General features: G+C 64.2%; 109 protein-coding genes and 2 riboswitches. Of the genes, 55 read left to right on the top strand and 54 right to left on the bottom strand.

Annotation, left to right across the window (positions count from 1 at the left end; all coding sequences use genetic code 11):
• Positions 1-27: 27 nt before the first annotated feature.
• On the bottom strand, positions 28-219 hold the full coding sequence (locus FJ988_RS29050) for a hypothetical protein (protein WP_140822529.1): 192 nt from the start codon (positions 217-219) through the stop codon (positions 28-30).
• Positions 220-429: 210 nt separating this feature from the next.
• Here FJ988_RS29050 and FJ988_RS29045 point away from each other — a divergent pair, with 210 nt between their 5' ends.
• A complete protein-coding gene (locus FJ988_RS29045; RefSeq protein WP_140822527.1) occupies positions 430-690 on the top strand; it encodes a hypothetical protein in 261 nt (86 codons plus the stop codon).
• 109 nt (positions 691-799) lie between these two features.
• On the opposite strand, the gene FJ988_RS29040 is transcribed toward FJ988_RS29045, so the two are convergent.
• The 4 genes from FJ988_RS29040 to FJ988_RS29025 all read right to left on the bottom strand — a co-directional run bounded on the left by FJ988_RS29040 (position 800) and on the right by FJ988_RS29025 (position 3,513).
• Positions 800-1,504, bottom strand: a complete 705-nt coding sequence (locus FJ988_RS29040) for an SOS response-associated peptidase (RefSeq protein WP_140822525.1) — start codon at positions 1,502-1,504, stop codon at positions 800-802.
• A 102-nt stretch (positions 1,505-1,606) separates the two neighbouring features.
• On the bottom strand, positions 1,607-1,822 hold the full coding sequence (locus FJ988_RS29035) for a hypothetical protein (RefSeq protein ID WP_140822523.1): 216 nt from the start codon (positions 1,820-1,822) through the stop codon (positions 1,607-1,609).
• A gap of 190 nt (positions 1,823-2,012) precedes the next feature.
• Complete coding sequence (locus FJ988_RS29030) at positions 2,013-3,263, bottom strand: sensor domain-containing diguanylate cyclase (RefSeq protein WP_246688691.1); 1,251 nt, start codon at positions 3,261-3,263, stop codon at positions 2,013-2,015.
• A 103-nt stretch (positions 3,264-3,366) separates the two neighbouring features.
• The gene (locus FJ988_RS29025; protein ID WP_140822521.1) at positions 3,367-3,513 is read right to left on the bottom strand and encodes a hypothetical protein; all 147 of its coding nucleotides are present in this window, start codon (positions 3,511-3,513) and stop codon (positions 3,367-3,369) included.
• 878 nt (positions 3,514-4,391) lie between these two features.
• Here FJ988_RS29025 and FJ988_RS29015 point away from each other — a divergent pair.
• Together FJ988_RS29015 and FJ988_RS29010 are read left to right on the top strand one after the other, a co-directional pair.
• A complete protein-coding gene (locus FJ988_RS29015; protein WP_140822520.1) occupies positions 4,392-5,984 on the top strand; it encodes a DUF2778 domain-containing protein in 1,593 nt (530 codons plus the stop codon).
• A 225-nt stretch (positions 5,985-6,209) separates the two neighbouring features.
• Complete coding sequence (locus FJ988_RS29010) at positions 6,210-7,457, top strand: glycosyltransferase (protein ID WP_140822517.1); 1,248 nt, start codon at positions 6,210-6,212, stop codon at positions 7,455-7,457.
• Positions 7,458-7,477: 20 nt separating this feature from the next.
• Here FJ988_RS29010 and FJ988_RS29005 read toward each other — a convergent pair whose 3' ends face one another.
• Complete coding sequence (locus tag FJ988_RS29005; RefSeq protein ID WP_140822515.1) at positions 7,478-8,233, bottom strand: DUF4239 domain-containing protein; 756 nt, start codon at positions 8,231-8,233, stop codon at positions 7,478-7,480.
• A 195-nt stretch (positions 8,234-8,428) separates the two neighbouring features.
• Between FJ988_RS29005 and FJ988_RS29000 the strand changes: the two genes are divergently transcribed.
• Positions 8,429-9,214 carry a ThuA domain-containing protein gene (locus FJ988_RS29000; protein ID WP_140822513.1) on the top strand — a complete coding sequence of 262 codons (786 nt, stop codon included), beginning with the start codon at positions 8,429-8,431 and terminating at the stop codon, positions 9,212-9,214.
• An 83-nt stretch (positions 9,215-9,297) separates the two neighbouring features.
• A complete protein-coding gene (locus tag FJ988_RS28995) occupies positions 9,298-10,356 on the top strand; it encodes a Gfo/Idh/MocA family protein (RefSeq protein ID WP_140822511.1) in 1,059 nt (352 codons plus the stop codon).
• Positions 10,357-10,376: 20 nt separating this feature from the next.
• Here FJ988_RS28995 and FJ988_RS28990 read toward each other — a convergent pair whose 3' ends face one another.
• The 5 genes from FJ988_RS28990 to FJ988_RS28970 all read right to left on the bottom strand — a co-directional run bounded on the left by FJ988_RS28990 (position 10,377) and on the right by FJ988_RS28970 (position 14,643).
• Positions 10,377-11,099, bottom strand: coding sequence for a 3-keto-5-aminohexanoate cleavage protein (locus FJ988_RS28990; RefSeq protein ID WP_140822509.1), 723 nt, complete (start codon positions 11,097-11,099; stop codon positions 10,377-10,379).
• Positions 11,100-11,340: 241 nt separating this feature from the next.
• On the bottom strand, positions 11,341-11,592 hold the full coding sequence (locus tag FJ988_RS28985; protein WP_140822507.1) for a hypothetical protein: 252 nt from the start codon (positions 11,590-11,592) through the stop codon (positions 11,341-11,343).
• A gap of 117 nt (positions 11,593-11,709) precedes the next feature.
• Positions 11,710-12,372 carry a phytochelatin synthase family protein gene (locus FJ988_RS28980; RefSeq protein WP_140822506.1) on the bottom strand — a complete coding sequence of 221 codons (663 nt, stop codon included), beginning with the start codon at positions 12,370-12,372 and terminating at the stop codon, positions 11,710-11,712.
• A 79-nt stretch (positions 12,373-12,451) separates the two neighbouring features.
• Positions 12,452-13,711 carry a cytochrome-c peroxidase gene (locus FJ988_RS28975; protein WP_140822504.1) on the bottom strand — a complete coding sequence of 420 codons (1,260 nt, stop codon included), beginning with the start codon at positions 13,709-13,711 and terminating at the stop codon, positions 12,452-12,454.
• A 473-nt stretch (positions 13,712-14,184) separates the two neighbouring features.
• Positions 14,185-14,643, bottom strand: a complete 459-nt coding sequence (locus FJ988_RS28970) for a MarR family winged helix-turn-helix transcriptional regulator (protein WP_140822502.1) — start codon at positions 14,641-14,643, stop codon at positions 14,185-14,187.
• A gap of 103 nt (positions 14,644-14,746) precedes the next feature.
• Here FJ988_RS28970 and FJ988_RS28965 point away from each other — a divergent pair, with 103 nt between their 5' ends.
• The 5 genes from FJ988_RS28965 (at position 14,747) to FJ988_RS28945 (ending at position 19,310) form a co-directional block, all read left to right on the top strand.
• Positions 14,747-15,580 carry a p-hydroxycinnamoyl CoA hydratase/lyase gene (locus FJ988_RS28965; protein ID WP_140822500.1) on the top strand — a complete coding sequence of 278 codons (834 nt, stop codon included), beginning with the start codon at positions 14,747-14,749 and terminating at the stop codon, positions 15,578-15,580.
• A gap of 109 nt (positions 15,581-15,689) precedes the next feature.
• Entirely contained in the window at positions 15,690-17,180 is a 1,491-nt protein-coding gene (locus FJ988_RS28960; protein ID WP_140822498.1) for an AMP-binding protein, read from the top strand.
• A gap of 154 nt (positions 17,181-17,334) precedes the next feature.
• Positions 17,335-17,757 carry an OsmC family protein gene (locus tag FJ988_RS28955; RefSeq protein WP_140822496.1) on the top strand — a complete coding sequence of 141 codons (423 nt, stop codon included), beginning with the start codon at positions 17,335-17,337 and terminating at the stop codon, positions 17,755-17,757.
• Between the two features lie 4 nt (positions 17,758-17,761).
• Complete coding sequence (locus tag FJ988_RS28950) at positions 17,762-18,289, top strand: hypothetical protein (RefSeq protein WP_140822494.1); 528 nt, start codon at positions 17,762-17,764, stop codon at positions 18,287-18,289.
• Between the two features lie 277 nt (positions 18,290-18,566).
• Positions 18,567-19,310, top strand: a complete 744-nt coding sequence (locus FJ988_RS28945) for a 2OG-Fe(II) oxygenase (RefSeq protein ID WP_140822492.1) — start codon at positions 18,567-18,569, stop codon at positions 19,308-19,310.
• A 57-nt stretch (positions 19,311-19,367) separates the two neighbouring features.
• Here FJ988_RS28945 and FJ988_RS28940 read toward each other — a convergent pair whose 3' ends face one another.
• The gene (locus tag FJ988_RS28940; protein WP_140822491.1) at positions 19,368-19,685 is read right to left on the bottom strand and encodes an EthD family reductase; all 318 of its coding nucleotides are present in this window, start codon (positions 19,683-19,685) and stop codon (positions 19,368-19,370) included.
• A gap of 227 nt (positions 19,686-19,912) precedes the next feature.
• Between FJ988_RS28940 and FJ988_RS28935 the strand changes: the two genes are divergently transcribed.
• Together FJ988_RS28935 and FJ988_RS28930 are read left to right on the top strand one after the other, a co-directional pair.
• Positions 19,913-21,535 carry an ABC-F family ATP-binding cassette domain-containing protein gene (locus FJ988_RS28935; protein WP_140822489.1) on the top strand — a complete coding sequence of 541 codons (1,623 nt, stop codon included), beginning with the start codon at positions 19,913-19,915 and terminating at the stop codon, positions 21,533-21,535.
• Between the two features lie 320 nt (positions 21,536-21,855).
• Complete coding sequence (locus FJ988_RS28930; protein WP_140822487.1) at positions 21,856-23,277, top strand: hypothetical protein; 1,422 nt, start codon at positions 21,856-21,858, stop codon at positions 23,275-23,277.
• Between the two features lie 65 nt (positions 23,278-23,342).
• On the opposite strand, the gene FJ988_RS28925 is transcribed toward FJ988_RS28930, so the two are convergent.
• The 4 genes from FJ988_RS28925 to FJ988_RS28910 form a co-directional block, all read right to left on the bottom strand.
• On the bottom strand, positions 23,343-24,023 hold the full coding sequence (locus FJ988_RS28925) for a type 1 glutamine amidotransferase (RefSeq protein ID WP_140822485.1): 681 nt from the start codon (positions 24,021-24,023) through the stop codon (positions 23,343-23,345).
• Positions 24,024-24,036: 13 nt separating this feature from the next.
• The gene (locus tag FJ988_RS28920; RefSeq protein WP_140822483.1) at positions 24,037-24,930 is read right to left on the bottom strand and encodes a hypothetical protein; all 894 of its coding nucleotides are present in this window, start codon (positions 24,928-24,930) and stop codon (positions 24,037-24,039) included.
• A gap of 82 nt (positions 24,931-25,012) precedes the next feature.
• A complete protein-coding gene (locus FJ988_RS28915; protein WP_140822481.1) occupies positions 25,013-26,668 on the bottom strand; it encodes an acyl-CoA synthetase in 1,656 nt (551 codons plus the stop codon).
• 60 nt (positions 26,669-26,728) lie between these two features.
• Complete coding sequence (locus FJ988_RS28910) at positions 26,729-27,427, bottom strand: YafY family protein (RefSeq protein WP_140822479.1); 699 nt, start codon at positions 27,425-27,427, stop codon at positions 26,729-26,731.
• A 96-nt stretch (positions 27,428-27,523) separates the two neighbouring features.
• Between FJ988_RS28910 and FJ988_RS28905 the strand changes: the two genes are divergently transcribed.
• Both FJ988_RS28905 and FJ988_RS28900 read left to right on the top strand, forming a co-directional pair.
• A complete protein-coding gene (locus FJ988_RS28905) occupies positions 27,524-27,928 on the top strand; it encodes a glyoxalase/bleomycin resistance/extradiol dioxygenase family protein (RefSeq protein WP_140822477.1) in 405 nt (134 codons plus the stop codon).
• An 81-nt stretch (positions 27,929-28,009) separates the two neighbouring features.
• Positions 28,010-29,566 (top strand): serine hydrolase, encoded by a 1,557-nt coding sequence (locus FJ988_RS28900; RefSeq protein WP_140822475.1) that lies wholly within the window; start codon positions 28,010-28,012, stop codon positions 29,564-29,566.
• Here the strand turns inward: FJ988_RS28900 and FJ988_RS28895 are convergent.
• The gene (locus tag FJ988_RS28895) at positions 29,563-30,507 is read right to left on the bottom strand and encodes a hypothetical protein (RefSeq protein ID WP_140822473.1); all 945 of its coding nucleotides are present in this window, start codon (positions 30,505-30,507) and stop codon (positions 29,563-29,565) included. The genes FJ988_RS28900 and FJ988_RS28895 overlap by 4 nt on opposite strands.
• A 168-nt stretch (positions 30,508-30,675) precedes the next feature.
• On the opposite strand from FJ988_RS28895, the gene FJ988_RS28890 reads away from it, so the two are divergent.
• Positions 30,676-31,776, top strand: a complete 1,101-nt coding sequence (locus tag FJ988_RS28890) for a KamA family radical SAM protein (protein WP_140822471.1) — start codon at positions 30,676-30,678, stop codon at positions 31,774-31,776.
• Between the two features lie 75 nt (positions 31,777-31,851).
• Here the strand turns inward: FJ988_RS28890 and FJ988_RS28885 are convergent, their stop codons facing one another.
• A complete protein-coding gene (locus tag FJ988_RS28885) occupies positions 31,852-32,985 on the bottom strand; it encodes an alpha-hydroxy acid oxidase (RefSeq protein WP_140822535.1) in 1,134 nt (377 codons plus the stop codon).
• A 196-nt stretch (positions 32,986-33,181) separates the two neighbouring features.
• Here FJ988_RS28885 and FJ988_RS31465 point away from each other — a divergent pair, with 196 nt between their 5' ends.
• Entirely contained in the window at positions 33,182-33,763 is a 582-nt protein-coding gene (locus FJ988_RS31465) for a TetR/AcrR family transcriptional regulator (RefSeq protein ID WP_140822469.1), read from the top strand.
• A 183-nt stretch (positions 33,764-33,946) separates the two neighbouring features.
• A complete protein-coding gene (locus tag FJ988_RS28875) occupies positions 33,947-34,372 on the top strand; it encodes a globin family protein (protein WP_140822467.1) in 426 nt (141 codons plus the stop codon).
• 35 nt (positions 34,373-34,407) lie between these two features.
• Here the strand turns inward: FJ988_RS28875 and FJ988_RS28870 are convergent, their stop codons facing one another.
• Positions 34,408-35,790, bottom strand: a complete 1,383-nt coding sequence (locus FJ988_RS28870; RefSeq protein WP_140822465.1) for an FAD-binding oxidoreductase — start codon at positions 35,788-35,790, stop codon at positions 34,408-34,410.
• Between the two features lie 123 nt (positions 35,791-35,913).
• Positions 35,914-36,381 (bottom strand): hypothetical protein, encoded by a 468-nt coding sequence (locus tag FJ988_RS28865; RefSeq protein ID WP_140822463.1) that lies wholly within the window; start codon positions 36,379-36,381, stop codon positions 35,914-35,916.
• A gap of 258 nt (positions 36,382-36,639) precedes the next feature.
• On the opposite strand from FJ988_RS28865, the gene minC reads away from it, so the two are divergent.
• From minC to FJ988_RS28830, 6 genes are all read left to right on the top strand, one after another.
• Complete coding sequence (gene minC, locus FJ988_RS28860) at positions 36,640-37,566, top strand: septum site-determining protein MinC (protein WP_140822461.1); 927 nt, start codon at positions 36,640-36,642, stop codon at positions 37,564-37,566.
• A gap of 107 nt (positions 37,567-37,673) precedes the next feature.
• The gene (minD, locus tag FJ988_RS28855) at positions 37,674-38,489 is read left to right on the top strand and encodes a septum site-determining protein MinD (RefSeq protein ID WP_140644956.1); all 816 of its coding nucleotides are present in this window, start codon (positions 37,674-37,676) and stop codon (positions 38,487-38,489) included.
• Positions 38,486-38,758: a cell division topological specificity factor MinE gene (minE, locus tag FJ988_RS28850; RefSeq protein WP_042638296.1), complete on the top strand. Its 273-nt coding sequence runs from the start codon at positions 38,486-38,488 to the stop codon at positions 38,756-38,758. The genes minD and minE overlap by 4 nt, the downstream gene beginning before the upstream one ends.
• Before the next feature lie 337 nt (positions 38,759-39,095).
• Positions 39,096-39,983, top strand: a complete 888-nt coding sequence (locus FJ988_RS28845) for a DMT family transporter (RefSeq protein WP_140822459.1) — start codon at positions 39,096-39,098, stop codon at positions 39,981-39,983.
• Between the two features lie 308 nt (positions 39,984-40,291).
• On the top strand, positions 40,292-40,831 hold the full coding sequence (locus FJ988_RS30985) for a hypothetical protein (protein WP_246688690.1): 540 nt from the start codon (positions 40,292-40,294) through the stop codon (positions 40,829-40,831).
• Between the two features lie 378 nt (positions 40,832-41,209).
• Positions 41,210-41,710 (top strand): hypothetical protein, encoded by a 501-nt coding sequence (locus FJ988_RS28830; RefSeq protein ID WP_140822453.1) that lies wholly within the window; start codon positions 41,210-41,212, stop codon positions 41,708-41,710.
• Positions 41,711-41,933: 223 nt separating this feature from the next.
• On the opposite strand, the gene FJ988_RS28820 is transcribed toward FJ988_RS28830, so the two are convergent.
• Positions 41,934-42,578: a response regulator transcription factor gene (locus FJ988_RS28820; protein WP_140822449.1), complete on the bottom strand. Its 645-nt coding sequence runs from the start codon at positions 42,576-42,578 to the stop codon at positions 41,934-41,936.
• Positions 42,575-43,975 carry a sensor histidine kinase gene (locus FJ988_RS28815; RefSeq protein ID WP_140822447.1) on the bottom strand — a complete coding sequence of 467 codons (1,401 nt, stop codon included), beginning with the start codon at positions 43,973-43,975 and terminating at the stop codon, positions 42,575-42,577. Before FJ988_RS28815 ends, FJ988_RS28820 begins: the two co-directional genes overlap by 4 nt.
• A 537-nt stretch (positions 43,976-44,512) precedes the next feature.
• Between FJ988_RS28815 and FJ988_RS28810 the strand changes: the two genes are divergently transcribed.
• Together FJ988_RS28810 and FJ988_RS28805 are read left to right on the top strand one after the other, a co-directional pair.
• On the top strand, positions 44,513-44,698 hold the full coding sequence (locus FJ988_RS28810) for a hypothetical protein (protein WP_140822444.1): 186 nt from the start codon (positions 44,513-44,515) through the stop codon (positions 44,696-44,698).
• A gap of 584 nt (positions 44,699-45,282) precedes the next feature.
• Positions 45,283-45,432, top strand: coding sequence for a hypothetical protein (locus tag FJ988_RS28805; protein WP_181183710.1), 150 nt, complete (start codon positions 45,283-45,285; stop codon positions 45,430-45,432).
• Between the two features lie 91 nt (positions 45,433-45,523).
• On the opposite strand, the gene FJ988_RS28800 is transcribed toward FJ988_RS28805, so the two are convergent.
• The gene (locus FJ988_RS28800; protein WP_140822440.1) at positions 45,524-45,706 is read right to left on the bottom strand and encodes a hypothetical protein; all 183 of its coding nucleotides are present in this window, start codon (positions 45,704-45,706) and stop codon (positions 45,524-45,526) included.
• A gap of 219 nt (positions 45,707-45,925) precedes the next feature.
• On the opposite strand from FJ988_RS28800, the gene FJ988_RS28795 reads away from it, so the two are divergent.
• Complete coding sequence (locus FJ988_RS28795) at positions 45,926-46,075, top strand: hypothetical protein (RefSeq protein WP_140822439.1); 150 nt, start codon at positions 45,926-45,928, stop codon at positions 46,073-46,075.
• A 53-nt stretch (positions 46,076-46,128) separates the two neighbouring features.
• Here FJ988_RS28795 and FJ988_RS28790 read toward each other — a convergent pair whose 3' ends face one another.
• Both FJ988_RS28790 and FJ988_RS28785 read right to left on the bottom strand, forming a co-directional pair.
• Positions 46,129-46,476, bottom strand: coding sequence for a hypothetical protein (locus FJ988_RS28790; protein WP_140822437.1), 348 nt, complete (start codon positions 46,474-46,476; stop codon positions 46,129-46,131).
• Positions 46,477-46,591: 115 nt separating this feature from the next.
• Complete coding sequence (locus FJ988_RS28785) at positions 46,592-47,344, bottom strand: SDR family oxidoreductase (protein ID WP_140822435.1); 753 nt, start codon at positions 47,342-47,344, stop codon at positions 46,592-46,594.
• Positions 47,345-47,446: 102 nt separating this feature from the next.
• Between FJ988_RS28785 and FJ988_RS28780 the strand changes: the two genes are divergently transcribed.
• The 3 genes from FJ988_RS28780 (at position 47,447) to chrA (ending at position 50,733) form a co-directional block, all read left to right on the top strand.
• On the top strand, positions 47,447-48,349 hold the full coding sequence (locus FJ988_RS28780; RefSeq protein ID WP_140822433.1) for an AraC family transcriptional regulator: 903 nt from the start codon (positions 47,447-47,449) through the stop codon (positions 48,347-48,349).
• Positions 48,350-48,511: 162 nt separating this feature from the next.
• Positions 48,512-49,339, top strand: a complete 828-nt coding sequence (locus FJ988_RS28775) for a chromate resistance protein ChrB domain-containing protein (protein ID WP_140822431.1) — start codon at positions 48,512-48,514, stop codon at positions 49,337-49,339.
• On the top strand, positions 49,336-50,733 hold the full coding sequence (gene chrA / locus FJ988_RS28770) for a chromate efflux transporter (protein WP_140822429.1): 1,398 nt from the start codon (positions 49,336-49,338) through the stop codon (positions 50,731-50,733). The genes FJ988_RS28775 and chrA overlap by 4 nt, the downstream gene beginning before the upstream one ends.
• A gap of 7 nt (positions 50,734-50,740) precedes the next feature.
• Here chrA and FJ988_RS28765 read toward each other — a convergent pair whose 3' ends face one another.
• Positions 50,741-51,688, bottom strand: coding sequence for a DMT family transporter (locus FJ988_RS28765; RefSeq protein ID WP_140822427.1), 948 nt, complete (start codon positions 51,686-51,688; stop codon positions 50,741-50,743).
• Positions 51,689-51,849: 161 nt separating this feature from the next.
• Positions 51,850-52,058, top strand: a riboswitch (cobalamin riboswitch).
• Positions 52,059-52,162: 104 nt separating this feature from the next.
• On the opposite strand from FJ988_RS28765, the gene FJ988_RS28760 reads away from it, so the two are divergent.
• Complete coding sequence (locus FJ988_RS28760; protein WP_140822425.1) at positions 52,163-52,456, top strand: hypothetical protein; 294 nt, start codon at positions 52,163-52,165, stop codon at positions 52,454-52,456.
• On the opposite strand, the gene FJ988_RS28755 is transcribed toward FJ988_RS28760, so the two are convergent.
• Genes FJ988_RS28755 through FJ988_RS28745 form a run of 3 tightly spaced genes read right to left on the bottom strand, consistent with a single transcriptional unit; the run spans position 52,457 to position 54,087 of the window.
• Complete coding sequence (locus tag FJ988_RS28755) at positions 52,457-53,044, bottom strand: hypothetical protein (RefSeq protein WP_140822423.1); 588 nt, start codon at positions 53,042-53,044, stop codon at positions 52,457-52,459. It abuts the gene before it with no gap.
• Between the two features lie 46 nt (positions 53,045-53,090).
• Positions 53,091-53,831: a CbtA family protein gene (locus tag FJ988_RS28750; protein ID WP_140822421.1), complete on the bottom strand. Its 741-nt coding sequence runs from the start codon at positions 53,829-53,831 to the stop codon at positions 53,091-53,093.
• A gap of 46 nt (positions 53,832-53,877) precedes the next feature.
• Positions 53,878-54,087, bottom strand: a complete 210-nt coding sequence (locus FJ988_RS28745) for a CbtB domain-containing protein (protein WP_140822419.1) — start codon at positions 54,085-54,087, stop codon at positions 53,878-53,880.
• 46 nt (positions 54,088-54,133) lie between these two features.
• Positions 54,134-54,211: riboswitch (adenosylcobalamin (AdoCbl) riboswitch) on the bottom strand.
• Between the two features lie 102 nt (positions 54,212-54,313).
• On the opposite strand from FJ988_RS28745, the gene FJ988_RS28740 reads away from it, so the two are divergent.
• Positions 54,314-54,883, top strand: a complete 570-nt coding sequence (locus tag FJ988_RS28740; RefSeq protein WP_140822418.1) for a histidine phosphatase family protein — start codon at positions 54,314-54,316, stop codon at positions 54,881-54,883.
• Between the two features lie 169 nt (positions 54,884-55,052).
• Entirely contained in the window at positions 55,053-55,337 is a 285-nt protein-coding gene (locus FJ988_RS28735; protein ID WP_140822416.1) for a PilZ domain-containing protein, read from the top strand.
• A gap of 55 nt (positions 55,338-55,392) precedes the next feature.
• On the opposite strand, the gene FJ988_RS28730 is transcribed toward FJ988_RS28735, so the two are convergent.
• Positions 55,393-55,920, bottom strand: coding sequence for a DUF6428 family protein (locus FJ988_RS28730; RefSeq protein WP_140822414.1), 528 nt, complete (start codon positions 55,918-55,920; stop codon positions 55,393-55,395).
• 42 nt (positions 55,921-55,962) lie between these two features.
• Here FJ988_RS28730 and FJ988_RS28725 point away from each other — a divergent pair, with 42 nt between their 5' ends.
• Genes FJ988_RS28725 through arsC form a run of 3 tightly spaced genes read left to right on the top strand, consistent with a single transcriptional unit; the run spans position 55,963 to position 57,412 of the window.
• Positions 55,963-56,313: a helix-turn-helix transcriptional regulator gene (locus FJ988_RS28725; protein WP_140822412.1), complete on the top strand. Its 351-nt coding sequence runs from the start codon at positions 55,963-55,965 to the stop codon at positions 56,311-56,313.
• Positions 56,310-57,008, top strand: a complete 699-nt coding sequence (locus tag FJ988_RS28720; protein WP_140822410.1) for an MIP/aquaporin family protein — start codon at positions 56,310-56,312, stop codon at positions 57,006-57,008. The genes FJ988_RS28725 and FJ988_RS28720 overlap by 4 nt, the downstream gene beginning before the upstream one ends.
• Positions 57,005-57,412, top strand: coding sequence for an arsenate reductase (glutaredoxin) (gene arsC, locus FJ988_RS28715; protein WP_140822408.1), 408 nt, complete (start codon positions 57,005-57,007; stop codon positions 57,410-57,412). The genes FJ988_RS28720 and arsC overlap by 4 nt, the downstream gene beginning before the upstream one ends.
• 74 nt (positions 57,413-57,486) lie before the next feature.
• Here the strand turns inward: arsC and FJ988_RS28710 are convergent, their stop codons facing one another.
• Positions 57,487-58,377: a S1/P1 nuclease gene (locus tag FJ988_RS28710; protein ID WP_281407762.1), complete on the bottom strand. Its 891-nt coding sequence runs from the start codon at positions 58,375-58,377 to the stop codon at positions 57,487-57,489.
• Positions 58,378-58,667: 290 nt separating this feature from the next.
• Between FJ988_RS28710 and FJ988_RS28705 the strand changes: the two genes are divergently transcribed.
• Positions 58,668-58,883: a hypothetical protein gene (locus FJ988_RS28705; protein ID WP_140822405.1), complete on the top strand. Its 216-nt coding sequence runs from the start codon at positions 58,668-58,670 to the stop codon at positions 58,881-58,883.
• 86 nt (positions 58,884-58,969) lie between these two features.
• Here the strand turns inward: FJ988_RS28705 and FJ988_RS28700 are convergent, their stop codons facing one another.
• Entirely contained in the window at positions 58,970-59,863 is an 894-nt protein-coding gene (locus FJ988_RS28700) for a LysR family transcriptional regulator (RefSeq protein ID WP_140822533.1), read from the bottom strand.
• Positions 59,864-60,102: 239 nt separating this feature from the next.
• On the opposite strand from FJ988_RS28700, the gene FJ988_RS28695 reads away from it, so the two are divergent.
• Both FJ988_RS28695 and FJ988_RS28690 read left to right on the top strand, forming a co-directional pair.
• Positions 60,103-60,498, top strand: a complete 396-nt coding sequence (locus FJ988_RS28695) for a cupin domain-containing protein (RefSeq protein WP_140822403.1) — start codon at positions 60,103-60,105, stop codon at positions 60,496-60,498.
• A 27-nt stretch (positions 60,499-60,525) separates the two neighbouring features.
• The gene (locus tag FJ988_RS28690) at positions 60,526-61,542 is read left to right on the top strand and encodes a zinc-dependent alcohol dehydrogenase family protein (RefSeq protein ID WP_140822401.1); all 1,017 of its coding nucleotides are present in this window, start codon (positions 60,526-60,528) and stop codon (positions 61,540-61,542) included.
• A gap of 69 nt (positions 61,543-61,611) precedes the next feature.
• Here FJ988_RS28690 and FJ988_RS28685 read toward each other — a convergent pair whose 3' ends face one another.
• Positions 61,612-62,610, bottom strand: coding sequence for a DUF4034 domain-containing protein (locus FJ988_RS28685; protein WP_140822399.1), 999 nt, complete (start codon positions 62,608-62,610; stop codon positions 61,612-61,614).
• A 179-nt stretch (positions 62,611-62,789) separates the two neighbouring features.
• On the opposite strand from FJ988_RS28685, the gene FJ988_RS28680 reads away from it, so the two are divergent.
• Complete coding sequence (locus FJ988_RS28680) at positions 62,790-63,143, top strand: hypothetical protein (RefSeq protein ID WP_140822397.1); 354 nt, start codon at positions 62,790-62,792, stop codon at positions 63,141-63,143.
• 6 nt (positions 63,144-63,149) lie between these two features.
• Here FJ988_RS28680 and FJ988_RS28675 read toward each other — a convergent pair whose 3' ends face one another.
• The 3 genes from FJ988_RS28675 to FJ988_RS28665 all read right to left on the bottom strand — a co-directional run bounded on the left by FJ988_RS28675 (position 63,150) and on the right by FJ988_RS28665 (position 67,106).
• Positions 63,150-63,473 (bottom strand): DUF2934 domain-containing protein, encoded by a 324-nt coding sequence (locus FJ988_RS28675; RefSeq protein WP_140822395.1) that lies wholly within the window; start codon positions 63,471-63,473, stop codon positions 63,150-63,152.
• Between the two features lie 79 nt (positions 63,474-63,552).
• Positions 63,553-64,662: a mandelate racemase/muconate lactonizing enzyme family protein gene (locus FJ988_RS28670; RefSeq protein ID WP_140822393.1), complete on the bottom strand. Its 1,110-nt coding sequence runs from the start codon at positions 64,660-64,662 to the stop codon at positions 63,553-63,555.
• Positions 64,663-64,667: 5 nt separating this feature from the next.
• Positions 64,668-67,106, bottom strand: a complete 2,439-nt coding sequence (locus FJ988_RS28665) for an FAD-dependent oxidoreductase (protein ID WP_140822391.1) — start codon at positions 67,104-67,106, stop codon at positions 64,668-64,670.
• A 254-nt stretch (positions 67,107-67,360) separates the two neighbouring features.
• Between FJ988_RS28665 and FJ988_RS28660 the strand changes: the two genes are divergently transcribed.
• Complete coding sequence (locus FJ988_RS28660; RefSeq protein ID WP_140822389.1) at positions 67,361-67,537, top strand: Flp family type IVb pilin; 177 nt, start codon at positions 67,361-67,363, stop codon at positions 67,535-67,537.
• Positions 67,538-67,642: 105 nt separating this feature from the next.
• Here FJ988_RS28660 and FJ988_RS28655 read toward each other — a convergent pair whose 3' ends face one another.
• On the bottom strand, positions 67,643-68,077 hold the full coding sequence (locus FJ988_RS28655) for a helix-turn-helix domain-containing protein (protein ID WP_140822387.1): 435 nt from the start codon (positions 68,075-68,077) through the stop codon (positions 67,643-67,645).
• Between the two features lie 70 nt (positions 68,078-68,147).
• On the opposite strand from FJ988_RS28655, the gene FJ988_RS28650 reads away from it, so the two are divergent.
• Positions 68,148-70,382, top strand: coding sequence for a heavy metal translocating P-type ATPase (locus tag FJ988_RS28650; protein ID WP_140822385.1), 2,235 nt, complete (start codon positions 68,148-68,150; stop codon positions 70,380-70,382).
• 102 nt (positions 70,383-70,484) lie between these two features.
• Positions 70,485-70,811, top strand: a complete 327-nt coding sequence (locus FJ988_RS28645; RefSeq protein ID WP_140822383.1) for a hypothetical protein — start codon at positions 70,485-70,487, stop codon at positions 70,809-70,811.
• Between the two features lie 24 nt (positions 70,812-70,835).
• Here FJ988_RS28645 and FJ988_RS28640 read toward each other — a convergent pair whose 3' ends face one another.
• Complete coding sequence (locus FJ988_RS28640; RefSeq protein WP_140822381.1) at positions 70,836-71,357, bottom strand: hypothetical protein; 522 nt, start codon at positions 71,355-71,357, stop codon at positions 70,836-70,838.
• A 126-nt stretch (positions 71,358-71,483) separates the two neighbouring features.
• Between FJ988_RS28640 and FJ988_RS28635 the strand changes: the two genes are divergently transcribed.
• A complete protein-coding gene (locus FJ988_RS28635) occupies positions 71,484-72,017 on the top strand; it encodes a cupin (RefSeq protein ID WP_140822379.1) in 534 nt (177 codons plus the stop codon).
• A gap of 11 nt (positions 72,018-72,028) precedes the next feature.
• On the opposite strand, the gene FJ988_RS28630 is transcribed toward FJ988_RS28635, so the two are convergent.
• Both FJ988_RS28630 and FJ988_RS28625 read right to left on the bottom strand, forming a co-directional pair.
• Positions 72,029-72,388 (bottom strand): hypothetical protein, encoded by a 360-nt coding sequence (locus tag FJ988_RS28630; RefSeq protein WP_140822377.1) that lies wholly within the window; start codon positions 72,386-72,388, stop codon positions 72,029-72,031.
• 167 nt (positions 72,389-72,555) lie between these two features.
• Positions 72,556-73,113 (bottom strand): DNA-3-methyladenine glycosylase, encoded by a 558-nt coding sequence (locus tag FJ988_RS28625; RefSeq protein WP_140822375.1) that lies wholly within the window; start codon positions 73,111-73,113, stop codon positions 72,556-72,558.
• Between the two features lie 134 nt (positions 73,114-73,247).
• Between FJ988_RS28625 and FJ988_RS28620 the strand changes: the two genes are divergently transcribed.
• The 5 genes from FJ988_RS28620 (at position 73,248) to FJ988_RS30975 (ending at position 77,387) form a co-directional block, all read left to right on the top strand.
• Complete coding sequence (locus FJ988_RS28620) at positions 73,248-73,655, top strand: DOPA 4,5-dioxygenase family protein (RefSeq protein WP_140822373.1); 408 nt, start codon at positions 73,248-73,250, stop codon at positions 73,653-73,655.
• 519 nt (positions 73,656-74,174) lie between these two features.
• Complete coding sequence (locus tag FJ988_RS28615; RefSeq protein ID WP_140822371.1) at positions 74,175-74,360, top strand: hypothetical protein; 186 nt, start codon at positions 74,175-74,177, stop codon at positions 74,358-74,360.
• Positions 74,361-75,168: 808 nt separating this feature from the next.
• A complete protein-coding gene (locus FJ988_RS28610; protein ID WP_140822369.1) occupies positions 75,169-76,341 on the top strand; it encodes a hypothetical protein in 1,173 nt (390 codons plus the stop codon).
• Positions 76,342-76,380: 39 nt separating this feature from the next.
• Complete coding sequence (locus FJ988_RS30980; RefSeq protein WP_246688689.1) at positions 76,381-77,088, top strand: hypothetical protein; 708 nt, start codon at positions 76,381-76,383, stop codon at positions 77,086-77,088.
• Between the two features lie 128 nt (positions 77,089-77,216).
• Positions 77,217-77,387 carry a hypothetical protein gene (locus FJ988_RS30975; RefSeq protein ID WP_181183708.1) on the top strand — a complete coding sequence of 57 codons (171 nt, stop codon included), beginning with the start codon at positions 77,217-77,219 and terminating at the stop codon, positions 77,385-77,387.
• A gap of 25 nt (positions 77,388-77,412) precedes the next feature.
• Here the strand turns inward: FJ988_RS30975 and FJ988_RS28595 are convergent, their stop codons facing one another.
• Together FJ988_RS28595 and FJ988_RS28590 are read right to left on the bottom strand one after the other, a co-directional pair.
• Entirely contained in the window at positions 77,413-78,918 is a 1,506-nt protein-coding gene (locus FJ988_RS28595; RefSeq protein ID WP_246688688.1) for a sensor histidine kinase, read from the bottom strand.
• Positions 78,919-79,031: 113 nt separating this feature from the next.
• Positions 79,032-79,382, bottom strand: a complete 351-nt coding sequence (locus tag FJ988_RS28590; protein ID WP_140822363.1) for a hypothetical protein — start codon at positions 79,380-79,382, stop codon at positions 79,032-79,034.
• Between the two features lie 197 nt (positions 79,383-79,579).
• Between FJ988_RS28590 and FJ988_RS28585 the strand changes: the two genes are divergently transcribed.
• Entirely contained in the window at positions 79,580-80,713 is a 1,134-nt protein-coding gene (locus tag FJ988_RS28585) for a helix-turn-helix domain-containing protein (RefSeq protein ID WP_181183707.1), read from the top strand.
• Positions 80,714-80,817: 104 nt separating this feature from the next.
• Complete coding sequence (locus tag FJ988_RS28580; RefSeq protein ID WP_140822359.1) at positions 80,818-82,800, top strand: ATP-binding protein; 1,983 nt, start codon at positions 80,818-80,820, stop codon at positions 82,798-82,800.
• Between the two features lie 201 nt (positions 82,801-83,001).
• On the opposite strand, the gene FJ988_RS28575 is transcribed toward FJ988_RS28580, so the two are convergent.
• The 5 genes from FJ988_RS28575 to FJ988_RS28555 all read right to left on the bottom strand — a co-directional run bounded on the left by FJ988_RS28575 (position 83,002) and on the right by FJ988_RS28555 (position 87,720).
• On the bottom strand, positions 83,002-83,247 hold the full coding sequence (locus FJ988_RS28575) for a MoaD/ThiS family protein (protein WP_140822357.1): 246 nt from the start codon (positions 83,245-83,247) through the stop codon (positions 83,002-83,004).
• Between the two features lie 78 nt (positions 83,248-83,325).
• Positions 83,326-85,590 (bottom strand): xanthine dehydrogenase family protein molybdopterin-binding subunit, encoded by a 2,265-nt coding sequence (locus tag FJ988_RS28570; protein WP_140822355.1) that lies wholly within the window; start codon positions 85,588-85,590, stop codon positions 83,326-83,328.
• Between the two features lies 1 nt (position 85,591).
• Positions 85,592-86,068, bottom strand: a complete 477-nt coding sequence (locus FJ988_RS28565; protein WP_140822353.1) for a (2Fe-2S)-binding protein — start codon at positions 86,066-86,068, stop codon at positions 85,592-85,594.
• On the bottom strand, positions 86,068-86,928 hold the full coding sequence (locus FJ988_RS28560) for a xanthine dehydrogenase family protein subunit M (protein ID WP_140822351.1): 861 nt from the start codon (positions 86,926-86,928) through the stop codon (positions 86,068-86,070). Before FJ988_RS28560 ends, FJ988_RS28565 begins: the two co-directional genes overlap by 1 nt.
• Positions 86,929-87,282: 354 nt before the next feature.
• Entirely contained in the window at positions 87,283-87,720 is a 438-nt protein-coding gene (locus tag FJ988_RS28555; RefSeq protein ID WP_246688687.1) for a hypothetical protein, read from the bottom strand.
• 180 nt (positions 87,721-87,900) lie between these two features.
• Between FJ988_RS28555 and FJ988_RS28550 the strand changes: the two genes are divergently transcribed.
• Positions 87,901-88,170 carry a DUF982 domain-containing protein gene (locus FJ988_RS28550; RefSeq protein ID WP_140822349.1) on the top strand — a complete coding sequence of 90 codons (270 nt, stop codon included), beginning with the start codon at positions 87,901-87,903 and terminating at the stop codon, positions 88,168-88,170.
• 58 nt (positions 88,171-88,228) lie between these two features.
• Here FJ988_RS28550 and FJ988_RS28545 read toward each other — a convergent pair whose 3' ends face one another.
• Positions 88,229-89,128 carry a LysR family transcriptional regulator gene (locus tag FJ988_RS28545; RefSeq protein ID WP_140822347.1) on the bottom strand — a complete coding sequence of 300 codons (900 nt, stop codon included), beginning with the start codon at positions 89,126-89,128 and terminating at the stop codon, positions 88,229-88,231.
• Between the two features lie 165 nt (positions 89,129-89,293).
• Here FJ988_RS28545 and FJ988_RS28540 point away from each other — a divergent pair, with 165 nt between their 5' ends.
• Positions 89,294-90,370, top strand: coding sequence for a class I SAM-dependent methyltransferase (locus FJ988_RS28540; RefSeq protein ID WP_140822345.1), 1,077 nt, complete (start codon positions 89,294-89,296; stop codon positions 90,368-90,370).
• Positions 90,371-90,455: 85 nt separating this feature from the next.
• On the top strand, positions 90,456-90,755 hold the full coding sequence (locus FJ988_RS28535; RefSeq protein ID WP_140822343.1) for a putative quinol monooxygenase: 300 nt from the start codon (positions 90,456-90,458) through the stop codon (positions 90,753-90,755).
• Positions 90,756-90,762: 7 nt separating this feature from the next.
• Here the strand turns inward: FJ988_RS28535 and FJ988_RS28530 are convergent, their stop codons facing one another.
• Positions 90,763-91,911, bottom strand: coding sequence for an amidohydrolase (locus FJ988_RS28530; protein WP_140822341.1), 1,149 nt, complete (start codon positions 91,909-91,911; stop codon positions 90,763-90,765).
• A 26-nt stretch (positions 91,912-91,937) separates the two neighbouring features.
• Positions 91,938-92,357 (bottom strand): hypothetical protein, encoded by a 420-nt coding sequence (locus tag FJ988_RS28525; protein ID WP_140822339.1) that lies wholly within the window; start codon positions 92,355-92,357, stop codon positions 91,938-91,940.
• 384 nt (positions 92,358-92,741) lie between these two features.
• Between FJ988_RS28525 and FJ988_RS28520 the strand changes: the two genes are divergently transcribed.
• The gene (locus FJ988_RS28520; protein WP_140822337.1) at positions 92,742-93,641 is read left to right on the top strand and encodes an alpha/beta hydrolase; all 900 of its coding nucleotides are present in this window, start codon (positions 92,742-92,744) and stop codon (positions 93,639-93,641) included.
• A 307-nt stretch (positions 93,642-93,948) separates the two neighbouring features.
• A complete protein-coding gene (locus FJ988_RS28510) occupies positions 93,949-94,599 on the top strand; it encodes a glutathione S-transferase family protein (RefSeq protein ID WP_140822335.1) in 651 nt (216 codons plus the stop codon).
• 43 nt (positions 94,600-94,642) lie between these two features.
• On the opposite strand, the gene FJ988_RS28505 is transcribed toward FJ988_RS28510, so the two are convergent.
• From FJ988_RS28505 to FJ988_RS30970, 4 genes are all read right to left on the bottom strand, one after another.
• The gene (locus FJ988_RS28505; protein WP_140822333.1) at positions 94,643-95,086 is read right to left on the bottom strand and encodes a hypothetical protein; all 444 of its coding nucleotides are present in this window, start codon (positions 95,084-95,086) and stop codon (positions 94,643-94,645) included.
• Between the two features lie 155 nt (positions 95,087-95,241).
• A complete protein-coding gene (locus tag FJ988_RS28500; RefSeq protein WP_140822331.1) occupies positions 95,242-95,778 on the bottom strand; it encodes a hypothetical protein in 537 nt (178 codons plus the stop codon).
• Positions 95,775-96,608, bottom strand: coding sequence for an SPFH domain-containing protein (locus FJ988_RS28495; RefSeq protein WP_140822329.1), 834 nt, complete (start codon positions 96,606-96,608; stop codon positions 95,775-95,777). Before FJ988_RS28495 ends, FJ988_RS28500 begins: the two co-directional genes overlap by 4 nt.
• Before the next feature lie 104 nt (positions 96,609-96,712).
• The coding region (locus FJ988_RS30970) for a hypothetical protein (protein ID WP_210242789.1) at positions 96,713-96,989 on the bottom strand (277 nt) is incomplete at its 5' end.

The raw sequence follows: 96,989 nt of genomic DNA, 5'->3' as shown, positions 1-96,989 counted from the left end.
CCGCCAGTCGCGCGGGCGGATGGCAGTCTATCCAGCGTTCGACACTTTGCCGCCCTTCGGCGCGGCAAGCGCATCCAACTGCTCCTGGAGATACCCGTTGAGCACGATCATCTCCTTCAATGCCTTCACGGCGTCGCCCTTGTGCCGGGCAATGAATCTGTCGGCGATCGCCTGAAGCGACGTTTCCTGCCGGCTGTCGAGCCTGACGATATTGTCCATCTTCGTTGCTCCTCTCGCTTGCATTGGAAAGTGAACAAAAAGAGAACAAAAATGTCAAGGTGCGAATTGACTCGACGAGGAATGCGTTCCTATTTTGTCAGGAGATGGGGCGGTTGCTCGGGATCGGGGAGAGCCGCGTTGAGCAGACAGAAAAGCCGTTATGAGAGATTTTTCCGGCCGTGCGAAGGCAATGTCGGCCGGATATGACAAATGGCCGGACCCATGGACAACGTCGGCCGGGCGGCGAAGGCCAACATGCTGCTCATCGTCGAATGCCGCCATTGCTACCACGCCGGCCGCTTCAAGGCGAACGATGTGGCCAAGGTGGTCGGCTGGAACAAACCGCTGGAAGCCATTCGCTTCCGCTGCAAGCGCTGCGACCGCAAGGACACGGTGGTGAAGACCCAGTTCATCGACCAGGACCATCCGCCCAAGGGCTATATCTGGGTTCTGCAGAAGGCGAGGGGGTAGCGCTCTTCCTAGAGCAATTCCAGGGAAAGTGTGATCGGTTTTCCGTCCGGAATTGCGTAAAAACAAAGAGATAGGGCGTTTCACCGGTTCCGTGAAACGGTGAAACGCTCTAGAACAGCGACCCCTGCGCTGGCGGCTCGGCCGGAAATTTGATCTGTGTCGCCGGCTTTTCGACGATTACCAAGGCGTCGTCCGCAGCCGGCCGCTGCAAGGCCTTTGCCTCGGACCACGGCGCGCTCAGCCAAAGCTCGGTTTGCTCCTGTGTCGTCAGGATCACCGGCATCGCCTTCTCATGGATCGGCGTGATCAAGGCGTTCGGCCTCGTCGTCAAGAAGCCATATAGCTCGTGGTCGCCAGGACCTTCCTTCACCTTGCGCACGCCATGCCATGATGTCCAAAACCCCGCAAAGAAGAACAGCGGTCGTTCGTCCTTCAACGCAAACCAGAAGTTCTTCTGCACCCCGGTTTCAGGGTCCTTGTCGCCGGGCGTGGGCGAGGGTTCGGCGAAACTTGTCACAGGCACGAGGCATCGGTTCTCCACGCCGAGATAAGGCAGCCAGTGGCCATATTGCGGGTTACGGATGTTGGTGGTGCCGGGATCGGCATTGCCGCGCACGCGCTCGGCCGGCGTTGGCATGCCCCAGCGCAGGTTCGCGAGTTCGCGGCTGCCGTCGGCGGCGTTGCGTACAACCGGCGCCGGCTGGTTCGGGTAAATGTCGACCGAAGGTTCGAGATTGCCCGAAATGTCGCGTAACGCGCGCGTCCATTGCCGGATCGCCTCCTGGCTCGTGGTGATGTTGTAAAGATTGCACATCGGCAGCGCTCCCGTCCGCCGATTGTTATCCCCATAACCGCGCTAGGAGCAAATTGCTCAGGCAGGGCCTGCCTTAGGATGATCCGGCCCGTGCTGAAGACTTCACCGCGCGCTACCCCTGCGCCGCATCTCGGCCGGCTCCGCCGCCGGCGGCTCGCCGGGCAATCCCAGCCGCAGCCGCTCCTCCTCGGCGAAGCTTTCGGCTTCGGCGTGGATGTCGAACACCTGCTGCGTCAGCCTCCCGCCTTCGACGATGCGCACGATCCACTGGCCGTTGATGGCCTTTACTCGGACACTGTCTGGTTCTCCCGACACCATGCACAGCTCCTGCTCTTTGAAGGAAGAATTGTATCCCCTTGTCCGAAATACGATCTAGAGCGGGGCGAGTTGCCGGAAAGCGCATTAGCTTGGCCTTTAGTACGAGGCGGTGGCCGACCTCCTATATATTTGCACTATCTAATGAAGAAAAACGATATACAGCTCGACTGGCGCATTTTTGCGCCATACTTCAGCAGAACTCGACTTCAATGCGCCGCTCGGTCTGAGAGACGATGCGGCAGCGCGCTTCGAAAGCGTCCGAGCGGATCGCCAGGCTGAATGTATCGGGCACCCCGATCGAGCTCGAAACGTCGAGGCCGGCGCCATCGTCGGCAAGCGTGCGCACCGTGCAGTCGATCGATGACGTGCGGTTGTTGAACAGGATGCGTCCTGCCTTGAGCACACGCCGGCGCGGACCGGCAGGCTTGTCGTTGGCCGGCCGCCAGGTAACGCAGCGGTTGCGGCCGGCGGCCTTGGCTTCGTAAAGCGCGGCATCGGCATTGGCGAGCAGTGCGTCGATATCGGGCGTGCGTGCGTCGAGCGCCGCCAAGCCGAAGCTGGACGTCACCGGCACGTGGGTTCTGCCATTGCTGACGGCAAGGCGCGAGATCGCTTCGCGCAGCTTCTCGGCGACGCCGCCCATATGCGCGCTGTCGGTATGCGGCAGGATCAGCGCGAACTCCTCGCCGCCCAGCCGGCCGAACAGGTCGCTGCCGCGCAATTCGGCACGGCAGGCCTCGGCGACCGCGGCCAGAACCTTGTCACCGGTGGCATGGCCATGGCGGTCGTTGATCGATTTGAAATGGTCGAGGTCGAATGCGATGCAGGCAAGGCCGTGCTTGTGGCGCTGCGCCAGCGCAAGGGCCTGCGCCGCCTGATCCTTGAAGGCGCGCCGCGACAGCGCTCCGGTCAGGCTGTCGATGGAGGCCTGCTGGCGCAATTCCAATGCATCCATGGCGAGTGCCGCGAGATCGGTGAGGATGGCGCTTTCGCGCGGGGAGAAGGCGCGCGGCTCGAAACCGATGGCGCAGACCGTGCCGATATTCTGGCCCTCATTGGTGCGCAGCGGCGCGCCGGCATAGAAGCGGATCTGCGGGCCGGCCGTGACCATCGGGTTCTGCGCGAAACGCGAGTCGTCGCGCGCATCCGGCACTATCAGCGGCGTCATGTCCTGCAGCGTGTATTTGCAGAATGTTTCGTCGCGGGCGACCTCGCGGTTCTCAAGCCCTTCATAGGCCTTGTACCACTGCCGGTGGCCGTCGATCATCGAGACGATGGCGATTGGCAGGTCGAAGATGTTCTTGATCAGCCGCGTTATGCGGTCGAAAGTCTCTTCGCGCGGCGTGTCCAAGACGTCGAAGCGGCTAAGCGCCTCGAGCCGCTCGGCTTCCGCGAGATCGTCCATCGCCAGCGGCGGGGTGTCCATAAGCATCCGATGCATCGACCTCAGTCCTGTCCGCCCCCGGCGGCGCAGGATGGGAGGCATCGTTGAAGATTAGGTAAAGGGATAGCCGCCGTTTGCGCTGGCGCCTTGGCAGTCAGTATCAGAAGCCGAAGAACTGCCGGCCGACGACATAGCCCAGCGCCACGACCACCAGCGGAAACAAGGCCGGCGCCGCTTTGCTGAGCAAAGAGGGGTTCGTATCCTTCGCCGGGGCGCTGGGTTCGGCGTTGCCAAGGTTCTTGGTCATGAGGCTCACGGGCGGTTAGAGCCATCACATTAGAAATCCCTTATTAATTTTCCGAGAACGCCGATGGCGCAATTTTTACGGTTTCAAAGGGTGTTCCGACAACTGCGTGCGCTCGGCAGGCGCGAAGGCCTGCAGGTCGCGCGACTTGCAGGGATCCGCGTCGGCATTAGCGATGAGACCGTGGAAGCAGGCACGGGCGATGTCCTTCTTCCTCGCTTAGGGGAGCTCCTTGCGAACCGTCTTGACCAGTTCCTTCGGCATCATGTCAGGGGTCACCAGGCGCATCAGCGCATCCCTCGGGGCCTTCAATTCCCTGGTGTCCATGCGATGAACGCTATTTTGCCTATCAAATCCTGGCGTATACTTCGCCGGCCATCGCTTTTGTGATTTCGCCGTTCGAAATTGCTGGCGCGGCGGCGGTCCAGAGGCGATCTTGCGTTGCCCGGCACTCGTCTGGCCGTAGGTTGGTCCACAAGATTTCCAACCTCGCCGCTCGGGATTCGTCGCAGGGTCGCAATTTGACCCAAATCGCTTACTACGCGGCAAAAGTGCATGCGGTTCCAGCCTTCACGTTTTCTTGACAGAGGCCGGAAAAACGGGCAGCAAGTCGGGTGAGGGAGAGCATTTCTACCGTGGCGAAGACCATGGAGGGCTCTTTTTTCGTGTGGACCGTCGCCAAAATGGCGATTGGTGGAGGGATTGGTTAACCAACTTTGTCCATCTTTTGAATCAATCGGCAACAGACGCGTGAAGGTGCAGGGGGCACCGGCGAACTGTGATCGTGACGGATGCACGGCCCGCAAGCCTGCATGCCGATTGAGAGTGGTCGTATGGCGTTTTTGCGTTTGAAAAATCGGGGTGACGCTCCTCATGGGGAGATGAAGTCCAGGAAATCCGGCCATCGCTGGGTGGTGGTGCCCGCTGTCGGCGCCGCTGTCGCCCTATGGTCGGTGGCCACCTTGGCCGGCCTCTACTCAGTCAGCACCTCGCTCAACGCCGCCTCCGACGGATTGCCGAGCCTGCTTTCGCCGCGCGATATCGCGCTGGGCGACCAGCGCCGCAAACTCGCCAATGCCTGGGCGCCGCGGCTTGCGGCGGCCAGCGGCTACAAGACCGGCTCGCTCACCGGCGGCTGCGATGCTGGCTGCTTCAGCCTCGCAACCAGCTTCATGCATGACGGACAAGTCTCTGATAAGCTGAAGCAAACGCTGGATGAACTGAAAGGCGGAGTGCTGAAGCCGGACGGCAAGATGGCCCGCCTGAAGCTGCCGCGGCCCGACAGCGTCACACAAGAGAAGGTCGTCGTTGTGGCTTCGGCCGCCGGCGTGGCCGACCAGTTCGATGTCGTGGTTAAGCGCGCGGGCTTGTCCCAGCAGAAGCTTGCCGATGCCTTCGCCCGTGCCGAGAATGCGCCCTTCCTGATGGCCAGTCTGCCTACGGCAAACCGCTTTGGCGGCGCGCTGACGGGCGCGCCGAACGCGGCCCGCTTCGGCCCGCAGCCGACCGGCGCAACAGCCGATGCCTCCACGCTGGCGCTGGCACTCGCCAACATTGCGCCCGAGGACACCGCCGACGTGCCGACCGCTGTCGCGCTTGCCAATGGCGCCGCGCCCGACGTCGCCGCCAATTCGGACAATGGCCAGGACGGCGAGTATCAGGTCGCCTCGCTGCCGCCACAGGGTGATTTGCCCGACTCGATCGACGTGCCGGGCCTCCGACCGCGCACGACGCTCCAGCGCGCCACCGACTCGGCTGAGGAAAACACCGCCAAGCCCGACAAGCCCTCCAGGCCGCAGGCTGCGAGGGCCAAGCCCCAGCCCGCCGCCGACGACGACAGCGCCGACAGCACGCCAACGATGATGTCGCCGCGAAACGGCGTCCAGGCGCTGCCGGGCGTGCCGAACTCGAAGCCGCTCGTGGCGACCTCCAAGCCGACGAAGAAGACCAAGGCGCAGGCCTCCGAGATGCTTGCCTATGCCAAGCCGGACACGCCGGAGAGAGGCGGCCTCGGCAGCGCATTCAGCAACCTCTTCAACGGGCCCTCGACGGGCAACGGGGTCGCCGTCTATGACATCTCGGCCAAGACCGTCTACATGCCGGACGGCTCGAAGCTCGAGGCGCATTCCGGACTTGGCTCGATGGTTGACCAGCCGCGCTTCGTCGACCGCAAGAATGTCGGCCCGACGCCGCCCGACACTTACAATCTGACGCTGCGGGAATCGCGCTTTCATGGTGTCGAGGCGATCCGCCTGACGCCGACCAGCGGCAACAACAAATACGGCCGCAACGGCCTGCTCGCGCACACCTATATGCTGCGCGGCGGCCGCGCCGAGTCCAATGGCTGCGTCGTCTTCAGGGACTACCACCGCTTCCTTGCCGCCTATAAGAAAGGCAAGATCAAGCGCCTGGTCGTCGTGCCGCGACTGAACAAGCCGCTCACCCAGGTCGCCCAGGAAGGCCGCTCGGGCTAATTTGTCGGCCGGCGGATTGCCGGCTTTCAGAAATTCGACCGAACTTTTCTCACCCCGTCAGGACATCAGGTTCCGGCGGGCGCGCGCATTCGTGTGGGTTGCGGCAAGGCAGGGAGAAGGAAACTCCTCTTCCCAGAGTGTACATATGGCGCACCCCGGGCTTGCGGCAAGACCCCCGGTATCGCGTATTGACGCTGCTCCGATCAAACGACAACGGAGCACGGCATGCGGATCTTACTGACGACTTATGGCTCGCGCGGCGACGTCGAGCCCCTGGCGGCGCTCGGCGCGGCGTTGCGGGCGCTTGGCGCCGATGCGCGGGTAAGCGCGCCGGGCGACGAGGAGTTCGCGGCCCTGCTTGCCCGCGCCGGCGTGCCGCTTTTCCCGGCCTTTGCGCCGGTGCGCGAATGGGCGAAAGAGATGATACGCATTAGAACCAAGTCGGCGCCGGACGACATAGCCGCACTGATCTCGAGCCAGGCCGCAATCATCGTGGGGCGGCAATACGAAGTGCTCTCCACCGCGGCCGAGGGCTGCGATGCCATCGTGGCGTTCGGCCTGTTCCCGTCCTGCGCTGCCGCGCGGCTGGTCGCCGAGAAGAAGGGCGTCCGCTATATGCTCGGCACCTTCTGCCCGATCTGGCTGCCCTCGGCGCGCAACCGGCCGCATGAATATCCCGGACACCCGCTTCCGGCCGATGTCACCGACAACCGGGCGCTGTGGGACTTCGACATCGCCACCAAGAACGCGCTGTTCGGCGAGGCGATCAACGGCCTGCGCGCGAGGCTCGGCCTGCCGCCGCTGGACGATGTTCGAGCCTATGTCTACGGCAATCCCGTGCTGCTCGCCTGCGATCCGGTGCTCGGCCCCTGGCAGCCGTCAGACCTGATCGAGGCCGTGCAGACCGGCGCCGCGATCTTGCCCGACGAGCGGCCGCTCCCGGAGGCGCTTGAGGCGTTCCTGCGCGACGGCGCGCCGCCGGTCTATGTCGGCTTCGGCTCCATTGCGGTCGCCAAGGAGGCGGCGCGCGTGGCCGTCGAGGCGATCCGCGCCCATGGCCGGCGCGTTGTCATTGCTCGGGGCTGGGCCGAACTCGTGCCGATCGACGATTGGGACGACTGCTTCGCCGTTGGCGAGGTCAACCAGCAGGCGCTGTTCCGGCGCGTCGCCGTCGCCATGCACCATGGCGGTGCCGGTACCACGGTTGCTGCCGCGCGGGCAGGGGCGCCGCAGGTTATCGTGCCGCAGATCGGCGACCAGCCCTATTGGGCGCGTCGCATAGCCGAGCTTGGCATCGGCGCCGCGCATGACGGGCCGAAACCGACGACGGCGTCTTTGGCGGCGGTGCTGGAAAAGGCGCTCGCGCCCGAAACCCAAGCCCGGGCGAACGCAGTTGCTCGCCTGATCCGCGCCGACGGCGCCGAGGTGGCCGCAAAGCTGTTGCTCGAGACGATGGATCGCGTGAGCGTTTGAGGCGATCAACTGGTGACGGACTATTGCGTCATTTCTGCCAGCGCCCTTTGCAGGGGCGCTGGCGAAACCTGGATCGGGCCTGAGAAGGGCGAGTCCATATCGATGATCAGGTAGATCGCCGCGGCCACGAGCGTCCCGGAAGCGAGGCATGTGAAGACGATCGTTCCATTGCGGGGTGCCCGGAAGCCGAAGCTGGCGAAAATCAGCGTCAGCCAGGCGACAAGCAGGACGATTAGCGGCGCAGGAATGGCGCCCTCGGACTGCTCGGCAAGTATCCAGCGTTGCTCGAGCACCTTCTGCAACTGCTGTGTCGCGGCCTGCTGGGCGGCGATCTGCTTGGCATCGGCAGGCGTCAATCCAGCAACGATGTCGCCAACCTGATTGAGCAGCAGTTCCGACAGCCTGTTCGGCACCACGGTCGTGTCGCTGTCGGCGGTGGAGGTTTCGACGACACGCTGCACATAGGCGGTAAGCGACTGCCGGGCGCTGTCCGTCTCCGGTCCGTAGTGCCGGAGCGTTCGGTCGAGCAGGATAAGGTCGGTGGCGAAGGTATGGACGTTGCCGTTGATGGATTCGAACGTGTTCTTGGCCGAGTTGATCATGAGGCCGAGCACCAACGAGGACATCACCACGAAGAGGTTCGCGGCGAGCCGCACCACCCCGCTAGTGTCGTCCCCGAGATGATGAGCGGGGAAGCGCTCATGCACCATCAGGCTGACCAGCGAGGCTCCGGCCAGACAAGCAAAGATCGCTGCTCCTATAAGCACTTCGCTCATGGCTTACATTTTAGCCAAGGCGCGGCGCTTGCCAATTGGGCATGCTGCGGTTGAATCAGGCCGGCAACATATGGGCGTATGTCGTTGTTCGGAACAGCACTTTCGCCGCGGCGTCGAAAACCGCTTCCAATAGCGGCCGAAGACGCTATCTATGGCGCGGGGCGGCTCCACCTCACACATCGCACGAGGCTATCCATGACAATTCGCGCAGTCGTCTGGGGCGAGAACATCCATGAGCGGACCAACGAGGTGGTCGCCGGCATCTATCCGGAAGGCATGCATGCCACCATCGCCAAGGCTTTGAACGCCGGCAAGGGTATCTCCGCCTCGACCGCGACACTGGAGCAGCCGGAACACGGCCTGCCGGAGACGCGGCTTGCCGAAACCGACGTGCTGGTCTGGTGGGGCCACAAGGATCATGGCGCCGTCGCCGACGCGGTGGTCGAACGCGTCGCCAAACGGGTCTGGGAAGGCATGGGATTGATCGTGCTGCATTCCGGTCATTTCTCGAAAATCTTCAAGCGGGTGATGGGCACGCCCTGCACGCTGAAATGGCGGGAGGCCGGCGAGCGCGAGCGGCTGTGGGTGACCAGCCCAAATCATCCGATCGCCGAAGGCGTCGGCGAGTTCTTCGAGCTCGAGAACGAGGAGATGTATGGCGAGCAGTTCGCCGTGCCTGAGCCGCTGGAGACGGTTTTCATCTCGTGGTTCCAGGGCGGCGAGGTTTTTCGCTCAGGGCTCACCTACCGGCGCGGCGCCGGCAACGTCTTCTACTTCCGGCCCGGGCACGAGACCTATCCGACCTATCACGACGCCACCGTGCAGAAGGTGCTGCGCAACGCTGTGAAATGGGCGCACAATCCGCAGGGCAGGAACGCCGCCATTCTCAACGCGCCCAACGTGCCGGTCGAGAAGGCGCTGGAGCCGATCGAGGAGCGTGGTCCCAAGCTGCACGCGCATGGCGAGGCCGGCTTCCGCTAAAATCGTCCGTCTGGAATTGCGTCACGATAGCGCTTAAACCTTCCCATCATTGAATCGAACCAAATCGCTCGGAGAAGCTCAAAATGCGGCTTTTGATACTCGGTACCGGTTGGATGGCGCAGGAACATGCCCGCCGCTTCGGCGCCATCGAGGGCGTCGACATCGTCGGTGCCGTTGACGTCGATCCTGCTCGTGTCGGCGAATACGCAGATGCTTACAAGATCCCCAAGCGCTTCACATCGTTGGAAGCCGCCCTCGACTGGGGCGACTTCGACGCGGTCGCCAATGTCACGCCCGACCGCATCCACCACCCGACCACCATGGCGCTGGTAGCCGCCGGCAAGCCGGTGCTGTGCGAGAAACCGCTGGCCGAGAATTTCGGCAAGGCCAGTGAGATGGCCGACGCGGTGGAAGCCGCCGGCATCGTCAACATGGTCAACCTCACCTACCGCAACGTGGCTGCGCTGCAGAAGGCGCGCCAAATGGTGCAGGCCGGCGAGATCGGCACGGTGCGCCATGTCGAGGCATCCTATCTGCAGAGCTGGCTGGTGTCGAAATTCTGGGGCGACTGGCGCACCGATCCGAAATGGTTGTGGCGGCTGTCGCGCAGCCACGGCTCCAACGGCGTGCTCGGCGATGTCGGCATCCACATCCTCGATTTCGCCAGCTATGGCGCGGCGCTCGACATCGACCATGTCTTCTGTCGCTTGCGCGCCTTCGACAAAGCGCCGGGCAACCGCATCGGCGAGTACGACCTCGACGCCAATGACAGCTTCGCCATGACGGTGGATTTCGCCAACGGCGCCGTCGGCGTGGTCCACGCCAGCCGCTGGGCGACCGGCCACATGAACGAGTTGCGTCTGCGCATCTATGGTGACAAGGGCGGCATCGAGGTGGTGCACAATCTCGAAGGCTCGGCTCTCAAGGCCTGCATTGGCGAAAATATCGAGACCGCCAAATGGGAGGAGATCGACGCCGGCACCGTGCCGACCAACTACCAGCGCTTCGTCGAGGCGGTGAGAAGCGGCGTGCAGACCGAGCCGAGCTTCCGCCACGCGGCGGGCCTGCAGAAGGTGCTGGACCTTGCGGTCGTGTCGGACGAGAAGCGCGCGGAGTTGAGGGCCAACGCGGATACGCAGTGAGACCGGAGCGCCAATCTCCCCTACGCCCTGCGATAAATCCCTACCGCCGCCGCCACCAGCGTGGCATTTCCCGCCGCTACACTCCCGTCCGACAGTTCCTTGCCGTCCTCCAGCCCGACCCGCGTGGAAAACTTCCGCGCCGCCGCTCGCTTGACAAAAGGCCACACTGTCGCGTTCTCGCCATGCAATAGGATCGAGCGCCTGATGCCGGCGCGCTGCAGCACGTGTTCGATGCCGTCGGCGACGGCGAATGCTTCGTCGAGCGCCTGCTCGGAAATCTCGATCAGCACGCGCAGCACCCGGCCGCCATGATCGAGACTGACGAGGCGTTCGGCGTCGGCAACGGACGCCAGCCCCGCTTCGATGCCGATGCCGCGCTGGCGCAGGCTTTCCATGACGACTGGCGCGGCCGTCTCGCTGAGATTGACCGAGGCATAGTCGGGCAATTCGCGCCAGCCTGAGATGGCGATCAGCGTGCGCAAATCGTCCTTCTCGATCCAGGCGCCGGTGGAGACGCCGATCAGCGTGCCTGGGCAGGCGCGGCGGATGGCGGCCACCGTCTCGTCCATCGCTTCCGGCGCCAAGCTTTCCCGGCGATCCGCGCCGCGCGCATGGACATGCAACTCGGCCGCGCCCGCCGCGATGGAAGCGGCGCCGTCGCGCGCCATGGCGTCAGGATCGAGCGGCAGCGCCGGGTGGAAGTCGCTGGGACGGGCGCCGTTGATGCAAGCCTGGACGATCATGGATGGGCGATCCTGTTGCGGGGTTGCAGGAGCCTAGCAAAGGGTGGAGTGAAGGGGGAGCGGGGAGGGCGAAGACTGTTGACAGCGTTGAGGGGCCAATTGCCGGCGGCAGCGGCGCCTGGCGCTAACTCGGCGCGCTCGCCGCCCTATCACAACGCGGCTACCCGCAATTTCGCCAATCGTCGACCTTGTGAGCTCGCTCCGCCCTTGGCTGTCTGAATCAATCCGGCAGCTTGCCGCTTTAACGGCCTGTTCGACTGTGCTTTTCCCGGGCCGGGGACGCGCCACTGGCGCTCGGCCACACCAGCACCAACCGTGCGGCGGGCCGGCTGCGCCGCGGTGCGTCATCGTTGGCGACGGCTGCGAACCAACTGGCCTCGCGCAAGGTCAGACCGATAAGCACGCGACCGCCATATTCCGCAGGCGCGTCATTGATCGTATCGACCACCGCCCAACTGTGATGGGGCGGTTCCTGCACCGCGACGTACCTCATTCGAGCCCCCGCTCTGATGAAGTGCTAATATAGCAGTTGTTGCTGGATGTTCCTATGACCCGGCCCACACATTATGGCTTAGTCCACACAGTTGGGCCCGGCGGGAAGGCGGTCGCGCTACTCGATCAGAAGCAGCCCGCGCTTTTGACCGCCATCGCTGTCGACCGTATCCATGGCCGAGAACAGTCGCTCTCGTTCGACCAGCCAGGGCTTGTAGCGTTCATTGACATCGAGGACGAACACCATGTCCTCGGCTTCCAAATATCCGCCGATCGGCGAGAAATGACCGGCCCCAGCGCCGAAGATCGTCTTGCGCGTGAAGTTGATGATGTAGCGGCGACCCGGATCGTTGGCGTGCATCATATGCTCGCGAAATTGCGCCGCCGTCAGGTTGCGCAACAATGTCACCTTACGACCGGTCTTGGCCTGCGCCAGTTCGGCAACCTCGTCCAACGTGAGCCCGATAATGCAGAAGCCGGTCCAGCACTTACCCGTTCCGTCGAGGACTTCGGCTTCGGTTGTCGCCTCCTCGCCGATCGAGCGAAACATGTTTGCAAGGCTCGCCGGACCGCATCGTGACGAATTGGATTGCCAGTCGAGCTCGGAATTGAACGTTGCGGCCACCGGCAGCTTCCAGGCACGGTCGATCAATTCCGGCGTGCGTATGACCGAAGACCGGATCGCTTCCGCGGGGACAGAAGTTTGAGCGACGACCAGGAACGCGGCGCCGCAGAGCAGGCCGACGCAGGCAATTACGGCGATAGCGAGTCTGCGACCCATGCCGGCCTCCGAGGCCATGCGATTGCAAAAAGGATCGCAGAAGCGGCCCTCCGCCGTCAATCGATCAATCAGTCGACCGTCACTGCCCCGCCTGGTCGGCGTCGGTCAGCGTGCCGAGGAAAGCAACGATGTCGTCGACTTCGGCATCGGTCAGCGCCGGCTTGTCGCCTGGCTTCTTGCCGTTGAAGGGCGGATCGGTATTGAGGTTCGGCCAATAAGCCTTCGGCAGATCGTCATATTTCTTGATCGCGCCGTCGGCATTCTTCGGATACCAACGGCCGGGATCGGTGTCGCGGCTGGCGTAGAAGGCCACCGCCTCGCGCAGCGTGTGGAAGCGGCCGTTGTGGAAGAAGCTTTTGCGCAGCGCCACGTTGCGCAGCGTCGGTGTCTTGAACAGGCCGCAATATTCGGTGCGTCTCTTGAAGTCGGTGCGCAGCGGTCCACACAAGCCGAGGTCGAAATAGTTCGGATCGGCATTGGCCGGGATTTCCGGATTGCGCGGCACGGCAATCGCGATCAGACCGAAATCGGTGAACTGTGGCGGTTCGCCGTCATTGGCGGGCTCACTCAGGTGGCAGCTGGCGCAATTGCCCTTGCTCTCGTCCTCGAACAGCGTGCGACCATGCAATTCCTGCGCGCTGAGTTGCGCCTTGCCGGCGAGGAAGGCGTCGTAGCGGCTAGAATAGGGGTAGAAATCGGCGCTGCTCTGCTCGAAGGTGCCGAGCGCCTCGACCGCGGCGTCGAAGGCATCCTGCGGGTGGTCGAAGACATCGGCGCCGAAGGCCGCCTTGAAGGCGTCGGCATAGGGCGCCTTGCGCAGGCTCGCTGCCACTTGCGCCGGGTCCTTGTTCGCCATTTCGAAGGGTGAAAGCAGCGGGATCTTCGCCTGGTCCTTGCCGTGGTCGGCGCGACCGTCCCAGGTCAGCCCCCCGGTCGGGCCGTTGTCGACGCTCTCGTCGCCTTCGTCCTCGGAATCGTAGAAATGCTCGGTGAAGGCAGGCGACGCCTGCAGATAGCGCAGCGAAGGCACCGCGCGCTGTCCAGGCAGGTCGAGGCTAGGCCCGCCCATCTCGACCGGCGTCGCCGAGGCCGGCCCGAAGGCGTGGTTCGGATCGTGGCAGGACGAGCAGGCCTGCTTGCCGGATGCCGAGAGCGAAGGGTCGAAGAACATCTGCCGGCCGAGTGCCGTCAGCGCGTCGGCACGGGCGAAGGCTTCCTGGCGCGACATCGGGCCCGGATGGACGCCATCCTGCCCGGCGGTGTTCGCAGGCGCAGCCAAGCCGACCATCGCTGCAGCGACGACCGCGGTAGTCTGACCCTTCCATCGTCCTATCGTCATCTTTCCATCCGAATTCGCTCGCGAGTAGGGACGCAGGATTGATGACTGGTTGGCTTGCTTACGAAACCGTGTTCGGCGCGCCGGCAAATGTCACAAAGCTGATAAGGCGCCGAAGTAGCTGCATCCATGTCGGTTTATGCGTTGCCGTCCTCCAGCCATTCCCAGCCACGAGGCATCTCACCATGTCCCATTCGCCCGCGTCCAGGTCTCTTTTACGACTTGCCGGTGCTGCAGGGCATCGTAGTTCGCGACAAGGCGCTGGCCGCCAATGGCAACGCCGATGGGCGATTTGACCGCCGCGATCGACCTGACGAAGTGACTCGCCTTTCCTCTCCCTCCACAGATGGGGAGGGAGAGGAAACGCCCATCGCGCAAGGCCGGCTTTTCCACTCGCGTGGATGAATCAGTCCGGCAGCCCGTGCCGCCATCTCTTTGTTTGCCGGTGATCTTTCGCAAGTCGAGGCGCCGACTTCTCACTCCGCTTCGTCTACCCAGATCAGCCTCAGCAGCCGCAACAGCGTCGCCCGTTCGTTCCGGCTGAGGCGCTGCAGGAAACGCTCCTCGTGCCGGCGCACCTTGCGCCGCCAGGCGGGCATCGCCGCCTTGGCCGACTCGGTCAGGTTGAGCTCCTGTACGCGTTTGTCCTCGGCATGATCGTCGCGCGCGATAAGACCGCGCTCCTCCAACTCGCCGAGCAGCGGCGCCATGTTGGCGCTCTTCATGCCGAGCAGCCGGCAAAGCTCGGCGGCACGGACGCCGGGCCTCTCGTCGATCAGCGCCAGCATGGCATAGGTAACCGGCCGTAGTGACGTTTCCGCCATCTCGACGGAAAAATCGTTGAGCGCCAGCGCCGATGCGCGCCGTAGATTGTAGCCGATCTGCGCGTCGAGAGCGTCCTCGGCGGCAGCGTTACGAACTCTAGTCTCGCTCATGCCTGATCGATCGCCGCGATCCATGCCCTTGTCAAGGTAAAAATACTATGCGACATAGCAAAGATAAAGGCTATGCAGCATAGCAATATGGGAGGAGGCCGCCATGACCGGGAAGACCAGCGAAGCCGAGGACACGGTTGCCTTCGAGGTCGAGCGCGGTATCGCCTGGGTGCGCTTCAACCGGCCAGCCAAGCGCAATTCAATGAGCCCGGCGCTCAATCGGCGCATGATGCAGGTTCTCGACGAACTCGAGTTCCGCGACGATGTCGGCGTTCTGGTGCTGTCGGGCGAGGGTGCCGCATGGTCGGCCGGCATGGACCTCAAGGAATATTTTCGCGAGACCGAGGCGAAGGGTCTGGGCGCAGTGCGCAAGGCGCAGTCCGAGGCCTATGGCTGGTGGCGGCGGCTGCGCTGGTACAGGCTCCCGACCATCGCCATGGTCAATGGCTGGTGCTTCGGCGGCGGCTATGGCCCGCTGTTTGCCTGCGACCTGGCCTTCGCCGCCGACGAGGCGCAGTTCGCGCTTTCGGAGATCAACTGGGGTATCCTGCCCGGCGGCGGCGCCACCAAGGTGGTGGTCGATCTCTTGTCGATGCGCGATGCCATGTACCACGCGCTGACCGGCGAGCTGATCGATGGCCGCAAGGCGGCCGCCTGGAAGCTGGTCAACGAGAGCGTGCCGCTCAGCGGGCTCAAGGCGCGGGTCGCCGAAGTAGCAGGTATCCTGCTGCAGAAGAACCCGGTCGCGCTCAAGGCGACCAAGGACGCGATCCGCCGCGTCGCCGAGATGACCTACGACAATGCCGAGGATTATCTGGTGCGGGCGCAGGAGGCGGCGAATTCCTTCGACAATGAGGGCCGCAAGGAAGGCATCCGCCAGTTCATCGACGAAAAGAGCTACAAGCCCGGTCTTGGCGCCTACGACAAAGCGAGATGACAACAGCGAGATGACAAGGGCGAGTTAGGGCGAGAGCATCCGACGCAGTGCCGGGTGCTGACGCTGGGCCAACAATTGTTGCGGCGCGTGACACGGGAGGAGAACACGAATGCCGGCCTGGACGACACCCGACCCTGTCGCCTTGCATGCCCGGGCAGTGCCGGAAAAGCTCGCCTGCATCGATCTCGCATCTGGGCGCGGCTGGACATACTCGGCACTCGACGCTGCTATCCAGCGCGCCGTCGCCGTGCTCGAAAACCATGGCGTAGGGCAGGGACAGCGGATCGCCACGCTCGCCCGCAACGGCGCCGACCTCGTCATCCTGCAGCAGGCGGCGATGCGCCGCGGCGCCATTTTCGTGCCCGTCAACTGGAGGCTTGCGGCGCCCGAGCAGCAGGCGATCCTGACCGATTGCGCCCCAGTGCTTCTGGTGCACGACGCCGGGCTGGACATCGCGCCGCCGCCCGGCTGCGCGCCGGTCGAGGTCGCGCGCTTCGCGGCGGCGGTGGAAGAAGCGGCGCCCGCGCCGCGCCGTCCATTGCCGGAAGCCGACCGCCCCTCGATCATCCTCTACACCTCCGGCACATCCGGCCGACCCAAGGGCGTCATCGTGACGGAAGCCAACGCCTTCGCCACAGCGGTCAATTTCGGCGTCGTCGGGCGCGTCGGCCATGACAGCATCTTCCTTTGCGACGCGCCGATGTTCCATGTGATCGGCCTGATCACCAATCTTCGCCCCGTGTTGCTCCAGGGCGGCACGGCGCTGATCTCCTCCGGCTTCGACGCCGGCGTCACCAACAACCGGCTGGCCGACCCGGCGCTTGGCGTCACCCATTATTTCTGCGTGCCGCAGATGGCGAGGATGTTGCGGGAGCATGCAGGTTTCGCGCCCGCGCGCTGGACATCGCTCAAGGCCGTCTTTACCGGCGGCGCGCCGAACCCTGCCGCGGATGTGCTCTGGTGGCTTGAACAGGGCGTGCTCATGGCCGACGGCTACGGCATGACGGAAGCCGGCACCGTGCTCTGCGTGCCGCCGCAGGCGGACCGCATCGCCGGCAAGGCGGGTTCGTCCGGGCTGCCGGCGCCGTCGGTTTCGCTGCGCATCGTCGATGACGCCGGCAACGACGTCGCGCCGGGCGATACGGGCGAGATCTGGCTCGCCGGCCCCAACGTCACGCCGGGCTATTGGAACCGGCCGGAAGAGACGGAAAAAGCCTTCAGCCGGGACGGCTGGCTGCGCACCGGCGACATGGCGCGGCTCGACGACGACGGTTTCGTCACCCTTGTCGACCGGCGCAAGGACATGTTCATCTCCGGCGGCGAGAACGTCTTTCCGGCCGAAGTCGAGGCGGCGCTGCTTGCCCACCCCGACATCGCGGAAGTGGCGGTGATCGGCATCGCCGACGGGCGCTGGGGCGAGGTCGGCCGCGCCTTCGTTGTGCTGCGGCCCGGCCGCTCGCTCGATCCGGCGGCGCTGGCCGGCCACTGCGCCGCGCGCATCGCCCGTTATAAGGTGCCCAAGGAATTCCGGGCGTTGGAAGCGCTGCCACGCACCGCCTCGGGCAAGATCCAGAAGCATGTGCTGCGGGAATTGAAATAGAAATACTGCAGCAGGGGATCGCGGCGCCCTGAGGCGATTGGCTCTCCGGTGCGGGCGTGCGCCCGCGTTACCTCTCTTGAGCGCGGTGTTGCCCTGTTGAATTTCATGCTCGCTATGGCACATCTGTGAGCCAAAACCGCTGGAAGGGGTTGCAATGAGCGAGCTGAAGATCAGAACCCGAACGACTGGCGCGCTGGCTGTCCTGCCGACGAGTGGCCTGCCTGCCGTCATTACCCCCACAGGCGGCGCGGTCGATGTGGTGACGCAGGTCAGCGCGCCCGGTTTCAGTCCGCTCGACCTGCTCTACGCCTCTCTGGCCGCCTGCATGGTGCTCAGCGCCCGCATCGCCGCCAGCCGCCTCGGCGTCGCCGACCGGTTGGGCGAGGTGAAAGCCGATGTCACCGGCGAGAAGGCCAAGGACGAGCCCTCGCGCATCGCCGCCTTCGCCGTCAGGCTCGACATCGCCGGCGACCTCGATGCTGCCACCAAGGCGCGCATCCTGGCGGATGCCGAGGACATCTGCACCGTCTCCAACACGCTGCGCGGCGCGCCACAATTGCACGCGACGCTGGGGTAGAGCGGTGGCGCATCTTTCCCCGATCGACTACGCGACCGCCTCGGACGAAATCCGCGCCGAGCATGACCGCGAGCTTAAGCTGCGTGGTCGCATGACCAACATGAAGCGCATCCTGCTCCATTCGCCCGCCGCGCACCGCATCTACGCCGAATGGTTCACCCTGCGCGACCTGCTCAAGCCGACGCTGGACGACCGTGCAATATGGCTGTTTTGCACGGCGATCGCCGAGACCATGCGCGCGGAGATCCCGGTGACGTTCTTCCGCCGCGCGCTGATCGACAATGGCTTCGATCCCGAGAAGATCCAACCCTCTGCCGAAGAGGCGCTGCTGATGTCTTTCGGCAAGACGGTGGCCATCGATGCCAATGCTGTTCCCGACGAGACCTGGACCGCGCTCAAATCGCGCTATGACGAAACACTGCTCGTCAACCTCACCGCATTCGCCGGCATCATGATGGCGACCTGCATGTTCACCAATGCGGTGAAGGTGGACCTCGATCCGGAGCTGGAAGCATATCGCAGCAAGGCTTAGGCCGCGTTCCTTCGCGCGCCCCTCTGGCCTGCCGGCCATCTCCCCCACGAGGGGGGAGATTGAGCTGTCGTCCGCGCTTTCGCCAATCGCCAGCGTTGAAGGGAGGGCGCCGTCGCCAAAGCTGCCAATCTCCCCCCTCGTGGGGGAGATGCCCGGCAGGGCAAAGGGGGGCGCTGTCCCGCCGGCGCCTCCTATGACATCACAGCCAACTTGCCCGGAATCGGGTGGCTCCGTTCCGTCGCGCGTCCGATCCTCGGCGCAAGCAAGGAGCTGTCCCATGACCATCCATTCGCTGAACAACAAACGCGCCAGCCGCTCGGCCGAATCCCGTGTCGGCGCGCAGGACTGGCGCCTTCTCGTCTCCGACCTCAACGCCCATGGCTCGGCCGTCATGCCGGGCCTGCTGTCGGCGGAGGAATGCGCCGATATCGCCGCGCTCTATCCGCATGAGGCGCATTTCCGCAGCCATATCGTGATGGCTCGCCACGGCTTCGGCAAGGGCGAATACCGCTATTTCCGCTATCCGCTGCCCGATCTGATAGACGGTCTGCGCACCGCGCTCTATCCACGGCTGGCCACTGTGGCCAACGACTGGAACGAGAAGATGGGTGTCGCCTTGCGCTATCCCGTCGACCATGCCGGCTTCCTGAAGCGCTGCCACGACGAGGGCCAGACCAGGCCGACGCCGCTGCTCCTCCAATACGGTCCAGGCGACTTCAACTGCCTGCACCAGGACCTTTACGGCGCGCTCGCCTTTCCGCTGCAGGTGGCGATCCTGCTGTCGGAGCCGGGCGAGGATTTCACCGGCGGCGAATTCGTGCTCACCGAGCAGCGCCCGCGCATGCAAAGCCGCGCCGAGGTGGTGCCGTTGAAGCGCGGCGACGCAGTGGTTTTCGCCGTGCACAACCGGCCTGTGCAGGGCGCGAAGGGTTTTTATCGGGTGAATTTGCGCCATGGCGTAAGCCGCCTGCGTTCCGGCCGGCGGCATACGGTGGGTATCATCTTCCACGACGCCAAATAGCCCCGCTCGCCCGGCGCCGCTCCTTCTTTCCGCCTGCTGCCGCAGACCCGTGACGGCTTACACTTCGTCGACCTCGAACAGCAGCATCGTAAAGTCGTCGTCTCCCGGCGCGAGGATCCGGCGGTCCGCGGCACAGGCAATGCCGATTTCGGTGGCAAATGCGCTCTGCATATCGGCGAGGCTGTCGAAATAAAGCGTCCCCACCAGATACGGCATCTCGCCCGCCGAGCGCTTGATGATGGGCCGCCGGCTGACGTCGTAGCGCCGCAGGCCGGGAAGCTTCTTGGCCAGTGGTATATGAACCTCGAAATAGTGCCGGTCGAAGGCCTCCGGATCGGTCGGAGTTTTGTAGATCACGAGCATCTTCGCGGTCATCGTATTTCTGTCCTGTCGCTGTTGCTGGTCGGGCTTTGCAGGCCTCCACGCCAATGTCGTTCGGCTAGGGCGGATTTCGACGCTTTCCGAATTTTATTTTCGCGAGCGGTGACCAGGCGGGGTCTTCGCCACGATCTGCGGCGCTTCGGCCTCTTCCATAGCTGGCGCCATTCGCGTATTGCCCCGGACAAATCCCGCCACATCAGCGCATTTGCCCGGACCGCCCTATGATCCGTCTCGAAAATATCGGCAAGCAGAACGGCCGCCAGATTGTCTTCATCGAGGCCTCGGCCGCCTTGCAGAAAGGCGAGAAGGTCGGTCTCGTCGGCCCGAACGGGGCCGGCAAGACCACTTTGTTCCGCATGATCATTGGCCAGGAGCAGCCTGACGAGGGCCAGGTCTCGGTCGATCGCGGCGTCACCATCGGCTATTTCAGCCAGGATGTCGGCGACATGGAAGGCATGAGCGCGGTGGCCGAAGTCATGGAAGGCGCCGGGCCGGTCAGCGCGGTGGCCGCCGAGATGCGTGAGCTGGAGCACGCCATGGGCGATCCGGACCGCGCCGATGAGATGGACCAAATCATCGAGCGTTACGGCGAGCTGCAGCATCGCTTCGAGGAGCTCGACGGCTATGCGCTGGACGGCCGCGCCCGCGAGGTGCTCGACGGCCTCGGCTTCAGCCAGGAGATGATGGACGGCGACGTTTCGAAACTGTCGGGCGGCTGGAAGATGCGCGTCGCGCTCGCCCGCATCCTTTTGATGCGGCCCGACGTCATGCTGCTGGACGAGCCGAGCAACCATCTCGACCTCGAAAGCCTGATCTGGCTGGAGAAATTCCTCAAGGATTATGACGGCGCGCTGCTGATGACCTCGCATGACCGCGAGTTCATGAACCGCATCGTCACCAAGATCATCGAGATCGATGCCGGCGCGCTCACCTCCTATTCCGGCAATTACGAATTCTACCAGGAGCAGCGCGCGCTGGCCGACAAGCAGTTGCAGGCGCAGTTCGAGCGCCAGCAGGCGATGCTGGCCAAGGAGATCGCCTTCATCGAGCGCTTCAAGGCACGCGCCTCCCATGCCGCCCAGGTGCAGAGCCGGGTGAAGAAGCTCGACAAGATCGACCGCGTCGAGCCGCCGAAGCGGCGCCAGACGGTGGCTTTCGAGTTCCAGCCGGCGCCGCGCTGCGGCGAGGACGTGGCGACGCTGAAGGGTATTCACAAATCCTATGGCAGCCGCAATATCTATTCCGGCCTCGACTTCCAGATCCGCCGCCGCGAACGCTGGTGCGTGATGGGCGTCAACGGCGCCGGCAAGTCGACGTTGCTGAAACTGGTCGCCGGCGCTTCCAAGCCGGACGAGGGCTCCGTCGCCCGGGGTCCCAGCGTCAAAATGGGCTATTTCGCCCAGCACGCCATGGAAGTGCTCGACGGCGAGCGCACCGTCTTCCAAACGCTGGAGGACAACTTCCCGCAGGCCGGCCAGGCGCCGCTGCGCGCGCTTGCCGGCTGCTTCGGCTTCTCCGGCGACGAGATCGAGAAGAAATGCCGCGTGCTGTCGGGCGGCGAGAAGGCGCGGCTGGTGATGGCACTGATGCTGTTCGATCCGCCCAACCTTCTGGTGCTCGACGAGCCGACCAACCACCTCGACATCTCCACCAAGCAGATGCTGATCGAGGCGTTGGCGCAATATGAAGGCACCATGCTCTTCGTCTCGCACGATCGCCATTTCCTGGCGGCACTGTCCAACCGCGTGCTGGAACTGACGCCGGACGGCGTCCACGCCTATGGCGGCGGCTATACCGAATATGTCGCCCGCACCGGCCAGGAGGCGCCGGGGCTGAGGGGCTGAGGTTTACACAGCCCGATTGCTCTGGAAGGTTGAACTGTCGGCTGGCGCAAAGACGGCCGACGGCGGGCGTATCGCTGCCCTACGATGCGCTTTCGCTTGACGTCTGCGGCCGTTCGGCCGGCCCCTCCCGAGATTTCAAAGGCACTTACCGCGCTTGCCACAGGTAACGCTGATGGAACGTCACGCAAGCATCTGGAAAAGCCCCGATAACCCCGAATGCTCCACCATTTGGGTAGGGTTGCCCTTGGGGCACGTAAACATTTATATTAGCGGGTCGTTAAGGATGAAAATGCCTGGGAGTGAGTAAGGGGTAGTGCGTTATGAATTTCAAATCTCTGATCAAGCGGGCCGAGGACGTAGACAAGGAATATCAGGAGTTTCAATCGGATCTGGCGGAAGCCTTCGAGGATTGCCTGGCTACTGACGAGCAGGATCCAAAGGCGGGCGCCGCTGTCGCGGAAATCTCGGCAAACGAAGCGGCTCCGCCGGCGGAAGGCCAACCCGAAGCGCCGGCCTCGCGGCTAACGCCGCACACGCAGACCCGGCTAGCCGCCCTGGAGGCCGTCTCCGGGCTGTTCCACGATGGGCAAGGCCATCTGGAAGAGATCGACACGAGACTGGCGGAGATCGCCACCGCGCATCGCATGACGCGCGAGATCTTGAACGTCTTGCATCGCGACACGCTGCGCGCCAACGAATTGGAGCTGGCCAATGTCGCTTTGACGACGGACCATAAGACTTCGTTGGAACAATTGGCCGACGCCGCCCGCAAGCTCCGCGAACGCGACGGCGCCGCCGAAGCCTGGCAACAGCGCGAGACGAGCCTTGTTCAGGACCGCGAGCAGCTGCGCTCGGCGCTTGCGGCGGTGCGGCTCGAACTGGTGGAAGTCAACAATGAGAGCGCCAGGCGCGAGACGCAGTTCGGCGAGATCGTCAAGGCGCTGACGGCCAAAACTGTCGAAGTCGACAGGCGCGCCAGCGAGAACAAGCTGCTGCGCGAGAAGCTGGTCGGCCTTTCCGTCGACCTGGAGCAGGCGCAAAAGCAGGAGTCCGAGGCCCGGCATAAGTTGGACGAGTTCGCGGCCACCCACGCCACCGAGACCGCCCATCTTGCCGACCTGTTGGTGCAAGTCGGCAAGCACGAGAAGGAAGCAGCCCGCCTGCAGAAGTCGCTGGATGCGACGCATGTCAAGCTCGCCGATGCAACCGAGACGGCCCGCATCGCGGAGAGCGACGCAGCGTCCGAATTGGCCCGCAACAACGCGGAAATGCTTGGGTTGCGTTCCGAGATACAGGGATTGCAGTCGAGGCTGGAGAAAGCGTCCAGCGACAGCAGCGACACGGCGGCTGAGATCGCAGCCCTCAGGGCCCAGATGAACGATGCCGTCACCGACCGCCAGATCGCCGAGGAAAGGCTTGATGCTCTCAGAAATGAGAGCGAAGCCGACAAGAAGAACCTGTCGGCGGTCAGCACCAACCTCTCGGAGCTCTCGCTGCAGCTCGCGTCGGACCAGATACAGCTCGATATCCAGAAGCAGGAATGCGAGGATCTGCGCGCCGAGATCGTGACGCTCAACGAGCGCATCAAGGAGTTGCTGCCCTATGAGCGGCTGCATCGGGTGACGGACGCCAGATCGCGCAAGGATGCCGTACCCCCGACAAATGGGCATGTCGTCGATGCTGCGCCGCGGGTCACCGCGAGGCGAACGTCTCGACGCCACATGCGCGCCAACGCGGGGTAGGGCCGTTTCCGGAAACCCGTTCAGCGGGTTTCCGTCAGGATGCGAACCGCCAGGAGCACACGGCTTCAGCCGAACAGCTTGCTCACGAAGCCGCTGAACCAGGCAAACTGTGCCGAGTGGTGGGCCTGCATCAGCCTGTCCTGCTCGCCGCGCTCCTGCGCGCCGGGCGTTCCGTAGGGCGCGCCTTGCCTGTCCTGCCAGCGGCGAAAACCGGCCGGACCCTGTTCGGCGTGGAATTGCAACCCGTATATCGTATCGCCGATCCGGAACGCCTGATTGGGAAAAATCTCGCTTGAAGCGAGATGCACGGCGCCCACAGGCAGGTCGAACGTATGGAAATGGTTCTGCGGCAGGAACAGCGGCCGGTCGAGGAAATCGCCGGCGTCATCCGTGGGGGCGATCTCGAAATAGCCGAACTCCCTGATGCCGCTTTCCACCGGCCCGACATTGGCGCCCAGGTGCCAGGCGATCTGCTGCGCGCCTTGGCAGATGCCGAGCAGCGGCAGGCCGTTGTCCAGGCAATGCCCGATCAACCTCGCCTCGTCGTGGAGGAAGGTATGCTTGTCGGTATCGAAGACGTTGAACGGGCCGCCATAGATCACGGCGCCGTCGACGGCGTCGAGATCGATCGGCTCGCCCTTGAACGGCATCACCGTGGTGACCGCATGGCCGTTCGCCTTGAGCGTCGTCTCGGCATGATCGTCGCCCGGCTCTTCCGTATGCCTGACGAGAAGGATGCGCTTCATCCCCACCTCGCGACTACTTGCCCGCCATGGCGTCGGCGAGGTCCTGCGCCTGCTTGAGCAATCCGGCGAAGGCCGGATCGCCGGGCAGGCGCTGGGCCATGCAGGCGCGATAGTCGGCGTCGCCCTTTTCCCAAAGCGCGTTGGCGGCATCGGTGCCGCTGGAATCGTCCTGGTCCGCGCCTTGGTCGGCCTGCTGCGTCTTCTGCGCGGCGGCGTCGGCCGCGGCCCAGATGGAATCGCAGGCGGCGATCTTGGGAACGGCCGGCGCGGCGGGCGCCTCGGCGATCAGAACGCGGTCGCCCTTTACCACCGCGACGACGACATGCTGGTCGTAGATCGGCCCGACATCCTGCGTCCAGCCGCCGAGCCGGGCAACCGCCACATCGGCGCCGGCGGGCTTCGTCACCTGGAAGTCGAGCGTGCCGGAGAAGGCCGCATCGCTGCCGATCGCCTGGGTGTAGAAATTGTCGAGTTTAAGCGCATCGCCGATGGCGGCGGGCAGCTTGAAATCGGCTTCCGTCTCGTCCGATTTGGATTTCAGCCAGCGCTCGGTCAGCCCGCGCGTCGAGGCCACGATGCTCGGGCCGTCCTCGCTCTGGGCGTAGCGCAAGCCGTCGAGCATGCCGTAGCCGATGTCCGAGGAATTCAGGCTTTCGATGTTGTTGGTGCCGGTCGTCGGAAAGCCTTTGACCGAAAGCGGGCCGAGAATGGCGGAGAGCCGCTGCTGCAGGTCGGCCAGCGCCTTCTCGTTCTGTGCATCGATCGTCTCGATCGCCGTGTTGGCGCTTTCCTGGGCGGTGATGTCGGCGATCGCCTTGTCGCGCGTCGCGACATAGTCGTCCTCCGGCGAGGCCGCGTATGCCGCTCCGGCCGAAAGCGTCAACAGAAGTGTCAAGACCAACCGCATTGAAGAATCCCCGCTAAGCCCGAGCCAATGACATCCCGATGTTTGGTGACAAGATCAGGCTAAAACAAGGCCGAAAGCGCCTTCATGCCTTCCGCTTCTCCACCTCCGCCTTGCGCAGCAAGAACCGCTGGATCTTGCCGCTCGGCGTCTTCGGCAGCTCGGCCACGAACTCGACCTCGCGCGGATAGGAATGTGCCGAGAGCCGCTTCTTCACATGCTGGGCGAGTTCCTCGGCCAATGCCTCGCTGCCCTTGAAGGCGGGCGAAAGCACCACGAAGGCCTTGACGAATTCGGTGCGCTGCGGGTCGGGAACGCCGATCACCGCCGCTTCGTTCACTGCCGGATGCTCGATCAGCGCGCTTTCGACGTCGAAGGGTCCGATGCGGTAGCCGGCCGAGGTGATCACGTCGTCGGCCCGGCCGATGAAGGAGACCGAGCCGTCCCGCTCGTACTCCACCGTGTCGCCGGTGCGGTAATAGCCGCCGGCGATCGCCGGCGTCTCGGCCTGGTGGTAGCCGTCGAACCAGCGCAGCGGCGAGTTGGCGATGTCGACCGCGAGAATGCCCGGCTGGTTCGGGCCGAGCTCGTTGCCTGCGTCATCCAGCACAACCATGCGGTAGCCGGGCATGGCGAAACCGGCCGAGCCGGCGCGGACGGTATGCGTCAGGCCATGATGGTTGTTGACCATCATGCCGTTTTCGGTCTGGCCGTAATGGTCATGTATGGGGGCCGCGAGGTTGGCGTCGAACCAGCGGATCACTTCCGGGTTGAGCGGCTCGCCGGCGCTGCTCACCACGCGCAGTTTTCCTTTCACGCGAGCCGCCGCTTCCGCGCCTTCCGCCATCAAGAGCCGATAGGCGGTGGGCGAGCCGGCAAGGCTGGTGACGCCGAGCCTCTCGATGATGTCGTAGGTCGACCTGGCGTTGAAGGCGCCTTCGTAGAATGTCGTGGCGATGCCGAGCTGCAATGGCCCGGTGATGGCGTAGTAGAGCCCATAGGCCCAGCCGGGATCGGCGATGTTCCAGAAGACGTCGTCGCCGCGAAGCCCGATCGCGTCGCGCATATAGGCGCCGAAGGCGAGCAGAGCGTTGAGCGGCACCGGCACGCCCTTGGGATGACCGGTGGTGCCGGAGGTCGACATCATCATGAACAGGTCCGAGCCCTTGCGCATTACCGGTTCGCAATCGGGCGAGGCGGCGGCAAGTGCTGCGCGAAAATCGATATCGCCTTGGGGCAGGGCGTCGCCTCCGCCAAGGATGGTGGCGATGCGCGGACGGGTTTCCACCTCGTCGAGCTTGCCGCGGTTGGCCGGGTTGGTCACCACCAGCCTGGCCTTGCTGTAGCTCAGCCGATGCTCGATCGCCTTCGGGCCGAAGGCGGTGAACAGCGGCTGGTAGACCGCGCCGACGCGCCACGCGCCGAGGATCAGCGCCACCAGCTCCGGAATGCGCGGCAGCATGCCGGCCACGACATCGCCGGGGCCGACGCCGAAACCCTTCAGCATGGTGCCAACGCGGCCGGACATGTCGGCGAGATCGTCGAAGGAGAATTCGCGCAGCTGGCCAGCCGACGAGATCGCGCGCAGCGCCAGGCGGTTCTGGCCGGTATAGCGGCCGCAGCATTCGACGTAAGCGTTGATCCCGGTGGCCGGATCGCCGTGAAGCCGCGCGATCTCGTCCTCGATGCGGAAGCGCGCGACGGTGTCCTCATAGCGCGGCAGCGCCGGCCTGTCGGTCATGGTGATCCTCCCTTGCAAAGGAGATTGCCTGAAAAGATCGCGCCGGTCGATTGAAACGCGCTAAGGCAGCCGCAGCCCCTGCGCCTCCATGTAGCGCTTCCAGCGGCTGCGCAGCTCGCCTGGGCGCCCGAAGCGCTCGTCTAGGAACTCCGCGGCGAAAATCCTGTCCGTGCGGAAATGGCGGAAATCCTGGCGCAGCTCGCACCAGGCGGCGATGAGCCGTACCGTCTCGGCATAGCCGATCATCGTCGGCCAGATGACGCGCTCGCTTGTCCTGTCCAGCTCGTCGCGGTAGCGGATGCGGATCTTGTGGCCTTTGCGGATCGCGGCCCGGGCGCGGGCGATGTCGAGCCCGTCCGCCGGCGCCTCGGCCCGTGCAAGCGGCGCGCCGACGCTCGGATCGCTGACGAAGGGGCGCAGCCGCTCCGGCACGACCGTGGCAATCTTGGCGATGAGATCGCGTGCCGCCCCGGCCAGCACGGCATCGCCCTTGTCGGCGACCCATTGCGCGCCGAGCACCGCGGCCTCCAGCTCGTCCGGCGTCAGCATCAGCGGCGGCATGTCGTAGTCGCGGTCGAGCACATAGCCGAGGCCGGCTTCGCCCCGGATCGGCACACGCTGTCCGATCAGGTCGGCGATGTCGCGATAGACGGAGCGCCGCGAGGTCTCCAACTCCTCGGCGATCTGGCTGGCGGTGATCGGCCGGCTCTCGCGCCGCATGATCTGGATGATCTGGAACAGTCGGTCGGCGCGGCGCAAGGCATGTCTCCTGTTGCCACTATGCTGGCAACAGGAAGGGTCCACAAGGCGGGTATGGCGCCTCAACTGCCGCCGCTGACTCAAGGAGAAGACTCAATGAATTTCGTTTCGACCCGCATCATCACCGCCGACGTCAAGCGTCTCGTCGATTTCTACGAAGAAGTCATCGGCGCGAAGCTGACGCTCTACACCGAGGATTTCGCCGAGCTGATCACCGCGGCCGGCACCCTGGCGATCGGCAGCACGCGCACCCTGCAGCTCTTTGGCGGCGACCATGTCGCGCAGCCCGCCGCCAACCGCAGCGCGATCATCGAATTCCGCGTCGCCGATGTCGATGCGGAATACCGACGGCTCGCCGAAAGTCTGGACGAGGCGGTGGTCCAGAGACCGACGACCATGCCGTGGGGCAATCGCTCTCTGCTGTTCCGCGACCCGGACGGCAACCTGGTCAATTTCTTCACGCCGGTCACCGCGGAGGCGATCCGCAAGTTCGAGAGGTGAGGCTCTCTGGCAAAGGCTTGGCCGCTAAAGCGCCGGCCTGTACAATCGTGGGGTGAATGCAGGGAAGGGAGGAGGCGCGTGATGCGGCTTGATCGGAATCTCTGTCATTTGACGATTGCCGCCTTCGTCGCCCTGCTGGCGCTGTGGCCGCATGCGGCCCAGGCCGATCCCGTCACGCCCGAGCGCGTCGCTGCCGCCTTGCCCGAGCTCGAGGCGCTCGCCAAGGCCATCGTCGCGGACGGCGGCGTGCCGGGTCTCGCCATCGCCGTCGTGCATGACGACAAGGTGATCTATCTCAAGGGTTTCGGGCTTCGCGAGGCCGGCAAGCCGGAGACCGTCGACGCCGACACGGTGTTCCAGATTGCCTCGCTGTCCAAGCCGGTCTCGGCAACCGTCGTGGCGGCGCTGGTCGGCGAAGGTATCGTGTCCTGGGATTCCAGGATCGCCGACCTCGACCCTGCCTTCCGGTTGGCCGATCCCTATCCGACCAGCCAACTCACCATCCGCGACCTGTTTGCGCATCGCAGCGGTCTGCCGGGCACCGCGGGCGACGATCTCGAGGACATCGGCTACGACCGCGCCACAATCCTGCACCGGCTGCGCTTCGTGCCGCCTTCGTCGAGCTTCCGCGCCGGCTATTCCTACTCGAATTTCGGCCTGACCGAGGGCGCCGTCGCCGCTGCGATGCCGACCGGCAAGCCGTGGGAGGATGTTGCCGAGGAAAAACTCTATCGCCCGCTCGGCATGATCTCGACCAGCTCGCGTCTGGCGGACTTCGTCAAGCACGCGAACCGTGCCGCGCTCCATGTCAGGGTCGACGGCGCCTGGGCCGCGGAGATCAAGCGCGATCCGGATGCGCAGGCGCCGGCCGGCGGCGTCAGTTCCACTGCGCGCGATCTGTCTCAATGGATGCGCCTTGTGCTCGGCAACGGCGTCTACGCCGGCAAGACGCTGATTGCCGCCGATGCGCTCGACCAGACGCATGTGCCGCTGATGACACGTGGCAAGAACCCCGTCTCCGGCGGCGAGTCCTTCTACGGCCTCGGCTGGAACGTCGAATTCGGCCGTCACGGCTTGAGCTGGGGCCATGCCGGGGCCTTCAGCGTCGGCGCGCGCACGGTGGTGACGCTGTTCCCGAAGGAGAAGCTCGGCATCGTCGTCCTCACCAACGCCTTCCCGACCGGCGTGCCGGAGGGGCTGTCCGACAGCTTCGCCGACCTCGTCTTCGACGGTTCGGTAGGCAAGGACTGGGTCAAGGCCTGGGACGCGATCTACAACGGCATGTTCGGCCCGGTGGTCGAGGCGGCCAAGGCCGCCTATGCCAAGCCGCCGTCGCCGGCGAGATCGGCTCGACCGGCCAGCGCTTATGCCGGCCGCTACACCAACGACTTCATCGGCGGCGCCGTCGTGTCGGGCGCGGGAGACGGCCTCATGCTCAAGGTCGGGCCGTCAGGCGCCCGGTCCTATCCGCTGAGGCATTACGACGGCGACCTGTTCCTGACCAATCCCGACGCCGAGACGCCGGACCGGCCGACAGGCGTCAGCTTCGTCGTCGACCCCGACGGCAAGGCGCAAGCGATGACGATCGGCTTCCTCGATGACAATCATCTGGGCACCCTGCAGCGGGTAGGGGATTAACTGCCACCGGGCGCCTGGCCGTAGTGCAGCAGCCTGAAGCAGTCGCCGCTGCCGGACTTCGTCTGCGTCAGCAGCGGTCTGGCGCGGTCGATCCATTCCTGCTGCGATCGCGTATCCGGCTCGATCTCGGCGGCGGGGGCGGCGGTGACGAAGCCCTTGCCCTTGCTGAACAGCCAGCAGGCGCGGGCAAGGAAGCGCCGGCTGCGCTGTCGTAACAGGTCGGCGTCATAGAAGATGTCGAGCACCTCCTTCTTGATTTTCTGCGCCTTCTCGGGATTGGCGACCGCAACCTCGGCAGGCTCGCCGCCGATCGAATCCTGCAGATCCTTGTAGTCCAGCGCGAGCTGGGTGGTGGCGTATTTGATCTCGCTCTCGTCGCGCACGATGTTGAACCAGAGCGCCGGATCGAGCTCGTTGACGACGAAGGTCGTTTCGAAATCACGCGACAGGTTGAGGATGTCGAAGTCGCGCAGATCGACGTCGCGCTCGACCAGCAGGATCTTGGCGGCCTGCTTGCCGAGCGCCGCGCCCTGCGCGCTGACCGCGGTGTTCTTGCCGCCGAGCTCGGGGTCGACATAGCCGCCGCCTTCGTCCAGCACCTCGTCGAACTCGCTAAGCGTCTCGATCACCGGCGCGCCGCGGGCCAGGCGTGCCGCCAGCTTGGATAGCACCTGCTGCAGCTCTGTCTCGCGTCGGCGCTGGTCCTGGTAGTTCTGCTGGAAGAAGAAGATGAACAGCGACACGCCGATGCCGATCAGGATGACGCCGAGCTGCGAAAAGATGTTGCGGTAGTACTCAAGGAGCTTTTCGCGGTGGCGCACGTCGTCACGCACGCTGTGCGCCACGCGCAGATTGACGATCAGCGAAATGATCAGCAGCCCGGCGCCGACCAGGATGAGGCCGCCGATGAGGAGATAGCCATGGCCTGCGCTGAAATCCATCTGTATCCGCTGAAGCTACTGACGATGCACAATAATGCCATTCCGCTAAAACAACCACTCGAAGCGTCGGTGCGCGCGGAAGCGCGACTTTCGCCTGTCTGCGCGGCCAACGGTTGACCCCGCCGCTCGTTCGGCCGATACCCCGGCGCAAACATCGTCGAGCCTCCAATGACCACAGACCTCAAGCATCCAGTCACCAGCCCCGACGCTATCTGGCAGGACGATGTCCGCGCCGGCGTGCGCCATGTCCGCGACCTGGCTTCCCTTCCGCTCTCGCCCGCCGAGCGCGAAGCCGCGCAGGAAGCTGCTGCCGCCCACAAGGTGCGCGTGCCGAAACCCTATCTCGACCTGATCGACTGGAGCGACCCCGACGATCCGATCCGCGCCCAGGTCATCCCGTCGCCCGACGAGCTGGTCGCCACCGAGGGCGAGCTCGACGACCCGATTGGCGACCACGCCTTCAGCCCCGTGCCGCGGCTGACGCACCGTCATGCCGACCGGGTGCTTCTGTTTCCCACCTATCAATGCGCCGTCTATTGCCGCTTCTGCTTCCGGAAGGAGTCGCTGACATCGATCGGCCGCGGCTATACGCGCGAAGCCCTGGAGCCGGCGCTGGCCTATATCGCCGAGCACCCGGAAATCCGCGAAGTGATCCTGACCGGCGGCGATCCGCTGTCGCTGCCCGACAAGGCACTCGCCGAAATCCGCGCCCGCCTCGAAACCATCCCGCATCTCAGGCTCCTGCGCATCCACACCCGCGTGCCGGTGGCGCTGCCCTCGCGCATCACCGAAGGCCTGGTCGCGGCGCTGCAGGGCCGGCTGATGGTGACGGTCGTCACCCACTTCAACCACCCGCGTGAGCTGACGGAAACGGCCGAAACGGCCTGCCGAACGATGCGCCAGGCCGGCTTCGTGCTGCTCAACCAGAGCGTCCTGTTGAAGGGCGTCAACGACCGCGTCGAGGTGCTGGAAGAGCTCTGCCGCGAGCTGATGTATCGTCTCGGCGCCAAACCCTATTACCTGCACCATGGCGACCTGGCGCGCGGCATGGCGCACCGCCGCACCACGATTGCCGAAGGGCAGGCGTTGGTCGCCGAGTTGCGCCGCCGCCTCTCCGGTATCTGTAACCCGACCTATGTGATCGATCTCCCCGACGGTGGCGGCAAGGTGCCGCTCAACGCAAGCCATATCGAGGGGCGCGACGGGGAGGTCTGGAGTATTCGCGGGCAGGACGGGGAGGTGCGGGAGTATCGAGAGGTGGTTGGTTAGGCCAATCGCCGCAGTCGCCGTCCCGCCTTCCGGGAGCTTTCTCGCCGTGAACGGGGAGAAGGCATTGCCGCCACGCTAATTCAGCACCCGTCCATCGATCTCCGCGATGCTTCTCGTCCCCGTCAGCGCCATGGTGACCGACAGTTCCTTGCGCAGGATCTCGATGGCCGTCGCCACGCCGGCTTCGCCACCGGCGCCGAGCCCGTACACATAGGCGCGTCCGACCAGGCAGGCGCGGGCGCCCAAGGCCAGCGCCCGCATCACATCCTGGCCCGAGCGCACGCCGCCGTCGAACAGCACCTCGATTTCGGAGCCGACCGCCTCGGCGATCCCGGGCAGCATCGAGATGGTCGAGGGCGCGCCGTCGAGCTGCCGGCCGCCATGGTTGGAGACCACGATGGCGTCGGCGCCTGTCCCGGCGGCGTTGCGCGCATCGTCGACGTTCAGGATGCCCTTTATGATCAGCTTGCCCGGCCACAGGCTCCTGATCCAGTCGACGTCGCTCCAGTTGAGCGCCGGGTCGAACTGGTGCGACACCCACTCGGCCACCGCCTTGACGTTGTCTTCACCTTTGAGATGGCCGGCGAGGTTGCCGAAAGTCCAGCTCTTTGCCGTGGCCATCCTGGCAGCCCAACCGGGATGGCTGGCAATGTCGAGGATCGTGCCGAGTTTCAGCGCCGGCGGTACCGAAAGCCCGTTCCTGACATCGGCGTGGCGTTGCCCCAGAACCTGCAGGTCGACGGTCAGCACCAGCGCGCCGCAACGGGCGGCGATGGCCCGCTCGATGAGCGCGCGCACGAACCCTCTGTCCTTCATCACATAGAGCTGGAACCAGAACGGATAGCCGACGGCTTCAGCCACGTCCTCCATCGAGCAGATCGACATCGTGCTCATCGTGTAGGGAATGCCGGCGGCCTTGGCGGCCCGGCAGGCGAGGATCTCGCCATCGGCCCATTGCATGCCGCCGAGGCCGATTGGCGCCAGCGCCACCGGCAGCGACACCTTTTCGCCGAGGATCGTGGTTGCCGTGTCGCGCTGCGAGACATCGACCAGCACGCGCTGCTTCAGCGCAATGCGCTCGAGGTCGGCGCGATTGGCGCGCAGCGTCTGCTCGGCATAGGAGCCGGCTTCGAGATAGTCGTTGAAGACGCGCGGCACGCGCCGCCGCGCCGCCTGGCGCAGATCCTCGATGCAGGTCATATCGGTCATCAGCTTGGGCGTCGCCGGCGCTGCCCTGATTTCGTCGGGCAAGGTCGCAATGCCTGTCGGGACACTGAACGCTGTGGGGACCACTCGTTCCATCGTCGTCCTCCCTACGAATATTGGCGATTGCCGGGGTCATTGAATGCCTCGCCTGCGCTGATGTAAATTCACTTGCGAGTATACTTTCCGACCGGCGGCGCCCATGCCCAGAGCATCCGACGCGACCAGGCCCGTGATCTTGCAGGCGGCGTACAAGCTGTTCCGCCGCCGCGGCTTCTTTCGCGTCGGCATGGAGGAGATCGCGGACGCCGCCGGCGTCACCAAGCGCACGCTCTATTACCACTTCGACAGCAAGGACGCGCTTTTGACCGCGGTGCTTGCCTCGCAGCACGAGCGCACCTTCGCCGACTTCCAGAGCTACGGCATCGACCTGTCGGGCGGCGCCGACGCGCTGGTCGACAAATTGTTCGAAGGCCTGGTCAAATGGTCGTCCAAGCCGCGTTGGGCCGGCTCCGGCTTCACCCGGCTGGCGATCGAGCTGGCCGACCTCTCCGGCCATCCCGCGCGCACGATCGCCCGCCAGCACAAGGCGCTGATGGAAGCGCAGTTGGAGGCGCTGCTCGCGCAAGCCAACATCCCGGCGCCGAAAGCGCGGGCGCGCGAGCTTGCGCTGTTGATCGAAGGCGCCATGGTGATGATCCTGATCCATGGCGATCAGAATTATTGCAAGGCGGCGGCAGAGGCGGCGAAGAGGTTGATGGCGGGCGGTTCCTCCATTTCGTGAGGAACTGGAACCAGGCTGTAGCAGCGTCTTCTTCCTTCGCGCCATGCATATGCGGTTGTCGTCGCCCTTCCACAACCTGATACCCAACCGAGACCAGCCTGAAACACACCTTGCCTACAACCGCCATGCCCGCGAAACGCTCAGGTCGGATGGTCGTGCAGATCCAAATCCAGGAGCGCGTCGATGACACCCGACCAGATCGAGCTTGTGCAGAATAGTTTTCGCGAGGTCGTCCCGATCAAGGATGCGGCTGCGGCCTTGTTCTACGAAAAACTGTTCGCCATCGACGGCAGCCTCAGGGCGCTGTTTCGCGAGACCGACATGAAGAAGCAGGGCGCCAAGCTGATGGCGGCGCTGGGCTTCGTCGTGCACGGGCTGTCACGCGCCGAAACCATCCTGCCAACCGTCCAGGATCTCGCCCGGCGCCATGTCGGCTATGGCGTCGAGGAACATCACTACGCCATCGTCGGCCAGGCCTTGATCGAAACGCTCGAGGCGGGCCTCGGCGAGGCTTTTACGCCGGATGTGCGGGAGGCCTGGGCCGCAGCCTATGGCCTGCTCGCTGGCGTGATGATCGCCGCGGCGCGGGACGTGCAACTGGCGGCCTGAACCCAGCGCAGTTCCTCGGCATCGAAAGCGCCGCCTCACATCTTCACCACCTTCCCCGGATTCATCACATTACCCGGATCGATCAACCCCTTGATCATCCGCGCCAAATCCCGTTTCACTGGATCGGCATGCCGCTCATACGCCTCGCGCTTTTCGAGCCCGACGCCATGCTCGGCCGAGAATGAGCCGCCGGCTTCACGCAGCCCGTCGTAAAGCACGTCCTCGATGGCTTCGTGCCGATCGTGTGGCACCGGCCCGGCGCAATTGATCGAGATGTGCAGATTGCCGTCGGCGAGATGGCCGTAGACATAAGGCGCATAGGTGGCGTCGAGTGTCTTCAGCCCGGCCTCGATGCGCGCCACATAGGCGTCCAGCCCGCCGCCGGGCACCGAGACATCAAACGAGGGCGCCATGGGATGCGCGCGCTCGATCTGCTCGGTCTCCTCGCGCAACCGCCAAAGCGCGGCGGCTTGAGCCTCCGAACTCGCGACCAGCCCGTCGATGACGCCGGCCTCTTCCCAGATCGCCGCCAGCCCATCTTCGAGCGCTGCCCGCGCCGCTTCCATCGTGTCAGCGCCGAGGCCGAGCAGCAAAAGGCAGGGCGCGTCGAGCGGCAATTGCCCGGGCGCGTAGCCAAGCCCGCGCTGCATCAGCGAAGCGAAATTGCGCCACAGGATCTCGGCGGCGGCAAGCCGCGTGGAGGTCTGGCCGAGGAAATGCCGCACGATGCGCTGGGCGCTTGCCGCATCCGGCACGCCGACCAGCGCGGTGGCGCTGGCCCCGGCCACCGGATCGAGCCTGAGCGCCAGGCGGGTGACGATGCCGAGCGTGCCTTCCGCGCCGATGAACAGGTGCTTCAGATCATAGCCGGCGCTGGTCTTCAGCACCCGGGTGAGGTCGGAAAAGACGCGCCCGTCCGGCAGCACGGCTTCAAGGCCGAGCACGCGCTGGCGCATCGTGCCGTTGCGAAACGCCATGATGCCGCCGGCATTGGTGGAAACCATGCCGCCGATGGTGGCGCTGCCGCGCGCCGCAAGGTCGATGCCCGGGTCGAGCCCATGCAGGGCGCAAGCCTCCTGCAGCGCGCCCAGCGTCACGCCGGCCTGGACGATCGCCACCCGCGCGAACGGATCGATCTCCTCGATCTTGGCGAGCCCGCCGAGGTCGCAAATGATCTGCCCGGGGGAAGTCGCCGCCCCGCCCGCCAGCCCCGTGCGCCCACCCTGAGGGACAAGCGCGATGCCGCGCTCCGCGCAGAACGTCACCAGCGTCGAGACGCTCGCGGTGTCGGCGGGGCGCACCAGCGCCGAGGCGCCGAAATTGCGGGCATCGAAGCCGGGATCGCGCGAGGCGAGCTCGCCGGCGTCCCAGATGGGGGTGTTGGGGAGGAGGGTGCGGAGGGATGGGAGGAGGGGCATGGGATGGCTCGTGGCACAAGGGAGCCAATCTATAGAGGCGGTGGCGGGTTTGAGCCACGCCTTAGCCGAAAAAGAGATTGGCACCCGGCAACACCGCGCCGCCCACGGCTGTCCACACCACCCTCAACCCACCCAAACCGAGCACCCCACCGTCTGCCCGCTCGCCGGATCCCGCACGACCTTCGCGGCAACCCGCTTCAACCCCACCCGGTTCGCCCGCACTTCCTTGCTCGCGAGATAGGTGGGATCGCCGACCTCCCAGTGGTAGCGCGCGTTTGCCGGGGCGCGTTTCCAGGTGAATTTCGAGACATAGGCCACCTGTCCGGGGGTGGTGTCGGCGAAGCGGCAGTCGATGGTTGCCGGGATCATGCCTTTCGCCGCCATCTGGTTGACGACCACGTCGGCGTCGGCCGTCGCCAGCCACTGGTCCACGCTGCTCGCCCGGTATGCGATGCTGCTCGTTTGGTCTCTGGCCCCCATGCTCATGCAGCCGCCGAGCAGCAGCAGTGCGCCGATTGCCGCGCCTGCCTTGCTTGTCCACCGAATGACCGCCCGCTTGCTGCTGTTGCCACCTGCCTGATCGATACGCATGCTCCGTCTCCTTGCGCTGGAGGAATTAACCATGCCGCAGGGTGCCGGTGTTGACCGTCCCGGTATATTAGCAATTTCACATGCTTAGGCCGTCCGGGATCGTTCTCGGTCGGGATCGCAACGCCCGCCGGCCCCCTGTGACCGCGCCGCCACAGAACTTAGCCGCGTCATCTCTTAACGGCCCAAAACCTCAAAATTAACCTTTTGTTAACCATTGCGACTCCACCCTTTAACCATTGAGTAAGGATTCGCTTCGACGTGACCTTCGCCGCCCCTTTGCACAACAAATCCATCCGCTTTCGCGCCCGCTCTTTCGTCGCTTTCACGCTGACGCCGGAGGCCCCCATCGCCGACTGGCTGGAGGGGCTGGATCGCTGGATCGGCAACTCGCCGGGCTATTTTGCCGGGCGCCCGGTGGTGCTGGATCTGAACCTCCTGCAACCGGGACCGGAGGAGATCGGCGCACTGGTCGGCGTGCTTTGGTCGCGCGGTATTCGCGTCTATGCCATCGAGCTCGAAGGCGCGGAGCTCGGGCCGGACCTGCCGCCGCTGCTGTCGGGTGCCAAGGAGGCGACCGCCGAAGGGTTGCTGGGCCGTGCCGGACGCAAGGCGCGCGCCGAGGAACTGGAAGCCGCCGCCGGGGAGCGGGCCCAAGTGGCCGCAGAGGTGGTCAAGGCTGAGGTTGTCGTCCACGAAGCGCCGGCCGAAGCGCTAGAGGCCGATATGTCCGGCGATGAGCCGATCGACCCGGAACTGGCAAGGCTCGAAGCGGTCCGGATCGAGCCGGCGCAGACCGAATCTACCAAATCCAAGTCGGCGAATGCGGGGCAGGGCGCCGGGGAAATATCGCCCGCCGCCGGCACGCTGATGATCAAGGCGCCGATCCGCTCCGGACAGTCGGTGTTCCATCCGCATGGCGACGTCATCGTGCTCGGCTCGGTCGCGTCCGGCTCCGAGATCGTCGCCGGCGGCTCGATCCATGTCTATGGCACGCTGCGCGGCCGCGCCATCGCCGGCTCGGAAGGCAATATTTCGGCGCGCATCTTCTGCCGCAAGAACGAGGCCGAGCTGCTCGCCGTCGACGGCTGGTACACGACGGCCGAAGAGATGGAGGGCGTGTCGCGCGGCAAGGCGGTGCAGGCATTCCTCGACAATGATGCGCTGTGCGTGGTGCCGCTGGGCTGATCCGGCGGCGCAAGCTTCGGACCGGTTTCGCGTGCAAAACTAGTTAAGAGTCGGCCGTAACCCAGATGGCCGGACCCAAGATAAGAATCGCCAATGGAGGCTGGATAATGGGCAAGGTAGTCGTGGTCACTTCGGGCAAGGGAGGCGTCGGCAAGACGACCTCGACGGCCGCGCTAGGCGCCGCCGTGGCCAAGACCGGCAAGAAGGTAGCGCTGGTCGATTTCGACGTCGGTCTGAGGAACCTCGACCTCATCATGGGCGCCGAGCGCCGCGTGGTGTTCGACCTCGTCAACGTCATCCAGGGTTCGGCGAAGCTCTCGCAGGCGCTGATCCGCGACAAGCGGCTGGAGACGCTCTATCTCTTGCCTGCCTCGCAGACGCGCGACAAGGACGCGCTGACCGAGGAGGGTGTGGCCGAAGTCATCGCCAGGCTGCGCTCGGTGTTCGACTATGTCTTCTGCGACAGCCCGGCCGGCATCGAGCGCGGCGCCCAGCTCGCCATGCGCTTCGCCGACGAAGCGGTCATCGTCACCAACCCGGAAGTGTCGTCGGTGCGCGACTCCGACCGCATCATCGGCCTGCTCGACGCCCGCACCATGAAGGCCGAGCAGGGCGAGTTGGTCCAAAAACACGTGCTGGTCACGCGTTATGACGCAGCGCGCGCTTCGCGCGGCGAGATGCTCTCCATCGACGACGTGCTGGAGATACTGTCGACGCCGCTGCTCGGCATCATCCCGGAAAGCCAGGATGTGCTGAGGGCCTCGAATCTCGGCTCGCCCGTCACGCTCTCCGAACCGCTTAACGGTGCCGCCAAGGCCTATCTTGAAGCGGCAAGACGCCTTGAAGGCGAGGACCTGCCGGTGGTCGTCCCCTTCGAACGCAAGGGCTTTCTCGACCGGCTTCTCGGAAGGAGGGCCGCATGAGCATCCTCGACCTCTTCAAACGGCGCACCAGCGCGCCGGTGGCGCGCGAGCGGCTGCAGCTGCTGCTCGCTTATGAGCGCCAGAGCCGCGGCCAGCCCGATCTCGTCTCCATCCTGCGCGAGGAGATCATGGCGGTCATCGCCAAGCACGTGCAGATCGACCAGGATTATCTTCAGGTCTCGATGGACCGCGGCGCCACCATGTCGACGCTGGAGATCGATATCCAGATCCCCAACAAGAGCGCCGCGCCGCTCGCCATGGCTGGGTGAGTTTACCCTCCCTCTTGTGGGGAGGGCCGATCCGCAAAGCGGATCGGGGAGGGGCCTGCATCCCAGACGCTTCGTCATCCTCGGGCTTGACCCGAGGATCCATTCCGTGACCTTTGCCATGGAGTTCGGCCGTGCAGAATTCTGTAACCGTTGCAACGCCTTAGCGTCACGGAATGGATTCTAGGGTCTGCGCGCGTCGCTTCGCTCCTTGCTCCGCCCTAGAATGATGAGGCCAATGCGCCGCTGCTCCCCCTTGTCCCAGCCCTCCACCCGCAGCTGCCTCACGACAGCGTGAGCGCGGCGCCCTATCTGCATCCGCGTAGGGATGGAGCCAGGATTGTCCACGACGCAAACCGCCAAGCCGGATGCTCACATGGGCGCGCTCCCGGTGCTCGGGCTGCTCGGCGCCATCCTGTCGGTGCAGGTAGGGGCTGCCTTCGCCAAAGGGTTGTTTCCGGTGCTGGGCTCGCAAGGCACCACCATGCTCAGGCTCTTGATCGGCGCGCTGATGCTGGCGGCGGTGCTGAGGCCCTGGAAAGTGCTGCCGTCGCGCAGAACCTTGCCGTGGCTTGTCGCCTATGGCGTCACCGTCTCGGTGATGAACCTTCTGTTCTACGCCGCGCTCGAGCGCATTCCGCTCGGCATCTGCGTGGCGCTCGAATTCACCGGCCCGCTGTTCGTCGCCATGTTGGGCTCGCGCCGCCGGCTCGATCTGGTCTGGGTGGCTTTCGCGGTCGCCGGCATCGTATTGCTCTCTCCCTTTGCCGATGTCAGCCTCGGCCTCGATCCGTTCGGCGTGCTTTTGGCGCTGGCCGCCGGGGCCTGCTGGGGGCTTTACATCATCTTTGCCCAGAAGGCCGGCGCCGAGCTCGGCGCGCGCACCTCGGCCTATGGCATGGCGATCGCCGCGCTGGTCGCGCTGCCCTTCGGCTTTTCGGCGGCGGCGCCCCATCTTACCGATCCGCATATCATGGCGGCCGCGGTGGTCGTCGGCCTGTTCTCCAGCGCGCTGCCCTTCTGGCTGGAGATGATGGTGCTGGCCCGGATGCCGGCCAAGGTCTACGGCATGATCGTGTGCCTGGAGCCGGCCGGCGCGGCGCTGACTGGCTTTCTCTTCCTGCATGAGAAGCTCACCATGCTGCAAGCCGTCGGCATCGCTGCGGTCATCGCCGCTGCTTTCGGCGCCGCCGTCACGGCGCGGCGGGCGGTGCCGTCGCCTGCCTGAACGCTCTGTCGGCCCGGCGCGTCTACGGGGACGCGTCGCTCACCTAAAGGCTTGCCGAACTTGAACAAAACCGCTCTGTGGCGAAAATGTCAGACTACATCCAGTGGTTGAGGTAGGACTTAGGTCTGATCAGATTGCGGTAATAGGTCCGAGTGGACAAGACAGGGGTCGTGGGCCACTTCCTTATGGGGAGATGATTGGGGATGCTTATGATGCGACTTTGCCGGTGGGGTAGTTCGGCCGACGGGCTGAATGACTGGCATGGGGAGAATGGGATGTGCGCCTCGCGCAGGAGCTGCAGGCTAATCGTGCCGGCGCTGACTGTGATTGCGCTTGTTGTCGCGCCTTTCAATCTCTCCATCGACGGTCCCCTGATTGCCAAAGCCTATGCCGGCAAAGGCGGCAACGGTAACGGCAATGGCGGGAACGGTAACGGCAACGGCGGCGGCAACAACGGCAACGGCAACGGTAATAGCGGCGGCAACAACGGCAACGGGAACGGAAACAGCGGCGGCAACAACGGTAACGGCAACAGCAGCGGGAATAGCAGCAGCAGCGGGAATAGCAGCAGCAGCGGGAACAGCAGCAGTAGCGGGAACAGCAGCACAAGCGGCACAGGGACGAGCACAAGCGCCAGCACGGCAAGCACCGCCGATGTCGACGATCATGTGAACCCTGCAACCGGCGACAAGGTCGAGGTTAGCGGCAAGGGCATCCAGGTCACGCACCGCAACGGAATGAAGGAGAAGATCGAGAACGGCCGGTTCAGGATGGAAGACAAGTACGGACGCACCATCATCGACCGCAAGGCTACCATGGCCGATCTCAATCGCCTGAAAAGTTTGTAAAACAGAGTTTGTGATAGCGAGGTTTTATCCGGATTAGATCTTAAAGGGACTGAAGGTCAGCGCTGCAAAATCAGGTTGCCACCTTTTGCCTCGTCTCTACGGTCCTGATCGTCTTGCGGTAGAACTTTGCTACTCACCTTACCCCCGCCTTCGTGCGGGGGTAATTTTTTGAGCTTCGGCCGTGGCTGCCGGTTCCGACATTGGTCAGCCATGGCGGCAAAAATGGTCCGACCGGGCAGGGCATGGGTCGTGGGCCGCTTTCACCGCGACGCCTGAGTGTGATCCTTGTTCTGTTAACCTATCCGGTTTCCTTCAGGCCGATGCCCTTTAGCGGAGCTTTGGCCCATGCCGAGATGGAGCCGGCACGAAAAGGACAGGATGAGCCAACCCGCCCGCACAAGGCTTGCCAACCTGACGCTGCGCGCCGCTGCCGTGCTGGCGCTTGTCACCGCGCCCTGTCTGCTGGCGCCTGACAGCGTGACCAGGCTCACGTCCGTCGCCTATGCCGGCGGCAATGGCAATGGCGGCAACGGCAACGGCAATGGCAATGGCAACGGCGGAAACAACGCCGGCGGCAATTCCGGCAACAGCAACGCCGGCGGCAACTCGGGAAACAGCAATGCCGGCGGCAACAACCCCAATGCCGGCCCGGGCAACAACAGCGGCAAGGGCAACACCAATCCCGGCGGTAAGAACAGCTACACCAACGCGGCCGGCGACACGCTCTCGGTCGACGGCAAAAAGATCACCGTCCTGCATCGCAACGGCATGAAGGAGCAGGTTGAGAACGGCCGCTTCCAGATGATGGATGCGCAAGGCCGCACCATAATCGAGCGGCAGGCGACGGAGGAGGATTTGAATCGTCTGCTGAGTCTGTGAGGGCCTGGAAGAGCTACCCCCTTTTTCCCGCGCCCCCGCGTGTCACCCCCGCCTCGAGAGGCGGGGGTGATTGCGTTTGGGGAGGGGAATTGGGGAATTGGGGAACTGAAGAACTGAAGAACTGGAGAACTGGAGAACCGGAGAACTGGAGAAAAGGATGCAGCGCTCCCTGTCCGCCTCAATTCCTCAGTTCCCCAGTTCCCCAGTTCCCCAGTTCCCCAGTTCAGTTCTTTTCCCTCGCCTCGTGCATCAGCAGCGCCGCTTCCGTCCGGTTGCGCACGTTGAGCTTGGCCAGCACCCTGGTCATGTGATGCTTGACCGTCTTTTCCTGCAGTGACAGCCGGGCGGCGACCTCCTTGTTGCTCAGCCCTTCGGCCACCAGTTTCAGAATCTCGGCTTCTCGGCCGGTGAGTTGGCTGAGTGGATCGGGCTTGCTGCCGCTCGGCTGCAGAAGGTCGGAAAGCAGCCTGGCCGAAAGGCTCGGCGATACATAGCTCTGGCCGTTGGCGACATCGCGCAGGATTTCGGCCAGCGCCTTGGAGCCGACGCCCTTCAGCACATAGCCGCGCGCGCCTGCCTTCAGCGCCTGGGCGACGTCGGCATTGGTCTCCGAAACCGTCAGCATGACGACCTTCTGGTCGGGCACAACCGACAGGATACCGGCGAGCGCGTTCAGGCCGCCGCCCGGCATGCTGATGTCGAGCAGAAGAATATCGGGGGTGCTGGCGCGCACCAGCCTTCCGGCGTCCTCGGCGCTGGCGCCTTCGCCGATAAGTTCGAAGCCGCCTATTTCACTGAGGCTGCGCGCCACGCCTTCGCGAAACAGCGGATGATCGTCGACTATGGCGACGCGGATGGGTGTGTTCACGGTTGCTCCTCGACAGACAAGGTGATTACCAGTCTGGTTCCTCCCGGACCGGTCAGCGTTTCGAACTGCCCGCCTATGCTTTCGATACGTTCCCTGAGGCCGGCAAGCCCAAGCCCTTCGCTCCGGCCCGGATCGAAGCCGGGGCCGGCGTCCAGAACCTCGACCAGCAGCTTACCGCTTTTTGTCGTGGCTCTGACATGCTGGCCCTTGCCCTTGCCATGGCGGTAGGCATTGTTCAGGCCTTCCTGCACGAAGCGGTAGATGCTGATCTTTTCCGAGGTACCGAGTTCCGGCAAGCGCTCGGGCAGCGTCAGCAGCACATTGGTGCTCGTGCGCCGTTCATGCTCGGCCACTGCCAGCCGCAAGATGTCGGCGACTGCCTGGGTTTCGATCTGCGGCAGCACCAGGCCGTTGCAGATGCCGCGTATCTCGCGCATCGCTTCGCCCAGCGTCTTGTGAATGCCGGCGATCTCGGCTTCGCGCAGCATGCTCGATGTGCCTGGATCGACCAGCACGGGGCTGTCCATCCTGAGCGCGGCGAGCGCCACCAGTTGTGCCGGCCCGTCATGCAAGTCGGCCCCAATGCGCCGCAGATACCGTTCGTTGATGGCGGTGGCGCGCCGCGAGGCGCGCTGGACGCGCTGCCGCAGCGACGAGTTCTGAGCCAAAGCCGCCTGCAATTCGGAGACCTTGGCCTCGAGTGCCGCCTGCTGCGTGACGATGGTGCGGCTGCCACGGAAGACGATGCCCGAAAGCAGCGCAAGGGCTGCTGCCGTGGCGCCGGCCACCACCAGCCATGTCCACCACAGCGCCGAGGTAAGCGAGTCCTTGAACTCGTCGGCCGTTTCATAGAATTCCGAGACCGCGACAACTTCGCCCGACCAGGGCTCGCGCACCGGATTGTAGATTTCCAGCACTGGCACGTTGAAGCCTTCCTCTTCGCCCGCCGCGATGTCGTCGTCGAGATCGTTGTATTCGGCCACGACATTGCCGGCGAAAGCGGATTTGAGGTTGTGGTTGAGCCTGAACTGCCGGCCGATCTGACGGGAATCCTTGGCGTATAGGATCGCACCGTCCGGCCGCCACAGCTTGAACGACAGCAATCGCTTGCCGAGCGCGCCCTGGCCGAGCGTCTCGTCAAGCGCGCGCTTGACGGAGTCGTCGAGTTCCTGGCTCTTGCGCATGTCGGGCAGCAGTGGCGCGATCACGCTGTCGACATAGAGCGCCGTGGAGACGGCCGAATTATGCATGACGCCGTCGCGAATCTGCGAGGTCACCCAAAGCCCGACCACGAGCATGACGGCCAAAAGGCCGATGCCGCCAGCGATCACGAACTGCCAGGCCAGCGAGAGCCCGCTCCAGACCAGCGCAAGTTGCTTCAAATACCGCCCGAACATCGGCACCGTTCACCCACCCGTCCGGCAGAGTATAAGCCAGGGGAGGCAATTGCGACACCGACCTTGGTCCGTGCCCCTAGGGAAGGTTAATGAAGAACGCTAGCCGACGCTCGGTTCCGATTCGCAGGCGGGAAGAATGCTTCACCGCCGGATGGCAAAAACCCGCGCCGCCCCTTTTGAAGGAGAGCACGCGGGCCGGTTGCCACCTGAACTGCAGGTCATTCCTTACCTACAACGCCACACAAACCACCAATCGAGCCTCGGGTCTATAGCAAATGACATATCGCGGCATATACAGCGCCGTGACCAATCGGCCCTTGGTCATAAGCTTCTTTTGGTCGATCGTTGTAAGCGCCAATATATAGCGATGGAGGCGCGTTTCGTGGAAAGAGCCGCCCAGGCCTGTCGATGCTGATCGCTAAGACACTGGTGTCGCAACGGAATTGCCCCCAAAAGAAGTCAGGGCCAAGCTCTTGATGAGCCAAACACCACGCGCTTATGCTACGCGTCTCACCTTGCTGTTCTTGGCAACGCAGTATGGACGCCGGCGTAAAGAAACTTAAAAGAAACCAGCGGCTGTCGATTTTTGAGCTCGAGGCATTGCGGGAAGCTTTCAGGCAGTTCGTCCGCGAGAACGACGTCGCCGAAGCGCAATGGGCCGAGCACGCTGAGCTTTTTGTGCAAAAAACGCTGAAAAAACGCAGCCGCCTCGCGCGGGCTTGAGTGGCCTGGAGCGCTCGAAAGGCGATTTCGGTTCGAATCACCTGAAACCGAAGCCCTGTCCAGCCGATCGGGCATTATGCCGCCTTACGGCTGGTCCGTATCCTGCGATCATGTTCCGATCGCTGGGACCATTGCGCCGCCGCATAGGACCTCAGCCACAATTGCGGGCGCAACCGGAAACGGACACTCTGTCCTCACGCCGGCTCCCCCCAAGGAAACCCAATAGCCGGCCTTAGCCCGGCTTGCCTGTCAAAGGGCCTTGCTCTTTTACCGCCAAAGGCAAGCCGGGCTACCTACCTCGCTGCTGATCCCAGGCCATGCTCGTTCGTCATCTGGCGCCGAAGGAACACGCGCTGCCGGCAGCCCTGGCCGATACCCGGGCATCACGATGAGAAGTGTTCTCTGGTGCCCGTCAGCGGAGCAGTGAAGACGCGGAGCACGAAGACATCGGGCGAGGTGCGTGTGATCGTCCAATGTCGACGGAACGAAAAGCCGAGTAAGCGCGTTTTCCGCCGATGTCGAGGATCCCTCACCATCACAAGGTGGAAAGGTCGTACCAGGCGTCGGTTACTGAAGCCGATCGTTTGGCGCGCGAGCAAAAGAACGCCAGGCTCAGGGACCTGCGCACCCATGCTTCGTGGCTGGTGCTCGATCCGAACGCGCTTTTCCACGACGAGATCGACTGCTCGGCCCTGCTCGGGCGACGGCCTGCCGATCCGCAGGGCCGTCCGTGACCGCTGAGGCAATTCGAGGAAAGACGTTAAGCGCCTTTCGTGGGAGGAGTATTTCAGCGCGTGGCCTGAGACGGTTCGCCGGTTCGGTTGCTCAGGCGCAATCCTTCAACTCGACCACCTGGACGCCGAGGCGGAAGGCCTGGCCATCGGCATAGGAGCGCGCATATTGCTCGGCCTCGAAGGGGAAGGTGAGCGTCGTGCCATAGGCGGTGACGCGCACCGTCCACTTCCGGCCCCTGACGAGTTCCACGCCGTGAAGCTTCGCCGTCGCCATATCACCCTCCTCCGATCCGGCCGCTCGCGACCCTGACATAACGTCGCGGAAGTCATTTGAGTACAAATAATTCGACCTAATTGTGTCGCTGCGGGGTCGATTCCGACATTGTGTCGCTTGCGTCCGTGAAATGGTTCACGCTGGCCGCTTCGCAAATGCCGGCTGCCGGAACCTGGACGACGGCGGCGGGTTGGCCTTTCAGGCCGCAGGGAGGTCGCCATGATCCGCAAGCTGAAATCAGGCCAATACCGTCTTTATTCGCGCAAGCTCGATCCGAGGACCGGCAGGCGCCGCAATCTCGGCACCTTCAAATCTCGCAAGGCAGCCGAAAAACACGAGCGGGAAGTGCAGTATTTCAAGCGACACTAGAAGCCAAATGCGCCGCGGCAAAGGTTCGACGGCTTCCACGCCGATTATCCGCCTCAGCGGTGGCTGCTGCCGTGCGGGTGGGCGGGTGTCCTGGGTCTTGAGTGGCCGGGGACGTTGGAACCGATATGATCCATATCGCGGCGCCTCGCCACCATCTCGACGGAGGTGCTGTCAACCGTGACGCGCCCAAGCACCTGCACCGTGATCCGGTTTGAATCCTCGTCGATATGCACGACCTCGCCCTCAAGCCGCAGCTTGTCGCCAGCCTTGGCGTTGGGGGCCACCATGCAATAGCTGTGATCATTGCTGGGCAGGCTTATCACCACGCGGTCGTTGATACACTCGGTAACCGTGGCGACCAGCGCCACCCTGTCGCCTATCTCGACTGCTGGCCGTGTCATTGCGGCCTCCTCCCTGTTTCGCGTGGTTTGCCGCCGAAACCAACGGCTATATGGCGCGAGACATGCTTTCCGCGGCTTAAACAAACGCGAAAACAACCGTTTGGTTGCGAACGCGCTAAACCGCAGCCAGCGCCATCGAATCGGCGCCAGCGGGAAAACGCAGCGTTCCTGTCGTGTCGTTGACGGCACGCCACACGCCTTCGGCGACGTCGATTTCGCGCGTGGTCAGAGGCGCTGCCATGGCTGGCTCGTCCAGATCGCCGAAGATCGCCTTGGCGAAATCGGCATAGGCCTCGGGGATCAGGTCCTGGACGCGGACTTCCGTGTTTTGCGAGAACCGCGTCGTCGGGCCATAGCCGGGCTCGACCAGCTTCGCGCGAATGCCGAAAGGTGCGAGTTCGAGCGCCAGTGAGCCGGTGAAACCTTCGATCGCCTGCTTGCTCGCGGTGTAGGGCGCCGCCAACGGGAAGGGCGCCAGCGTGGCGCTCGATGTCACGTTGACGATGACGCCCGAGCCGCGCTCGCGCATCTGCGGGATCGCAGCCTGCGTCATCGCCATGACGCCGAACGTGTTGGTCTCGAAGATTTTGCGGATATGCGCCATCGGCGTGGCCTCGAAGGCGCCGGCGATACCGATGCCGGCATTGTTGACCAGCGCATCGATCGGTCCGGCGGCATCGATCGCCGTTGCGATGCTGGTCTCATCCGTCACGTCGAGCGGCAGGACGCGCAGCGCCGGCGAACGCGGCAGCAGATCCTCGCGCGGCCTGCGCATGGTGGCGATGACGCTCCAGCCATTGGCCAGGAAGTGACGGGCTGTTTCCAGGCCGTAGCCCGAGGAAGCGCCGGTGATCAATATGGTTTGCATGGGATCGTTTCCTTGTTGCTGGGTTTGCGGCGACAAGGTATGCGCGATGGGCAGGACTATCTATAATTGACAGTCCATAGTTTGTTTGCAAGAGTCCGGGATATGGTCGACCCGCTCTCTGAAGTCATAGGGCTGCTCAGGCCCCGCGCGGTGTTCACCAAAGGCATCAGCGGCGCCGGGCGCTGGGGTGTGCGCTACGCTGATTTCGGCCATCCGAGCTTCGCCATCGTCATCGAGGGCTCATGCCGCCTGGCCCTGGACGGGCAGCCGCCCTTGACGCTCGAGGCGGGCGACTTCGTTCTGCTGCCGACAACGCCGGGCTTCACCATGTCGGGCTTCGAGCCTGCGGTTCCGACCTTCATCGATCCCGATCTTGCCACGACAGCCGATGGCGAGGTGCGGCATGGCAGGCAGGACGGCCCACCCGACCTGCGCATGCTGGGCGGCTATTTTCTCTTCGACGGCGAGGATGCCGGCCTGCTGGTTTCGCTGCTGCCTGCCCAAGTACATGTCCGCGGCGTCGAGCGGCTGTCGGTGCTCGTGAAACTGCTGATCGAGGAGGCCGCCGGGCAGTATGCGGGGCGCGAGCTGGTGCTGACCAAGCTGATCGAAATCCTGCTGGTCGAATCGCTCCGGCAGACGCAGACGCCCGGCGCGTCGGCCGGGCTGCTGCGCGGCCTGGGCGACGCCCGGCTGGCCGAAGCGATCCGCAAAATGCACGCCGACCCGGCGCGGCCCTGGACGATTGTCGAGCTGGCCGGGGTGGCGGCGCTGTCGCGCTCCGCCTTCTTCGACCGCTTCCTGCGCAGCGTCGGCATGCCGCCGATGGAGTATCTGCTGTCGTGGCGCATGGCGTTGGCCAAGGACATGCTGCGCCGGCGGGAGGCCGACATCGCCGAGGTCGCAGAGCGCGTCGGCTACGGCTCCGCTAGCACCTTCAGCACCGCCTTCAGCCGCCATGTCGGCCAACCACCCGGGCGCTATGCCAGGGCGGCGGCGCATTAGTCGAAGGCCCCACTGTTGGCCGCGCTTGGCATCATTCATCCAACTGTTTGTTGCGTTCGCGTCGGCGATGCGGTTAGATCGCGGCAAGGGGTTGATCGCGATTACCCCGTGAGGCGGCAGCCCAAGTATCGCGTCCACACATCCCGTCAGGGAGGGACGCTTATGCCGTCGAACAGTGAAATCACCGCCAATCAGCTTATGCGCCTTATGGGGCTTCCCGATGCGCCCGTCGTCGTCGATGTGCGCACCGAAGAAGACTATGCCGCCGACCCGCGCCTTCTCCCGGCAAGCGTAAGGCGGCCTTTTGCAACGACCGACAATTGGGCCGGCGAGTTCGCCGCGAGACATGTCATAGTCGTCTGCCAGCGCGGCCAGAAGCTCAGCCAAGGCGCCGCGGCCTGGCTCCGCCATCACGGCGTTGCGGCCGAGAGCCTGGAAGGCGGCTTCGAAGCATGGCGGCAGGCCGAGGGACTTCTCGTGTCGCCTGGCCAACTGCCGGAGCGTGACGCAAACGGCCGTACGGTCTGGGTGACGCGCGCGCGCCCGAAGGTCGACCGCATCGCCTGTCCGTGGCTCATCCGCCGCTTTGTCGACCGCAACGCCGTCTTCCTGTTTGTCAGCGCATCGGAGGTGCCGCTTGTCGCCGAACGCTTCGGCGCAACGCCTTTCGACATCGAGGGCGTGTTCTGGAGCCATCGCGGCGAGGGCTGCACCTTCGACACGATGCTGGAGGAGTTTGGCCTGCGCTGCGCCGCCCTCGATCGCCTCGCCATGATCGTGCGGGCGGCCGACACGGCAAGGCTTGACCTCGCGCCGCAGGCGGCTGGCTTCCTCGCCGCCTCGCTGGGCTTGTCGCGCATGTATCGTGACGACCTCGCGCAACTCGATGCCGGCATGCTGCTTTATGATGCCTTCTATCGCTGGTGCCGCGACGCGGTGGAGGAAACCCACAACTGGCCGGCCGGCAAGCCGGGCGAGGCGCGCGCATGACGGCCTCGATCGCAAACAATGACGGCCCGGTCGCGATGCCGGACGTGCCGTCGCTTGGTCAGGCGACGAAAATCTGGACGAAAATCGGCCTGCTGAGCTTCGGCGGGCCGGCCGGGCAGATCGCGCTGATGCACAAGGAACTGGTCGAGGAGCGCCGCTGGATCGGCGAGCAGCGTTTCCTGCATGCGCTCAACTACTGCATGCTTCTGCCTGGACCCGAGGCGCAGCAGCTTGCGATCTATATCGGCTGGCTCATGCATCGCACCGCCGGCGGTCTCATAGCCGGCATCCTGTTCGTGCTGCCGGGAGCAGTGGTGATGCTGGCCCTGAGCGCGCTCTATGCCGCCTATCGCCAGGTGCCTCTGGTCGACGCGCTCTTCTTCGGCGTCAAGGCAGCGGTGCTTGCCGTCGTCGTCGAGGCGGTGATCCGCATCGGCAAACGGGCGTTGAAGACGCGCGCCATGCTGGCGATCGCCGCGCTCGCCTTTGTCGGCATCTATCTGTTCCGCGTCCCGTTCCCGCTGATCGTGCTCGCCGCGGGTCTCATCGGCTGGCTCGGCAGCCGCGTCGCGCCGCATATGTTCAGCACGGCCGGCCATGCCGGTGCGAAGAGCTGCGGGCAGCACAGCGTCGGCATCATCGACGCCTTGTTCGAGCGCGGCGAATTGCGCCACACGCGGCCGACGCGCTGGCATCCTTTGCGCGTACTGGCGATCTGGCTGCCGGTCTGGCTCGGTCCGGTCGCCTTGCTTGGCCTCTTCACCGGCTGGTCGAGCCTCTGGACGCAGATTAGCGGCTTCTTCAGCCTGATGGCCGTCGTCACCTTCGGCGGCGCCTACGCCGTGCTTGCCTATGTCGCGCAGGCCGCCGTCGGCACCTTCCATTGGCTGACGCCGGGCGAGATGCTCGATGGCCTGGGCTTGGCCGAGACCACGCCCGGACCGCTGGTCATGGTGCTGCAATTCGTCGGCTATCTCGCCGCGTTCCGCGCGCCCGGAACACTGTCGCCCTGGCTTGCCGGCGGCCTTGGCGCGCTGCTCACCACCTGGGTCACCTTCGCGCCGTGCTTCCTGTGGATTTTCCTCGGCGCGCCCTACATCGAGATCCTGCGCGGCAACAAAGCCCTGTCGACGGCGCTCTCGGCCATCACCGCGGCGGTCGTCGGCGTCATCTTGAACCTCGCGCTGTGGTTCGGCCTGCATGTCGTGTTCCGTCAGGTGGTCGAGATCGATATGGCGGGGATGCGGCCGGACGTTCCGGTGCTGACTTCGATCGACTGGCGGGCCGCCTTGCTGTCGGCGCTCGCGATGCTCGCCTTGCTGCGCTTCAAGGTGGGGATGATCCCGACGCTGATCGGTGCCGCCCTGGCGGGGTTGGTGCTGGCCCACCTGTAGAGCAGGCTCACCTCAAGCTGATCAGCGCCGTGCCGGCGATGGCGAGAAGCGCGCCGGCCCAGGCGGCGGCTGTCGGTCTTTGGCCGCTGCGCAACCACACCATCGGCAGGATGATGACCGGTGTCATCGAGGACAATGTCGAGATGATGCCGACATTGCCGGTGCGCAGCGCCGCCATCAGGCAGGACATTCCGAGCGAGGTGCCGACGAAGGCGGAGAGCACGGCAAGCCCGACCGTGCCGAACTGGACGGCTTCGCGCTTGCCCCTGCCGAATGGCGTCGCGGCCAGCGCAATGAACAGGATCACGGCGAGGCCGGAGCGCAGCGCCATGGCCGTGAACGGCTCGACGCCGGCGGCCATGGCCGGCCGCGCCAACAGGGTGCCGATCGCCTGGCCGATCGCCGTCGTCACGCCGAGCAGGACGCCCGGCCACAAGCGTCCTGTCAGCGGCGGGGCAGGGGCGGTGCTGACCGGTACGGCGGAAGGGGTGACGACGGGCATGGCTGGCGCCAAGTCGCCGCGCCTGAGGAAGCGCCGCGGCATGCCGATGGCAAGCACGATACCGGCGAGCACCAACGCCACGCCCAAGGCCTGCCCGGGACGGATGGTCTCGCCGAGCACGAGATAGCCGAGCGCCAGCGCGAAAGGCGAGGTGAGCGAGAAGAGCAGGGCCGTGATGCGCGGGCCAACCGAATAGATGGTGGCGAAATAGGCCGTGCTGGCGATGGTGATGCCGGCGAAGCTCGATCCGGCAAGCAGCCAGAACTCCCTCGGGCCGATCGTGTGCCAGCCGCCGAGCGCCAGCGACACCGTGCCGGTCATCGCGAAGGTCGCGAGCATCTGCCAGCGGGCAAGCTGGAGCAGGGGAACGCGACCCCTGAGCTCGCTGAGGAACATGGAGCTCAGCGCGCTGCAGCAGGCGGCGGTGACGGCGAGGACTTCGGAGAGGGACATGCTCGGTTGCAGCGACTCAGGAATGCCGCAGGGATTGCTGATCCTTACGCCAGCCTAGGCTGTTCCGCTAGGCGGAGGCAGGCGACGCATCGCCGCTGGCCCAGTCGTCTTTGCGCTTCGCCGATGTCGCTTTCCGATGGACGACCATCACCTGCGGATGATTAGATCGCTTGGTTCAAGGTGCCCTTCGGCCTGAGTCGGCCTGAGGGATAATTGGGAAGCCGGTTCAATGCCGGCGCTGCCCCCGCAACGGTAGCGAAGCTTGCGTTCCGACGAGCAGCCACTGGGCGATACGCCCGGGAAGGTGTCGGAACAGGTCCGAGAGGACGGCTTCGAAGCCCGGAAACCAGCCTGGAACAGAGTTGAACTCGACTGATCGCGGTGGGCGATCAAGAGGCAGATGCGGATCGGCCACAGGCCTCCGTGGCTTTCCTCCATCACCACCAGGTTCAGTCCTCATCGGGAAGGACGAACATGGATAAGCACAACGACGGACTTGCTCCCGGCCGGCCGGAACGCCGCCGCAGGGCGCGCCGGGTCACCGTGGCGACAATGCGCGCCGTCTCGCCGCTGCCGCCGCCGGAAGAGGTGTTTGCCGACTGGCTGCTGTCGGTCCCGCATGACGCCGATCTGGAAACGGCGGCGCAGCGCAAGATCGCGCTGATAGACAGCCGGGGTGCGTTGCATCCCGATGTGTTGCGATTGCGCACCTTGCTGGCCGTCGTTGCAGGCACTGGCACCCAATCGACCCGCGCCGGCAATCTTTAGCTAAGCCGCGCGGGCTCGAGATGTGCCGAAGATCGACCATGCGGCGGCGATCAGTGCCGCGACCGTAGCGACCAGCACCGCCAGGCTCGGCATATGGAAGACCATGTCCCGCCATTTGGGCTCGACCACTGCGCCGGTGCCGAAGCTTTCGCCGCTGAACTGGCACAGGATCCATGAGGCGCCGCTACGCACCATGTCGGCGTCGATGGCGGAGATCAGCGCCTTGGCGTCGCGCTCGGCGGCGGGCATCGTCGCCATGTAGGTGAGCAGCGCCTTGGCGGTGGCCAGATAGGCGTGGCTGCACTCGTTGAATGGGCTTTCCTCGTCGCCGAGACTGCCTGGCATCAGGCCCCACAGACAGTAGGTGAATTGCAGGTTGCCGTGATTGTAGAGCCGCCGGAAGGTCGGGTCGGTCGCGGTCTGGCGCTGGGCCAACGCAAGGATGTCGCTGCGATAGCGGTCGATCACCGCCATCTGGCCATGGGTCAGGCTGGGGATCTGGATGCCGGGAGGAGGCGGCGCCGAGGAGCCGCTATGCGCCTGCGCCGGTGCGACAGCCGCAAGAGGTGGCCAGAGCGCCAGAAACACGACGGCCGCCAGTGCGCGGGACCTTGGCGGCCGATGCATGGGATATTCAGGCGTAGCGGCGTGCCGGGCTGCGCTGGTCGCGCGCCGCGACGACACGCTCGGCGACCGCGCCGAAGCCGAGCCCGACGACAGTCCACAACACCAACTGGATGCCCAGCGACGCGACACGGAACTGCCACAGCACGATCGCCGAGAAGTTCTCCGGCACTTCGTTGATGTCGGGCAGCGCCGCCTTTACCAGCGCGAAAACGACCAGGAAGGCCAGGCCCGCCACGATCGAGGCGTTCCAGCCGCCGAGCCGTGTCCACAGCCGTTGCGCCAGACCCACCGCCGCCACCATTGCCGCGATCGAGATCACGATCATGATGAAGAACAGTTCGGTCCGGTAGGCGATGGTCTCGGGGTTGCCGACCGCCGGCGGGTTCGCCGGATATTTCAGCCCCGGCACCACGATGACGGCGAGGAAGCCGAGTACGGCCAGCAGCGCCGACGTGCCGCGCGGCCCGAGCGAGCCCATTCGGCCATAGGCATAGGCGAAGACCAGCGAAAACAATCCGCCCAACGCCGCGCCATAGACCAGAACGCCGGTGGCAAGCCCGATGCCGGCCTGCGTGGCGCGGCTGACGATCTCAGGCTCCGGCGCTTCGCCGGCGGCCTGCGCCTGTGATTCTTCGAAGGCGATGGCCTTGTCGACCTGCGGCTCGCCGTAGACGCGCGCGAAGGCGAAAGCCAGAATCCCTGCGACCAGCCCGACAAGCATGCCGCGCAGCAAAAGTTTTCCAACCATGTCACTAACCCTTTATAGAAAACGAGTTCAGCTATGCTGAACCGTTTTAGTGGCAGGGGAAGCCGAGCAGGTGGCGACCGTCATGCACGAATTCGTGCACCGCCGTGCCGCGGATAAGCGACGTCGCGCCTTCTTCCGCGCCGACGAAATAGATCATCAACATCAGCAGCAGGCCGGCGAAGATGGCCCAGGGCAGAAGCTCGCGGACCGGAATCGCAACCGGACCGTAGCTTGGGGCGAAGGTGGCGTCGGACATATTGACCTCCTGAGGGATACTGCGTCCCGTTGTTCGACAGATGCTGCGGGATAAGGCCTGACTTTCGGCTTTCGCCGATCACAGTGGCGCGACCGTGCCGGACTCGCACCGGCTTCCAATCCCGTATCACGCTAAAACACTTGTCAGCACTTCGTTCGCCTGTCAACGACATGTGCGGTCGGCACGGCGTCGTGAGGCCGATTTTGACTAGGCCACAAGGGTTTTCATGCCGATACGCCTGACGATGATTGCAAGCGCGGCGACGCCCGGCATGCGCAAGGGCCGCTTTCCGAAGGACGAGGCGCTGGAGCCGCAGGCGCTCGAGCGCGCCCGCGCGCTTGCCGCATCGCTGCGCCGCGCCGACCGCGTCTGGGTAAGTTCGGCGCATGCCGCGCGCCAGACGGCTGAGGCGCTCGGCCTCCAGGCGACGGTCGAGCCGCTGCTTGCCGAGCAGGATTTTGCCCGCTGGGCCGGCAAGAGCTTCGAGGCGGTGCAGGCGGAGGATCCGGACGGCATGGCGGCCTGGTTCGCCGACCCCGAGGCCGCGCCCCATGGCGGCGAGCCGCTCGCCGCCGTTGCGCAACGCGGCGCGGCGCTGATCGAACGCCTTGCCGGCGAGAGCGGTCACACCATCGTGGTTTCGCATCCCGTCCTCATCCGTGCCGCCATCGTCCACGTTCTCGGCGCGCCCATCTCCTCGATCTGGAAGATCGACATCGAGCCGCTCTCGCTCACCGATCTGCGCAGCGACGGCCGCCGCTGGGTGCTGCGGGCCAGCGGGGTCACGGCCGATTGACCGCAATCCAGGCCGCGACGATGGGCGTTTCGCGGCAGGCGCGCCTCTCACGCATATACGGGTATGCTGATTTTAACGGCCGGCCGGAAAATCGATAACGGAACCGAAAGCTGCGGCTGCTATTGCATGCAGGTCAAAGCTTGTTGAAAGCATCCGGATCGCGCAGGACATGACCAGCTATCCCAAGGTCGAACGCCGCCTTCATGCACGCGAATTCGTGCTGAAGGACGCGACGATCGTGGCCGACAATGTCAGGATCGCCTGCTCGGTCAGGAACCAGCACGAGCACGGCGCGGAATTGCGCGTCGACCCGAACGCGCTGATCCCGGAACGCTTCCTGCTCGACGTTCCGGCCGACGCGATCACCTATCGCGCCGTCGCGCGATGGCGACGCAACGAGCGCCTGGGCGTTCAGCTTTACGCCAACGCGGTCCGGCTTACGCCGCAGGGATAGGCGTTTCGCTGGTTCCGTGAAACGGGTGAACCATTCTTGCGCGCGGTCTATTGCCTCAGCAGCACCCGCTGGCGCCGCAGCAGGCCGCGGTCACGGTCTTCTGTTCCTCCAGCCAGCGGTCGCGCGGTTTGCAGCTCGCCGGTCTTGGCGACAGCTCGACCTCGATGACTTCGCCGCAGAGCGAGGGGATGCCTGCCCGGTGCAGTTCCATGGGCCGGACGCCGTCGCTGACCTCGAAGGTCAATTTGGCAGACTGGTCGAGCGCCAGATGCTCGGTCACCTTGCGGATGATGGCGGCGAACCTGCCGGCCGGCATATGGACCGGGCCGCCTTGGTCGACATCCCACAGCTGGATGAAGATTTCCGTCCAGGATTCGGGATTGGCTCCGCAATCCAGCCCCGAGAAATGCCCGGCCTTGACCTCGGTGACGTGATAGCCCGGCCTCACCGGCCGGCCATCATAGCGGAACACGAGCGGCCGCTCCTTGTGGTCGGCTAGAGCTCCGAGCAGATCGCCGATTGTCAGGTCGAAGGGGTCCGTCGGCTGGGGATGCAGGATTTTCCGGTTGTCAGTGGAAAGCATGTCGGCTATTCCTCATTTCAACATTTCAAGGATTATTGAAATATGGACGAACGTCAAGCCCTCATCGCCTTTGGCGCGCTGTCGCAGGAAACCCGGCTGCGCTTGCTGCGGTTGCTAGTCATCGCCGGACCGGACGGCATCGCCGCCGGAGCCCTGGCCGAGAAAGTCGAGGTCTCGCCCTCCAATGTCAGCTTCCATCTCAAGGAGCTTGAACGCGCCGGCCTCGTGACGACCAGGCGAGATGCCCGCTCGATCGTTTACAGCGCCGAATACGACGCGCTGTCCGGCCTCATCCGCTTCCTGATGGAGGATTGCTGCTCGGGCCGCCCGGAGATCTGCGTGCCGGCGCTGGCGGCACCTTGCTGTCAGCCTAGCGACGGTGGTTGCCAATGACCTCTTACACGCTTTCTCGGCGCATCGCTGCCGAGGCCCTGGGAACCGGCCTGCTGGTCGCGACGGTGGTCGGCTCTGGCATCATGGCCGAGACACTCACCCACGACATCGCCCTAGTGCTGCTCGGCAACACGCTGGCGACGGGTGCCATGCTGGTGGTTCTGATCACCATCCTGGGACCGATCTCCGGCGCGCATTTCAATCCGGCCGTGTCGCTCGTCTCTTGCCTGAACAGGACGCTCGCGCGCAGCGATCTTGCGCCCTATCTGGCCACGCAATTTGCCGGCGGCATCGCCGGCACGATTGCCGCGCATCTGATGTTCTCGCTGCCGGTGCTCGATTTGGCCATGAAAGTCCGCGCCGGCCCGGCGCAGTGGTTCTCCGAGGCGGTCGCGACGTTCGGCCTCGTCGCGGTCATCCTCGCCGGTGCCCGTTTCGAGCTGAAGGCCGTACCCTGGCTAGTCGGCCTCTACATCACGGCCGCCTATTGGTTCACGGCCTCTACCTCGTTCGCCAATCCGGCTGTCGCAGTGGCCCGCGCGTTCACCAACACCTTCTCAGGCATAAGGCCGGTCGACCTGCCGGGCTTCATCGGCGCCGAATTGGCGGGTGCGCTGATCGCCATGATGCTCATGGGTTGGCTGCTGCGGCCGCAAACTCTTCTCCAGTCTAAGCCAGCGAAGGCCCAGCCATGACCGTCACCATCTATCATAACCCGGCCTGCGGCACCTCCCGCAACACGCTGGCGATGATCCGCGCCAGCGGCGAGGAGCCAGTCGTGATCGAGTACCTGAAGACGCCGCCAAGCCGCGATCACCTGAAAGAGCTCATCGCCGCGATGGCAATCCCGGTGCGCGGCCTGCTGCGCGAGAAGGGGACGCCCTATGCCGAGCTCGATCTCGGCAACGCCAAATGGTCGGACGAAGAACTCGTGGGTTTCATGCTGGCGCATCCGATCCTCATCAATCGCCCGATCGTCGAGACGCCCAAGGGAACCCGGCTTTGCCGGCCCTCGGAGGCGGTGCTGCATCTGCTCGACAATCCCGTGCGCGAATTCATCAAGGAAGATGGCGAGAAAGTCGCCTATGTGCCCGGGTAAGCTTGAGTGGAAGCATCCGCGCCGCCGATCGTCCAGGCAGTGCCTGCCTGGTTTCGACGGTGCGCCGCTGACTTCTACTTATCAGTCGCCAGCGTCTCGTTGAGCACGGCCGCCAAGTGCAGGCCGCCGAGCGCCAGCTGTTCGACGGCCACCGGCGAGAACTGGTCGAAATAAGCCTGGTCGAGGATCACCGCATGCGGATTGTCGGATTTGATGACCGTGCCCTTGGGCAGCGCGCGGTAGGCGTCCTCGGCCCTTTCGTGGCATTCGGCCAGCCATTTTTCCGGCGTCTGTTCGGCGGCGGGCAGCGGCGGAAGGTTCGGGATGATGTCGGTCTCGATGTCCGAGGCCACATTGCCCCAGTCGTAATATTTGAACAGGATCAGGCTTGAATCCCACACCGCGTGGAAGGTGGTGAGATCGCGATAGGTCGAGCCGTCGGGCTTGGGCCGGTAGACGTTGAAGGTCACCGTCAGCGCGTTGCCGCCCTGGTCGCCCTGGGTGCCGTCCATGCGCTCGACGCAATGCAGCGGCTGCGACAGGTCGCCGACCAGATGGATGACGAAGGCCAGCGCCATCCAGCGCTCCTCGTCGCTCTTGGTCAGGTCGGCGAGAATCTTCTCCTGCGCCGGCAGCGCCTTCATCAGGCAGGTGCCGAAACTCGCATTGTCCTTGCAGTCGCGCGCCGGATCATAAGCAGTGGCGCCGGCGCTCGCGTCGCCCGGCTTAGACGCCAGCGGAATGTCGACGAAATGCCAGTTCGACGTTTCCTTATGGGCGGAACGGTAGTTGTCGGCCCAACTCGCCACCGAGGCCAGAGAGACGGTCGCCGGTTCCTCGAGTTTCAAATGGGTGCGCAGCAGGCGCTCGATTGCCTCATAGGCGTCCTTGTTCAGCCGGTGCTGCGCAATTTCGGCGACCACCGCATGGCCTTCTTGGCCCCATGCCTGCGCCTGTCCGCACATAGCCGCGCTGAGAAGAAAAAAAGCCGCCGCAATCTTCCAGCCCATCGCCTTGCCTACTCGCCCTTGTCTGGGAAGTACAATACAGCATAATGTCACGAACAAGCAGATTCTGACCGCGGATTATGCGGAGTGCCATGTTTGCTTGGTCGGAAAATTTGTCAATTGATGCCGTTCGAGCAAAAATTTGTAGAATATTCACTTGTAGCTGGCGGCGGCAGCGCGGCTGCAGCAAATGATTTACCAAACAAGGCCGGCTGTTGAACTTTTTGCCGGGTTAGGAGTTTCGCGGAATGGACAGGTCGAGCAAACTACGAAACCTGAAGTTCGCGCAAGGCATGTTGCGGGAACTGCGCCAGCGGACCGAGGCCGACGGCGAGAAGCTGCTGACCTATTTGATCGACATGGCCTATCTCGAAGCAAGCGACCGTGTTCGGGCCAACTGGTCGCAAGACGGTGACGTCGACGAAGACACTGGCCAGGTGCAAAGGCGTGCCGCTCAAGGCTGAAGACCGGTGCCGGTCGCGCTGGTCGTCTTAGTTGCTGTTTCGCTGATGGCGAAAGCTGTTTGCGTCAAGAACTCCTTCGATCAGCTTCAAGCACGATGCCGCAACGCCTCCACGATCACCGCCAGCGCCGGCGAGATCTGGCGCCGGCTCGGATAGTAGAGGTGGTAGCCGGCAAAGGGCGGGCTCCAGTCGTCGAGCACAAGCCGTAGGTTGCCCTCGGCGATGTGTAGGCTGACGAGGTTCTCCGGCACATAGCAGATGCCGTAACCGCTGAGCGCCGCGTCGATCATCGGGATGGTCGAATTGAAGGTCAGCTGGCCGTCCACCCGCACGCGCAGCTCACGACCGTCGCTGGCGAACTCCCAGGCGTATAGTCCGCCGACGGTGGTCAGCCGCAGGTTGATGCATGTGTGCCCGACCAGCTCCTGCGGCGTTTGCGGGACGCCATGGCGGGCAAAATAGTCCGGCGATGCGACCGCCACCAAGCGCCAGTCCGGACCAATCCGCACCGCGATCATGTCCTTGTCGATGCTTTCGCCGAGCCGCACGCCGGCGTCGAAGCGCTCTTCGACGATGTTCTTCATGCCGTTGTCGCTGTAGAGCTCGACGCGCAGATCGGGATAGTCGCGCAGCGCCGGCTCCAGCTTCGGCCAGACGGTCGAACGCAACGCATGGTCGGAGAGTGTGAGGCGCACGGTGCCGCTCGGCTTGTCGCGAAAGGCGACCAGGCTGGCGAGGTCGGCTTCGATCTCCTCGAAGCGGGGCGCAAGCGACTGGTAGAGCCGCTCGCCGGCTTCGGTGGGCGCCACGGAGCGCGTCGTACGCGTCAACAGCCGCACGCCGAGCCGCGCTTCCAATTGCTTGATCGTCGAGCTCAGTGTCGATTGCGAGGTTCCAAGCAGCGCCGCTGCCTTGGTGAAGCTGCGTTCGCGCGCGACCGCCACGAACCACAGCAGATCCTTCATGTCGTCGCGCAGCATGGCGGCACCTCCAGTCGTCATTCATATCACAATCCGATAAGTCCATGCGGATTATTGGGCCTAATCGAATGTGCCGCGCTGCAATATGTTTCTCGCAACTGGCGCCTTCGGGCCGGGCTGCCGCCTGGCGCAGGTCGGAACGGTCGTCCCCGACTCCCGCAGGGTGGGCTGCCGCCATGCATGCATACCCGCCGGATCCGCGCCGCATCGAACGCATCTGCAGTTCAAGGAGACTACCCATGGACATTCTTCGCGCCGGCACCCGGCCTTCCGCCAAGGGGCCAGCAGACTGGTTCACCGGCACGGTGCGGGTCGATCCGCTGTTCAACCCCTTCGACGCCCAGCGCGTGCAGGGCGCGCAGGTCACCTTCGAGCCCGGCGCCCGCACCGCCTGGCACACGCATCCGCTGGGACAGACGCTGATCGTCGTCTCCGGCGTCGGCCGTGTCCAGCGCGACGGCGGCCGGGTCGAGGAGATCAGGCCGGGCGACGTCGTCTGGATCGCGCCGGGCGAGAAGCATTGGCACGGCGCGTCGCCGCAAACCGCGATGACCCATATCGCTGTCCAGGAGGTCAAGGACGGCAAGACCGTCGACTGGATGGACCATGTTTCCGACGCCGACTACGGCGCCTGACAATCCAATCCCGACAAGGAGAAAAAGATGCTTGCAACCGTTCTGCACAAGCCTGGCGACATACGCTGCGAGGAAGTCGCCGATCCAAAAATCCTGAAGCCGACCGACGCCATCATCAAACTGTCGGCGAGCTGCATCTGCGGCTCGGACCTGTGGCCGTTTCGCGGGCTGCAGCCGGTGAATGCCCCGCAGCATATGGGCCATGAATATTGCGGCATTGTCGTCGAGGTGGGCTCAGAGGTGCGCACCATCCGCCCCGGCCAGTTCGTCGTCGGCTCGTTCTGCCTCTCCGACAACACCTGCCCGCATTGCCGCTTCGGTTTCCAGTCGTCCTGCGAGCAGCGCGAATTCATGTCGGGCGCGCAGGCGCCTTATGCGCGGGTGCCGTTGGCTGACGGCACGCTGGTGGCGACGGCGGAAATGCCGCCGGCCGAGCTGGTCGCGGATCTGCTTGCCGTTTCTGATGTGCTAGGCACCGGCTGGTATGCGGCCGACGCGGCGCAAGTGCGCGAGGGATCGACCGTCGTCGTGGTCGGCGACGGCGCCGTCGGGCTGATGGGCGTGCTGGCAGCCAAGGAGATGGGTGCCGAGCGCATCATCGCCATGAGCCGTCATGAAAGCCGCCAGAAGCTGGCGCGCGAATTCGGCGCCACCGACATCGTCGCCGAGCGCGGCGAGGAAGGCATCGCGCTGATCAAGCAGTTGACCAAGGGCGTCGGCGCTGACTCGGTGCTCGAATGCGTCGGCACGGCCGAGTCCTTCGACCAGGCGCTGGCCGTGTCGCGCCCGGGCGGCACCATCGGCTATGTCGGCGTGCCGCATGACGTATCCCTCGACGGGCAGCGCCTGTTCTTCGGCCAGAAGCGCATGCTGGGCGGCCCGGCGCCGGTGCGCCGCTTCCTGCCCGACCTGATGGACCGTGTGCTGAAGGGCAGGATCAAGCCCGGCAAGGTGTTCGACCTGACGCTGCCCTTGGCTGAGGTCGCCGAAGGCTACCGCGCCATGGACGAACGCCGCGCCATCAAGGCCATGCTCGAAGTGTGAGTGGCCGTCCTATTTGCGAGGCCGGCGCATGCCCCGTTGCACATTGCGCCGGCAGCAGCTATCGGTCTGTTATTTCACTTGGATATGTCTCTCGGGATGCATCGCCCAGGTTGCGCAGATTATACTTTGACCGGGATAGTCCCAGGCCTCGACGATCGGCCGAACCTTGATTTGACTGTAAGCGATCGCGAAGTTCACCCGGTCTTCCGCGAGGCAGGAGAATTTAGCATAAGCATTGAGGTTCCATTGATCCGGGTATTGCTTGATAAGATCACGAAACCCCGAATTGATGTCTGTCCATTCCAGACCGAGATTTTCTACAACCTCTTTGCCGTATCTGGAGGCAACCCAGTATCCACGAGCGATGAATGATTTACCGTCATGAGATTTCGTGTGGTTGGTTATTCTAAATATAAGATCTTTCAGTTTGGATGGCTCTCCGCCCCATTTACTTTGGTAATGCGTGAATAAATTAAAGTAAGTTTGATAATAGTATGGTTCTTTATCGATTGCTTCAGAGATAAAAGCGTCAATGGATTCGTCGTCCCATCCCTCATATACGGCAGCTGTGCTCATTAGAGCATACCATTGTGGGTCAGCGGATGTCTTATTCTTTATATCTATCAGATAGTAGCGAAATCTCGTGTGGTATCGCATGTAGTCACGACGCTGTTGTTCGGTCAGGTTGGCCCAGTAGTCGTCCCCTCGCAAAACCCAGGCGTGATCATTAAGAAGCTGCGCATAGGTCAACTTGGCGGCAATTGAATTTGGCCTTGCATCTATCCAGGCCGATGCCAGGTTCTCAAGTTTGGCATAGGATTTTTCGTCCAGCCGTACGGTGGAACTGAAACTGTCGTAAAAGACAGTCAATTTCCAGATGCCGCTACTGGTTCTCTCGCGGGAGGTTCGGAATTCGTCAGCCATCGCATCGAGTGCGTCAAATTTCTCCGCCATGAACAGGTCAATCACGGATTTCTCCATTGCCCTTCGGTCGGCGAAATCATCAGCCTTGGCGAATTGAAGTCCTAAAAGAACTGCAAGAAATGCAATTGCCGGGAACAGACGCACTTCTTCCTCCGATTTTTACAATTGACCGAAAGTCCTCCAATCCAGTGGAGATCGTCTTAGAAAAATCGGAAAAATTGAAGATACAAAGAAAGTCCTGAAAACTGGGCGAAGCCGTTCAGTAAAGCGCGGTCCGTTCCGTCACAAGCATGAGGGTGCATCTGGCGATACACCTGGATGAGTTGGCCATCTATCTGCATAGCGGTACCGCCGCCAAGGGCGACGGCGCCGGTCACACCCCCACCTTCATCGCCGAGGATCGCCAGGGCCGCATCGTCGTCGGCTCGAGCAAGGATGCCTTCTTCTCGCTCGACCGGCTGGCGACCTTCCTGCTCGGCGCCGGGCTCGACATCAAGACGGCGCTCAACCTTGATGGCGGCCCCGTCGCCGGTCTCAGCGTGCGCTCCGGCAGCTACAGGCTGAAGCACTACACGAGGTGGGAAGCCCAGGTCGCGGACGGCAAGGTCTCGCTGCTGCAGGCGCCACGGGATGTGCCCTGGGGGATGCCTGTCGTTTTGACGGTGGGGCGCAGGTAGGGCGGGTCAGCTCCGCCGCTTCACCTTCAAGCTTCTCGCGGCTTGCTCGATCGCCACGCGATCATTGCCCAGCCGGTCGAGCAGTTCTTGCGCCTCGTCGCCGGAAATGCCGGTGCGCATGGCGAGCGCCTCGACCGTCAGCACATCCGCGCTGTCGATCTCGCCGGTTTCGGGCAGCACGTCACCTGCCGTCAGCGGCAGAGCCGCCTCGCGGTCGATCTCCATTTCGGCCTGATGCCAGTGCCTGTCGTGATTGCCGAGGATACCGCCCTCGCGCTGAAAGATCTCATAGGCACGTTGCTTGATCTTCTCCATCCGATCGTCGTCCATCGCCGTTCCTCCTTGCATGCCGGAAGAACGCAGGACAGGGCGGAACGATCCGCGTCGTTCGCGAAGTGATCGATCAGGCCTACGGCCCGTAAATCGCCACCGGCTTGCCGAACATCCCAGGCTCCGGCTTCACGCCCAGCCCCGGCCGCTGCGGCACGGCGATGTGACCTTGCTTGATGACGACCGGGTGCTTCGCGTCGAAATACCCCTTGATGTATTCCTGCGCGATCCAGGCGCCTTCCATGCGGCGCGGCTCGACGGTGGCCGCGAGGTGCACGCAGGCCGCCGCGATGATGTCGCCGCCCCAGGCGTCATCGCAGCTATGCGGCAGCGAGCGGATGGCGCAGAGGTCGCGCACCGTCGTCATCTTGGTCAGCCCGCCGAGACGCGTCACCTTGAAGCCGAAACCGTCGGCGATGCCGAGCGAGATGGCGCGCAGCACGGCGTTCTGGTCCTCAGTGCTTTCGTCGAGATAGACCGGATGCGTGACGCGGCCTTTCAGCGTCGCGATCTCGTCCATTGTGTTGCAGGGCTGCTCGAAGACGAAGGGGATCGCCTGGCAGAGCCGGTCGAGATGGATCGCGGAGGCCACCGTCAGTCCCCGGTTGCCGTCGACCGCGATCCGCGCTTTGTAGCCGACCGCTTCCCAGACCTTGTGGACGACGGCGACGTCCTCTTCGAGGTTGCGCCCGCCGATCTTCACCTGCAGGCGCGGATATCCCGCCTTCACCTTGTCGGCAGCGATCTTCGCCGTCTCGTCGGGCGGCCCGACGATCAGCGAATAATAGGCCGGCACCCGGTCGGTCAGCGCGCCGCCGAGCAGCGTCGAAACGGGAACGCCGAGCTTCTGTCCAAGCAGGTCGAGAAAGGCCATGTCGAAGGCGGCTTTGGCGTAGCCGTGCCCGTTCAACCGCTCGTCCATGCGCTTGGCCAGCAGCCGGATCGAAGCTATCTCCGCGCCGATCAGCCCCGGCGCGATTTCGGCGATCGCGGCACGCGCGCCGAGCGCATGATGCGGCTGGTAGACCGGGCCGATCGGGCAGGTCTCGCCCCAGCCGGCAAGGCCGTCATCCGTGACGATCTCGACCAGCGTCGAATCCAGCGCCGTGACATCGGCGCTGGCCATGCGGTAGACGCCATTTTTGACCGGCAATTGCGCCGAATAGACGTTGATCCGATCGATGCGCATGGCGGCTACATCCGAACCCTGGCCGAGGTCGGATCGTAAGGCGAATCCGCAATGATCTCAGCGACCTTCCAGTCGCCGAGGATCGCGACATCGAGCTTGGTGCCGGGCTTGGCGAACCGCTCCGGCAGCAGCGCCAACGCGATGTCATGGCCGAGTGCGTAACCATAGCCGCCGGAGGTGATGCGCCCAACCAGCGAGCCGTCGACATACAGCCCCTCATTGGCAAGAGTGCTTGCGCCGTCGGTCTCGATTTTCAGCGTCACCGAACGGCGCTGGTCGTTGCGTTCCTTGTATTTCAACACCGCGCCGCGCCCGACGAACTCGCCCTTGTCGAGCCGGACAAAACGCTCCAGCCCGCTCTCAAGTGCGTTCAGTTCCGGGTTCATGTCGCGATACATGGCGCGGTAGGATTTCTCGAGCCGCAGCGACTCAAGCGCATGCAGCCCAACCAGCCGCATGCCGTGCTTCTCGCCTTCTTTCAGGATCGCATCCAGCAACTGGCGCTGATAGGCGAGGGGATGGTAAAGTTCCCAGCCGAGCTCACCCTCATAGTTGACGCGCAGCAGCCGCACGTCGCTGGCGAGAGCCACGCTGCCGGTCTTCACGCCGAACCAGGGGAAGGCCTCGTTGGAAAGGTCGATCTCGGTCAACGGCTGGAGCACGTCTCGCGCTTTCGGGCCGACGATGGTGAAGCAGCCGCGATCGTTGGTGGCGTTCTTCAGGCTCACGCTGCCGTCGGCGGGTAACAGCCTGGAAAGATCGTCGAAGTTCCAGCGCTCGGCGCGAGGCGTCGAGATCAGGTAAAAACTGTCCTCGCCGAGCCGCGCCACCATGTACTCCGCCTGCACGCCGCCGGCCGCCGTCAGGTGATGCGCCAGGACCGCCTTGCCGACCGCCGGGAGCCGGTTGGCGACGATCCCATCCAGCCATAGAGCCGCGCCCGGTCCCGACACTTCGAATTTGGTCATCGGCGTCATCTCGACCAGGCCGACGGCGTTGCGCACCGCCAGCACTTCCTCGCCGACGAGGTTGCCTTTGGGTGTCCAGCGCCAGCTATACTGATCCTTGGCCTCGACCCCGTCGCGCGCGAACCAGTTCGGCATCTCCCAGCCATTGAGCACGCCCCAGACCGCACCCAGCTCCGTCAGCCTGTCGTATGACGGGGCGGTCTTCTGCGGCCGCGCGGCGGGCATGTCCTGTCCCGGATATTTCTGCTCCGCATGCGTGCCCCAGGCCTCGCGCACTTTTTCGCGCGTCCATTCCTTGTTGGCGTAGTCGCCGAAGCGGCGCGGATCGAGGTCGGAGACGTCGATGCTGTTGGCGCCCTCCACGATCCGCTCCGACAGATAATAACCTATTGTCCCACCCCACAGGATGCCGCCCGGCACGCCTTCGGCGAGCCATGCGTTAGGCAAGCCCCAGGCCGGTCCCATCAATGGCAACTCGTCCGCCGTCATCTGGAAGGGTCCGCGCACATTGGCCTTGATGCCCACGCGCCCAAGCGCAGGCACCAGCTGCAGCGCCTGTTCCCAGTTCCAGGCCACGGCATCGAAATCCTCTTCCAGCAGATCGGCGCCGAACCAGGCGGGCACGCCGTCCTCGGCGAACAGTTTCAGGTGTTCGGTGCGCTCGTAGGGCCCGAACATGAAGCCGTCGCCTTCCTCGCGCAGATAGCCCTCGAAACCCTCGTCGCGCAGGATCGGCATTTCGGGCCGCCCGGCGCGCTTGCGCTCGATCACCTCCGGCACCGCCTCGGTGATCCAGTACTGATGCAGGATCGGGATCGCCGGGATATCCAGGCCGAGCATCGCGCCGGTCTGGCGCGCGTAATTGCCGGTCGCGCAGACAAGGTGCTCGCAGGTGATGTCGCCCTGGTTCGTCTGCACCAGCCATTCGCCGCCTGGCGTCCGCTTGAAGCCGGTGACCTCGGTGTTGAGATAGATTTTCGCACCCAGGTCGCGCGCGCCCTTGGCCATGGCATGCGTCACGTCGGCCGGCGCGATATGGCCGTCGTCGGGATGATAGAGCGCGCCGAGCATCTCCCTGTTCTCGAGCAGCGGCCAGAGTTTTCGCGCCTCGTCCGGCGTCAAAAGCTGCGCCCGCATGCCTTGCACCGCGGCGACGCTCATGTAGCTTTTGTATTCGTCGAGCCGGTCCCTGGAATTGGCGATGCGCAGCTGCCCGCATTTGTGCCAGCCGACCGGCTGTCCGGTTTCGGCCTCCAGCCCCTCATAGATTTCGATCGTCTTGTTGATCATTCGCCCGACATTGATATTGCGGGCATAGGAAGGGATCAGGCCGGCCGCATGCCAGGTCGAGCCGGCGGTTAATTGGGTGCGTTCGAGCAGCGCCACATCGGTCCAGCCGCGCTTCGCCAGCCCATAAAGTATACCCGCGCCGACACATCCCCCGCCAACCACCACCACCCGCGCATGTGTCTGCATCAAACCACCAAATCCGTACTATTGTTGAACGAGCGGTGCCGAAGCTACAGACGGCACATGACCGTGTAACCTCTTCAAAAACTGGGGGTCACGATAAATCGGGCTTATGCAGCCACTTGCCGGATCGGGCCGATTGGAGAGCGCGGGCGGAGAAGGTTGGCTGCAACTTCAAGCTATTTTCACGTGTACCGTTAACCAAAAAACAACTTGGGCGCGATAGGGCTTTGCGATTTCCTGTTCGAATGGGGTTCAAGATGCAGTCTCTGATAAAGCGATTTTGTGTCGACGAGTCGGGTGCAACGGCAATTGAATACGGACTGATCGCGGCGCTCATTGCGCTGGCCATCTTGGTGGGCGCGGGAGCGTTGGGCACCGCGCTGAACAGCAAGTTCAAAAACATCGCGACCAGCGTGAACGGCGCCGGCTCGTGACGATACCGGGGCGTTGAGCGCTGCCCCGACGGTCGGAGCCGCTCCCGGCAGCTTTGGTGCGGCGGTGATATTGCCACTGCCTGACCCGCGGGTGACGGCGCGAGGCTATGCCTCGGCCAACCGGCCATGCGCATGGGTCGTGTCGGCCAACGTCTCGATGACGCGGCAGTCGCCGATCTTGCCGCTGGCGCATTGCTTGACCATGCGCTTGAGTTCCTCGCGCAGCGCGTTCAGGCTGGCGATGCGCCTCTCGACTTCCGCGAGCCTGGCCTTGGCGATGGCGTCGGCGGCGGCGCAGGACTGGTCCGGATTGTCCTGAAGCGTCAGCAGCGTGCGGATGGCCTCGACCTCGAAGCCGAGCTCGCGCGCATGGCGGATGAAGGCGAGGCGGTCGAGGTCGCGGCGATCGTAGAGCCGGCGATTGCCCTCGGTGCGCGAGGCGGCCGGCAACAGGCCGATCTGCTCGTAGTAACGGATGGTCGGCACCTTGACGCCGCTTTGCCTGGCGGCCTCGCCGATGGCGAAATCGACTTTGGTCATTTTTCTCTTGCTCCTCTAGTCGCTAGAGGATGTAGCACCGGTTTCAAGCAAAGCAAGGAGCTTGAAAATCATGGGCGTCCAAGAGACCCGCTATCGCGTCACCGGCATGGACTGCGCCGCTTGCGCGGCCAAGGTCGAGACGGCGGTGAGCCGCCTGCCGGGCGTGGAGCACGTGTCCGTCTCGGCCACCGCCGGCATGATGCGGATTGGTCACGCGGAAGACGCAGCCCTGCTGCCCGCCATCAAGGCGCAACTGAGCAAGCTCGGCTACGGCGTCTTTCCGGCGGATAAGGGGAAGGCCGGAGTCGATACCCAATCGCGGCCACATTACCACAACCATGATCACGGGCACGATCATGACCACGACCATGCGTCCGACCACGGCTCGGCCGGCGGCCACGCCCATGCGGAAACCGCGGGCGACGGGCAGGGCGCCTGGTGGCAAAGCAAAAAGGGCGTGCTCACCATCGGCTGCGGCCTGGCGCTTGGGCTGGCCTACGGCGTCGGCCGGCTCTATCCGCCGGTCGAATGGTGGGCGTTTCTGGCAGCCCTTGCGATCGGCCTTTTGCCGATCGCCAACCGCGCCTTCGCCGCTGCCCGTGCCGGCACGCCGTTCTCGATCGAGACGCTGATGACCATCGCCGCCGTCGGCGCCGTCATCATCGGCGCGGCGGAAGAAGCGGCCGCCGTCGTCTTCCTGTTCCTCGTCGGCGAGTTGCTGGAAGGCGTCGCCGCGCGCCGCGCCCGCGCCAGCATCCAAAGCCTGGCAGGCCTCGTCCCGAAGATCGCCCTGGTCGAGCGCAACGGCGCGGTCGAGGAGGTGCCCGCCGAAAACCTGTCCGTCGGCGCGGTCATTCTCATTCGCCCCGGCGACCGGATCGCCGCGGACGGCCTGATCGTCGAGGGCGACAGCGCTATCGACGAGGCGCCGGTCACCGGCGAAAGCGTGCCTGTGCGCAAGAAGGCCGGCGATGCCGTCTTCGCCGGCACCATCAACGCCGATGCGGTCCTGCGCGTGAAGGTCACGGCGGCCGCGGCCGACAACACCATCGCGCGTGTCGTAAAACTGGTCGAGGAGGCGCAGGAGAGCAAGGCGCCGACCGAGCGCTTCATCGACCGTTTCTCGAAAATCTACACGCCGGCCGTGCTGGTGCTTGGCGCACTGGTCGCGGTGCTGCCGCCGCTGGTCATGAGCGCGAGTTGGAGCGAATGGATCTACAAAGGCCTCGCCATCCTGTTGATCGGGTGCCCTTGCGCGTTGGTCATCTCGACGCCGGCGGCGATCGCGGCGGCCTTGTCGGCCGGCGCGCGGCGCGGCCTGTTGATCAAGGGCGGCGCAATTCTCGAAGCGCTGGGCTCGATCGATGCGATGGCGCTGGACAAGACCGGCACGCTGACCGAGGGCAGGCCGAAGGTCACCGACATCGTCGCGTTTGGGCGTAGCGAGTCCAATACGCTGTCGATGGCGGCGGCGCTGGAGACGGGCTCCAGCCATCCGCTGGCGCTGGCGATCCTCGACCGCGCCAAGGCGGACAAGGTCCCTGTGCCTCCGGCGTCCGAAGCTTTCGCGCTCGGCGGCAAAGGCGTTTCCGGCAAGGTCGGCGGCAAGGAGATCTTCCTCGGGTCGCCGGCGGCCGCCGGCGAGCGCGTCGCTCTTCCTGCCGATATGCTGGCGCAGATCGCCGCCTTCAACGATGCGGGCAAATCGGTCGCGGTGCTGATTGCCGCCGGCGTGCCGGCCGGCATCATCGCCATGCGCGACGAACCGCGCGCCGATGCAAAAGCCGGGCTGGCGGCGCTGCGCGCGGCCGGTGTGGAGCCGGTGATGCTGACCGGCGACAACAGGCGCACGGCAGCCGCGATCGCTGGCGACCTCGGACTTGCCGTGCATGCCGAGATGTTGCCGCAGGACAAGCAGCGCATCGTGCGCGACCTGCAGTCCTCAGGCAAAAAGGTCGCCAAGGTCGGCGACGGCATCAACGACGCGCCGGCGCTGGCCGCTGCGGATGTCGGCATCGCCATGGGCGGCGGCACCGACGTCGCGCTGGAGACTGCCGATGCGGCGGTGCTGCACGGCCGCGTCGGCGACCTCGCAGCGATGATCGAACTGTCGCGCCGCGCGCTGGGCAACATCCGCCAGAACATCACCGTTGCGCTCGGGCTGAAGGCTGTGTTCCTGGTCACCACGCTTGTCGGCGTCACCGGCCTGTGGCCGGCGATCCTGGCCGACACCGGCGCGACGGTGCTGGTCACCGCCAACGCCATGCGCTTGCTGGCCTGGCGGCCGCGGGGAGTCGGGGAATGAGGCCGGGCGTCGCCCGCCGGCACCCTTCTGACTGATGGCGTTTCCGGCGGAACGCTCATATACATGACGCTTGAATGAGCAGCGCCTCGGTCGAGGGATGCCATGCGAAGGGTCGTCGTCACAGCCATTTGCCTTGCCGCCGCGACAGGCGCCCATGCCCATGACTGGTACGAAAACAAGGTCGACCCGGTCACCAACTTCAAATGCTGCGGCGGCACGGATTGCCGTCCCATACCGCAATCCTCGGTGCAGGCCAGGGCAGACGGCGGCTATGTCTACCTGCCCGACGGCTTCCACATCCCGCCGGACCGCGTGCAGGAATCGCCGGACGGCCGGTACCATATCTGCGAGAGCCATTACGTCATAACCAACCAGCCCTATCTGCGCTGCTTCTTCGCGCCGCGCCTCAAGCTCTCCCTGGCGCGCTGAGGGAAACATCGCCCCAGACCGGCCTCAGCGCTTCGGCACCTCCACCCAAAGCTTCGTCGCAAAGCCGCGCTTGTCGAGCAGCCAGTTCGTGCCGCTCACCACTGCCTTGCCGCCCTCGCATTTATAGGCATAGACGGCGTCGTGGCCGGTCGCGAAGGCCGGCACGGAGTCCGCGTTCGCATTGGTTTTGCAGAATTCGTCGGCGCCGGGATTGTCGCGCGCGGCGTTCATCTTGGCGCAGGGTAGATTGGCGCCGACGAAGCAGGCGAGCAGCTTGCCGTCCATGCAGCGGTAATTGGCCTGCGTCTCGAGCTCGGCTTCCTGCGGCATGCCCTTCGCGTCGGGAAACAGCTCTTTGAACGCCTTGACCGTGCCGGCATGGAGCGCGTGCTGATAGGGGCGCACCGTGTCGTCGTTCTTCACCTGGCTGCAGAGCTTGTGGAGATCCGCAGGCGCGGCCGCAGCCTTGCCGGCCCACAGGGCGACGATGGCCAAAAGCAGCGCGATGGCAGCCAGGCCAACTGTCGAACCGCGAAATGCAGTCATTGCGACCTCCTGTGACTTGTGGAGCCAAATCCGCATTAAACCGTTAGAGCACGATCGCGGGAAGGGGGAGGCGATTTTCGGACCCCGACCGAAAGTCGACGATGCCGACTGCACAAGGAGGGGAAAATGGCGCAGCGCGTCACCAGGCAGGTTGAGCCGCTCGCCTTCCGCTTCGCCGATGACGGCTTCGTGCCCAACCACCCGCGCTGGCCGATGCTGGTGTATCCGGGCGCCGTGATGCTGCCGGACGACGGCGACCCGGCTTCCGTGTTCGAGGACATCTTCGCCGCCAATGGCTGGGGCGAGAGCTGGCGCAACGGCATCTATCCTTTCGTGCATTATCATTCGCGCATCCACGAGGTGCTGGGCATCGCCCGCGGCTCGGCCGAGGTCCGCTTCGGCGGCGAGCAGGGCAAGGCGCTGCTGGTCAAGGCCGGCGACGTCGCCATCCTGCCGGCCGGCACCGGCCACCAGCGCCTGTCGTCCTCCGCCGACCTCCTGGTCGTCGGCGCGTATCCGCCTTCCGGCACATACGATCTTTGCCGCGATGGTGCCGACCACGCCGGGGCGCTGCGCAGCATTCCGAAGGTCCGTCGTCCCGACACCGACCCGGTCTATGGCGGCGAGGGCCCGCTGCTCGGGGCTTGGCGGCAAGACTGAACGGCGAAAGCCTACGGATACTGCGTCTTCTTCGGCGCGTAGATCGCCGGGTCGAAATCGAGGTCCTTCGGCAGCGGCTGGCTGGAGCACTGCAGATGCACCTGACGGGCGAGCAGCCGGCGCTGCTGCCGTTCATGTTCCTTCACCGCCGCCACCATGCCCATGCTGTAGGGCCCGAGCAGTACGCCGAAACCCCAGCCGGGATGGTCCTTCTCGCGCTGGGCATAGTCGGAAGCCGCCGTGCGCGCCTGCTGGCATTCCGGCGACGCCCATTTCGGATCCTGCTGGGGTAGCGCAGCGCCAGTGTCGACTGGCGAGGAGACACATCCCGCCACTGCCGCGCAAAGCGCGACGATTGCTGCTGCTCTCATCTGTTGAGTCCCCGCTAATTTAGGCCGGCACACTACACGGAACGCATCATCCCGCAACTGCGAAGGCTGGCGCTCGACGGCGCGCTTCGGCCATGAAGGCCGATCGCATAGGCTAGCGCCGCCCTGTGCGATCATCCCGCATCCGTATGAAGCGCACGCGCCGCCCGTCAAAACCGCCGGCTCAAATAACGGGAGCCGGCGAGCCCGAAGCGCCACTCCAGCTCCACCGCCTTGGTGAGCCCGATCCTGCGCCCGCTGACCACCGCCGCCGGATCGATCCGCGTCGGCGCGAAGGCGAAGGGGAGAGCACCGAGCGAAAGCCTGTTGTGCGAACCGTCTATGCCGAGCGCCTGGCAGAGTTTCCCCGGGCCGGAGCAGAGCAGACGCTCGTCATCCGTGCCGCGCCGCGCCCGCATCGCGGCGATGCCGGAGACAGGCTGCAGCGCGCGGATCAGCACCGCGCTGCCCGGCAGGCAGACCGCATTGAGGCACCAGTGCAGGCCGTAGCTGCGATAGACATAGGCGCTGCCCGGTTCGCCGAACATCGGCGCGTTGCGCGGGGTTAAGCCGCGAAAGGCGTGCGAGGCCGGATCGTCCGGACGATAGGCCTCGGTCTCGACGACGATGCCGCCGACGCCGCAGAGCGTCAGCGTCGCGCCGAGCAGCGCGCGGGCGACGACGACTGCATCGCGTGCGAAGAAATCATGCAAGGCGTCGGCGGTCATCTCGTATCAGCCAATCTCACCCGCGCTTAAGGACGTCGATGCTGAACAGACAGTGCAGCGCTTCGCCGTTTCCATGAAACGCCGAAACGCCTAGAGTTTAGCCTGCCGCAATGGTTGGCAAGGGGACCCACGCAATGAACGAAGTCAGGCCGCTCGGCGAAATCGCCAGCTATCACGCCCACATCTATTATGGCGATGCCGCCGAGCGCCAATATGCCGAATGGCTACGCCTGCGCATCGGCGAACGTTTCCGCGTGCGCCTGGGCACCTGGCGCGACGCGCCGGTCGGCCCGCATGCGCAGGCCATGTACCAGGTGTCCTTCGCCACCGAGATCTTCGCCTCGCTGGTGCCCTGGCTGATGCTGAACCACGGCGGCTTGAGCATCCTCATCCACCCCAACACCACCAACCCCAAGCGCGACCATTTGATCGACCCGCTCTGGATCGGCCGCGCGCTGGAGGTGCATGGCGAGGTGCTGGGCGAGGAGGACGAGGCGGAGGAGGCGCTGGAGGTGAACACGGCGCCGACGCTGGCGGTGTGACCTGAGCGGTAGGTGGAATATGCCGATGGTTCAGGCTCGTCCTGACTTGGCAGTCGAGCCACTCGCTGACCCCGAGCCAGGCCGCCCTGGCCACGCCCCACATTAGGCTTAACTAATTATACATCCCGCTGTCCCATTGTGGAACAGCGTGGTCCATGCCGCACCGACCGCGCGGGCGGCTCCGGCTCTCAGGCAATACCCCAACCCGCGCCGGAGCCGCCACCTTAATAGCAGCAACTGTTGAAGCGTCGCTTAAGCAGGACCGTTACCGCTGCGTCACGACGATCGTTAAAACTGCGAATAGATTAGGGGATGCTTATGTCCCCAATTGGGCGGCTGACTGGAAAAGGCTGCTTACCCGAGGAGCCGGCAAGTCCTTACGCGATCACACCATGTCAGAAAGAGCTACCTTAGCCATTTTGCATATGCGGCGGCCCTAAAAGACCGCCGGGCCGGCGCTCCGGATTGCGCCAATCCACCCCAACGCGGGCGCCGGCCACTGTTTTAGGACGAGCAAGAATGCCCAAGGTGAAAGATCGGGGGATTGAGCTTGCCCAGGAACTCGTGAAGGCGGCCGACAATCTCGACCTCATGCGACGAGAGGATATCTTCGCCTTGCTGCGGATCACCGCCGTTGTCCTTGGCGAGATCGTCAAAGAGGATCCACGCGAGCCAGGTGACGATCCTGGATCGAAGGCGCCCTGAATTGGTTTAGTGAGGCGTGCCGGTCATGTGGATGAAGAGGACAATCCTACCGGTCGATGGATGCGGTGAAACCGGGGTCGGCTGCTCGCGGTGACGTCCGGTCGACGATTGCCACAAGTGCGAACAGCGCTACCGTCAAAGCGAGGGGCGCGAGAAGGATTGCCACGCAAACCGGGTCGACTTTCTTCATGCGAAGACAGTCGGCGCAGCTATTTAATCAAATGCGAATGAAGACGGTTAACGCAGCCGAGGAGGGCGGCACTTCATTCAACTATGATTTCACCCTGTCACGCGAAGCCCCAAATCGGTGAAGTCAAGCGCACTCCAGCTGGGTTCGCCGCCTGCTTGCTTCAGATCGGACGGAAGCTCCTCAAAAGAAAAACCCGCCGACCGAAGTCGACGGGCTATTCCCTCATATTGCGCCCCTAGTTCCCGAACACTCCGCCCGTATCCGGGACACCCCTACGCGGAAACCACCATAGGCCTAACCCGCCCGGGGCGCTGTAGCTTTGCTGCAACATTAGAGATTTGTGTTTCGTTTCGGCACAGAATTCCCGGCGCCGCTATTTGACTGGCAAGTGCCGACACGCCGCATGGCCGCGCCTTCGAAACGCGACCGCTGCGCCGAACCTAATCCTTATGGCTGGGGTGTCTAAGCCGAATTGGCTGGCCCTGCCTGCACGCATGGCGGGAACAATCGAGACAAGTTTACGTTTTGCGTCGATCGAAGACAACCGGCGGACGAGGAGAACCATTCAGCGCGTGCTTTCGTGTCTTAAGGAAGTGCGCTGGCAGAAGGAGCGGGGCAGTGACATTCAGCGATGGATCATCCGCGAAGTTCCAGGGCGAAAGGCGTGCCGTGGGCGCGCAATCGGCCATGCGTTACTGGAAGTGGGGCGCAATCCCCTTGTGCATTGCCGGGCTGTGGCTGATCTCCCCGGCAGACGACGGCGACGCGACGCGCGAGCAGCTCGCCGCCGCGCAGCACCGTCTGGCGGCGGCCTATGCCGAGCTCGACGCGATGCGGCGCGACACCAGCGATCAGCTGCACGAAGCCGCCGACACCGCGGACAAGCAGGCCCAGGCCCTGAAAGCGGCCGGCCAGAAGCAGGATGCGCTTGCCAGCGACCTGGAGACGGCGCAACGCGCCATCGATAGCTTCAGGTCCAAGGCCACACTGTCAGACGAAGCGCGGAGCGCCGTGGCCGCATCGCTCGCCCGGGCAAACCGCGAGCTTGAGGAGGAGCGGCAGCGGCTTGCGCTCGTCCAGGGAGAACTCACCCAGGCCAGCGATGCCGGCAACGCCGACAAGGCAAGGGCCGACCGGGCAGAGGCAGCACTTGCCGGTGCGGCAAAAGCCAGGCAGGTAGCCGAGGCCGCACTCGCCGATCAGGCAAAGGCCAGGCAGGCGGCCGAAGCGGCGCTGGCCGATCAGGCAAAGGCCAGGCAGCTGGCCGAGGCGGCACTCGCCGACCAGGCAAAAGCCAGGCAAGCGGCCGAGACGGCGCTGGTCGATGCGGCGAAAGCCAGGGAAACGGCCGAGGCCGGCTCCAGGCAGGCCGCAGACGGCTTGAAAGACGCCTTGAAGCTTGAGAGTGCGCGGGCCGAAGCGGCCACGCGCGATGTCGACAGCGCCCGCCGCGAACGCGATGCGGCAGTCAAGGCTTCCGCCGAGCTGACAGCTGCGCTGGAGCAGGCGCGCGAGAAGGTCATCGACATGGCCGTCAACCTCACCGCCGCGCGCAAGGCGATCGACCTCGTCAAGGCGCGCGAGGAGCGTCGCTCGGCGCGCATCGTGCAGACGCCGGCGGCGCCTGCGGTGGCCGCGAGCTCCGGCAACCAGCCGGCCCGTCAACGGGTGGCGCGCGGGGAGGCGCGGACAAAGCCCAGGGCGGTGGTTCAGAGTTCGCCGAAACGGGTTCAGGTGGCGACGACCATCACGCTGCCCGACGCTTTGCTGCCGAGCCAGCCAAGCGATTGATGACGCAGGCAAGGAGCACGCCGCAAGAGGAGTTTTGTAATGCGTAACCGCTCTCTAATGCGTAAGTGCCTGGCAACCGCCTTGATCTCCGCCATCGCCATCGGGCCGGCCTCGGCCTTGGACGTGGGTGTCGGCGGCAATGTCGGCGGTATCGGGGTGGGCGCCGGCGTCAGTGCCGGCAGCAAAGGCGTGTCCGCGGGCGTGAGCGCTGGCGTCGACGGGGTCGGCGGCGCTAATGTCGGGGCATCGACCGGCACCGGCAACACATCGGTTGGCGCAAGCGCCAGCGTCGGCGGCACGAGCACGGGCGTTTCGACCGGCACCGGCGATACCTCAGCTGCCGGCGGCGTCGCCACAAGCCAGAGCGTGGACAAGGCTGCCGTTGTCTCGGCCAGTGGCGCGGCGCCCGCCATCGGCCTGCCATCCTCCCTCATGCCTGTTAGGGTCAATGGTGACGGCTCCTCCAAGCGCCTTACGGAGGGCTATCCCTTCGGGCCGCTGACCTCGCTCAAGGCCATGCCCGGAACGCCGCCCGCGATCGTCAGTGCCTGTCGCGCCGCGATCAAGTCCGCCGCGGCTCGGCTCGGCGCCAGGCGCGTCAACGCGGTGAGCGCCGGCCCGATGCGCCCCTACCAGGCCGGGCTGCAGGCGCCGATCTATGTGCGCATAGAATATGCGCGCCAGGTGCGCGAAGCGAAAGTCACATGCCGCCTCGACGCGGCGCGGCGGGTGACTGCGGTGATATAGCGGCTGGCGGAGGTCGCTTCCTCGCCCCGTCGGACCGCGACAGATGGCGCGGGGGCCGGGTTGCAGCGGGCGGCGCCATAGGTGACCGCCCTCCTGGCCGGTTGAGGCAAGCGCGCTACTTGAGGGATATGAACACGCTCTATGTGCTTCTGCTTTTCGCGGTGGTCATCGGGATGATCTATCTCGCCGGCACCTGGAACACGTCGGATACCGACCACTATATGGGCTTCGACAATTTGCGCCGGCCTCGCAAGAAGAACGCTTCGGCTGCGAACGAAGATAAGCCGGGCGACCGTTAGGCCCGAGACCAGTCGAGCGCGACTCTCAGGCCGGCATCTTGCTCAGGGCTGCTGCGTCCGGCATCACCGCCTCCTCGACGATGACGTTGCCCAGCGGCGCCGACAGCGTCCAGCGCACGAAGCCGGGCTGACGCTCCAGCGAGGCGCTGCCGGACAGGCTGGTGGGCACCACGCGCTGCAGCACCACGCTGCCGAAACCGAGCCGCGGTTCCGCCTCGGGCGGCTCGGGAGCCAGCGCCGTGCGCTCTTCCCACACCAATTCGAAATCGCCGCGCTCCTCCGTATCCGTCGGCACGCGCCAGCTCACCCGGATTGTTCCCGTGTCGGCCGCGAGCGCACCGTATTTGGTGGCGTTGGTGCCGAGCTCGTGCAGCGCCATGCCGATGTTCTGTACAGCGGCGAGGCGCAGCGTCACGTCCGGTCCGGAAAGTTCCACGCGCTCTTCATGCGCGAAGGGTTTGAGATGCTCGCGCACCAGCTCGGACATGCCGGCGCCGCGCCAGTCGTTCGCCACCAGAAGGTCGTGCGAACGCGATAGCGCCATGATGCGCTCGCGGATCTGTTGTTCGAACAGGCGCGGGTCGGTCGCTCGCTTGACCGTCTCGCGGATCATCGACAGGATCACAGCATACTGGTTCTTCACGCGGTGGTTCACCTCGCGCATCAGAAGCTGGATGTGCTGCTCGCTCGCGCGCCGTGCCGTGACGTCCGCCGCCATGCCGAACCATTCGCGAATGCCGCCATCCTCATCGAGGATCGGGATCGCCCGCGACAGCGTCCAGCCGGCGGTGCCGTCGGCGCGCCGCACGCGGTGCTCCAGTTCGAACACGCCGCGCTGTTCGATGGCGCGGTCAATGGTCGCCTCGATGCCCGGCTGGTCCTCGGAAAATAGATAGGCCTCGCGCCAGCGCACCGCAGGCCCCTCGGTCGTCGACAGGAAGCCGCGGCCGTCCAGCTCGTGCATTTCCTGCCAGTCCGGGCTCATGCGGTAGATGACATCGGAGCTGGCATTGACCAGCGCGCGGAACCGCAGCTCGCTTTCGCGCAGCTTCGCCGCCGCCAGCACCCGCGCCGTGGTTTCGGAAACGATGCACAGCACTGCTTCCACCGAGCCGTCCTGCGCCCGCACCGCGGAATAGGAAATGTCGAAATAGACGGTTTCGCCGACGCCGCCCGAGCGCTCGATGTAGAAAGGCCGGTCCTTGGCCGAAAACGTCTCGCCGGTCGTGAGCACGCCGCTGAGCAGCGGCTCGAGGTCGTCCCAAAGCTCGGCCCAGTTCTCCCGCGCCGGCCGCCCCATCGCGCGCGGATGCTTGTCGCCGATGGTCGGCGCATAGGCGTCGTTGTAGAGCGCGACAAATTCCGGCCCGCAGAACAGCACGATCTCGGCTTGAGCTGCGAGCAACATGTCGACGGTGGTGCGCAGGCTGGGCGTCCACGCGGAGGGCGGCCCGAGCGGACTCGAATCCCAGCGATGGTCGCGCATCAGGGCGGCCACTTCGCCGCCGCCATGAGGCCATGCCGATGTCAATTGCCCGTCCACCATAGGCGCAATAACGCGCGACCTTGATTAAATATCCGTGGGTTGACCAGGAAATTTCGCGTGGACGTTGTAGGGCAGGGCCGCACCGCCGAGGTTGCCGATCAGCGCTGGTTCGACAGCCGCTCGAAGTTGCGCCGCACCCGTTTGGCCACAGGCCGCAGCGCTGCCGCCCCGGCGTCTCGCGCCGCCCTGCCGTCGAGGAGTGACGGGCTTTTGCCGGCAAGCACCTCCGGCCAGAAACGGAGCGCGGCCGCGAGCGTAGCGGCCTGCGCCGCGCAAATCCCTTCGGCCATCGCCAGCGCCTTTTCCTGCACGGCCAGCAGCGCCTCTCGACCGTTGGGCGCGCCGCTCGCCATATCCAGCGCCATCAGCGGCAGCCGCATGCCGATGACGGCCGGCGCCAGCAGAAGATCGCTGCCGGAGGGCTTCCTGCGTGTCTTGCGGGCCGGCATGAACGATCTCGCCAATGGGTTGAGGTGCAACCCACTACGCGCCGACTGGCCTTTTGGTTCCCGGCGGCCGCGCGAGGTTTCTCAGCTACGATGGCGAAGCAGAAGAGACGCTGAGCTAAAATAGCGAGCCGATGCTGGGCGTGGGGGGTGGTCTGGGCAGTCTGCTAACGGCACACTGCGCCCAAAAGGAAAATCAGATGCTAACCGACACATTGCTGGAAGAGTTGCGCTGCAGAGGAGAGGGGGCCGACTTGGACTACAAGGTCGAACGCTATCCGTTTTCCAATGCCAGCGACGAAGAGAAATCGGAAATTCTGAAGGACATTCTCGCGCTAGCCAACGCGCATAGGGAAGGGACCGGTTACATCTTGATTGGGTTCAAGGAGAAGTCACCCCATCCGGCAGAAGTGGTTGGATTGTCCTCACAAGGTGTCATTGACGATTCCCGTCTCCAAGAATTCGTAAACGGGAAATTGGAGAGCAAGCTGGAGTTCCGTTACGAGGAAAGATTGTTCGAAGGCCGACACATCGCAGTGATTTCCATACCGAAACAGCAACGACCATTCTACCTCAAGAGGGACTATGGCAAGCTGACCAAGCATGCAGTTTATCTCCGCCGAGGGAGCGCAACTGCAATAGCTTCTCCGCGAGAAATCGCGATGATGGGAGCGGCCAACACTGCGCGGGGCGAAGTTCGGGTTCTGCTGTCGTTCCAGAGCCCGGAGAATCAGCCTTTGCAGTATAGGTTCGAAAGGGAGTTTTTGATTTTCCCAGAGAAGTTGCCTGATTTCGCTGAGAGTCGAAACGAAATGTTCGACTTCCCGAGAATTCCTTCGAATAAGAATTATTGGAGAGATGGCGCTTACTATTACTCAAGCTGGCGACGGGTGATACAGGTTAGATTCATATTAGATAACAATTCAGAATTCTCCATTGGAGATGCCCATCTCGAAGTGACTTGCCATTGCCCTGAAGGAGAGGCTGTGTCGCTGCTGCGCGCCGACTGCATGCCCGAAGTGCCGGCCACCTCGTACTTAGCCCACGTCAGGCCAGAGCGCGCCAACCAACTCATGGTTGTCGATAACCGGGGCTCCAAGCCCGTCGCCCATGTAACGTTAGGAACGATACGGCCTGGCCAAACGGTTCGCGCTGAAGATGACCTAGCAATCTTGCCCTCGGCCCCGGGGCGCTATCTTCTTCAAGCTCGCATCCTAGCCAATGAAATCCCGAACCCGCTACTGATAGAACATGAGTTTGAGTTGGTTGGTTCGGCGACGAAGGTCGGTGTATCGGACTTTTTGGCTTTGATGGACGCCCTCGCCGACGAATAGCATTCTCCCCAACCTATATCCCAGTCTTGACCTATTACCATCACTCAATATTGACTCTGTCCAACGAACCCTCTTTGTTCATAAAACCAGATTGGGAGGGGGCAATGAAATTCGACGTGCTCGGAAGAATAAGGAATATGCAGTTGCCCGATGGTCGAACGGCGCTGCTCTATTCCGTGTATGAAGCAATAAGTAACGCTATCCAGGCAATCGAAGAAAGGTTCGGAAAGGCTGAATTCGCCAAGCGCGGGATTATCAGCATAATGGCGCAAACAAATCCAGACAAAACTCTGAAATACCTGGCAATTTCTGACAACGGTATTGGCCTAAATTCCGCTCATTTAGAAGCGTTCGAGACATGTGATACCCGCCAGAAGTATGCATTGGGCGGTAAAGGCGTAGGGCGCCTGGTCTGGATAAAGGTGTTCGACAAGATTGATGTCGAAAGTTGCTACGAGGTGGGCTTTCATGATTTTGAGAAAATCAATTTCCGTTTCGACCCACAGAGGGAAGATTCTCTGGTTAACCCAAAAAAGGGAAAAGGATCCGACGGAGAGGTCGGCACAAAGATAATACTGTCTGAAGTAAAGGGCGACCAAAACGCCGCTATAAGCCCAACGATTTTAAGCAGATATATTTGTCATCATTTCTTCCCGTACTTTATAGCTGGAAGTATGCCTCGTCTCTATGTGCAGTTTGGTCGCCGTGACATAAACATTTCTGAGTACTTGGATTCAAAAATTGATAATAGGGGCGAAGTCACAGTCGATGTCATTGTCGGTGCCGTTGGGCAGATACGTATTTCACATGTGTACGTCGACAAATCGATCTCACAAGATCTATCAAATTCTATATTGCTAACTGCGCAAGGGCGTGTCGTTCAAAGTGTCGCTATCGAGAAGAAATTTGCACTGAGAAGTCTCGAAAACGGAAAGGCATACGTCTGTGTCGTTAAGGGTGCTTTCTTGGACGCTCGTGTCGATCAAGAGCGAACAGGGTTCAAGTCTTTGGAGAGCGAGATAGAGGCAATAAAAGAGGCTGCCCTGGAAGCCGCAGAGCAATTTCTTGAATCTCACATTGCGACGGTGCGCACGGTCCAAAAGCGGCATGTTATAGAAGTGTTGGAGGAGCACCCCCAATTGGCGGTTTCCGTCAAAAATGTGGATGAATATGTATCTAGCTTATCTCCGGGTATGGCTGAAGAGGACATAGGTAAAACGCTATTCACGCTTCTATATAGGCATGAAAGAAAATTGAAACATCAGATAGATTCTATATCGAACAGCGAAGCGCCGACTAAATCAGATCAAAAGCAAGCCATAGAGGCTCTGGTCGACAAGGTTACGGATGATGCAAAGCGTCGATTGGCTGAATATACGATCAAGAGACATCAAATAATACAGATCGCAAGGTCGCTTCTCCGGTACAGAGACGAAGAACGCCGTAGTTATCATTGGGAGAGAACGCTTCACGATTTAATTTGCCCGATGGGAAAAATGCTGTCTGCGAAGGACTACGATGAGCATAACCTCTGGCTGATTGATGATCTTCTATCATACTACAGTTTCTTCGCATCCGACAAAGCGATGTCCGCTTTCGGCATATCGGATGAGCGGAAAGAGCCAGACCTTATATTCCTAAACCCGCACGGCTTTAGACGCGAAGGCACCAACGACCCAGTTGTCATCATAGAGTTCAAGCGGCCCGGCGATGAGAACCTTTCGAGCGATCCCGTCGACCAAGTACTCGACTACATTGAAAGACTTAGAACGCATACGGTCAGGGATGTTCAGGGCCAAGTCGTTTCAGACATTAGCCTGGTGACACCATTTGAATGCATCGTGATCTGCGATTTGACCGAGTCGGCTCGGCGAAAATTTGAGAGGAGTGTAGCTCAAACACCGACGCCTGACGGCCTAGGGTACTACGGATTTTCTCCAAATCACAAAGCTTCTATCAGAGTGATGAGCTATTCGAAATTATTTCGTGACGCTGAAATGCGCAACAAAAGCTTCTTTGACAGACTCGGGTTGGTGCCAGAAGAGGTAAGAAAATCGCTATCAGCCGCTGCCGAAGCAGCTGAATAGGGAAGTCGAGTGATCTTGCTGCATTGCGGGAGGGGTTCGAGCCTCGTGAGGCGCTTGTTGGCGCCGCTGGCAATCTCACTGCCGAGGGGCATGTCGCTGGTAGCCGCCGCCATCAAGCTGCCTGGGTCGTGAAGTCTAGCATTCCCAAAAGACCCGCTAAGGGTTCAAGTCGGCGCACTGGGACTAAGCATCGCCCCCCACTCACCCACCAGCCAACCGCGGCAGCAAAAAAATCTCCGCCCCCTCCGGCAACCGCTTCCCCCACGTATCGCGATAAATCACCCCGTCGATCGAGACGGCGATACCCTTCTCGATCCAGGGCTCCAGCGCGGGATACTGTTCAGCCAGTTTCCTGAACAGCTCTCGGATATCCTTGGCCTCGACCTCGACCTTGCTTCGGCCTCCGGCAAGCTGGCCGAGCGCACCCCACAATGTCACCTCGACCATGGGCTCGTCACTCGGCCATTGCGCCAGACCCTCATAGGGCCGTGGCGTCAGCTGACAACCGCTGCGCGCTTCTCAGCATTACCCTTTCCGTTCCGCCTCGATCGCCGCCAGGATCCGCGGCGGCGACATCGGGATGTGCGTCATGCGCACCCCTGCCGCATTGGACACCGCGTTGGCGATCGCTGCCAGCGGCGGCACGATCGAGGTTTCGCCGACGCCGCGCACGCCATAGGGGTGGTTGGGGTTGGGGATTTCCAGGATCTGCGTGTCGATCATCGGCAGGTCGGAGCAGACGGGGATGCGGTAGTCGAGGAAGCCGGGGTTCTGCAGCCGCCCGTCCTTGCCGTAGATATACTCCTCGTTGAGCGCCCAGCCGATGCCTTGCGCAGCACCGCCCTGGTACTGGCCCTCGACATAGGTCGGGTGCACCGCCTTGCCGGCGTCCTGCACCACCGTGTAGCGGATCACGCGGGTGGCGCCGGTCTGGGGGTCGACCTCGATGTCGCAGATATGGGTGGCGAAGGACACGCCCGCGCCGTCGGCGACCAGCTCGCTATGGCCGGCGATCGGCCCGCCGGTCTTGCCGGATTGCGCCGCGATCTCCTTCAGGGACAACGGTGACAGGTTGCCGTATTTCTCGCCCTTGGCGATGGCGTGGCCCTTTTCCCAGATCACGTCGTCCACCGGCACGTCCCACATCTGCGCCGCGCGATCGCGCAGGATCTTGATCGCGTTGCGGGCGGCCGAGATGGTCGCCATCGAGGAGGAGAAGGTGCCGCGGCTGCCGTCGGTCATGTCGTTGTAGCCGAGCGAGGAGGTGTCGGCGACGATCGCCTTGAGCTGGCTATAGTCGATGCCGAGCTCCTCCGCCGCCACCAGCGACAGCGAGGCGCGCGATCCGCCCACATCCACCGTGCCGACGGCCAGCGACACCGAGCCGTCCATGCCGATGTTGAGGTCTACGCAGGTCTGGCCGCCGAAATTGAACCAGAAGCCGCAGGCCATGCCGCGCCCCTGGTTTGCCTTCAGTGGAGCCTTCATGTGCGGATGGTTTTTTGCTGCCTCCAGCGTCGGGCCGATGCCGATCGGGCCGTAGACCGGGCCGTAGGAGGAGCGGGTGCCTTCCTGCGCGGCGTTCTTGATGCGGAATTCGACCGGATCGATGCCGATCTCCTTGGCGAGCTCGTCGATGGCGCTTTCCACCGCGAAGGCCGCCATCGGCGCCGAGGGCGCGCGATAGGCCGCGGTCTTCGGCCGGTTGACCAGCACCTCGTAGCCGACCGTCTTGACGTTATCGAGCTTGTAGCAGGCAAACGCCGTCATCGCGCCGATCTCGGCCCAGGTGCCGGCATAGGGGCCGCTGGTGTAGCGCAGCGTCGCTTCCGCCGCGGTGATCGTGCCGTCCTTGCGGGCGCCGATCTTGACGTCGATCGAAGTGGCGCTGGTCGGGCCTGAGGCGCGAAAAACCTCGTCGCGGGTCATGACCAGCTTTACCGGACGTCCGGCCTTGCGGGACAGCGCCAGCGCCACCGGCTCGGCCCAGACATGGGTCTTGCCGCCGAAGCCGCCGCCGATCTCGGAGGAGGTGACGCGCAGTTTTGAAGCTTCCAGCCCGAGCAACTGAGCGCAATGCTGGCGGTAGACGAAATGGCCCTGCGTGCACACCCAGAGCTCCGCCGTGCCGTCGAGATTGACGCTCGCAACGCAGGCATGCGGCTCGATATAGCCCTGATGCGTCTGCTCGGTCTTGAAGGAGCGCTCGATGATGTGGTCGGCGTGCCCAAAGCCCTGGTGGACGTCGCCATGGCCGAACTGGCTGCGCTTGGTGACGTTGGAAGGCTTTACCGGCTTTTCCTCGAGCCCTTCGGTGAAGGTCGCCTCGTTGATCAGCGGCGCGTGATGCTGCATCGCCTCGTCGACGTCGGTGACGTGCGGCAGCACCTCGTAGTCGACCTCGATCAGCTTCAGCGCCTGGCGCGCCGTGCGGGCATCGACGGCCGCCACGGCGGCCACCGCATGGCCGTCATAGAGCGCCTTGGTGCGCGCCATGCAATTGTCGAGGACGTCGTACATGCCGGCGTCGCCGTCGGTGAGGTCGGGCAGATCTTTGGCCGTGATCACCGCCTTCACGCCCGAAAGCTTTTCGGCCTTCGAGGTGTCGATCTTCTTGATGATGGCGTGCGCATGCGGGCTGCGCAGCACGCGGCCGACCAACTGTCCGGCCATGTTGAAGTCGGCGCCGTAGCGGGCGCGTCCCGTGACCTTGTCGACGCCGTCGGGGCGGACCGGCCTTGTGCCGACGGAGGCGAATTTACGGCCTGAAAAGCGCGGATCGAAATTCATCTCAGGCTCCCTTCATCATGGTGGCCGCGTCCTGGACGGCGCGCACGATCTTGTCATAGCCGGTGCAGCGGCACAGATTGCCGGCCAGCCCGAAGCGGATTTCTTCCTCGGTGGGCGAGGGGTTCTTTTCCAACAGGTCCTTGGCCGCGATCAGGAAGCCGGGCGTGCAGATGCCGCATTGAAGCGCCGCATGCTCCAGGAACTTCTGCTGCAGCGGGTGCAACTGTTCGCCATGCGCCATGCCTTCGATGGTCTCGACCTTGCGGCCCTCGGCCTCGGCGCCGAGCACCAGGCAGGAGCAGACGAGACGGCCGTCGACGATGACGCTGCAGGCGCCGCAGTCGCCGGTGCCGCAGCCTTCCTTGGCGCCGGTCAGACCGAGCCGATCGCGCAGCACGTCGAGCAGCGTCTCGTCGGGTTGGCAGAGATATTCGACGCCGTCGCCGTTGATCGTCGTGGAAACCGCTATGCCGGCCATCATTTGCCTCCTGCGCGCTTGTAGGCGGTGGCGGCGACGCGTTGCGCCAGCACGCCTGCGACTTTTCGTCTGAATTCGATGGTGCCGCGCTTGTCGTCGATCGGACGGCAGGCGCCTGAACAGATTTTCGCCAGCCGCTCCAGCGTGCCGTCGTCCAGCGTGCGGCCGATCAGCGCTTCCGCCGCTTCCTCGACCAGAAGCACCGTCGGCGCCGCGGCACCGAGCGCCACACGGGCGGTCTTGATTATACCCTTGTCGTCCAGCGTCAAATTGATGCCGGCGCTGACCACGGCGATGTCCATCTCGGTGCGCGGAATGAAGCGCAGATAGGCGTCGCCCGCATGGGCAGGGCGCTTGTCGAGCAGGATCGCCTCGATGATCTCGCCCTTGGCGAGTGAGGTGCGGCCCGGCCCGGTCGGCACGGTCTCGACGGCGATAGTTCGCTTGCCCGAGGGCCCGGCAACCACCGCCTTGGCGCCGGCCGCCACCAGCGCCGGCACGCTGTCGGCGGCCGGTGAGGCGTTGCAGAGATTACCGGTTATCGTACAACGGCCTTGCACCTGCTTGGAACCGATCAGCTTCGCCGCTTCGACGACGCCCGGCCAGGCCTTTTTCAGCGCCGCATGCTCGCCCAGCACCGCGCAGGGCACGGCGGCGCCGATCCTGAACCCGTCCGCCGTCTCGGTGATGTCGCTAAAGCCGCCGATGCGCTTGATGTCGACGATCAATTCCGGCTCGACGAAGCCGCCCTTCATTCTGACCAGAAGGTCGCTGCCGCCGGCCAGGATCGCGGCTGGCCCAACCGCCTTGGCGAGCTCGCCAACGGCATCTTCGATTGAAAGCGGACGTATGTAACGCATCGTCTCCCCTTGATATCAGCAATGGCGCCGGCCGTTATGAGGGGCCGGGTGATAGCGACCGTTATAAAGCCTCTGGTTATAATGACCACCCGCTTCGTGTCCCGCCGCGATTGGGCCAGAGGCGCCAACGAGCGGGCCAGGAGAAGCGCGGCGCGTCCAGCGGTGTGCGGGTTTGAGCCAGGCAATGTCTGGCTCGCGCCCCCCCTCGAAGGCGCGAGCCAGCCGGATCGGTGTGAGAGGTAAGAGGCCCTGACACCGAGCCTGTTCGGTCGGACATGTTGCCCGTGCATCAGGGCGATGTGTCAATCGCCGCAAGGTCCTAGATATTTGGGGCTATCAAGCGCGGTCGTTGCGCTACTGCTGGCGCGCCAACCTGCCGGCGACCGCTAGAACCATTCTTCCTATCGCAATGCCGACCAGGCCTGCCACGGCCTTCAGCAGCGCATCGTGGAGCCTCGCGTGACGGCCCGGATCGATCGCCTGCAGCAGTTCCAACACGCCAGCCACGGCGCAGACAAAAAGCATCGTCTGCATCAGGCGGGCGGGGTATCCCAGCGCCAAGGCCAGCCCTAACAGGACATAGGCCAGCGCGCGCTCCATATTCGCACCGCCCATGTGCGGGCGCATCTCGATGGGAGAGAGCGTTGCAAAGATGATCGAGGCAAGCAGAGCGAGCGCGGCAAGACGGGAGATCGATCTCATCGCGCGCTCATACAAGCGCCAAGCCGGCATAACAATATGGACATCGAGCGGCCGTGCAGGCGAAAGCTCAACAGTTGGTAGAGTGGCCACGGCCGGCCTCTCCATTCGGTTGCGCCGCTGCAACCAAACGGCTGAATTGAGGGGTAGCCTCCCCAGGGAGCATCTTAAGCGGGCCAGAGATGGTCCTCGGCCCGGCTGCTCGGCGTTCCCCATGCGGGCTCGCGCAGTCGGGCCACCCGTCATACGAAACCAAGAGCACGGGGGGCAGCGTTGAAAGTCATATCCTTTTCCCATCCGGTCAATGTGTTCGTCGGGCTTGGCTTCCCGTATGAGATTTCGTCGTTGATCGAAGCTTGCCAGGTCCTGGACGAGTGGTCGGGCAGCCGTACGTCAACCCACGCAGCCACCTCCGCCGCCTGTCGGGCCGCGCTGGCGGGCAAGAGCGATGTGGAGTCGGCGCGGCTTGCCTTCGAAGCTTTCGCGCGTGCCGGAGGCATCCTTGCGCCGGATGCGCCGGGGCCGCTGGCGATACCCGGCTGACCGAACTGGTCTTGGGCTCGATTGCTGTCGTAAACGGTGGCTTCTGCGAAGCTTGGCGTCAGTTCGCCCCGTTGTCCGGCGCCAGTTCCCAGTCATACGCCATCACCGCCTTGGCAAAGGCCGAGATGGCGGGCGATGGCAGGCGATCGGCGACCGAGACCAGCGATACTTCGCGCACGATCTCGGGATCGACGACCAGCCGGTGGCACACGCCCGGCTGGCTGGCCGAGAATTCGGCGATGAAGCACACGCCCATGCCGGCCGCCACCATGGCCAGGATCCAGTCCTCGCGCTCGCTGCGATAGGCGCTCTTGATCTCGAAGCCGAGGTTTTGGCAGAGCGCATCGATGTGATTGCCATATTCGCAATTGATGCGCTCGAGATAAGGCTCGCTCTGCACATCGCTGAGCTGCAGCGTGTTGCGCGTCTCGAACGGATGCCCGGTCGAGAAGGCGAGCCCGAAGCGCTCGGCATAGACCGGCTCGGCCTTCAGCCTGTGGTCGAAGGGCTGCGGCCGCGCCAGAAGCGCGATGTCCAGCTTGCCCTGCAACAGAAGCGCGCTCAGATGATCGGCCGCGCCCTCGATCACCGTCACCTCGATGCCGGGATAGCGCTCGCGAAAGGTGTTGAGGAAACCGATGAAGCGCAGCGGCCCGATGGTGCACATGACGCCCAGCGTCACCGGCGCCGTTTCCAGCGACAGGAAGTTTTTCGCCGTGCGCTTGGCATGCTCGGAGCGCTGCAGGATCTCATCGAGATGGCTGCGCATCAGCCGGCCGAAATCACTGAGCTGGACATGGCCCTTGTCGCGGTGGAAAAGCATTCCGCCAAGCTCCGCTTCCAGCTTCTGGATGGCGCGTGTCAGCGCCGGCTGGGTGACGTGGACCTGATCGGCCGCGCGGCGGAAGTTGAGCGTCTGGCAGGCTGCCAGGAAGTACCGGATTTCGTGCATTTCCATGGAACACCCCGCTTGGCCCTGATGTCCGGCATGCATCGCCGCAATGAGAAGTCGGCATTAGCGGCGCTCCCTATCCTTAGGTAAACTTTCCCCACTGTCCATGGCGGGCCGCCCCGGCGGTGGATCGCCTTGGATTTCCGTGGGATCGAGCCGGAGGAAAAAGCCATGCTGGACCGCAATCGACAAAAGCAGCCCGACCAGGAGAAGCTCGAGGCGCTGCTGGGAAAAATGGTCGGCGATCTCGGCGCCATCACCACCGGCGCCGCCGTGCTTCTGGGCGACAGGCTGGGCCTGTTCGCGGCCTTGAGCGAGGGCGGCAAGATGACCGCGGGACAGCTCGCGAAAAGGACCGGCACGCAGGAGCGGCTGGTGCGCGAATGGCTCTCGGCCCAGGCGGCGGCCGGCTATGTCGAATATGACGAGGCCGCCGACAGTTTCTATCTCAGCCCCGAGCAGGAGCAGGTCTTCGTCAACGAGGACAGCCCCGCCTTCATGGCCGGCGCCTTCGAGGTCGTCTCGACGCTGTGGCTGGACGAGGAGAAGGTGCGCCAGGCGTTCCGCACCGGCAAGGGGCTGGGCTGGCACGACCACAGCGCCTGCCTGTTCCGCGGCACCGAGCGCTTCTTTCGCCCCGGCTACAACGCCAACCTGATCGGCGCCTGGCTGCCGGCACTCGACGGCGTCGTCGACAGGCTGGAAGCGGGCATCGACGTCGCCGATGTCGGCTGCGGCCATGGCGCCTCGACGGTACTGATGGCCAAGGCCTATCCCAATTCGCGCTTCACCGGCTTCGACTATCACGCGCCCTCGATCGAGCGCGCGCGGGCCGCGGCGAAGGAAGCGGGCGTTGCCGCAAACACGCGCTTCGAGGTGGCGGCGGCCAAGGATTTTCCCGGCAGCTACGATCTCGTCGCCTTCTTCGACTGTCTGCACGACATGGGCGATCCGGAGGGAGCGGCCCGGCACGTCCACAAGGCGCTGAAGCCGGACGGCACCTGGATGATCGTCGAGCCCTTCGCGCAGGACCAACTGTCCGGCAATCTCAATCCCGTCGGCCGCATCTACTACGCCGCCTCGACCTTCATTTGCACGCCCGCCTCGCTGTCGCAGGAAGTCGGGTTGGGGCTCGGCGCCCAGGCCGGCGAAGCCAGGCTGCGCAAGGTGGTCACTGGCGGCGGCTTCAAACGCTTCCGCCGCGCCGCCGAAACGCCGTTCAACATGGTGCTGGAAGCCCGGCCCTAAGAGGCGGCCAATGGGCCTGTCCTTAAAAGGCGGGCTGAAAGCCCTCCTTAGTCGGCCGATCAACATTCGCAATCAGGAGAAAGACATGACCGCCTACAATGTCGTCCGGTTCCGCACCAGGCCCGGCAAGGAACAGGCCTTCATCGATGCCCACAAGAAGGCCAAGCTGGACGTCAAGGGCTTCCGCAAGTTCGCGCTGATCAGAACCGGCGAGCGGACCTTCTGCGTCGTCGGCGAATGGAACGACATGGACAGCCTGGCGGCGGCGCGGCCGCAGATGATCGGCCTGCTCGATACCATGCGCGACATGCTGGAGGATCTTGGCGGCGATCTGGGCGTGACCGATCCGGTATCCGGCACGGTGGTTGTCGAGATCGCGGGCTGACGGCCGATCAGCCCAAGAGATTACGCGCGGCGCGCATGAAAATGCGCGAGCCGACCGGGATCAGATCGTCCGGAAAGTCATAGTCGGGATTGTGCAGCGCCGGGTATTTTTCGCCAGCGCCGAGGAAGAACATCGCCGATTTGGCGTTGTGGCCGAAGATGCCGAAATCCTCCGAGGCGCGCATCGGCAGCGCCGCCTCACTGCGCACCACACCTTCCTCGTCGAGCGCGCGGTTGAGGTGCTCGACAGCATCGGGCGCATTGACGCTGGCGACGAAGATCTCGTGACAGTCGAAAGCGACCGTAAGACCATGCTTCACTGCTATGCTTGCCGCCAGCGCTTCGGCGGAGGCGACCAGTTCGGCCATGCGCTCGTCGCGCCGCGTGCGCAGCGTCGCCCACACCTGTGCATGCGCCGGCGCGATGCCGAACACGGCTTCGCCCATCTCGCAATGCGTCACCGTCACCATGCCGAAATCGTCGTCGGCGAAGGTGCCACGGCCGAGCGCGGGCAGGGCCGGCATCAACGCGCTTATCGCCGGCATCGGCGAGATGCCGGTCTCGGGCATCGAGGAATGCGCGGTCTTGCCTTCGAAGATGATACGCATGCCGCGCGAGGCGCAGTTGACCACGCCCTCCTTGAGCCGCACCTCGCCGAACGGCACGCCGGGCAGATTGTGCAGCGAGAAGGCGAAGTCCGGCTGGATCTGCGAAAAACGCGGATCGGCGACGACGCCGGCGGCGCCATTGCCGGTCTCCTCCGCCGGCTGGAACATCAGCACCACGCGTCCGCGCGCCGGCCGCTCGCGCCCGAACTGGCGGCCGAGCGCCGCCAGGATCGCGGTGTGCCCGTCATGCCCGCACATATGCGACTTGCCCGGCACTTGCGAAGCATGCTCGACGCCCGAAAGCTCCTCGATCGGCAGCGCGTCGAGCTCCGAGCGGAACAGAACCGTCGGCCCGTCCCGGCCGCTGTCATAGACCGCCGCCACGCCATGCCCGCCGAGCTCGGTCAGCACCTTGTCCGGCCCCGTGTCGGCAAGGAAGGCGACCACCTCCTTCGCCGTCTTCTCCTCCTCGTTGGAAATCTCCGGCTGCCGATGCAGCTTGCGCCGCCATTCGGTGAGCTCGACGAGGTCGCGGTTGGTGAGGGTCATGGGTGGGCTCCGGTTGGCGCTGCCAATCACACAAACACGATAGGGTTTTTCTCGCGCCGTGCCATGCCGATCAATTCGGATAGGCAATCGGCGAATTCGCGAACCCATTCGTCGGGACTGGATTCGATCAGCTTCAATTCGCGTTCGAGTTCGGCGAAGCTCGGCTCCTCGATCGCATCTCCGCTGTGGCTGCCGGAATAGAGGACGATCCGTTCCAGAGCCGACCCGTCGCCCAAATGGCCGGCAATCGTTTCTCGAAGTGCGGCGACGTGCATGATGTTTCCGACCCGCCATGAGCGGGCCGTGACGGCGTCCCAGTCGAGATTCATTCCCTCGGGATCGATGACCCAGCATTCGCCTGTCATAGGCTCTCGTTGAAAGCTATATTCGGGGAATTCGCGCTCCATCGTCGAGACACTTTTGAAAACTGCTATGTCGAGGCCCATGCCGCTCCTCCCGCCGAGCCGGAGCCATCTTTACATTCGGCGCCGTCGGAAGGTCAAACCTGACGCGGGCCGAGCCGAACCGTCCGGCCATTGCCGGAGATAATCGCCGCGTTTCGGAACGTACGCACCGAGGAGCGGTCACCGCTGGACTGGGCGGAAGCGAAGAAGAACCTGGCCAAGCCGCTTCAGGATCTCGGCAGGCGCCAAAGCGCGTCGCCGAGGCCGGCGGAGCCCTCCCTGCCTTGATCCAGCAACTCGACGACGGTCCAGGAAACGCGATAGGTTTTCCATCAGCAATTGCATAAAAACAAAGAGATCGAGCGGAGTTTTCGCGAGCGGTGAGCCGCTCCACCCCGCTAGCTGACTTTGAACTGAGGAAAGCAAATGAGCGACGCGGAGGAACAGCTCGATCTGACGGAGATTGCCGCCATCCGCGCCTTGTTGGCGTCGAGGCCGCGTCCGGTGGGCTGGGCCGAACGGCGGGCGCGGCTCGACGAGGTCGGCTCGTCGTGGCCGGTTGCGGGCGATATAAGATGCGAGCCAGTGGTCTTCGACGGCCTTGCCGCTGAGTGGTCCCTGGCGCCTGGAAGCGTCGCGGACAAAGTGCTGCTCTTCTTCCACGGTGGCGGCTACTGCTCCGGCTCGATCACGAGCCATCGTCGAATGGTGACCGAGGCTGGCCGGGCAATGGGATTGCGCACGCTGGCGATCGACTATCGACGCGCGCCGGAACATCCATTTCCCGCGCAGCACGAAGACGCGCTCGCGGCTTGGCGCTTCCTTGCCCGGCAAGGCGTCGCGCCGGATCGTATCGTGGTCGGCGGAGACAGCGCGGGCGGCAATCTCAGCCTGTCGCTGGTCGGCCGGTTGCGCGCGGCGGGCGAACGGTTGCCGCACTGTCTTTGGCTGGTCTCGCCCTGGACGGACCTCTCGATGTCCGGGGCGACCCTGGCAACCAGGGAAGCGATCGATCCCATCATTCACCGCGCCTATCTGGAGGAACTGGCGCGCGCCTATCTCCCTCGTGATTTTGACCGCCGCGATCCGCTGATCTCGCCCTTATATGCAGATTTGCGCGGTTTTCCTCCAATGCTGATCCAGGTCGGCTCCGCCGAGACGCTGCTATCGGATGCGACACGGCTCGCCGAGGTCGCCGGCGCGGCCGACGTCAAGGTTCGCCTCGAGATCTGGCCGCATATGATCCACGCCTGGCCAGTCTGGAATGCGCAATTGAGTGCCGGTCGCCGTGCCCTTGCGAGCGCCGGCAACTTTGTCCGCGACTAACGATAAGGCATTGGCAGCGGGATCGTGCATGTCATCGATCTGTGGCCAACTTGATCTGTGGCAGGTCGCGGCTGATCGGGCGGAATACAGGTCGCGAGCGGCCGGATGCGCCGGCGCCCCTCGGCAGGCGACCAGCATGCGCTTGGCGCCAGTCGCTTTGGCGCCCGGGCTTTGCTTAGCTTGGACAAGTGACTTCAGGTAGGGCGCTCGAAAATAGCGGGCCGCATTGTCGGAACCGCCGCCGCTCGTCCGTCCTTGGTATGAATGGCGCAAGCCGTCGGCAGCATACCCAACCCGGAGCCTCCCAATGACCCCTACCATCACCGCCTTCGAACGTTCGCCCGATCGCGGCAGGGGGCAGTCGCGCGACATGCGTGTTCGCTGGGCGCTGGAGGAGGTGGGTCAGCCTTACGATGTGCGCCTGGTTTCGTTTGCAGCGATGAAGCAGCCGGCGCATCTGGCGCTTCAGCCTTTCGGCCAGATTCCGACCTATGAGGAGGACGGCCTCGTCCTGTTCGAGACGGGCGCGATTGTCCTGCATATCGCTGAGCGCCACGCCGGTCTCCTGCCGGACGATGCAAACGCCCGGGCGCGAGCCATCAGCTGGATGTTCTGCGCGGTCAACACCATCGAGGGGCCGATCCTCGAACTGCAGACTGCAAAATTCGCGGAGGCCAACGAAAGCTGGACCGAGCAGCGCTTGCCGATGGTCAAGAATCGCATCCGCCACAGGTTGGGTCAGCTTTCCACCTGCATCGGCGACGCTGAATGGCTCGACGGCGCCTTCAGCGCCGGCGATCTCATGATGGTCACGGTGCTGCGCAGGCTGACCATCTCCGGCCTGCTCGACGAATATCCGAACCTCGCCGCCTATGTCGCGCGCGGCGAGGCGCGGCCGGCTTTCCAACGCGCCTTCGACGCGCAGTTCGCGGTGTTCGAAGCTTCGGAAGAAAAATGAGGACAGTCGGCGCGATGCGCCGACCGTCTGAACAAAGGACGGCTTACCGCTTCAGCGCGATACTGATGCCACTGAGATCGGCATTGACCTGCAGGCCGACCTGCCGGCCCGTAAGCTCGAGCTGAGCGCCCTTGTCGTTGGTCATGATGATCACTTGGGCGCCCTTGCCGATGGCGCCACCGCCGCCGGCAGCGCCATAGACGCCGGTCACGTCGCTGGCGCGACGAATATGGGTTACCCTGCCCTGGAAATAGGTCTTGGACGCGCCGAAGGCCAGCCCGCCCGAAACGCCGCCGACCGAGATCGGATAGCGTTTGCCATGGAAGGTCAGCGTGCCTTCGCCGCCGGAGCCGCCGATGAAGAAGGCCGCCTTGTAGACGGAAAAGCGGATCGTGCCCGAGTCGGCATGCGCGGCGCTGGCCATGCCGACGCTGGCGGCGGCGATCGCGGCGAAGGCGACGGAACGGAATCCGGACGAAATCTTCATGATGGCAACTCCTCAAGATGGCCGCTTGCCCGGTCGTCCAGGCAGGTCAGCGTAAACAATTCTGGCCCGTCATTGGTTCCAGAAACACGGACCGATTCCGACTGCGGAAAGCCTTGAGTCGGATGTCGGACATGGAATGCTTCGTCGCCCCGATCTCAAGACAAGAATGTTTGCCGGTCGCGTAACGTAGCCGTGATCGCGGCAATGCCGTTCTCGATCTCACGCTTGTTGGCCAGGATCGCGTCGCCGGCGGTGCCTTCGAGCATCGAGCGCAAAAGCTCCGCCTGGCCGACGAGCACCGCATCCTTCTCGGCAAGTGCGGCGAGCGTGTTGCCTTCCTGCCGGTAGCGCTGGTTCATGCGGTCGTTCTCCGGCACCGGCTGATGGCGGATCTGCCCTTCCAGCGCGCCGACCTCGCGCCCCAGCCGCTCCAGCGCCTGGGCGTTGGCGACGACGGCCGGGTCGGGGAACGGATTGGCCCGCGTCGGCGGGGCGATGTTGTCGCGGCGGTAGCGGCTCTCGGCGTCGTCGATAGCCCCCCGTGCCCGCCCGAGCAGCGAGCACGCCATCTGGCGCACCCGCTGGTCGTCGGCGCGGAACTGGTTTTCCTGCCGGTAGAAATTGTAGCCATAGCCGTAGAACAGGTTGATCCCGACCTGCGCGAGCGGGCCCGCCTCGTAGAAGCGGCTCATCTGGTCGCCCCCACCTCGTCGCCGAGCGGGTAGAAACCGGTCGGCTGGCCGCCGATCTGGAAGGGCACGCCGGCCGCTGCGTTGGGCGCCGAGACCAGGCCCTTGTCCGCCATGCGAAGCGCCAGATAATAGCGCACCGCCTCGATGGGAGTGAGCCCGATCGCCTGCAGCGAGATCAGCTCGCGCATGCGCTCGTCGCGCGGCATGATCAGCACCTTGAGGTCGTTGAGCATGATGCCGTAAACCGCGAGGAAATCGGTGAGATGCGCCTTCACCGCCTCGCGCACATCGCTGATGCGCTCGTTGACGTTCTCCATCTTGGTGATTTGGATGATCTGATTGATCGCCTGCTCGATGGCCGGCCCCGCATAATCGGCGATTTCCTTGGTGTCGATCACTGCGCCGGCGAACGGCATGTGGGTGATGAGGTCGAGCGCCTCTTCCTTGCTGTCGATGTGGATGTAGTAGTCCACGACATAGGACATCTCCGCCATCTCGGCGCTGGTCGCGACGCCCTCGTTGCGCACCAAAAGCTTCGAGCGGTTGATGTAGATGACCTCGTAGACCCAGGGCGAGGAGCCGCCGAAGAAGCCCTGCACCACCGAGCCGACCAGCGGCTTGTCCGGCGTCTGCAGCGCATATTGCCCGGTCTCGTAGACGTTGAGCACCGCGCCGCGCGACTTCAGGATGCAGAAATGGTTGCTTTCCACCGTCAGCAGCGAGCCCGAAACGATGCTCTCGTCGACGATCTTCATCGCCACTGTCCTGGTGCCGAGCGCGTCCGTGCCGTCGCGCTGCAGCGACGTGATGACCTGTCTGGTGATTGCCATTTTCTTCCCTCGCTTGGTTGGAGGCTCGCCCCGCGCGCGCCTCATGGATTTACGATGCAAAACAGATGGTTGGAGCGGATAGGCGATTCAGAAGAAGAGCCGCGCTAGCGCGGCGAGCAGAGGCCCTTGCCTCTGAAGGATTGCTCGAGCCGAGCGGTGCGGTCGCTGCGCTGCCGGAAGCCGCTGTCGCCGTCGAGCAGATATCTTGTCCGCCGCTTGTCGCGCGCCGACGGCGCCGTCCTTGCCGACGAAACCGCTCGCACGATCTTTTCTATCGCCTCGTTGGGCGGGGGGCGGGATGCAGCCTCGGTCCTGGGATCCTGGATCGCCCGGCTGACGGCCTGCTCGATGAAGTCCCGACCCTTGTCGCCGAACAGGTTC

It is taken from the genome of Mesorhizobium sp. CU3 (assembly GCF_006442965.1).
Taxonomy (GTDB): domain Bacteria; phylum Pseudomonadota; class Alphaproteobacteria; order Rhizobiales; family Rhizobiaceae; genus Mesorhizobium.
This window is presented reverse-complemented; position numbering and strand designations above follow the sequence as displayed.

Excerpts from the sequence above, each read along its gene's own strand:
- FJ988_RS29050 (WP_140822529.1), bottom strand. The coding sequence starts at position 219 with ATGGACAATATCGTCAGGCTCGACAGCCGGCAGGAAACGTCGCTTCAG.
- FJ988_RS29045 (WP_140822527.1), top strand. The coding sequence starts at position 430 with ATGGCCGGACCCATGGACAACGTCGGCCGGGCGGCGAAGGCCAACATG.
- FJ988_RS29040 (WP_140822525.1), bottom strand. The coding sequence starts at position 1,504 with ATGTGCAATCTTTACAACATCACCACGAGCCAGGAGGCGATCCGGCAA.
- FJ988_RS29035 (WP_140822523.1), bottom strand. The coding sequence starts at position 1,822 with ATGGTGTCGGGAGAACCAGACAGTGTCCGAGTAAAGGCCATCAACGGC.
- FJ988_RS29030 (WP_246688691.1), bottom strand. The coding sequence starts at position 3,263 with ATGCATCGGATGCTTATGGACACCCCGCCGCTGGCGATGGACGATCTC.
- FJ988_RS29025 (WP_140822521.1), bottom strand. The coding sequence starts at position 3,513 with ATGACCAAGAACCTTGGCAACGCCGAACCCAGCGCCCCGGCGAAGGAT.
- FJ988_RS29015 (WP_140822520.1), top strand. The coding sequence starts at position 4,392 with ATGAAGTCCAGGAAATCCGGCCATCGCTGGGTGGTGGTGCCCGCTGTC.
- FJ988_RS29010 (WP_140822517.1), top strand. The coding sequence starts at position 6,210 with ATGCGGATCTTACTGACGACTTATGGCTCGCGCGGCGACGTCGAGCCC.
- FJ988_RS29005 (WP_140822515.1), bottom strand. The coding sequence starts at position 8,233 with ATGAGCGAAGTGCTTATAGGAGCAGCGATCTTTGCTTGTCTGGCCGGA.
- FJ988_RS29000 (WP_140822513.1), top strand. The coding sequence starts at position 8,429 with ATGACAATTCGCGCAGTCGTCTGGGGCGAGAACATCCATGAGCGGACC.
- FJ988_RS28995 (WP_140822511.1), top strand. The coding sequence starts at position 9,298 with ATGCGGCTTTTGATACTCGGTACCGGTTGGATGGCGCAGGAACATGCC.
- FJ988_RS28990 (WP_140822509.1), bottom strand. The coding sequence starts at position 11,099 with ATGATCGTCCAGGCTTGCATCAACGGCGCCCGTCCCAGCGACTTCCAC.
- FJ988_RS28985 (WP_140822507.1), bottom strand. The coding sequence starts at position 11,592 with ATGAGGTACGTCGCGGTGCAGGAACCGCCCCATCACAGTTGGGCGGTG.
- FJ988_RS28980 (WP_140822506.1), bottom strand. The coding sequence starts at position 12,372 with ATGGGTCGCAGACTCGCTATCGCCGTAATTGCCTGCGTCGGCCTGCTC.
- FJ988_RS28975 (WP_140822504.1), bottom strand. The coding sequence starts at position 13,711 with ATGACGATAGGACGATGGAAGGGTCAGACTACCGCGGTCGTCGCTGCA.
- FJ988_RS28970 (WP_140822502.1), bottom strand. The coding sequence starts at position 14,643 with ATGAGCGAGACTAGAGTTCGTAACGCTGCCGCCGAGGACGCTCTCGAC.
- FJ988_RS28965 (WP_140822500.1), top strand. The coding sequence starts at position 14,747 with ATGACCGGGAAGACCAGCGAAGCCGAGGACACGGTTGCCTTCGAGGTC.
- FJ988_RS28960 (WP_140822498.1), top strand. The coding sequence starts at position 15,690 with ATGCCGGCCTGGACGACACCCGACCCTGTCGCCTTGCATGCCCGGGCA.
- FJ988_RS28955 (WP_140822496.1), top strand. The coding sequence starts at position 17,335 with ATGAGCGAGCTGAAGATCAGAACCCGAACGACTGGCGCGCTGGCTGTC.
- FJ988_RS28945 (WP_140822492.1), top strand. The coding sequence starts at position 18,567 with ATGACCATCCATTCGCTGAACAACAAACGCGCCAGCCGCTCGGCCGAA.
- FJ988_RS28940 (WP_140822491.1), bottom strand. The coding sequence starts at position 19,685 with ATGACCGCGAAGATGCTCGTGATCTACAAAACTCCGACCGATCCGGAG.
- FJ988_RS28935 (WP_140822489.1), top strand. The coding sequence starts at position 19,913 with ATGATCCGTCTCGAAAATATCGGCAAGCAGAACGGCCGCCAGATTGTC.
- FJ988_RS28930 (WP_140822487.1), top strand. The coding sequence starts at position 21,856 with ATGAATTTCAAATCTCTGATCAAGCGGGCCGAGGACGTAGACAAGGAA.
- FJ988_RS28925 (WP_140822485.1), bottom strand. The coding sequence starts at position 24,023 with ATGAAGCGCATCCTTCTCGTCAGGCATACGGAAGAGCCGGGCGACGAT.
- FJ988_RS28920 (WP_140822483.1), bottom strand. The coding sequence starts at position 24,930 with ATGCGGTTGGTCTTGACACTTCTGTTGACGCTTTCGGCCGGAGCGGCA.
- FJ988_RS28915 (WP_140822481.1), bottom strand. The coding sequence starts at position 26,668 with ATGACCGACAGGCCGGCGCTGCCGCGCTATGAGGACACCGTCGCGCGC.
- FJ988_RS28905 (WP_140822477.1), top strand. The coding sequence starts at position 27,524 with ATGAATTTCGTTTCGACCCGCATCATCACCGCCGACGTCAAGCGTCTC.
- FJ988_RS28900 (WP_140822475.1), top strand. The coding sequence starts at position 28,010 with ATGCGGCTTGATCGGAATCTCTGTCATTTGACGATTGCCGCCTTCGTC.
- FJ988_RS28895 (WP_140822473.1), bottom strand. The coding sequence starts at position 30,507 with ATGGATTTCAGCGCAGGCCATGGCTATCTCCTCATCGGCGGCCTCATC.
- FJ988_RS28890 (WP_140822471.1), top strand. The coding sequence starts at position 30,676 with ATGACCACAGACCTCAAGCATCCAGTCACCAGCCCCGACGCTATCTGG.
- FJ988_RS28885 (WP_140822535.1), bottom strand. The coding sequence starts at position 32,985 with ATGACCGATATGACCTGCATCGAGGATCTGCGCCAGGCGGCGCGGCGG.
- FJ988_RS31465 (WP_140822469.1), top strand. The coding sequence starts at position 33,182 with ATGCCCAGAGCATCCGACGCGACCAGGCCCGTGATCTTGCAGGCGGCG.
- FJ988_RS28875 (WP_140822467.1), top strand. The coding sequence starts at position 33,947 with ATGACACCCGACCAGATCGAGCTTGTGCAGAATAGTTTTCGCGAGGTC.
- FJ988_RS28870 (WP_140822465.1), bottom strand. The coding sequence starts at position 35,790 with ATGCCCCTCCTCCCATCCCTCCGCACCCTCCTCCCCAACACCCCCATC.
- FJ988_RS28865 (WP_140822463.1), bottom strand. The coding sequence starts at position 36,381 with ATGCGTATCGATCAGGCAGGTGGCAACAGCAGCAAGCGGGCGGTCATT.
- minD (WP_140644956.1), top strand. The coding sequence starts at position 37,674 with ATGGGCAAGGTAGTCGTGGTCACTTCGGGCAAGGGAGGCGTCGGCAAG.
- minE (WP_042638296.1), top strand. The coding sequence starts at position 38,486 with ATGAGCATCCTCGACCTCTTCAAACGGCGCACCAGCGCGCCGGTGGCG.
- FJ988_RS28830 (WP_140822453.1), top strand. The coding sequence starts at position 41,210 with ATGAGCCAACCCGCCCGCACAAGGCTTGCCAACCTGACGCTGCGCGCC.
- FJ988_RS28815 (WP_140822447.1), bottom strand. The coding sequence starts at position 43,975 with ATGTTCGGGCGGTATTTGAAGCAACTTGCGCTGGTCTGGAGCGGGCTC.
- FJ988_RS28810 (WP_140822444.1), top strand. The coding sequence starts at position 44,513 with ATGGACGCCGGCGTAAAGAAACTTAAAAGAAACCAGCGGCTGTCGATT.
- FJ988_RS28800 (WP_140822440.1), bottom strand. The coding sequence starts at position 45,706 with ATGGCGACGGCGAAGCTTCACGGCGTGGAACTCGTCAGGGGCCGGAAG.
- FJ988_RS28795 (WP_140822439.1), top strand. The coding sequence starts at position 45,926 with ATGATCCGCAAGCTGAAATCAGGCCAATACCGTCTTTATTCGCGCAAG.
- FJ988_RS28790 (WP_140822437.1), bottom strand. The coding sequence starts at position 46,476 with ATGACACGGCCAGCAGTCGAGATAGGCGACAGGGTGGCGCTGGTCGCC.
- FJ988_RS28785 (WP_140822435.1), bottom strand. The coding sequence starts at position 47,344 with ATGCAAACCATATTGATCACCGGCGCTTCCTCGGGCTACGGCCTGGAA.
- FJ988_RS28780 (WP_140822433.1), top strand. The coding sequence starts at position 47,447 with ATGGTCGACCCGCTCTCTGAAGTCATAGGGCTGCTCAGGCCCCGCGCG.
- FJ988_RS28775 (WP_140822431.1), top strand. The coding sequence starts at position 48,512 with ATGCCGTCGAACAGTGAAATCACCGCCAATCAGCTTATGCGCCTTATG.
- chrA (WP_140822429.1), top strand. The coding sequence starts at position 49,336 with ATGACGGCCTCGATCGCAAACAATGACGGCCCGGTCGCGATGCCGGAC.
- FJ988_RS28765 (WP_140822427.1), bottom strand. The coding sequence starts at position 51,688 with ATGTCCCTCTCCGAAGTCCTCGCCGTCACCGCCGCCTGCTGCAGCGCG.
- FJ988_RS28760 (WP_140822425.1), top strand. The coding sequence starts at position 52,163 with ATGGATAAGCACAACGACGGACTTGCTCCCGGCCGGCCGGAACGCCGC.
- FJ988_RS28750 (WP_140822421.1), bottom strand. The coding sequence starts at position 53,831 with ATGGTTGGAAAACTTTTGCTGCGCGGCATGCTTGTCGGGCTGGTCGCA.
- FJ988_RS28745 (WP_140822419.1), bottom strand. The coding sequence starts at position 54,087 with ATGTCCGACGCCACCTTCGCCCCAAGCTACGGTCCGGTTGCGATTCCG.
- FJ988_RS28740 (WP_140822418.1), top strand. The coding sequence starts at position 54,314 with ATGCCGATACGCCTGACGATGATTGCAAGCGCGGCGACGCCCGGCATG.
- FJ988_RS28735 (WP_140822416.1), top strand. The coding sequence starts at position 55,053 with ATGACCAGCTATCCCAAGGTCGAACGCCGCCTTCATGCACGCGAATTC.
- FJ988_RS28730 (WP_140822414.1), bottom strand. The coding sequence starts at position 55,920 with ATGCTTTCCACTGACAACCGGAAAATCCTGCATCCCCAGCCGACGGAC.
- FJ988_RS28725 (WP_140822412.1), top strand. The coding sequence starts at position 55,963 with ATGGACGAACGTCAAGCCCTCATCGCCTTTGGCGCGCTGTCGCAGGAA.
- FJ988_RS28720 (WP_140822410.1), top strand. The coding sequence starts at position 56,310 with ATGACCTCTTACACGCTTTCTCGGCGCATCGCTGCCGAGGCCCTGGGA.
- arsC (WP_140822408.1), top strand. The coding sequence starts at position 57,005 with ATGACCGTCACCATCTATCATAACCCGGCCTGCGGCACCTCCCGCAAC.
- FJ988_RS28710 (WP_281407762.1), bottom strand. The coding sequence starts at position 58,377 with ATGTGCGGACAGGCGCAGGCATGGGGCCAAGAAGGCCATGCGGTGGTC.
- FJ988_RS28705 (WP_140822405.1), top strand. The coding sequence starts at position 58,668 with ATGGACAGGTCGAGCAAACTACGAAACCTGAAGTTCGCGCAAGGCATG.
- FJ988_RS28700 (WP_140822533.1), bottom strand. The coding sequence starts at position 59,863 with ATGCTGCGCGACGACATGAAGGATCTGCTGTGGTTCGTGGCGGTCGCG.
- FJ988_RS28695 (WP_140822403.1), top strand. The coding sequence starts at position 60,103 with ATGGACATTCTTCGCGCCGGCACCCGGCCTTCCGCCAAGGGGCCAGCA.
- FJ988_RS28690 (WP_140822401.1), top strand. The coding sequence starts at position 60,526 with ATGCTTGCAACCGTTCTGCACAAGCCTGGCGACATACGCTGCGAGGAA.
- FJ988_RS28675 (WP_140822395.1), bottom strand. The coding sequence starts at position 63,473 with ATGGACGACGATCGGATGGAGAAGATCAAGCAACGTGCCTATGAGATC.
- FJ988_RS28670 (WP_140822393.1), bottom strand. The coding sequence starts at position 64,662 with ATGCGCATCGATCGGATCAACGTCTATTCGGCGCAATTGCCGGTCAAA.
- FJ988_RS28665 (WP_140822391.1), bottom strand. The coding sequence starts at position 67,106 with ATGCAGACACATGCGCGGGTGGTGGTGGTTGGCGGGGGATGTGTCGGC.
- FJ988_RS28660 (WP_140822389.1), top strand. The coding sequence starts at position 67,361 with ATGCAGTCTCTGATAAAGCGATTTTGTGTCGACGAGTCGGGTGCAACG.
- FJ988_RS28655 (WP_140822387.1), bottom strand. The coding sequence starts at position 68,077 with ATGACCAAAGTCGATTTCGCCATCGGCGAGGCCGCCAGGCAAAGCGGC.
- FJ988_RS28650 (WP_140822385.1), top strand. The coding sequence starts at position 68,148 with ATGGGCGTCCAAGAGACCCGCTATCGCGTCACCGGCATGGACTGCGCC.
- FJ988_RS28645 (WP_140822383.1), top strand. The coding sequence starts at position 70,485 with ATGCGAAGGGTCGTCGTCACAGCCATTTGCCTTGCCGCCGCGACAGGC.
- FJ988_RS28640 (WP_140822381.1), bottom strand. The coding sequence starts at position 71,357 with ATGACTGCATTTCGCGGTTCGACAGTTGGCCTGGCTGCCATCGCGCTG.
- FJ988_RS28635 (WP_140822379.1), top strand. The coding sequence starts at position 71,484 with ATGGCGCAGCGCGTCACCAGGCAGGTTGAGCCGCTCGCCTTCCGCTTC.
- FJ988_RS28630 (WP_140822377.1), bottom strand. The coding sequence starts at position 72,388 with ATGAGAGCAGCAGCAATCGTCGCGCTTTGCGCGGCAGTGGCGGGATGT.
- FJ988_RS28625 (WP_140822375.1), bottom strand. The coding sequence starts at position 73,113 with ATGACCGCCGACGCCTTGCATGATTTCTTCGCACGCGATGCAGTCGTC.
- FJ988_RS28620 (WP_140822373.1), top strand. The coding sequence starts at position 73,248 with ATGAACGAAGTCAGGCCGCTCGGCGAAATCGCCAGCTATCACGCCCAC.
- FJ988_RS28615 (WP_140822371.1), top strand. The coding sequence starts at position 74,175 with ATGCCCAAGGTGAAAGATCGGGGGATTGAGCTTGCCCAGGAACTCGTG.
- FJ988_RS30980 (WP_246688689.1), top strand. The coding sequence starts at position 76,381 with ATGCGTAACCGCTCTCTAATGCGTAAGTGCCTGGCAACCGCCTTGATC.
- FJ988_RS30975 (WP_181183708.1), top strand. The coding sequence starts at position 77,217 with ATGAACACGCTCTATGTGCTTCTGCTTTTCGCGGTGGTCATCGGGATG.
- FJ988_RS28590 (WP_140822363.1), bottom strand. The coding sequence starts at position 79,382 with ATGCCGGCCCGCAAGACACGCAGGAAGCCCTCCGGCAGCGATCTTCTG.
- FJ988_RS28585 (WP_181183707.1), top strand. The coding sequence starts at position 79,580 with ATGCTAACCGACACATTGCTGGAAGAGTTGCGCTGCAGAGGAGAGGGG.
- FJ988_RS28580 (WP_140822359.1), top strand. The coding sequence starts at position 80,818 with ATGAAATTCGACGTGCTCGGAAGAATAAGGAATATGCAGTTGCCCGAT.
- FJ988_RS28575 (WP_140822357.1), bottom strand. The coding sequence starts at position 83,247 with ATGGTCGAGGTGACATTGTGGGGTGCGCTCGGCCAGCTTGCCGGAGGC.
- FJ988_RS28570 (WP_140822355.1), bottom strand. The coding sequence starts at position 85,590 with ATGAATTTCGATCCGCGCTTTTCAGGCCGTAAATTCGCCTCCGTCGGC.
- FJ988_RS28565 (WP_140822353.1), bottom strand. The coding sequence starts at position 86,068 with ATGGCCGGCATAGCGGTTTCCACGACGATCAACGGCGACGGCGTCGAA.
- FJ988_RS28560 (WP_140822351.1), bottom strand. The coding sequence starts at position 86,928 with ATGCGTTACATACGTCCGCTTTCAATCGAAGATGCCGTTGGCGAGCTC.
- FJ988_RS28545 (WP_140822347.1), bottom strand. The coding sequence starts at position 89,128 with ATGGAAATGCACGAAATCCGGTACTTCCTGGCAGCCTGCCAGACGCTC.
- FJ988_RS28540 (WP_140822345.1), top strand. The coding sequence starts at position 89,294 with ATGCTGGACCGCAATCGACAAAAGCAGCCCGACCAGGAGAAGCTCGAG.
- FJ988_RS28535 (WP_140822343.1), top strand. The coding sequence starts at position 90,456 with ATGACCGCCTACAATGTCGTCCGGTTCCGCACCAGGCCCGGCAAGGAA.
- FJ988_RS28530 (WP_140822341.1), bottom strand. The coding sequence starts at position 91,911 with ATGACCCTCACCAACCGCGACCTCGTCGAGCTCACCGAATGGCGGCGC.
- FJ988_RS28525 (WP_140822339.1), bottom strand. The coding sequence starts at position 92,357 with ATGGGCCTCGACATAGCAGTTTTCAAAAGTGTCTCGACGATGGAGCGC.
- FJ988_RS28520 (WP_140822337.1), top strand. The coding sequence starts at position 92,742 with ATGAGCGACGCGGAGGAACAGCTCGATCTGACGGAGATTGCCGCCATC.
- FJ988_RS28510 (WP_140822335.1), top strand. The coding sequence starts at position 93,949 with ATGACCCCTACCATCACCGCCTTCGAACGTTCGCCCGATCGCGGCAGG.
- FJ988_RS28505 (WP_140822333.1), bottom strand. The coding sequence starts at position 95,086 with ATGAAGATTTCGTCCGGATTCCGTTCCGTCGCCTTCGCCGCGATCGCC.
- FJ988_RS28500 (WP_140822331.1), bottom strand. The coding sequence starts at position 95,778 with ATGAGCCGCTTCTACGAGGCGGGCCCGCTCGCGCAGGTCGGGATCAAC.
- FJ988_RS28495 (WP_140822329.1), bottom strand. The coding sequence starts at position 96,608 with ATGGCAATCACCAGACAGGTCATCACGTCGCTGCAGCGCGACGGCACG.